At 71.1% G+C, this 115,343-nt stretch carries 97 protein-coding genes (2 of these 97 running past the window's edge); 30 read left to right on the forward strand and 67 right to left on the reverse strand.

The features are described from left to right. The 13 genes from rsfS to ACX80P_RS03555 form a co-directional block, all read right to left on the reverse strand. Nucleotides 1-139, reverse strand: the start of a protein-coding gene (gene rsfS, locus ACX80P_RS03495; protein ID WP_459276636.1) for a ribosome silencing factor. 272 nt of this gene lie to the left of the window's left edge; the window shows 139 of its 411 coding nt (coding positions 1-139); the start codon lies at nucleotides 137-139; its stop codon lies beyond the left edge, outside the window. Between the two features lie 27 nt (nucleotides 140-166). Then, nucleotides 167-1,234 (reverse strand): hypothetical protein, encoded by a 1,068-nt coding sequence (locus tag ACX80P_RS03500; RefSeq protein WP_459276637.1) that lies wholly within the window; start codon nucleotides 1,232-1,234, stop codon nucleotides 167-169. A gap of 7 nt (nucleotides 1,235-1,241) precedes the next feature. After that, nucleotides 1,242-1,946 (reverse strand): nicotinate-nucleotide adenylyltransferase, encoded by a 705-nt coding sequence (nadD, locus tag ACX80P_RS03505; protein WP_459276791.1) that lies wholly within the window; start codon nucleotides 1,944-1,946, stop codon nucleotides 1,242-1,244. A 37-nt stretch (nucleotides 1,947-1,983) separates the two neighbouring features. After that, a complete protein-coding gene (locus ACX80P_RS03510) occupies nucleotides 1,984-2,220 on the reverse strand; it encodes a hypothetical protein (protein WP_459276638.1) in 237 nt (78 codons plus the stop codon). Nucleotides 2,221-2,322: 102 nt separating this feature from the next. Further along, the gene (locus ACX80P_RS03515; protein ID WP_459276639.1) at nucleotides 2,323-3,642 is read right to left on the reverse strand and encodes a glutamate-5-semialdehyde dehydrogenase; all 1,320 of its coding nucleotides are present in this window, start codon (nucleotides 3,640-3,642) and stop codon (nucleotides 2,323-2,325) included. Nucleotides 3,643-3,689: 47 nt separating this feature from the next. Then, nucleotides 3,690-4,847 carry a glutamate 5-kinase gene (gene proB / locus ACX80P_RS03520; RefSeq protein WP_459276640.1) on the reverse strand — a complete coding sequence of 386 codons (1,158 nt, stop codon included), beginning with the start codon at nucleotides 4,845-4,847 and terminating at the stop codon, nucleotides 3,690-3,692. A gap of 6 nt (nucleotides 4,848-4,853) precedes the next feature. After that, a complete protein-coding gene (gene obgE, locus ACX80P_RS03525) occupies nucleotides 4,854-6,437 on the reverse strand; it encodes a GTPase ObgE (protein ID WP_459276641.1) in 1,584 nt (527 codons plus the stop codon). 115 nt (nucleotides 6,438-6,552) lie between these two features. Continuing rightward, on the reverse strand, nucleotides 6,553-6,813 hold the full coding sequence (gene rpmA / locus ACX80P_RS03530) for a 50S ribosomal protein L27 (RefSeq protein ID WP_028280075.1): 261 nt from the start codon (nucleotides 6,811-6,813) through the stop codon (nucleotides 6,553-6,555). A 58-nt stretch (nucleotides 6,814-6,871) separates the two neighbouring features. Further along, nucleotides 6,872-7,180, reverse strand: coding sequence for a 50S ribosomal protein L21 (gene rplU / locus ACX80P_RS03535; protein WP_043444935.1), 309 nt, complete (start codon nucleotides 7,178-7,180; stop codon nucleotides 6,872-6,874). A gap of 381 nt (nucleotides 7,181-7,561) precedes the next feature. Next, nucleotides 7,562-11,098, reverse strand: a complete 3,537-nt coding sequence (locus tag ACX80P_RS03540) for an Rne/Rng family ribonuclease (protein ID WP_459276642.1) — start codon at nucleotides 11,096-11,098, stop codon at nucleotides 7,562-7,564. Nucleotides 11,099-11,509: 411 nt separating this feature from the next. Next, nucleotides 11,510-13,483 carry a 1-deoxy-D-xylulose-5-phosphate synthase gene (dxs, locus tag ACX80P_RS03545; RefSeq protein ID WP_459276643.1) on the reverse strand — a complete coding sequence of 658 codons (1,974 nt, stop codon included), beginning with the start codon at nucleotides 13,481-13,483 and terminating at the stop codon, nucleotides 11,510-11,512. Between the two features lie 129 nt (nucleotides 13,484-13,612). Further along, nucleotides 13,613-14,974 carry a class I SAM-dependent RNA methyltransferase gene (locus ACX80P_RS03550; RefSeq protein WP_459276644.1) on the reverse strand — a complete coding sequence of 454 codons (1,362 nt, stop codon included), beginning with the start codon at nucleotides 14,972-14,974 and terminating at the stop codon, nucleotides 13,613-13,615. An 11-nt stretch (nucleotides 14,975-14,985) separates the two neighbouring features. Next, nucleotides 14,986-16,962, reverse strand: a complete 1,977-nt coding sequence (locus tag ACX80P_RS03555) for an APC family permease (protein WP_459276645.1) — start codon at nucleotides 16,960-16,962, stop codon at nucleotides 14,986-14,988. Between the two features lie 102 nt (nucleotides 16,963-17,064). On the opposite strand from ACX80P_RS03555, the gene ACX80P_RS03560 reads away from it, so the two are divergent. Further along, on the forward strand, nucleotides 17,065-17,739 hold the full coding sequence (locus ACX80P_RS03560; RefSeq protein ID WP_459276646.1) for a potassium channel family protein: 675 nt from the start codon (nucleotides 17,065-17,067) through the stop codon (nucleotides 17,737-17,739). Next, nucleotides 17,736-18,407 carry a potassium channel family protein gene (locus ACX80P_RS03565; RefSeq protein WP_459276647.1) on the forward strand — a complete coding sequence of 224 codons (672 nt, stop codon included), beginning with the start codon at nucleotides 17,736-17,738 and terminating at the stop codon, nucleotides 18,405-18,407. The genes ACX80P_RS03560 and ACX80P_RS03565 overlap by 4 nt, the downstream gene beginning before the upstream one ends. Here the strand turns inward: ACX80P_RS03565 and ACX80P_RS03570 are convergent. The 4 genes from ACX80P_RS03570 to dut form a co-directional block, all read right to left on the reverse strand. Further along, on the reverse strand, nucleotides 18,404-19,153 hold the full coding sequence (locus tag ACX80P_RS03570; protein WP_459276648.1) for a DUF3159 domain-containing protein: 750 nt from the start codon (nucleotides 19,151-19,153) through the stop codon (nucleotides 18,404-18,406). The two genes, ACX80P_RS03565 and ACX80P_RS03570, sit on opposite strands and share 4 nt — an antisense overlap. 10 nt (nucleotides 19,154-19,163) lie before the next feature. Continuing rightward, entirely contained in the window at nucleotides 19,164-19,517 is a 354-nt protein-coding gene (locus ACX80P_RS03575; RefSeq protein ID WP_459276649.1) for a hypothetical protein, read from the reverse strand. Between the two features lie 5 nt (nucleotides 19,518-19,522). After that, entirely contained in the window at nucleotides 19,523-20,335 is an 813-nt protein-coding gene (locus tag ACX80P_RS03580; RefSeq protein ID WP_459276650.1) for a DUF3710 domain-containing protein, read from the reverse strand. Between the two features lie 77 nt (nucleotides 20,336-20,412). Further along, a complete protein-coding gene (gene dut, locus ACX80P_RS03585) occupies nucleotides 20,413-20,919 on the reverse strand; it encodes a dUTP diphosphatase (RefSeq protein ID WP_459276792.1) in 507 nt (168 codons plus the stop codon). A 153-nt stretch (nucleotides 20,920-21,072) separates the two neighbouring features. Here dut and ACX80P_RS03590 point away from each other — a divergent pair, with 153 nt between their 5' ends. Continuing rightward, the gene (locus ACX80P_RS03590) at nucleotides 21,073-21,549 is read left to right on the forward strand and encodes a DUF3093 domain-containing protein (protein WP_459276651.1); all 477 of its coding nucleotides are present in this window, start codon (nucleotides 21,073-21,075) and stop codon (nucleotides 21,547-21,549) included. A 3-nt stretch (nucleotides 21,550-21,552) separates the two neighbouring features. Here the strand turns inward: ACX80P_RS03590 and ACX80P_RS03595 are convergent, their stop codons facing one another. Continuing rightward, complete coding sequence (locus ACX80P_RS03595; protein WP_459276652.1) at nucleotides 21,553-21,861, reverse strand: DUF4193 domain-containing protein; 309 nt, start codon at nucleotides 21,859-21,861, stop codon at nucleotides 21,553-21,555. 197 nt (nucleotides 21,862-22,058) lie between these two features. Here ACX80P_RS03595 and sepH point away from each other — a divergent pair, with 197 nt between their 5' ends. Continuing rightward, nucleotides 22,059-23,405: a septation protein SepH gene (sepH, locus tag ACX80P_RS03600; protein ID WP_459276653.1), complete on the forward strand. Its 1,347-nt coding sequence runs from the start codon at nucleotides 22,059-22,061 to the stop codon at nucleotides 23,403-23,405. A 36-nt stretch (nucleotides 23,406-23,441) separates the two neighbouring features. Here the strand turns inward: sepH and ACX80P_RS03605 are convergent, their stop codons facing one another. Genes ACX80P_RS03605 through ACX80P_RS03620 form a run of 4 tightly spaced genes read right to left on the reverse strand, consistent with a single transcriptional unit; the run spans nucleotide 23,442 to nucleotide 28,895 of the window. Continuing rightward, the gene (locus ACX80P_RS03605; RefSeq protein WP_459276654.1) at nucleotides 23,442-24,179 is read right to left on the reverse strand and encodes a thymidine kinase; all 738 of its coding nucleotides are present in this window, start codon (nucleotides 24,177-24,179) and stop codon (nucleotides 23,442-23,444) included. Next, nucleotides 24,172-25,380 (reverse strand): alkaline phosphatase family protein, encoded by a 1,209-nt coding sequence (locus ACX80P_RS03610; RefSeq protein ID WP_459276655.1) that lies wholly within the window; start codon nucleotides 25,378-25,380, stop codon nucleotides 24,172-24,174. The genes ACX80P_RS03605 and ACX80P_RS03610 overlap by 8 nt, the downstream gene beginning before the upstream one ends. A gap of 5 nt (nucleotides 25,381-25,385) precedes the next feature. After that, nucleotides 25,386-26,063, reverse strand: coding sequence for a DUF5998 family protein (locus ACX80P_RS03615; RefSeq protein WP_459276656.1), 678 nt, complete (start codon nucleotides 26,061-26,063; stop codon nucleotides 25,386-25,388). A gap of 60 nt (nucleotides 26,064-26,123) precedes the next feature. Next, a complete protein-coding gene (locus tag ACX80P_RS03620; RefSeq protein WP_459276657.1) occupies nucleotides 26,124-28,895 on the reverse strand; it encodes a bifunctional acetate--CoA ligase family protein/GNAT family N-acetyltransferase in 2,772 nt (923 codons plus the stop codon). A 107-nt stretch (nucleotides 28,896-29,002) separates the two neighbouring features. On the opposite strand from ACX80P_RS03620, the gene ACX80P_RS03625 reads away from it, so the two are divergent. The 5 genes from ACX80P_RS03625 (at nucleotide 29,003) to ACX80P_RS03645 (ending at nucleotide 36,025) form a co-directional block, all read left to right on the forward strand. Further along, complete coding sequence (locus tag ACX80P_RS03625; RefSeq protein ID WP_459276658.1) at nucleotides 29,003-31,600, forward strand: DNA gyrase/topoisomerase IV subunit A; 2,598 nt, start codon at nucleotides 29,003-29,005, stop codon at nucleotides 31,598-31,600. A gap of 62 nt (nucleotides 31,601-31,662) precedes the next feature. Then, complete coding sequence (locus tag ACX80P_RS03630) at nucleotides 31,663-32,616, forward strand: ABC transporter ATP-binding protein (protein WP_459276659.1); 954 nt, start codon at nucleotides 31,663-31,665, stop codon at nucleotides 32,614-32,616. Beyond that, the gene (locus ACX80P_RS03635) at nucleotides 32,613-34,229 is read left to right on the forward strand and encodes an ABC transporter permease (protein ID WP_459276660.1); all 1,617 of its coding nucleotides are present in this window, start codon (nucleotides 32,613-32,615) and stop codon (nucleotides 34,227-34,229) included. The genes ACX80P_RS03630 and ACX80P_RS03635 overlap by 4 nt, the downstream gene beginning before the upstream one ends. Before the next feature lie 93 nt (nucleotides 34,230-34,322). Beyond that, on the forward strand, nucleotides 34,323-35,585 hold the full coding sequence (locus tag ACX80P_RS03640; protein ID WP_459276661.1) for an MFS transporter: 1,263 nt from the start codon (nucleotides 34,323-34,325) through the stop codon (nucleotides 35,583-35,585). Nucleotides 35,586-35,596: 11 nt separating this feature from the next. Continuing rightward, nucleotides 35,597-36,025 carry an ArsR/SmtB family transcription factor gene (locus ACX80P_RS03645; protein ID WP_459276662.1) on the forward strand — a complete coding sequence of 143 codons (429 nt, stop codon included), beginning with the start codon at nucleotides 35,597-35,599 and terminating at the stop codon, nucleotides 36,023-36,025. Nucleotides 36,026-36,151: 126 nt separating this feature from the next. On the opposite strand, the gene ACX80P_RS03650 is transcribed toward ACX80P_RS03645, so the two are convergent. The 6 genes from ACX80P_RS03650 to ACX80P_RS03675 form a co-directional block, all read right to left on the reverse strand. Beyond that, on the reverse strand, nucleotides 36,152-36,634 hold the full coding sequence (locus ACX80P_RS03650) for a succinate dehydrogenase hydrophobic membrane anchor subunit (RefSeq protein ID WP_459276663.1): 483 nt from the start codon (nucleotides 36,632-36,634) through the stop codon (nucleotides 36,152-36,154). Beyond that, on the reverse strand, nucleotides 36,631-37,668 hold the full coding sequence (locus tag ACX80P_RS03655) for a TerC family protein (RefSeq protein WP_459276664.1): 1,038 nt from the start codon (nucleotides 37,666-37,668) through the stop codon (nucleotides 36,631-36,633). Before ACX80P_RS03655 ends, ACX80P_RS03650 begins: the two co-directional genes overlap by 4 nt. Before the next feature lie 170 nt (nucleotides 37,669-37,838). Continuing rightward, the gene (locus ACX80P_RS03660; RefSeq protein WP_459276665.1) at nucleotides 37,839-38,888 is read right to left on the reverse strand and encodes a GNAT family N-acetyltransferase; all 1,050 of its coding nucleotides are present in this window, start codon (nucleotides 38,886-38,888) and stop codon (nucleotides 37,839-37,841) included. 84 nt (nucleotides 38,889-38,972) lie between these two features. Continuing rightward, entirely contained in the window at nucleotides 38,973-42,506 is a 3,534-nt protein-coding gene (gene cydC, locus ACX80P_RS03665; RefSeq protein ID WP_459276666.1) for a thiol reductant ABC exporter subunit CydC, read from the reverse strand. Then, nucleotides 42,503-43,525 carry a cytochrome d ubiquinol oxidase subunit II gene (gene cydB, locus ACX80P_RS03670; protein WP_459276667.1) on the reverse strand — a complete coding sequence of 341 codons (1,023 nt, stop codon included), beginning with the start codon at nucleotides 43,523-43,525 and terminating at the stop codon, nucleotides 42,503-42,505. The genes cydC and cydB overlap by 4 nt, the downstream gene beginning before the upstream one ends. 78 nt (nucleotides 43,526-43,603) lie before the next feature. Then, on the reverse strand, nucleotides 43,604-45,178 hold the full coding sequence (locus ACX80P_RS03675; RefSeq protein WP_459276668.1) for a cytochrome ubiquinol oxidase subunit I: 1,575 nt from the start codon (nucleotides 45,176-45,178) through the stop codon (nucleotides 43,604-43,606). A 223-nt stretch (nucleotides 45,179-45,401) separates the two neighbouring features. Here ACX80P_RS03675 and ACX80P_RS03680 point away from each other — a divergent pair, with 223 nt between their 5' ends. Together ACX80P_RS03680 and ACX80P_RS03685 are read left to right on the forward strand one after the other, a co-directional pair. After that, nucleotides 45,402-45,770 (forward strand): BlaI/MecI/CopY family transcriptional regulator, encoded by a 369-nt coding sequence (locus tag ACX80P_RS03680; RefSeq protein WP_459276669.1) that lies wholly within the window; start codon nucleotides 45,402-45,404, stop codon nucleotides 45,768-45,770. A gap of 8 nt (nucleotides 45,771-45,778) precedes the next feature. Then, entirely contained in the window at nucleotides 45,779-46,774 is a 996-nt protein-coding gene (locus ACX80P_RS03685) for a M56 family metallopeptidase (protein ID WP_459276670.1), read from the forward strand. Nucleotides 46,775-46,778: 4 nt separating this feature from the next. On the opposite strand, the gene ACX80P_RS03690 is transcribed toward ACX80P_RS03685, so the two are convergent. Next, a complete protein-coding gene (locus ACX80P_RS03690) occupies nucleotides 46,779-48,884 on the reverse strand; it encodes a DNA gyrase/topoisomerase IV subunit B (RefSeq protein ID WP_459276671.1) in 2,106 nt (701 codons plus the stop codon). Nucleotides 48,885-49,146: 262 nt separating this feature from the next. Here ACX80P_RS03690 and ACX80P_RS03695 point away from each other — a divergent pair, with 262 nt between their 5' ends. Beyond that, entirely contained in the window at nucleotides 49,147-49,368 is a 222-nt protein-coding gene (locus ACX80P_RS03695) for a DUF7455 domain-containing protein (RefSeq protein ID WP_459276672.1), read from the forward strand. Between the two features lie 194 nt (nucleotides 49,369-49,562). Here ACX80P_RS03695 and ACX80P_RS03700 read toward each other — a convergent pair whose 3' ends face one another. From ACX80P_RS03700 to ACX80P_RS03715, 4 genes are all read right to left on the reverse strand, one after another. Then, the gene (locus ACX80P_RS03700; protein ID WP_459276673.1) at nucleotides 49,563-50,774 is read right to left on the reverse strand and encodes an RNA polymerase sigma factor; all 1,212 of its coding nucleotides are present in this window, start codon (nucleotides 50,772-50,774) and stop codon (nucleotides 49,563-49,565) included. Between the two features lie 320 nt (nucleotides 50,775-51,094). Beyond that, complete coding sequence (locus ACX80P_RS03705) at nucleotides 51,095-52,498, reverse strand: DUF4192 domain-containing protein (RefSeq protein ID WP_459276674.1); 1,404 nt, start codon at nucleotides 52,496-52,498, stop codon at nucleotides 51,095-51,097. Nucleotides 52,499-52,577: 79 nt separating this feature from the next. Further along, nucleotides 52,578-53,909, reverse strand: a complete 1,332-nt coding sequence (locus tag ACX80P_RS03710) for an MFS transporter (RefSeq protein ID WP_459276675.1) — start codon at nucleotides 53,907-53,909, stop codon at nucleotides 52,578-52,580. A gap of 61 nt (nucleotides 53,910-53,970) precedes the next feature. Continuing rightward, nucleotides 53,971-55,050 (reverse strand): proteasome assembly chaperone family protein, encoded by a 1,080-nt coding sequence (locus tag ACX80P_RS03715; protein ID WP_459276676.1) that lies wholly within the window; start codon nucleotides 55,048-55,050, stop codon nucleotides 53,971-53,973. A gap of 174 nt (nucleotides 55,051-55,224) precedes the next feature. Between ACX80P_RS03715 and ACX80P_RS03720 the strand changes: the two genes are divergently transcribed. From ACX80P_RS03720 to ACX80P_RS03740, 5 genes are all read left to right on the forward strand, one after another. After that, nucleotides 55,225-56,772 carry a leucyl aminopeptidase gene (locus ACX80P_RS03720; RefSeq protein WP_459276677.1) on the forward strand — a complete coding sequence of 516 codons (1,548 nt, stop codon included), beginning with the start codon at nucleotides 55,225-55,227 and terminating at the stop codon, nucleotides 56,770-56,772. Between the two features lie 261 nt (nucleotides 56,773-57,033). Then, the gene (gene lpdA / locus ACX80P_RS03725) at nucleotides 57,034-58,416 is read left to right on the forward strand and encodes a dihydrolipoyl dehydrogenase (RefSeq protein WP_459276678.1); all 1,383 of its coding nucleotides are present in this window, start codon (nucleotides 57,034-57,036) and stop codon (nucleotides 58,414-58,416) included. Between the two features lie 152 nt (nucleotides 58,417-58,568). After that, complete coding sequence (sucB, locus tag ACX80P_RS03730) at nucleotides 58,569-60,416, forward strand: 2-oxoglutarate dehydrogenase, E2 component, dihydrolipoamide succinyltransferase (protein ID WP_459276679.1); 1,848 nt, start codon at nucleotides 58,569-58,571, stop codon at nucleotides 60,414-60,416. Between the two features lie 137 nt (nucleotides 60,417-60,553). Next, nucleotides 60,554-60,985, forward strand: a complete 432-nt coding sequence (locus ACX80P_RS03735; protein WP_459276680.1) for an OsmC family protein — start codon at nucleotides 60,554-60,556, stop codon at nucleotides 60,983-60,985. 126 nt (nucleotides 60,986-61,111) lie between these two features. Continuing rightward, complete coding sequence (locus ACX80P_RS03740; RefSeq protein ID WP_459276681.1) at nucleotides 61,112-62,008, forward strand: TIGR01777 family oxidoreductase; 897 nt, start codon at nucleotides 61,112-61,114, stop codon at nucleotides 62,006-62,008. 18 nt (nucleotides 62,009-62,026) lie between these two features. Here ACX80P_RS03740 and ACX80P_RS03745 read toward each other — a convergent pair whose 3' ends face one another. Then, nucleotides 62,027-64,057, reverse strand: coding sequence for a serine/threonine-protein kinase (locus tag ACX80P_RS03745; protein WP_459276682.1), 2,031 nt, complete (start codon nucleotides 64,055-64,057; stop codon nucleotides 62,027-62,029). Nucleotides 64,058-64,290: 233 nt separating this feature from the next. Here ACX80P_RS03745 and ACX80P_RS03750 point away from each other — a divergent pair, with 233 nt between their 5' ends. The 4 genes from ACX80P_RS03750 (at nucleotide 64,291) to ACX80P_RS03765 (ending at nucleotide 67,276) form a co-directional block, all read left to right on the forward strand. Continuing rightward, entirely contained in the window at nucleotides 64,291-64,671 is a 381-nt protein-coding gene (locus ACX80P_RS03750; protein ID WP_459276683.1) for a hypothetical protein, read from the forward strand. Between the two features lie 48 nt (nucleotides 64,672-64,719). Then, nucleotides 64,720-65,454 carry a lipoyl(octanoyl) transferase LipB gene (gene lipB / locus ACX80P_RS03755; protein ID WP_459276684.1) on the forward strand — a complete coding sequence of 245 codons (735 nt, stop codon included), beginning with the start codon at nucleotides 64,720-64,722 and terminating at the stop codon, nucleotides 65,452-65,454. Continuing rightward, on the forward strand, nucleotides 65,451-66,452 hold the full coding sequence (lipA, locus tag ACX80P_RS03760) for a lipoyl synthase (RefSeq protein ID WP_459276685.1): 1,002 nt from the start codon (nucleotides 65,451-65,453) through the stop codon (nucleotides 66,450-66,452). Before lipB ends, lipA begins: the two co-directional genes overlap by 4 nt. 71 nt (nucleotides 66,453-66,523) lie before the next feature. After that, nucleotides 66,524-67,276: a DUF4191 domain-containing protein gene (locus ACX80P_RS03765; protein ID WP_459276686.1), complete on the forward strand. Its 753-nt coding sequence runs from the start codon at nucleotides 66,524-66,526 to the stop codon at nucleotides 67,274-67,276. Nucleotides 67,277-67,347: 71 nt separating this feature from the next. Here the strand turns inward: ACX80P_RS03765 and ACX80P_RS03770 are convergent, their stop codons facing one another. Beyond that, the gene (locus ACX80P_RS03770) at nucleotides 67,348-67,785 is read right to left on the reverse strand and encodes an RDD family protein (RefSeq protein ID WP_459276687.1); all 438 of its coding nucleotides are present in this window, start codon (nucleotides 67,783-67,785) and stop codon (nucleotides 67,348-67,350) included. A 249-nt stretch (nucleotides 67,786-68,034) separates the two neighbouring features. Here ACX80P_RS03770 and glnA (ACX80P_RS03775) point away from each other — a divergent pair, with 249 nt between their 5' ends. Beyond that, nucleotides 68,035-69,459: a type I glutamate--ammonia ligase gene (glnA, locus tag ACX80P_RS03775; protein ID WP_459276688.1), complete on the forward strand. Its 1,425-nt coding sequence runs from the start codon at nucleotides 68,035-68,037 to the stop codon at nucleotides 69,457-69,459. Here the strand turns inward: glnA (ACX80P_RS03775) and ACX80P_RS03780 are convergent. Next, entirely contained in the window at nucleotides 69,456-69,650 is a 195-nt protein-coding gene (locus ACX80P_RS03780; RefSeq protein ID WP_459276793.1) for a hypothetical protein, read from the reverse strand. The genes glnA (ACX80P_RS03775) and ACX80P_RS03780 overlap by 4 nt on opposite strands. A gap of 271 nt (nucleotides 69,651-69,921) precedes the next feature. Here ACX80P_RS03780 and ACX80P_RS03785 point away from each other — a divergent pair, with 271 nt between their 5' ends. Further along, entirely contained in the window at nucleotides 69,922-70,578 is a 657-nt protein-coding gene (locus ACX80P_RS03785; RefSeq protein ID WP_459276689.1) for an HNH endonuclease family protein, read from the forward strand. A 115-nt stretch (nucleotides 70,579-70,693) separates the two neighbouring features. Here the strand turns inward: ACX80P_RS03785 and ACX80P_RS03790 are convergent, their stop codons facing one another. Together ACX80P_RS03790 and glnA (ACX80P_RS03795) are read right to left on the reverse strand one after the other, a co-directional pair. Next, nucleotides 70,694-73,702 carry a bifunctional [glutamine synthetase] adenylyltransferase/[glutamine synthetase]-adenylyl-L-tyrosine phosphorylase gene (locus ACX80P_RS03790; RefSeq protein ID WP_459276690.1) on the reverse strand — a complete coding sequence of 1,003 codons (3,009 nt, stop codon included), beginning with the start codon at nucleotides 73,700-73,702 and terminating at the stop codon, nucleotides 70,694-70,696. A 34-nt stretch (nucleotides 73,703-73,736) separates the two neighbouring features. Beyond that, nucleotides 73,737-75,077, reverse strand: a complete 1,341-nt coding sequence (gene glnA / locus ACX80P_RS03795; RefSeq protein ID WP_459276691.1) for a type I glutamate--ammonia ligase — start codon at nucleotides 75,075-75,077, stop codon at nucleotides 73,737-73,739. Between the two features lie 173 nt (nucleotides 75,078-75,250). On the opposite strand from glnA (ACX80P_RS03795), the gene panB reads away from it, so the two are divergent. After that, nucleotides 75,251-76,132: a 3-methyl-2-oxobutanoate hydroxymethyltransferase gene (gene panB / locus ACX80P_RS03800; RefSeq protein WP_459276692.1), complete on the forward strand. Its 882-nt coding sequence runs from the start codon at nucleotides 75,251-75,253 to the stop codon at nucleotides 76,130-76,132. 15 nt (nucleotides 76,133-76,147) lie between these two features. Here panB and ACX80P_RS03805 read toward each other — a convergent pair whose 3' ends face one another. After that, entirely contained in the window at nucleotides 76,148-76,312 is a 165-nt protein-coding gene (locus ACX80P_RS03805; RefSeq protein ID WP_459276693.1) for an SPOR domain-containing protein, read from the reverse strand. 97 nt (nucleotides 76,313-76,409) lie between these two features. Here ACX80P_RS03805 and map point away from each other — a divergent pair, with 97 nt between their 5' ends. Continuing rightward, nucleotides 76,410-77,288, forward strand: coding sequence for a type I methionyl aminopeptidase (gene map, locus ACX80P_RS03810; protein WP_459276694.1), 879 nt, complete (start codon nucleotides 76,410-76,412; stop codon nucleotides 77,286-77,288). A 90-nt stretch (nucleotides 77,289-77,378) separates the two neighbouring features. Then, the gene (ppgK, locus tag ACX80P_RS03815) at nucleotides 77,379-78,191 is read left to right on the forward strand and encodes a polyphosphate--glucose phosphotransferase (protein ID WP_459276695.1); all 813 of its coding nucleotides are present in this window, start codon (nucleotides 77,379-77,381) and stop codon (nucleotides 78,189-78,191) included. Nucleotides 78,192-78,350: 159 nt separating this feature from the next. Here ppgK and nrdR read toward each other — a convergent pair whose 3' ends face one another. The 3 genes from nrdR to ACX80P_RS03830 all read right to left on the reverse strand — a co-directional run bounded on the left by nrdR (nucleotide 78,351) and on the right by ACX80P_RS03830 (nucleotide 80,933). Further along, nucleotides 78,351-78,851: a transcriptional regulator NrdR gene (nrdR, locus tag ACX80P_RS03820; RefSeq protein WP_459276696.1), complete on the reverse strand. Its 501-nt coding sequence runs from the start codon at nucleotides 78,849-78,851 to the stop codon at nucleotides 78,351-78,353. A 123-nt stretch (nucleotides 78,852-78,974) separates the two neighbouring features. Further along, nucleotides 78,975-80,339 carry a histidinol dehydrogenase gene (gene hisD / locus ACX80P_RS03825; RefSeq protein ID WP_459276697.1) on the reverse strand — a complete coding sequence of 455 codons (1,365 nt, stop codon included), beginning with the start codon at nucleotides 80,337-80,339 and terminating at the stop codon, nucleotides 78,975-78,977. Nucleotides 80,340-80,405: 66 nt separating this feature from the next. Beyond that, nucleotides 80,406-80,933 carry a hypothetical protein gene (locus ACX80P_RS03830; protein ID WP_459276698.1) on the reverse strand — a complete coding sequence of 176 codons (528 nt, stop codon included), beginning with the start codon at nucleotides 80,931-80,933 and terminating at the stop codon, nucleotides 80,406-80,408. An 85-nt stretch (nucleotides 80,934-81,018) separates the two neighbouring features. Here ACX80P_RS03830 and ACX80P_RS03835 point away from each other — a divergent pair, with 85 nt between their 5' ends. Further along, nucleotides 81,019-81,549 carry a flavin reductase family protein gene (locus ACX80P_RS03835; RefSeq protein WP_459276699.1) on the forward strand — a complete coding sequence of 177 codons (531 nt, stop codon included), beginning with the start codon at nucleotides 81,019-81,021 and terminating at the stop codon, nucleotides 81,547-81,549. A gap of 35 nt (nucleotides 81,550-81,584) precedes the next feature. Here the strand turns inward: ACX80P_RS03835 and dnaE are convergent, their stop codons facing one another. The 23 genes from dnaE to dinB form a co-directional block, all read right to left on the reverse strand. Beyond that, nucleotides 81,585-85,124, reverse strand: a complete 3,540-nt coding sequence (dnaE, locus tag ACX80P_RS03840; RefSeq protein ID WP_459276700.1) for a DNA polymerase III subunit alpha — start codon at nucleotides 85,122-85,124, stop codon at nucleotides 81,585-81,587. Between the two features lie 70 nt (nucleotides 85,125-85,194). Continuing rightward, the gene (locus ACX80P_RS03845; protein WP_459276701.1) at nucleotides 85,195-86,130 is read right to left on the reverse strand and encodes an RluA family pseudouridine synthase; all 936 of its coding nucleotides are present in this window, start codon (nucleotides 86,128-86,130) and stop codon (nucleotides 85,195-85,197) included. Then, entirely contained in the window at nucleotides 86,120-86,746 is a 627-nt protein-coding gene (gene lspA, locus ACX80P_RS03850) for a signal peptidase II (RefSeq protein WP_459276794.1), read from the reverse strand. Before lspA ends, ACX80P_RS03845 begins: the two co-directional genes overlap by 11 nt. A gap of 198 nt (nucleotides 86,747-86,944) precedes the next feature. Beyond that, nucleotides 86,945-87,595: a DivIVA domain-containing protein gene (locus ACX80P_RS03855; protein WP_459276702.1), complete on the reverse strand. Its 651-nt coding sequence runs from the start codon at nucleotides 87,593-87,595 to the stop codon at nucleotides 86,945-86,947. Between the two features lie 146 nt (nucleotides 87,596-87,741). Then, nucleotides 87,742-88,032, reverse strand: a complete 291-nt coding sequence (locus tag ACX80P_RS03860; RefSeq protein WP_459276703.1) for a YggT family protein — start codon at nucleotides 88,030-88,032, stop codon at nucleotides 87,742-87,744. Between the two features lie 57 nt (nucleotides 88,033-88,089). Beyond that, complete coding sequence (locus ACX80P_RS03865) at nucleotides 88,090-88,611, reverse strand: cell division protein SepF (RefSeq protein WP_459276704.1); 522 nt, start codon at nucleotides 88,609-88,611, stop codon at nucleotides 88,090-88,092. A gap of 93 nt (nucleotides 88,612-88,704) precedes the next feature. Then, on the reverse strand, nucleotides 88,705-89,478 hold the full coding sequence (locus tag ACX80P_RS03870; protein ID WP_459276705.1) for a YggS family pyridoxal phosphate enzyme: 774 nt from the start codon (nucleotides 89,476-89,478) through the stop codon (nucleotides 88,705-88,707). Next, nucleotides 89,466-90,215: a purine nucleoside phosphorylase YfiH/LACC1 family protein gene (locus tag ACX80P_RS03875; protein ID WP_459276706.1), complete on the reverse strand. Its 750-nt coding sequence runs from the start codon at nucleotides 90,213-90,215 to the stop codon at nucleotides 89,466-89,468. The genes ACX80P_RS03870 and ACX80P_RS03875 overlap by 13 nt, the downstream gene beginning before the upstream one ends. 3 nt (nucleotides 90,216-90,218) lie before the next feature. After that, nucleotides 90,219-91,418, reverse strand: a complete 1,200-nt coding sequence (ftsZ, locus tag ACX80P_RS03880; RefSeq protein ID WP_459276707.1) for a cell division protein FtsZ — start codon at nucleotides 91,416-91,418, stop codon at nucleotides 90,219-90,221. 219 nt (nucleotides 91,419-91,637) lie between these two features. Continuing rightward, nucleotides 91,638-92,516 carry a cell division protein FtsQ/DivIB gene (locus tag ACX80P_RS03885; protein WP_459276708.1) on the reverse strand — a complete coding sequence of 293 codons (879 nt, stop codon included), beginning with the start codon at nucleotides 92,514-92,516 and terminating at the stop codon, nucleotides 91,638-91,640. Then, nucleotides 92,513-94,009 (reverse strand): UDP-N-acetylmuramate--L-alanine ligase, encoded by a 1,497-nt coding sequence (gene murC, locus ACX80P_RS03890; protein WP_459276709.1) that lies wholly within the window; start codon nucleotides 94,007-94,009, stop codon nucleotides 92,513-92,515. Before murC ends, ACX80P_RS03885 begins: the two co-directional genes overlap by 4 nt. After that, entirely contained in the window at nucleotides 94,006-95,124 is a 1,119-nt protein-coding gene (murG, locus tag ACX80P_RS03895) for an undecaprenyldiphospho-muramoylpentapeptide beta-N-acetylglucosaminyltransferase (RefSeq protein WP_459276710.1), read from the reverse strand. The genes murC and murG overlap by 4 nt, the downstream gene beginning before the upstream one ends. Nucleotides 95,125-95,148: 24 nt before the next feature. After that, a complete protein-coding gene (gene ftsW / locus ACX80P_RS03900) occupies nucleotides 95,149-96,534 on the reverse strand; it encodes a putative lipid II flippase FtsW (RefSeq protein WP_459276711.1) in 1,386 nt (461 codons plus the stop codon). After that, entirely contained in the window at nucleotides 96,534-98,114 is a 1,581-nt protein-coding gene (gene murD, locus ACX80P_RS03905) for a UDP-N-acetylmuramoyl-L-alanine--D-glutamate ligase (protein ID WP_459276712.1), read from the reverse strand. The genes ftsW and murD overlap by 1 nt, the downstream gene beginning before the upstream one ends. Next, complete coding sequence (gene mraY, locus ACX80P_RS03910) at nucleotides 98,111-99,211, reverse strand: phospho-N-acetylmuramoyl-pentapeptide-transferase (RefSeq protein ID WP_459276713.1); 1,101 nt, start codon at nucleotides 99,209-99,211, stop codon at nucleotides 98,111-98,113. The genes murD and mraY overlap by 4 nt, the downstream gene beginning before the upstream one ends. After that, nucleotides 99,208-100,737, reverse strand: a complete 1,530-nt coding sequence (locus ACX80P_RS03915) for a UDP-N-acetylmuramoyl-tripeptide--D-alanyl-D-alanine ligase (RefSeq protein ID WP_459276714.1) — start codon at nucleotides 100,735-100,737, stop codon at nucleotides 99,208-99,210. The genes mraY and ACX80P_RS03915 overlap by 4 nt, the downstream gene beginning before the upstream one ends. Nucleotides 100,738-100,743: 6 nt before the next feature. Further along, on the reverse strand, nucleotides 100,744-102,354 hold the full coding sequence (locus ACX80P_RS03920; RefSeq protein ID WP_459276795.1) for a UDP-N-acetylmuramoyl-L-alanyl-D-glutamate--2,6-diaminopimelate ligase: 1,611 nt from the start codon (nucleotides 102,352-102,354) through the stop codon (nucleotides 100,744-100,746). Between the two features lie 57 nt (nucleotides 102,355-102,411). Then, nucleotides 102,412-104,199, reverse strand: coding sequence for a peptidoglycan D,D-transpeptidase FtsI family protein (locus ACX80P_RS03925; RefSeq protein ID WP_459276716.1), 1,788 nt, complete (start codon nucleotides 104,197-104,199; stop codon nucleotides 102,412-102,414). A 57-nt stretch (nucleotides 104,200-104,256) separates the two neighbouring features. Next, complete coding sequence (gene ftsL, locus ACX80P_RS03930) at nucleotides 104,257-104,844, reverse strand: cell division protein FtsL (protein WP_459276717.1); 588 nt, start codon at nucleotides 104,842-104,844, stop codon at nucleotides 104,257-104,259. Continuing rightward, the gene (gene rsmH, locus ACX80P_RS03935; RefSeq protein ID WP_459276719.1) at nucleotides 104,841-105,842 is read right to left on the reverse strand and encodes a 16S rRNA (cytosine(1402)-N(4))-methyltransferase RsmH; all 1,002 of its coding nucleotides are present in this window, start codon (nucleotides 105,840-105,842) and stop codon (nucleotides 104,841-104,843) included. The genes ftsL and rsmH overlap by 4 nt, the downstream gene beginning before the upstream one ends. A gap of 229 nt (nucleotides 105,843-106,071) precedes the next feature. Further along, nucleotides 106,072-106,503, reverse strand: coding sequence for a division/cell wall cluster transcriptional repressor MraZ (gene mraZ / locus ACX80P_RS03940; RefSeq protein WP_459276720.1), 432 nt, complete (start codon nucleotides 106,501-106,503; stop codon nucleotides 106,072-106,074). 255 nt (nucleotides 106,504-106,758) lie between these two features. Further along, entirely contained in the window at nucleotides 106,759-107,136 is a 378-nt protein-coding gene (locus ACX80P_RS03945) for an SCO2097 family morphological protein (RefSeq protein WP_459276721.1), read from the reverse strand. A gap of 230 nt (nucleotides 107,137-107,366) precedes the next feature. Next, complete coding sequence (dinB, locus tag ACX80P_RS03950) at nucleotides 107,367-108,614, reverse strand: DNA polymerase IV (RefSeq protein WP_459276796.1); 1,248 nt, start codon at nucleotides 108,612-108,614, stop codon at nucleotides 107,367-107,369. 213 nt (nucleotides 108,615-108,827) lie between these two features. On the opposite strand from dinB, the gene ACX80P_RS03955 reads away from it, so the two are divergent. Then, on the forward strand, nucleotides 108,828-109,961 hold the full coding sequence (locus tag ACX80P_RS03955; RefSeq protein ID WP_459276722.1) for a polyprenyl synthetase family protein: 1,134 nt from the start codon (nucleotides 108,828-108,830) through the stop codon (nucleotides 109,959-109,961). A 43-nt stretch (nucleotides 109,962-110,004) separates the two neighbouring features. On the opposite strand, the gene ACX80P_RS03960 is transcribed toward ACX80P_RS03955, so the two are convergent. Then, a complete protein-coding gene (locus ACX80P_RS03960) occupies nucleotides 110,005-110,358 on the reverse strand; it encodes an Rv2175c family DNA-binding protein (protein ID WP_459276723.1) in 354 nt (117 codons plus the stop codon). Nucleotides 110,359-110,643: 285 nt separating this feature from the next. Here ACX80P_RS03960 and ACX80P_RS03965 point away from each other — a divergent pair, with 285 nt between their 5' ends. Then, nucleotides 110,644-112,206, forward strand: a complete 1,563-nt coding sequence (locus tag ACX80P_RS03965) for a LysM peptidoglycan-binding domain-containing protein (protein WP_459276724.1) — start codon at nucleotides 110,644-110,646, stop codon at nucleotides 112,204-112,206. Between the two features lie 86 nt (nucleotides 112,207-112,292). Beyond that, entirely contained in the window at nucleotides 112,293-114,422 is a 2,130-nt protein-coding gene (gene pknB, locus ACX80P_RS03970; protein WP_459276725.1) for a Stk1 family PASTA domain-containing Ser/Thr kinase, read from the forward strand. Between the two features lie 90 nt (nucleotides 114,423-114,512). Here pknB and ACX80P_RS03975 read toward each other — a convergent pair whose 3' ends face one another. Then, a protein-coding gene (locus tag ACX80P_RS03975) for a class II 3-deoxy-7-phosphoheptulonate synthase (protein ID WP_459276726.1) crosses the window boundary here: on the reverse strand, nucleotides 114,513-115,343 show its 3' portion. 552 nt of this gene lie beyond the right edge of the window; 831 of the gene's 1,383 nt are visible here — the last part of the coding sequence; its start codon lies beyond the right edge, outside the window; the stop codon is at nucleotides 114,513-114,515.

Consider the following 115,343-nt stretch of genomic DNA (forward strand, 5'->3'; position numbering starts at 1 on the left):
GAGCGGACGCGATCACGAAGATATCCGTGATCGCGAGCCTGTCACTGACGTCGATGGCGACGATGTCCTGGGCGATCTTGTCCGCTGCGGCGTGCGCCGCGGTGCGGGCTATGCCAATGGACTGTTCGGTAGCGCTCACTGATCTCCTTGTGTGTGGCCAGCAATTTCACCCATTGAGGGAGCTGACTGTCATTATTATCCCGGTCGCGAGGGCGGTCGCGCCCACCACGAGCAACGAGTACTGCAGATACCGCACGCGGCGGAGCCTCCCGAGGCCGGCGGTCATGGCGTCGAGCGGGTCCAGGCCGAAGGCGTCCCGCGCCCCGATGGGTTCGGAGCCGGTGCCGTCGCGGGAACCCCCTGCCTCTCCGGTCCCCCTCCCCCGCACCTCGGACGGGGACATGCCCGCCGGCGGTTGGGGGCGCGGCACGACGATCGGGATGTGCGAGGTGGTGGGTGCCCGGAGGACGGACCGCGTGCTGCCGGGCACCTGCACGAACTCGGGTGGGGTGACGATCGACAGGTTGTGGGCCGCGGTCGGGTCGTTGGGCGATGGCGTGCGCTGCCGGTCCTGTGTCTCCTGCCGGTCCTGTCCCGACAGCTCCTGCGTCCGGCGCGCCCGCGAGTTCAGGAACGCCGCGCGGTCCGCCAGGGCTTTCTGTTGCGCCAGTACAGCAGGGTCGACCGCGAAGGGGTCGTGGCCGGCGTCCGGCTGCAGGCCGGCGAGGTGGTCCTCGGCGTCGCGGACGATCGACTGCCTGGCCTCGGTCGGCGACACGGCGGGGTCATCGGACTGCCGACGACGGCGGTCGCGGCGTCCGCCGGGCAGAGGCGCCCTGGTGACGTTCGGCTGCTGGTCGGTCGCCGGGTCCGGTGCCACCGCCCGTCCGTCGATCTGCTGCAACCGCAGCTGACGCCGCGTGGGCGTCTCCACCCGCACGAGTCCGTCGCCGCCCGGCCCCTGCGGGTCGACCGGCGGGCGGAGTGACCCCGGCGCTTCGCTGTCGCCGACCCGGGTCTCGCGCTCCGCACCGGCGGCCGGCACGGCGTCGACGGGTACATCGGCGGCCCGTCGGCTGTGCGCGGATGCATGTCCGTCACTTTCCGGGCGCGCGTCGCTGCTCCCGCCGACACCCGCGGAGCTGGTCCTGACCGCCGTACCCGGTTCACCTGACGTGGCACGGTCCGCTGTGTGGGACCCGGCCATCTGCGGGTCGTCGATCGCCTTGCTCATCGTCCAGTCATCCAGTTGGTAGTTGGAGGGAACTCGGGGCACCCCGGTGCTGCCGTTCCAGCGGGGGGACGTGTCCGCTCCCGTGGTGCGGTGCCGGCAGTGCTACGCGCCGGTAGAGGCGGTGCTTGGCGATGTACTGCACGACGCCGTCGGGCACCAGGTACCAGACCGGCTTCCCGTCGCCGACGCGTTGCCGGCAGTCCGTGCTCGAGATCGCCATGGCCGGCACCTCCATGAGGCTGACGTCGCGGCCACGCCCGTCGAGCTCGTGCCCGGGACGCGTCACCCCGATGAAGTGCGCGAGGGACCAGAGCTCCTCCGCGTTCTTCCAGGTGAGGATCTGCGCCATGGCGTCGGCACCGGTGATGAAGAACAGCTGCGCGTCGGGCCGCTCCGCCTTGAGGTCCCGCAGGGTGTCGATCGTGAAGGTGGGGCCGGGACGCTCGATGTCGACGCGGCTCACGGTGAAGCTCGGATTCGAGGCCGTCGCGATGACCGTCATGAGGTAGCGGTGCTCGGCGGCCGTCACGTCCTTGTCGGCCTTCTGCCAGGGCTGGCCGGTGGGGACGAAGACGACCTCGTCCAGGTCGAACACCGATGCCACTTCGCTCGCCGCGACGAGGTGCCCGTGGTGGATGGGATCGAAGGTTCCGCCCATCACCCCGAGGCGCCAGGGCGATCCGTCGTGATGCCGCTGCCTGGGCCCGCCCATGACGTCCCGCTCGGTCGTGTTCGCCGTCACAGGAGTGCTAGAGCCGGTTCGCTTCGCCGTGGTCGTGCTTGTTGGTGTGCTGCTTGTGCGGGTCGATGTGCTCCTCCACCGCTTCGTGGCGGTTCCGCACGTTGGAGAAGGACACCGTGATGATCATCAGGGTGAGCAGGATGCCCATGACGATCAGCCCGTACGTGACGGGGGACATCGGCAGTTCCGTGTGGGTTTCCGTGGCTTGGGCGGCCAGCATCATGCTGCCGAGCGAGTAGAGCATCGTCATCCCTCTGTCGGGTCAGGGTCCGCCGGCCCGCTGCGGACCGGCGCGGTCATCAGATCCCATGGTACGCGTAATGGGAGTCCGTCAGCCGCACCGGCGTCAGCGCCGGACGTGGCCCGAGCCCTGCACGATCCACTTGGTGGTGGTCAGCTCGGCAAGGCCCATCGGGCCCCGGGCGTGCATCTTCTGGGTGGAGATGCCCACCTCCGCGCCGAGGCCCAGCTCACCGCCGTCGACGAACCGCGTGGACGCGTTGACCAGGACGGCGGCGGAGTCCACGCCGGCCACGAACTCCTCGGAGGAGGCGAGGTTGTTCGTGATGATCGCCTCGCTGTGGCCGGTACTCCACCGGCGGATGTGCCGCAGGGCGTCGTCGACGCTGTCCACCGTCCGCACCGCGAGGTCGAGCTGCATGTACTCGCGCCCCCAGTCGTCGTCGGTCGCCGTCGGCGCCCCGGTTCCGGCCGGCAGGAAGGCACGGGACCGCTCGTCCACATGCAGCGTGACGCCGGCGCGGACGAGCGCCGCGAGCACCGCGGGGGCAGCCGCCGAACGGGCGTGGACGAGGAGGGTCTCGACGGTGTTGCAGACGCTGGGCCGCTGCGTCTTGGCGTTCAGGAGGATCTCCACCGCCATCTTCTCGTCGGCGGTCTCGTCGAGCAGGATGTGCACGTTGCCCTCCCCTGTCTCGATGACGGGGACCCTCGCCGTCGTCACGACGGACTGGATCAGCGCGCGTCCGCCGCGCGGGATCAGGACGTCGACCTTCCCGCGGGCCGTCATGAGGACCTGGGCGCCTTCCCTGCCGAACTCGTCGATGGTGAGGACGGCGTCGTCGGGCAGCCCGTGGTCCTCGAGGGTGTCGCGGATGATCCCCACGAGGGCGGCGTTGGTCGCGGCGGCCGCGCTGCCGCCGCGCAGGATCACGGCGTTGCCGCTCTTCAGCGCCAGGCCGGCGATGTCCACCGTCACATTGGGGCGTGCCTCGTAGATCGCGGCGACGACGCCGAGGGGCACGCGGACCTGGCTCATGCGGAGGCCGTTGGGCAGCGTCTCGGCGCGGACGGCGGTACCCACGGGGTCCGGCAGGGCGGCGAGCTGCGCCAGCGCCTCGGCGAGTCCCCCGATCCGCTCCTCGTCGAGGCCGAGGCGGTCCAGGAGGTAGGCGGAGGTCCCGGCGGCGCGGCCGCGTTCGACGTCGGTGCGGTTCGCGGCGAGTACGACCTCACGTCGCCGGACGAGCGCCTCCGCGATCGCGAGGAGGACGCGGTCCTTGCGTGCCCGGTTGGCGCGGGCCAGGACGCGCGATGCCTCACGGGAGCGGTCGGCGATCGCGTGGATCGCGGCGGTGAGCTGTTGCGGGGACAGCGCCGCGGCGTCGTCGTCCCGGTGGGTGGTCTCGGCCTGCAGGTCGGTCATTCGTCCAGTCTAGCGAGGAGCGGCCCCGGAGTCGGGGGCCCGGCGCCTCATGACGCGGCGGCGCCCGGGAGCACCACGAGGTCGTTGACGTGGACCACGGAGCGCTCGTACTCGGCGCCGAGTTCCTCGGCGAGATCGTGCGTGGACCGGCCGAGCATGCGGGGAAGTTCGGTGGAGCTGTAGTTGACGAGGCCGCGGGCCACGACCGTGCCGTCGCTGCTCACGAGCTGGACCGGGTCGCCCGCCTCGAACACGCCGTCCACGTCCACGACGCCGGCCGCGAGGAGGGACCGTCGTCGCTCCCCCACGGCGCGCACGGCGCCGTCGTCGAGCACGAGGGTACCCAGGACCCGGGCGAGGTGGGCCAGCCAGAGCAGCCGGATGGGCTGGCGTTTGCCGGTCGCGGTGAACCAGGTGCCGACGTCGTCCCCGCGCAGCGCGGCGGCCGCGTTCGCCGTGGAGGTGACCAGGGCGGGGATCCCCGAGGACGCGGCGATGGTCGCGGCCTCGACCTTGGTGACCATCCCTCCGGTGCCGACGCCGGCCCTGCCGGCCCGTCCGATCGTGACGCCGTCGAGGTCGGCGGGCGACCCGACGAGCGGGATGCGGCTGGCGCCGGCACCGGGCGGCCCGTCGTAGAGGGCGTCGACGTCGGACAGCAGCACGAGCGCCTCCGCCTTGACGAGGTGCGCCACGAGCGCCGCGAGGCGGTCGTTGTCGCCGAACCGGATCTCGTGGCTCGCGACGGTGTCGTTCTCGTTCACGATGGGAACGACGCCGAAGTTCAGCAGGCGCTCCATCGCCCGGTGGGCGTTGGCGTAGTGGGACCGCCGGATGAGGTCGTCCGCGGTCAGCAGGATCTGGCTCACGGTCACGCCGTGCGCCGCGAAGGCCTGCGAGTACTGGGCCATCAGCAGGCCCTGCCCCACGCTCGCGGCGGCCTGCTGCGTGGACAGCTGGGACGGGCGCCGCGCCAGCCCGAGGGGCGCGAGCCCCGCGGCGATCGCGCCGGAGGACACGAGGATGACCTCGGTCCCGGCCGTCCGACGCTCCGCGAGGACGTCGGCGAGCCGGACGAGCGCCTCTCCTGAGATGCCGCCGGACACCGAGGTCAGGGACGACGAGCCGACCTTGACGACGATCCGGCCTGCCGCGGCCAGTCCCTCGCGGGAGGCGAGGGGCTGCCGGGAATGGTCCGCGCCCAAGGTGGCCTAGTCCTCGGACTCGGTGTCTGCTCCCTGCTGGGCAGGGGCAGGCTGCTTGCGGTTCTGCACCGACTCGGTCCAGACGCCGGCCTTGCGGTCGGCCTCGAGCTCGGCGCGGGCCGCGGCCTTGGCGTCCTTGCGTTCCTGGTACTCCTCGCGCTTCTGCTCGCGCGTGGGCCGCACGTACTCGGCGAGGCGCAGGTCCGAGCCGCGGGGGCCGGCGAGCAGTTCGGCGCCGCCCATCATGGTCGGCTCCCAGTCGAAGACGACGCCGTCGCCCTCGCCGATCACCACGGTGTCACCGGGCTTGGCGCCGGTCTTGAACAGCTGCTCCTCCACGCCGAGCTTGGCGAGGCGGTCCGCGAGGTACCCGACGGCTTCGTCGTTGGTGAAGTCGGTCTGCTGGACCCAGCGCTCGGGCTTCTCACCGAGCACGCGGAAGAGCGGCAGGGCGTCCTTCTCCTCGTGGCGGATCCTGAACGAGGCGGCGTTGACGCCGCGAGGGCGGAGCACGGGGGGCTCGATCCGCGGCGGGGCGGTCGCTACGGCCTGGCGGGCCTTCTCGACGATCTCCGCCATCGCGAAGCCGAGCTGGCGCAGGCCCTCGTGGCTGGAGGCCGACACCTCGAAGACGCGGTAGCCGCGTGCCTCGAGCTCGGGCCGGACGAACCCGGCCATGTCCCTGCCGTCGGGCACGTCCACCTTGTTGAGCGCGACCAGGCGCGGGCGCTCGTTCAGGGGCACCACGTCGCCGTCGGGACCGGCGAAGCTCATGTCGACGGCGTACTTGTCCAGTTCGCGCTCGATGATCGCGAGGTCGTTGAGGGGATCGCGGTCCGTCTCGAGCGCGGCGCAGTCGAGCACATGGACCAGTGCGGCGCAGCGCTCCACGTGGCGGAGGAAGTGGTGTCCCAGGCCCTTGCCCTCGCTCGCGCCCTCGATGAGGCCGGGGACGTCGGCGATGGTGAAGCGCGTGGAGCCCGCCTCGACGACGCCGAGGTTCGGGACGAGCGTGGTGAAGGGGTAGTCGGCGATCTTGGGACGGGCAGCGGACATCGCCGCGATGAGGCTGGACTTCCCGGCGGAGGGGAAGCCGACGAGGGCGATGTCGGCGATGGACTTGAGCTCCAGGACGACATCGCGCTCGTCGCCCGGGATGCCGAGCAGCGCGAAGCCGGGGGCCTTCCGCTTCTGGGAGGACAGCGCGGCGTTGCCGAGCCCGCCCTGGCCGCCGGCCGCCGCGACGAACTCGGTGCCTTCGCCGACGAGGTCGGCGAGGACTTCGCCGTCCTTCGTCTTCACGACGGTGCCGTCGGGGACAGACAGGATCAGGGTCTCCCCACTCTTGCCGCCGCGCCAGTCGCCCATGCCGTTGCCGCCGTTGGTGGCGTGCCGGTGGGGTGCGTGGTGGAAGTCGAGGAGCGTGGTGGTCTGGTGGTCCACGCGGAGGATGACGTCGCCGCCGTCGCCGCCGTTGCCGCCGTCGGGCCCGCCCAGGGGCTTGAACTTCTCGCGGTGGACGGAAACGCAGCCGTGGCCGCCGGTGCCTCCGGATACGTGCAGGACTACGCGGTCAACGAAGCTCGCCACGTTGATCTCCTTCTACAAATGCTTCACTGTGCCGAGTCTAATCGGCTTAAAAGAAGGTGGGGCGAGCCGTAGAGGCTCACCCCACCCGAAATGCCTGGTGTACCGTGCGGCAGAACTACTCTGCTGCAGCGCCCACGATGTTGACGACCTTGCGTCCGCGGCGCGTGCCGAACTCCACGGCACCTGCCTCGAGTGCGAAGAGGGTGTCGTCGCCGCCGCGGCCGACGTTGGCGCCCGGGTGGAAGTGGGTGCCGCGCTGGCGGACGATGATCTCGCCGGCCTTGACGACCTGGCCACCGAAACGCTTCACGCCGAGGTACTGGGCGTTCGAGTCGCGGCCGTTGCGAGTGGAGCTTGCGCCCTTTTTATGTGCCATGGGTTATGCCTGCCTTCGCTGGAATGTTCTACATGAGGAGATCGGTCGTCCGGAGGGACTACGCGATGCCCGTGATCTTGACGCGGGTCAGTTCCGAACGGTGACCCTGGCGCTTCTTGTAGCCGGTCTTGTTCTTGAACTTCTGGATGACAATCTTCGGGCCACGAAGATTCTCGACGATCTCGGCAGTGACGGAGACCTTTGCGAGGTCCTCCGCTGCGGAGGTGATCTTGGCGCCGTCTACCAGAAGGAGGGCGGGGAGCTTGAACGTGCTTCCTGCCTGACCGGTGACGCGGTCAAGGGTAACGAGGTCTCCTACAGAAACCTTTTCTTGGCGGCCGCCTGCGCGGACAATCGCGTACACCACTTGGGAACTCACTTCTCTCGACAATCTTGACTTCTGATGAAAAAACCTGGGTGCGCCTCGGCAGCAATCCTGAGGTTGCTCTTCGCGCCTGATCCGCTCCGCGTGTCCATGACACCGAACCCTGGGGCTACCGGTGTCTTCAGGACGTTCCACACGGGTCGGAACCCCTGACGGATATCCACGGACATGCCGGTTAACAGGCGGATGCACCGAGGGTCAAGATTACGGCAGTACCGCCTCTTCCCGCAAATCAGCGGCGCGGTCCCGCGCGGCACGGCGGCCCGTGTGGAAGCCGTGGACGCGGGAGGGCCGGAGCCCTCGCGGACTCCGGCCCTCCCCGGACGGCGGTCGCCGTTCCTGCCTGCAGCCTCCTGGGGCTGCCTACAGCTCGGAGGCGGGCACCCCGACGCCGAAGATCACCGGCTCGTCGACCGACGCCTCGGCCTTCTGCACGGGCGCCGGGGCTTTCGCCACGTGCCGTGTTCCGGCCGGTTCGACGGCGGGTTCCGCACCCTGCGTCTCGATCGCCGTGTCCGCGGCTCCCTGCGCGCTGCGGGCCACTCGGCGACGCGGACGCGCGGGGCGGCCGGGGTCGCCGACCGCCGCGGGTTCCGTGACCGTCGCACGGGGGGCCGGCGCCGCGACCTGGAGGCCGGGCGTCTCCGCCGGGTGGAGGCTGGTCGTCCCCGCCGGCGCGGGCTCGGGCACGTCCGCACCGTCGTCGGGCCCCGCCGCGGCAGGCTTCCTGTTGAAGGCCTCGCTCAGGCTGTCGAGGGTCAGGCGCGTCGCCGGGGCATCCGTGTCCTCCTGGCTCTCCGGACGGCGTCCGTCCGCGCGGGGCAGGGTGACGGTCTCGCCGTTGATGGTCAGGACGGCTTCCGTGACCTGGACGTCCGCCTCGGTGACGCCCTGGGCGGTCTCCTCCTCGTGGGCGTGGTGGGTCGCCGCCGCGATGCTCGCCAGGGCTGCCCGGGCGACCTCCGCCTTCGCGGCGCGGTCGGGACTCTCGACGACGGGGACCGGCGGCAGCGCCAGGCCCTCGTCCTGCTGGCCCCCGCGGCCGCGGCTGCGCTTGCGCTCGCTCCGGGACGGCTTCTCCTGGCGCGCCTGCTGCTGGTTGTCGGGGGCGGCCGGCCGACGGTACTCCACGGGTTCCATGTGGGTGACGACGCCGCGCCCGGCACAGTGCTCGCAGTCCTCGCCGAAGACCTCGAGCAGGCCCGTGCCCATGCGCTTGCGCGTCATCTGGACGAGCCCCAGCGACGTGACCTCGGCGACCTGGTGCTTGGTCCTGTCCCGGCCGAGGCACTCCACGAGGCGCCGCAGGACGAGGTCGCGGTTCGCCTCGAGCACCATGTCGATGAAGTCGATGACGATGATGCCGCCGATGTCCCGCAGGCGGAGCTGGCGAACCACCTCTTCGGCGGCCTCCAGGTTGTTCTTGGTGACGGTCTCCTCGAGGTTGCCGCCGCTGCCCGTGAACTTGCCGGTGTTGACGTCCACCACGGTCATCGCCTCGGTGCGGTCGATCACCAGGGACCCGCCGGAGGGCAGGAAGACCTTGCGGTCCAGGGCCTTGGCGATCTGCTCGTCGATGCGGGACGCCGCGAAGATGTCCTCCTCGCCGGTCCACTTCTCGAGCCTGCCCACGAGGTCCGGCGCCACGTACATGACGTAGGCCTCGATGGTGTCCCATGCCTCCTCGCCCGAGACGACGAGCTTGGAGAAGTCCTCGTTGAAGACGTCGCGGACCACCTTGATGGTGAGGTCGGGCTCGCCGTACAGCAGCTCGGGCGCGAGGGTCTTGGTCGAGCCGGCCTTGCGCTCGATCTCCTCCCACTGCGCGCGGAGCCGGTTGATGTCGTGGGTCAGCTCCTCCTCGCTGGCGCCCTCGGCCGCGGTGCGGACGATCACGCCGGCGTTCTCCGGGAGGCGGTCCTTGAGGATCCGCTTGAGCCGGTTGCGCTCTACGTCGGGCAGCTTGCGGGAGATGCCGGTCATCGACCCGCCCGGGACGTACACGAGGTAGCGGCCGGGCAGGGAGATCTGGCTCGTGAGCCGGGCGCCCTTGTGTCCGACCGGGTCCTTGGTGACCTGGACGAGGACGGGGTCCCCCGACTTCAGGGCGAGTTCGATGCGGCGTGGCTGGCCGTCGAGGCCCGCGGCGTCCCAGTTGACCTCGCCGGCGTAGAGCACCGCGTTGCGTCCGCGTCCGATGTCGACGAAGGCGGCCTCCATGCTCGGCAGCACGTTCTGGACCTTGCCCACGTACACGTTCCCGATCAGGGAGTCCTGCTGCGTCCGGGAGACGAAGTGCTCGGCGAGGATGCCGTCCTCGAGCACGCCGATCTGGATCCTGTCGTCGGACTGGCGGACGATCATCTGGCGGTCGACGGACTCGCGGCGGGCGAGGAACTCGGCCTCGGTGATCACGGTGCGGCGGCGGCCGGTGTCGCGGGACTCGCGGCGGCGCTGCTTCTTCGCCTCGAGGCGCGTGGATCCGCGGACGCTGGTCACGCGGTCGGACACGGGCTCGCTGGACTGGCGAGGCGCCCGGACGCGGGTGACGGTGTTGGGCGGGTCGTCGTCCTCGCCGCCGGTGAGTTCGAGGTCCTGGTCACCGCGGCGGCGACGACGGCGGCGGCGGGACGTCACGCTGGCGCTCTCCTCGGGACCGTTGCCGTTCGACGGGTCGTCCGGGCTCTCGGCGTCGTCGGCGGCGGCCTCGGTCTGTCCGGCGTCGCCCCGGCTGCGGCCCCTGCTGCGGCGGCTGCGGCGCGAGCGGCGACCGGATTCCTCGGACTCGTCCTCCCCCGGCTCCTCCTCGCGGGGCGGCGCGACCTTCACGGACGGCACGGAGACGGTGGTGAGGTCCGGCGCGTGGAACAGGAGGGACAGCGGCGACTCGGGGATCGCGAACGGATCGAGGCCTACGCCGTCGGCGGCCTCATCGGGCCCGACGACGTCCGCGGCGTCCTGTGCTGCTGTGGCGCCGGCGGCGGTGTTCGTGGCGGAGGGTTCCCCTGCGGCAGGGGCCACGGCCCGATCGTCTGCCTGGTCCTCGGCCTGCACATCTTCCTGCACGGGCTCGGACGCCCGGCGGCCGCGGGTCCTGGCGGAACTGCGGCGGGCCCGGCTCGGCCTCTCCTCGGCGATGGCGTCGGGGGCGACCCCGGCGACCGGTGCCTCCGCGACGGCCGAAGCCTCGACGGGTTCGACGGCGCTTGCAACCGTGCTCTCGATGGGGCCGGCGGGGCCTGCTGCGGCGCTGGCCGCACGGCGGCGCGTGCGGGGTGCCCGCGCCGGTGCGGACTGTGCCTCGGTGGGGTCGTCGGCACCCGGATCGGGCGATCCCGCGGTCGCGGTGCCGACGGTCCCGGTCCGTTCGACGTCGGTCGGTGCGGCGGTCGCCTCCGCGGCGGGTGCCGCGGCGGGCACGACGACCGGCTCGGCGGCAGCGGGGGCCGCAGTGGCGGGACCGGCCTCGGCGGTGGCCGCCCGCCGGCGGGTACGGGGTGCGCGGACGGGTGCGGCGGGTGTCCCCGTGGAGTCGGCGGCGGAGCCGGTCGGCGCCGTGTCCGCAGTGGTGTCCGCACCGTCCACGGGAGCTCCCGTCCCCGGTTCGCCGGAGGGCGTCTCGTCGGTGATGACGACCGGCTTGCGGACGCGCGGGGCCCTCTTGCGGACCGGCGGGGCGGCCTCCGCGGGGGTGTCGTCGGCGCTCCCGGTGGGCGCGTCGGTGAGGGCCGCGACATCGGGGACGGCCTGCGGAGCCGAGGGTGGCGCCCCGGCCGGGGCACTCGCCGTGCGGCGCTTCCTCGGCGCCTTCGCCGGTGCGGTCTGCGCCTCGGGTGCCGGTGCGGTCCCGGTTGCTTCCCCTGCTGCCTGGTCGTTCCCCTGCTGTTCTGACTGATCCATGCGGTGCTCGCTCCAAGCCCCTGCGGCACCGGCCACATTCCAGCGCCCTCCAGGGCGGTATGTCGGCCGGCCGCGGGCCTATCGCCCGGCGGCAGACCGGAAGTCGTTGTCATGTCGTCCGAGGTCGCACCGTCATGGGGGTGCTGAATCACTCGACGACCAGTGGCGCTTTTCCAACTCAGCCGCCGTGGTGGACGGTGGGTCCCACCGGCGGATTCCGCCTACTTCCGCCGACGGGGCGGGTTCGGTAGGACGGGAGCATCGCTTGCGGAACGGAAGCCTGTCACTGGACCGGCAGGGGAATGTGGTTCCCTCGCCAGCCTTCGTCATTGTCTCACACCGCCCTCCGATAGGGGCGCCCACACGCGGCCCGCGCGGGCGGGATCCGCCCCGAGGCGCCCGGCCGGCGGATCAGAACTGCGGGAGCTGACCCGTGGCCGGAGCCTGGTCGCCGGCGAGCGGCCGGGCCACCGGCACCTTCGTGCCGAGGACCTGCGCGACGACGTCGTGCGTGATCTTCTGCGCCGTCAGCCCCACGCGCTCGAGCACCTGGGCGCGCGAGCCGTGGTCGAGGAACTCGACGGGGAGGCCCACCTCGTTGAGCGCGGTGTCCACACCGGCCGAGCGCATCTCCTGGCGGATCCTCGACCCCACACCGCCGGCGCGCACGCCGTCCTCGAGGACGATCACGATCCGGTGCTCGGCTGCCAGGTCGATCACCGAGCGGCGGACCGGCAGGAGCCAGCGGGGGTCGATGACGGTGGAGCTGATGCCCTGCGCGCCGAGCCGGTTCGACACGTCGAGGGCCAGTTCGCTCATGGCACCGATGCTGACGATGAGGACGTCGTTGGTACGCGAACCGGCGGGTCGGCGGGACAGGACGTCGACGCCGTCGTCGAGGCGCTCGATGGCCTCGACCTCGGCGCCCACGGAGCCCTTGGAGTACCGCACCACGCTGGGGGCGTCGGCGATGGCCACGGCCTCGCGCAGTTCCTCGCGCAGCCGGGAGGCGTCCCGGGGCGCGGCGAGGTGCAGGCCGGGGATGGCCTGCAGCAGGGCCATGTCCCACATGCCGTGGTGGCTCGCGCCGTCGGGCCCGGTGACGCCCGACCGGTCGAGGACCACCGTCACACCGGCCTTGTGCAGGGCGACGTCCATGAGGAGCTGGTCGAACGCACGGTTGAGGAAGGTGGCGTAGAGGGCGATCACGGGGTGCAGGCCCCCGTAGGCCATGCCGGCCGCACTCGTGACGGCGTGCTGTTCGGCGATGCCGACGTCGAACACGCGGTCGGGGTGCCGGGCTGCGAAGCGGTGGAGCCCCACGGGGATCAGCATGGCCCCCGTGATGCCCACGATGTCGGGGCGCTCGTCGGCGATGTCCGCGATCTCGTTCGCGAAGACGGAGGTCCAGGACTGCGAACCGGCGCCGTCCACGGGTTCGCCGGTCTCGGGGTCGATGATGCCGACGGCGTGGAACTGGTCGGCCTCGTGGGCGCGGGCGGGAGCGTAGCCGTGGCCCTTCTCGGTGATCGCGTGCACGATCACCGGTCCCTCGTAGTTCCGGGCGAGGTGCAGTGCCTGTTCGACGGCGGACCGGTCGTGGCCGTCCACGGGTCCCACGTACTTCATGCCGAGGTCCTCGAAGAGGCCCTGGGGCGCCCACCAGTCCTTGATGCCCTTCTTCATGGCGTGCAGGCTCTTGTAGCTGAACTCCCCGACCGGACCGCCGTTCTGCATGCGGTTCTTCACGCGGTCCAGGGTGCGCTCGTAGATGCGGTGGGTCCGTACGGAGTCGAGGGTGGGCCGCAGCGACGCGAGGTAGTCGGCGACGCCGCCGATCGTCGGCGCGTAGGAGCGCCCGTTGTCGTTGACCACGATCACGACGCGGCGGCGCTTGTCCGCGGCGATGTTGTTGATCGCCTCCCAGGCCATGCCCCCGGTGAGGGCGCCGTCGCCCACGAGGACCACCGTGTAGCGGTCGCCCTCCCCGCTCAGGACGCGGGCACGGGAGATGCCGTCGGCCCAGGAGAGCGAGGACGAGGCATGGGAACTCTCGACGATGTCGTGGACGGACTCAGCCCGCGAGGGGTAGCCGGACAGTCCGCCCTGCTGCCGGAGCGTGCTGAAGTCCTGGCGTCCGGTGACGAGCTTGTGCACGTAGGACTGGTGTCCGGTGTCGAAGATGATGCTGTCGCGCGGCGAGTCGAAGACGCGGTGGATGCCGAGCGTGAGTTCGACGACGCCGAGGTTGGGGCCGAGGTGGCCGCCGGTACGCGAGACGTTACTCACCAGGAAGGTGCGGATCTCCTGCGCGAGGGCCGTCAGTTGCGCTTCGCTGAGCTTGCTCAGGTCCTGTGGGCCGTGGATCGTCTCCAAGAGTCCCATCCGCGCCTCCTTGATTCGTTCGGCGGGGCGGCGTGACCGCTGCCCCGGGTGGTGCTTAACTCTAACGTTCGGGTTCCGGAGAGGGTGCCATTGACAGGTGCCCGGGCACCGGCGGGGGCCTCGCCGACCTCAGGCGGGAGGAGGAAGGAGCCGCGCGAAGGACTCCATGTGGTGCGTGTGCGGGTACAGATCGAAGACCCGGAGGGCGTCGAGCGACCACCCGGCCGCGAGGAAGTAGCCGAGGTCCCGGGCGAAGGACGCCGGATCGCAGGACACGTAGCCGACGACCCTCGGGCGGGCCTGGACGATCTGCCGGACGACCTTCTTCCCGGCGCCGGCGCGGGGCGGGTCGAGCAGGACGCCGTCGAGGGGTTCGTTCCATCGCCCGAGCACGGCGTCCACCCTACCCTGGACGATCGCCACGTGGTCGGAGCCGTGGAGGTTGCGCTTGGCGTCGCGGCTCGTGCCCGGCGACCCCTCGACGGACAGCACGCTGCCGTCCGGCCCGACGGCGCGGGCGAGCGGCACGGTGAAGAGTCCGGCGCCTGCGTAGAGGTCGGCGACGCGTTCGCCCGCGGCGGGCTGGAGTCCGTCGAGGACGGCGGAGACCAGGGCCTCGGGCGCACCCCGGTGGATCTGCCAGAATCCCGCTCCGGTGACCCGGTAGTCGATGCCGAGCACGTGCTCCTGGAGCCAGGTGCGGCCCGCCAGCCGCTGCACCTGCCCGGACTCGGGGTGGAGGACGCCCACGGAGGCACCGTCGATCGAGGACGCGACGGCTGCGACACGGCGTGGGGTGGTCCGCGCGGCCGGGACGAGCAGCACGAGCGGCTCACCCCCGCCGGAGGGTGCGGCGACGTCGACCCGCTCAATGCCCGTGAGGTCGAGCGCCCACAGGCGCAGACTGTTGACGGCAGCGACGGCCAGGGGCATCTCGCGGACGGGGACGACGTCGTGCGAGCGGTGCAGGTGCATGGCGAGCCGCCCGGCGCGGTCGACGGCGAAGGCCGCCCGGGTACGCCAGCCCAGGCCGTCCGCCGCCTCACCCGGCGCTGCTTCGACGCTCACCGGGCGGTCGGTCTTCGCGAGGCGGGACAGCTGCTCCTCGAAGACGGCACCCTTGAGGCGTCGCTGCTCGTCGAGGGCGATGTGCCCGAATTCGGCACCGCCGACGGCCGCACGCCCGCGGGCCGCTGCCTTCAGGGCGTCGGCCAGGGGCCATGGGTGGGGAACGCGGGCGGAGGAGGCCTCGAGCACCTCGACGACGTCGGCGCGCCAGAAACGGGCGTCGTCGTCCGTCCCGGTGAACCGGACCCGAACACGCTCCCCCGGCAGGGCGTGCCGGACGAAGACCACGCGCCCCTCGTGCCGGGCCACGAAATGGCCGCCGTGCGCGGCCTTCCCGACGGTCAGTTCGGCGTCAGGCACAGGTTCGGCGTCAGGCACAGGCTCGGCCTCGGAGGGATCGGGGGCTGGGGCGGCGTCGCTCATGGGGTGTCTTCCTACTTCAGGTCCTGGTAGATCTGGGCCGCGTCGGAGGACGCGAGCTGCCACGGCACGCTGGCGACCATGACCCCGGGCACGAAGTGCAGGCGTGCCTTGATGCGCAGGGCCGTCTGGTTGTGCACCAGCTGCTCCCACCACTTTCCCACCACGTACTCGGGGATGTAGACCACGATCAGGTCGCGCGGGGAGTCCCGGCGGATGCTCCTGATGTAGTCGAGGATCGGGGTGATGGTGTCGCGGTAGGGCGAGGCGAGCACGGTGATGGGCACGGGGATCTCGTACCTGTCCCAGTCGGCGAGGGTGCGGCGGGTCTGCTCGGGGTCGACGTCGACCGTGATGGCGTCGAGACGGGAGGGCCGGGAGGCACGGGCGAAGGCCAGGGCGCGCAGCACCGGCTTGCGCACGTGGGAGACGAGGATCACGGCGTGGACCCGCGAGGGGAGGACGCGCAGGCGGACGGCGTCGTCGATGGCGAGCTCCGCGGCGACGGCGTCGTAGTGCTTCTTGATGCTGCGCATGAGGGTGAACAGGACCGCCATGGCGAGCACCGCGATCCACGCGCCGTACTCGAACTTGGTGACGAGGACGACCACGAGGACCGCCGCGGTGAGGCCGAAGCCGAGCGTGTTGATGGCGCGGGACTTGCGGATGGTCCAGCGCTCCTGCTTGTCCACGGTGCTGCGGAGGGTCCGGGTCCAGTGACGGATGAGGCCGAGCTGGCCCGCCGTGAAGGAGACGAACACGCCGACGATGTACAGCTGCACCAGGGCCGTGACGTCGGCCCTGAACACGAGGATGAGGACGACGGCGCCGAGGCCGAGGGCGAGGATGCCGTTGCTGAAGGTCAGGCGGTCCCCCCGGGTCCGCAGCTGCCGCGGCAGGTAGCCGTCCGTCGCCAGGATGGAGGCGAGGACGGGGAACGCGTTGAACGCCGCGTGGCCGGCGAGCATCAGCATGAGCGCCGTCGCGGCGACGACGAGGTAGAAGCCCGGCGAGGCGGTGTCGAAGACGGTGCGCGCGAGCTGGCTGACGACGGGCGCCTGGATGTAGTCCCCGGGGATCGGCCCGCCGTCGAGCAGCAGCTGCGCCGAAGGGTTCTGCACCACATGGACGCGCGCGGCGTTGGCGAGGTAGATGACACCGGCGAGCATCGCGGACGACACGAGGCCGAGGACCAGGAGCGTCGTGGCGGCGTTGCGTGAACGCGGCGCCTGGAACCGCGGCACGTTGGAGCCCGGCCCCTCGAGCCCGGTCAGGGCCGCGGCGCCCGCGGAGAACGCCCGGAGGATGAGGAGGCCGCCCGCGAGGCCCACGAGCCCGGCGTCGAACGCGGCGTCGGGGACGACCTCGAAGCGCGCGCTGGGCGCGTCGGCGAGGGTGCCGGTGAGTGCCTGGACGGTGCCCGTGACGCACAGGGCGAGGATCCCGGCCAGGAAGGCGTAGGTGACGACGGCGCGGGCCCGGACACCGCGCGTGACCCCGCGCAGGTTCAGCAGCACCAGCACCGCGACGCCGACGACGGCGAGGCTCACGCGCACGCCGTCCAGCGTCGGGGCGAGCGAGACGACGTACTGCGCGGCCGCCGAGACGGACACGGCGACGGTGAGCAGGTAGTCGATCATCAGCGCCGAGGCCACCGTGGTGCCGGCCCGGGGGCCGAGGTTCCGCTTCGCGATCTCGTAGTCGCCGCCGCCGGAGGGATAGGCGCGGACCGCCTGGCGGTAGGAGGCGACGACGACGAGCAGGACGGCGATCACGGCGAGACCCACCCACGGCGAGATGGCGACCGCGGTGACGCCGGCGAGGGCCAGCGTGAGGAGGATCTCGTCCGGTGCGTAGGCGACCGACGACAGCGCGCTGGCCGAGAACACGGGGATGGCGAGGCGCTTCGGCAGGCTCCTGTTCCTCAGCCTGTCGCTGGCGAAGGGCTTGCCCACCAGCACCCGCTTGACGGCCTCGAGAAAAGTCAGCACAGCCCAAACACTAGCGCGTCCCGGCGGCCGGCCAGCCACTAGGCTTGGTGCTGGTATGACAGGGAACGGCAGGATCTACACCAAGAATCAGGGGTGCCCTCGGTGGCTCATTTTGTGATCATGGGGTGCGGCAGGGTGGGCGTCAGCCTCGCCCACACCCTCGACGAGTCGGGCCACTCGGTAGCCATCATCGACCAGGACGACCGCGCGTTCCGTCGCCTCCGCTCGTCCTTCGGCGGGCGGAAGGTCACGGGGGTCGGCTTCGACCGGGAGACCCTGAAGTACGCCGAGATCCAGGACGCCTACGCCTTCGCAGCCGTGTCCAGCGGCGACAATTCGAACATCCTCGCGACCCGCGTGGCGCGGGAGACGTTCCACGTCCCCCACGTGGTGGCGCGCATCTACGACCCCGGACGCGCGGAGATCTACCAGCGCCTCGGCATCCCCACGGTTGCGGCCGTCCGCTGGAGCGCCGACCAGGTGCTCCGCCGGATCCTGCCGGAACAGACCATCAACGGTGACTTCCGCGAGACCTCCGGCCGGCTGATCCTCGCCGAACTGGCGCTCAGCGACGCGTGGCTGGGCCGGTCCCTGAGGAGCATCGAGGCGGCGAGCGGCGTGCGCATCGCCTACATCACGCGCTTCGGCGAGGGCATCCTGCCCACCGGCGAGACCAGCTACCAGCAGGGCGACATCCTGCATGCCATGATGCAGACGACGGCCACGGGCGAGATCGGTCGTATCCTCGCCGCCGCACCGGAGGAGGAGAACCAATGAGGGTCGTCATCGCGGGGGCCGGGAGCGTCGGGTCGTCGATCGCACGGGAACTGCTCGGCAACAAGCACGAGATCCTGCTCATCGACGAGAAGCCCGAGGCGATCGGTCGCAGCGGCCTCAAGGGGGCCAAGTGGCTCATCGGGGACGCGTGCGAGCTCACGACGCTCAAGGACGCACGCCTCGACGAGGCCGACGTCGTGGTGTCCGCGACCGGCGACGACAAGGTGAACCTCGTGGTGTCCCTGCTCGCGAAGAGCGAGTTCGGCGTGGGGCGCACCGTGGGCCGGGTGAACAACCCGAAGAACGACTGGATGTTCGACGACTCCTGGGGGGTGGACGTGGCCGTCAACACGCCCCGGCTCATGACGGCGCTCGTGGAGGAGGCCGTGGAGATCGGCGACCTCGTGCGCCTGCTGACGCTGCAGACCGGGGTGTCCTCGATCGTGGAGTTCACCGTTCCCCAGGACTCCCCCCTCATCGGGGAGACGATCGGCTCCCTGCGCCTCCCGGAGGACTGCGCCGCCGTCGCCATCCTGCGTGACGACTCCCCCATCACCCCCAGCCCGGACGACCTCGTCGAGGGTGGCGACGAACTGTTCTTCCTCGCGGCCATCGCCGCCGAGGACGAACTCCGGGTGGCGCTGGCCGCCCGGACCGACGACGACTAGCGGTCCGCGGACAGCCCGTCGGCGGTGACCGGGCGGGGGCGGGAGATCATCCACGCGAGCCAGAGGCCGAGCGCGTACAGCGGCAGGCCCATGGCCACACGCGTGGACCCGAGCGCCGCGACGTTCCCGAGCAGGTAGAGGGGCACCTGGACGACCAGGCGCAGCGCCAGGACCGCGACGATGATCCAGGTGGCGACGGCGTAGGCGCGGACGCGGGCGCGGTCCTTCCGCCACTCGATGCCCTCGTTCCGGATGAAGCCGAAGAGCAGCCCGGCGAAGGGCCACCGGAACAGCACCGAGGCGGCCAGCACGATGATGTAGCCGCCGTTGATGAAGAAGCCGGGGAGGAAGAAGTCCTCGGCGTTGCCGGTGCGCTGGGCCACGAAGGCGCAGAACGCCACACCGACGAGCCCCGCGAGGGCCTGCGTGACCGGCGTCCTCGAGACGAGCCGGAGCACGGTGAAGACGGCGGACACCGCCAGCGCGGCGACGAGGGAGATCGTCAGGTCCCGGGTGATGGTGAACAGGATGGTGAAGACCAGCCCGGGCGCGATGCTCTCCGCGAGCCCCTGCACACCGCCGATCGACGACAGGACGTCGATCTGGCCGGACTCGGAGCGCCGCACGCCGGACTTCGCGGCGTACTGCGCGGCGAGGTCCGCGGCCGACGGCGCCGCCGGGGTGGGGCCGACGCCGTCGTCCCCGGGCCGCCGGCCGGCCTCGGGCTCATCGATGGGGTGGCTCATGTCGGGGTCCTCATCCGTTCTCGTCCGGTCGGCCGATGATCTCGTAGCGGGGGTTGTACACGGTGGGCGTGCCGTCCACGTGGCTGAGCATGCCCTCGAACCGCAGCGCCGCTCCTGCCTCGATGCCCGGCACGCGCCGCTGGCCCATCCAGATGATCCGGACGGTCTCCGGAGCGCCGTTCCAGTCGATCCTGGCGACGATGCTGAAGGACGGCGGGGCGGTGACGGGTGCGATGGTGAGGCTGGCCACGACGCCCCGCGCCTTGATCCTGCCGCGCTGCGGCAGTGCGGCAGGATCGCGTGCAGGGAGGCCCGTCCGTCCGTCGCTGCCGGCGGGGCCTCGCCCGTACGGCAGGGCGGGCACGGCGGTCAGCGCGTCTCGGTGATCTCGGGGCCGCGCTCGAGCGGGTTCAGATCGGGGCGCGTCGGGGCCGGAGCAGGCGGTGGCACTGCGGCGGCGTCCTTCGGCAGCCTGAGCTGCAGCAGCTCGCGCGGCGGGAGGGGATGATCGCCGCGGACCACGACGACACTGCGGAACAGCCGCTCCATGGGAGCCGCAGCGCTGGCCTCCAGGGCGGCGGGTCCTCCGAAGACGCCGCGGAGGAACCAGCGGCGGCCGTTGATCCCCACGAACCGGGCCACCCGGTAGCCGGCCTGGCCGTCGGGGGTCTGCGCGGGCAGCTTGGCGAGGAGTTCGGTGCCGAGCCTGCCCGGCCGCTCCTCGACCGTGCCGCCCTGCGAGCCCACGGAGACGCCGATCTGCTCCCGGATCTCGTCCCACAGCCCCTCCGTCTTCGGCGCCGCGAACGCCTGCAACTGCAGGGTGGACCCGCCGAGGTCCAGGGTCACGGCGATGACGCGCTTGGTGCGCTCCTCGACCTCGAGGCGCAGCTGCAGCCCCTCGGCCGCGTTGATCCGCAGGGCGCCGAGGTCGATGTAGCCGTTCGAGGTGTCCTGCTCGGAGAGATCGAACGGGCCGAGGGTGGCGCGGTCGTAGTCCGCGCTGGACACGAGGGCGGCTGCCTCCGGGACGCCGGCCGCGTCCGCACCCGTGGCCTCAGGCGTCGCGCCGTTCCCGTCCGGTGTGCCCGGGGCGGACGCCGGCTCCTGCTGCTGCTCCGGCTGCTCCGCCGCGTCGGCGGCGTCGTCCTGCTTCTTCTTCCTGGGGCGCCCAAAAGCCATGTCCGGGGTCCTTTCCTGATGGCGGAATCGAGGTGATGAAATCTTCCGGCGGTGCGGCGACCGCACGGAGGTGGAGGTCAGCCGCCCGCAGGCGACGTGGATGCCGTGGCCGTCCCGGGGGTCCCGAAGCCGCCGGTGGACCCGAAACCGCCGGTGCCGCGGGCGCTGTCGGGGAGCTGGTCCACGACGGCGAACGCCGCACGCTCGACCCGCTGGATGACCAGCTGGGCGATGCGGTCCCCGCGCGAGAGACGGACCGGTTCGTGGCGGTCGGTGTTGAGGAGGCAGACCCTGAGCTCGCCGCGGTAGCCGGCGTCGACGGTGCCCGGAGCGTTCACGATGGTCAGCCCGTGGCGGGCGGCGAGCCCCGACCTCGGGTGCACGAGGCCCACGTAGCCCGTCGGGAGTGCCATCGCCACCCCGGTGGGGACGAGTGCGCGTTCACCCGGCGCGAGGACGACGTCGACGGCGGTGCGCAGGTCCGCGCCCGCATCGCCCTCGGTGGCGTACGCGGGGGGCTCGAGGCCGTCGTCGAGCATCAAGATCTGGACCGGGAGGTCCTGCTGTGTACCCATGAACTGCATCTCCAACGCGAGCTATCCGGTTACCAGCCCCCCACTTTAGCCCCTTTGCCCGGGCCCCACCTGTCAGTCCCGGGTGCCTCGGGCCGCCGCGGCGGGCCCGCCGCGGCCCGCGGTCAGGATGAGACCGGGGGCAAAGAGTGGAATGCTGGTGTCATGTCCAGCGCCCCCGGGGAAGCACCCCGGAACACACCCGACCAGACCGTCCTCTACGAGGAACGCCTGTGGCCCACGCCCTGGGTCTGGCTGATCGCGGCGGGCTTCTCGGCGGCGACGATCGTCATGTTCGCGCCCATCTCGATGTCCGTCGGCTACGCGGTGGCCGTCGTCGTCGCGATCATCGTCACCGCCCTGCTCATCCTGTCCACGCCGCGGATCGCCGTCACCCCCACCACGCTGACGGTCGGCCGGGCGACGATCGAGCGGCAGTACCTCGGAGCGGTCGAGTGGTTCGGCGGGGACGACGCGACCTACCAGCGCGGTCCGGGCCTGAACGGCCTCGCGTACCTGTGCATCAGGGGGTGGATCTCGCCGGTCGTGAAGATCGAGGTCACGGACCCGGAGGACCGCACGCCCTACTGGCTCACGTCCTCCCGTACCCCTGACCGCCTCGTCGCCGCGCTGGCCCGCTGAGCCTCAGCCCTCGCAGTCCACGCAGTACAGCTTCCCGCCGCGGTCCATGGCGATCTGCGACCGGTGCCGGACCAGGAAGCAGGAGGCACAGGTGAACTCGTCGGCCTGGGCCGCGAGGATCTGCACCGAGATCTCCTCGCTGGAGAGGTCCGCGCCGGGCAGGTCGAAGGAGTCCGCGGCCTCGAGCTCGTCCTCGTCGATCAGCGCCGTCGGTACTGCGGCCCGACCGCCCACGAGACCCTTCAGCTCCTCGGTGCCGGTGTCGCCGCCGTCGTCGACCGTCGTCCGCGGTGCGTCGTAATCTGTCGCCATACCTGCCTTCTCACGCTCCCTGACCTCCGGATCACGTCCGGTCCTGCGCGGGTCGTCCGCCCACGGCTGCCATAACGTTACGGCCTCCGGATTTGTGCCCGCAGCAGGTACGTGGTCCGCCACGCCTGACCACGTAGTAGGAATGGCCGCCATTCAGTGGCACAGTTACTAGGAAATGCTGTCGGCTGGAGGAATTGATGCAGGAGTTACGCCTGGTGGGTGTCCATGAGGATGGCGGACATCTGCTGTTGAGCGGCGAGGACGGTACGTCCTACCGGCTGCCCGTCGACGACGCGCTGCGCCGTGCCAGCACCCCCGCCGGCGCACCGGCGGTGGCGCCGGACGCGCCGCCGGCGAAGCCGACTCGACCGGCGAAGCCGCCCGTCCACCTGACCCCCCGCGACATCCAGGCCCGCATCCGGTCGGGAGCCACCGCGGAGCAGGTCGCCGCGGAGTCGGACCTCGACCTCGCCCACGTGCAGCGCTACGAAGGGCCCGTCCGGGCCGAGCGCGACTACGTGGCCTACCTGGCGCAGCGCGTCGAGGTCGCCACACCGCTCCCGAGCCACGACGGCTACCGCTCCGCCTTCGGTGACAGCCCCGCCCTCCTGGGCGACATGGTCGCGTTCCGGGTGGAGAGCTACGGGATCGATCCGACGTCGCTCGAATGGGACTCGTGGCGGCGGCAGGACGGATCCTGGCACGTCGAGGCCTCGTTCGACCTGCCCGACGGCTCCACCGTGGACCTCGGCGAGCAGCCGCCCGCGCAGTGGACCTACAACCCCACCCGCAAGACGGTCGCGAACGGGAACCGGTGGGCGCAGGTGCTCAGCGAGCTCGAGCCCCTCGACGGCCCGCTCCCCGCCCGGAGGCTCAGTGCCGTGGCGGACCGCGTCTTCGACTTCGAGGCGGAAAAAGCCGACGAGGCACCCGAAGCAACCCCTGCCGACCAGGACGGTCTGCTGGACATCCTGCGCTCGCGTCGCGGCCAGCGCCTCGGAGCCGACGAGGACGGCGACGACGCCCTCGCGGAACTCCTCACGCAGGGAGCCATCCCCGCCGCCCATCCGCGGGACGAGGACACCGGGACGTCCGGCGCCGAGCGTCAGGCGGACGATGGCCGGGATCGCGCCGGCCGGGACGCAGCGGCTCCCGGGCTCGCGCTCGCGCCCTCCGGCGGGGACGACGACGCGCTCGCCGGCGCCGATGCCGGAACCGGTGAGGAACCCGCCCAGCACGACGACGGCACGCCGAGGCTGTACGACGGCGTGAGTACCGAAACCCGCGAGATCAGCATCTTCGCGCAGCCCTCGCGTCGGCTCCAGCCGCCCGCAGCGGGCGGGACGGCGCGTGACGCCGGGCGCGGCCAGGCGGCCCGCACCGCCGGCGGTGGACCCGCCAGGGAAGCGGGCCGGGAAGCGCCGAAAGACACCGGCAAGGACACCGGCAAGGAGCCGGCGGACGCCGCCGAGCGCCGGGTCAAGCCCAAGCGGTCCAGCGTGCCGAGCTGGGACGACATCGTCTTCGGTCGCAAGGGCGACTGACCGCCCCGCCGGGCCGGCAGGGGGCTCGCCGTTCCGTCAGATCCTGCCGGGCTCGCGTTCCCGTGCCTCGAACGGCAACGGGATCTCGTTGGAGTAGAGCGACGGCGAGGTCCTGGAGGTCTGACGGCGCATGTGGTGCCTCCGGCACAGCGTCTCGTACCCGACCATCGGTCCGCGGTCCGTCCCGTCCGCCGGCGGAGCATCCGCCCGGCTCCCCGTGAGGTCCGGGGCGTCGTCGGTGGGCTGATCCACGTCGCCGACCACCATCTGGTCCCCCTCGACGACCATGACGCCGTCCACCGTCCGGGCGTTGTGGGTTGCCCGCTTGCCGCACCAGCACAGCGCCTCGACCTGCAGCACCTGCACGCGGTCGGCGAGTTCGATCAGGCGCTGCGACCCGGGGAAGAGCCGCGTGCGGAAGTCCGAGGTGATCCCGAAGCCGAAGACGTCGATGTCCATCTCGTCCACGACGCGTGCCAGCTGGTCGATCTGCTCGATCGTGTAGAACTGTGCCTCGTCGCAGATCACGTAGTCGATCCGCGCTCCCATGGTCTGGCGCAGCGTGAGTTCGGCCCAGAAGTCGGTGTCCGGGAGGACCTCGACGGCCGGCACCTGGAGCCCGAGCCGACTGGAGATCATGGACTCCCCCGCCCTGTCGTGGGAGGTGAAGAGTACGCCGCGGCGACCGCGGGCCTTGTGGTTGTGGTCCATCTGCAGCGCCAGGGTCGATTTCCCGCAGTCCATGGTGCCCGAGAAGAACAGGAGCTCAGCCACGGCGCGCCCCCCTGCCGCGGCGCCCCGGCGGACGGCCGGGAGCTGCGGGTGTCGGCAGGGTGATGAGCGGGATGTCGCGCTCGGCCCGTGTCAGCGAACCGTGCTGTCCCACCATCTCGAAGGCGGCAGGCAGCACGCGCCGCCCATCGATGAGGGCGATGCCCTCGCGGGCCAGGACGAGCAGGTCCCCGATGCGCGGCAGCACCTCGTCGCGCACGGGACCGAAGTAGCCTCCCGCGACGGCCTCCTCGCGCGTGACGATCCACGCGCGGGTGCCGAAGGCCTCGTGCCAGCGCAGGGCGAGGGCGTCCCGGGCGTCGGCGGTGAGATCCGGCTCGAGGTAGAGGTGGAGCATGCGGGGCTCCCCGCCCGTGTGGGCGACGCCCTCGAGGAGCGCGGGATGCGCCGAGTAGTCGATGCGCTGCGGCGCGGCGATGTCCACCATGCCGTGATCCGCCGTGAGGAGCAGGAGCGTGTCGGGGGGGACGCGGCGGGCCAGGAGCTTCAGGGCGGCGTCGAGGTCCTCCAGCGCGCGGAGCCACTGCGGGGAGTCGACGCCGTGCCGGTGGCCGGCCTTGTCGAGGTCGTTGACGTAGAAGTACATGAGCATGCTCGGTGCCCCGGCCAGCTGCGCGGCGGCGGCGTCGATCTGAGCGTGGATGGTGCCCGCGCCGACGAACGTCCCGCCGCGCAGGGCCGCGCGCGTCATGGGCGAGTCCTCGAAGCGGGGGTGGCTGACGGTGACGACGGGCAGCTGCCCGGACACCCTTTCGAAGACGGTGGGGTGCGGCTGCCAGGCGAGGGGGTCGACGCCGGCGTCCCACCGGCCGAGCATGTTGACGACGGATCCCTGGGAAGGATCGAGGACGTCGTAGCCCACGAGGCCGTGCCGGCCGGGGGCGAGACCCGTGCCGAGGCTCGCCAGCGACGCCGCCGTCGTCGAGGGGAAGGCGGAGGAGAGGATCCGCGCGGACGCGAGGCTCTCCCGCAGGAACGGCGCGTGCGCCGCGTGCCGGCGCAGCAGCGTAATGCCGAGGCCGTCCACCATGACGACGGCGATGCGGCGGGAGGAGGGCAGGCCGAGGGCGTTGGTGAAGCCGTCCACGCCGAGCGCAGCGGCGGAACTGGTCATCACCTCGGCGACCGTGGACACGCCGTAGGAGGGAGGAGCGGGCAGGCGCTCCCCGTGGAGGAAGGGCACAACCGCTACCGCTGGTGGTGCGGCCTGTTGAACCGCCCGCCGAAGCCGGCCTGCCGGCGGGGCGGCCCGTCGGGAGGGGCCACGTAGCCGCCGGAGACGGGACTCGCCGTGTTGACCTTGCGCAGGGCCCGCGCGAACGCCTTGGCGTTCTGCACCGCCTGCGCGCCGTCCGCTTCGGCGCTGACGCGCAGGACGATGTCCTCCTGCGCCATGGTCCCCGTCAGGCCGTGGTCGGCGTCGCACTGCGGATCCCCGCAGCTCGCGGGACCGATGTCCAGGCGCTGCCCCCCGGACCAGGCGATGGCGAGAGTCATCTCCCGCACCTGGTCGCTGGGCTTGTAGTCCTGCGGCTGCGCGTAGAGGTAGCTGAGGACCACGGAGCGGATCTGGCTGACAGGGACCGACTCCGTGGAGATCTGCGCCATGACCTGCTCGCCGGCGTCGTCGAGCTGCTGGTCGTCCACGTGGGTGATCACCAGCATGTCCTCGGTGAGGACCAGGACCGTGATGTGGCGGCGCACCTCCGTGCGCTCGAAGTGCGTCTCGAGGTGCGCGACGTGCGAGAGCGGCTCGCGCCCGTCGAGGGCGTCGTGGACGACGTCGGCCACGAGCCTCGGATAGAAGCCTGCCCGCTCGAGGGATGCATCGAGGTCGCGCCACTGGACCGAAAGCGATGGGGTCATACCCCCAGTTTCCCCCACCGGCCCGCCTCCTGCCTAACCAACCCGCGTATGTGGGTACGGTCAGTCGCGCATCGCGCGCCGCGCGCTGTCGGTGCGGCGCTGCGGATTGCCGACGTCGATCGCGGCACCGAGCACGGTGAGCCCGGACGCCGCGACGAGCACCGGGTTGAACTCGAGCCGGGCGATCTCCGGGTGGTTGTCCTTCAGCAGGGCCACGCGCGCCACCAGGTCCTCGACGGCCTCGACGTCGGCGGGCGGCAGCCCCTGGTAGCCGAAGAGTTTCCGGGAGGCGCGCGGCGCCCGCACCAGGTCGGCGATGTCGCCGGTGCTGAGGGGAGGGACGGCGTGCGCCCAGTCGTCGAGCAGGTTGACGGCGTCGCCCGCGAGGCCGAAGGAGACCACCGGGCCCATGAGCGGATCCTCGATCGCACGGATGCTGCAGGCCTGGCCGGACGGCGCCATGGACTGCACCTCCATGTCGAAACTGCCGAACGGGGCCAGCACCTTCTCCATCTGGGTGATGTTCCGGCGCAGCGACGCGGCGTCGTCGATGCTCAGCCGGACACCGCCGAGGTCGAGGCGGTGGCGCAGATGCTCGTCCATGGTCTTCAGGGCGACCGGCCAGCCGAGGCGTCCCGCCGCCTCGACGGCCTCGTCGGCGGTGGCGAACCGGGCCGACGGCTGGAGGCGCAGGCCGTAGCAGCCCATCAGCGCGGCGCTTTCCTCCGCGGTGAGCCGGGTCAGTTCGACGTCGGCCACCCTGGCGCGGACGCCCGCCAGGACGCGCGTCGCGGCGTCGGCGTCGACGCCGTCGGGGTCGACGAACTCCCCGTGGTCGCGCGCGAGCCACTGCCCGTACCGGACGACGGCGCCGAGCGCGGCAAGCGCGGCTCCCGGGCTGGGGAAGCAGGGCAGTCCCCGCTGCAGGGGCAGGGACCTCCCGGCCCCGGCCGGGGGATCGGCGTCGGCCGGAACCGGCGCCGGGGCCGCCGGGGGTGCCGGGGGTGCGAGGCCCGCCGCCGGCGCGGCGACGAGCCCGTCGAGCTGGAGCCGGGCGTCGAGGATGCCGGTGAAGGACGCGATGACCGGTTTGCCGGCCGCTTCGGCGCACTGCTGCAGGCACGCGGCCGCGGCCTGCGCGGTGAGCCCGCGGGCCGGCAGCGTGGCGACGACCGCGGAGTGGACGGCGTCGTCGCGCAGCGCGTCCGCCACGGCGGCGGCGAGGGCGGGCAGCGCCACGGACTGCCCGGTGTCGAGCCGCAGCCCGGCCTCGAGCCGCACGACCGTCATGCCCTGCGACACGACGCCGTCGGCCACCACCTTGCCGAGGGCGGAGGAGTTGCTGAACACGGCCACCCCGGGGCCCTGGGGCAGGGGCTGGCTCGCCACGACCTGCGCGATGTCCATGAGCTGTTCGGTGGTCTCGACCCTCATGACCCCGGACTGCCGGAGCATCGAGTCGAGGGCGCCGGCCGGTGCCTGCGTGGTGCGCACGGCGTGGCCCGGCGGGAGCTGCAGGCCCATGACGTCGGATTTCGCCACGATGACGGGCTTGGTCCGGGCGAGGCGGCGGGCGATCCGCGAGAACTTGCGCGGGTTCCCGATGGATTCGAAGTACAGGCCGACGGCCCGCGTGGTCGGATCGTCCTCCCAGAACTGCATGGCGTCGTTGCCCGAGACATCGGCACGGTTCCCTGCCGAGATCACCGAGGAGACGCCCAGCCCGCGGCGGTGCGCGCTGGCGTAGAGGAGCACACCGAGCCCGGCGGACTGGCTGAAGAGGGACAGCGCCCCGCGCGCCGGCAGGTCGGGCGCCATCGACGCGTTGAGCCGGACCGCGGGGTCCGTGTTCACGAGGCCGAGGGACGCCGGCCCGACCACGCGCATGCCCTGCGCCCTGGCCCTGTGCACGAGGGCGCGCTGGCGGGCGAGGCCGTCGCCGTCTCCCTCCCCGTACCCGGCGGTGGCGACGAGCAGTCCCTTGACCCCGGCGCGCCCGCATTCGTCGACGACGGCGTCCACCTGGTCCTGCGGCACGGCGACGACCGCGAGGTCCACGGGTTCCGGGACCTCGGCGAGCGAGGCGTGGGAGATCATGCCGTTGAGTTCGAAGGCCTCGGGGTTGACGGCGTACACGCGCCCGGTGAACCCGCCGTCGACGAGGTGTTCGAGGAGCGAGTGGCCCACGGTCCCCCGTTCGCGGCTCGCGCCGATCACGGCCACGGACGACGGCGTCAGGAGGTCCGCCATGCTCCTCGCCTCCGCGCGGTGTTCACGCGCCTCCATCACCGCCTGGGATTTCCGGGTGGGGTCGATGTCGAAGCTGAGCATCACGACGCCGTCGTCGAAGTGCCGTTCCACCTCGTAGCCGGCCTCCGCGAAGACCGTGATCATCTTCCGGTTCTCCGGCAGGACCTCCGCGTCGAAGCGCCGGATGCCGTTCTCGCGCGCGGCGGCGGCGAGGTGCTCGAGGAGGATGGAGCCGACGCCGCGGCCCTGGTGGTGGTCGGAGACGTTGAAGGCCACCTCGGCCTCGAGCGGGTCGTCGAGGCGGTCGTAGCGCCCGATCCCGATGATGTCGCCGCCCCGGGTGATGACGAACGCCACCCGGTCGCGGTGGTCCACCTCGGTGAAGCGCTTGAGCTCCTTGGCGCTGAGTCTCGCCTTGTACGTGAAGAACCTCAGGTAGATGGAGTTCTGCGACTGGCGGACGTGGAACGCCTGCACGGCGTCGGCGTCTGAGGGTGAGATGGGCCGCAGGTGCGCCGTCCCGCCGTCGCGCAGCACGACATCGGCTTCCCAGTATTCGGGGTATTGTCCGTCCGCCACCATAGACTCAGGGTAGTCGGCATTCGACCGGCGCGGCTGGGACCGCCCCCGGGTCGCGGATGCCGCCCACCCACCCCGAACCGCACCCCGAGTTGTTGAGGAACCGCCACGTGGCCAGGCGCCAGAACTCCGCACCGCCGGAGGACTTCACCGAGAAGATCATCGACATCGACGTAGAGACCGAGATGGAGGAGTCCTTCCTGGAGTACGCGTACTCCGTGATCTACTCGCGCGCACTCCCCGACGCCCGGGACGGCCTGAAGCCGGTCCAGCGGCGCATCCTCTACATGATGACGGACATGGGCCTGCGCCCGGACCGCGGCCATGTGAAGTCCGCGCGCGTGGTCGGCGAGGTGATGGGCAAGCTCCACCCGCACGGGGACAGCGCCATCTACGACGCCATGGTGCGCATGGCCCAGGACTTCTCCCTGCGCCTGCCGCTGATCGACGGGCACGGGAACTTCGGCTCACTCGACGACGGCCCCGCGGCCGCCCGGTACACGGAGGCGCGCCTCGCCGCGCCCGCCCTGACGATGACCGACCACCTCGACGAGGACGTCGTCGACTTCGTCCCGAACTACGACAACCAGCTCACCCAGCCGGAGGTGCTCCCCGCGGCCTTCCCGAACCTCCTGGTCAACGGGGCCAGCGGCATCGCCGTCGGCATGGCGACGAACATGCCGCCTCACAACCTCGGCGAGGTCGTCGCGGCCGCACGCCACCTCATCGCGCACCCCGAGGCCCGGCTCGAGGACCTCATGCGCTTCGTGCCCGGACCGGACCTCCCGAGCGGCGGGAAGATCGTCGGGCTCGACGGCGTGCGGGACGCCTATGCGACGGGGCGTGGCTCCTTCAGGACCCGCGCCACGGTGAAGGTGGAGCAGCTCTCCGCCCGCCGCACCGGCCTCGTGGTCACCGAGCTGCCCTACACCGTGGGCCCGGAGAAGGTGATCGAGAAGATCAAGGACGCCGTCACCGCGAAGAAGCTGCAGGGCATCTCCGACATCGTCGATCTCACCGACCGCAAGCACGGCCTGCGCCTCGTGATCGAGCTGAAGAACGGCTTCAACCCGAACGCGGTCCTCGCCCAGCTGTACCGCTTCACGCCCATGGAGGATTCGTTCGGCGTCAACAACGTCGCCCTCGTGGACGGGCAGCCCCGCACGCTGGGACTGCTGGAGCTGCTGCAGGTCTACATCACCCACCGGATCCTCGTGGTCCGCCGTCGCACCTCGTACCGCCTGCAGCGCAAGCGCGACCGCCTGCACCTCGTGGAGGGTCTGCTCGTCGCGATCGTCGACATCGACGAGGTCATCCAGATCATCCGGTCCTCGGACGAGTCCGCCGCCGCGCGGGAGCGCCTGATGGCCATCTACGACCTCACCGAGATCCAGGCGAACTACATCCTCGAGCTGCGGCTGCGCCAGCTCACCAAGTACTCGCGCCTCGAGCTCGAGAAGGAGCAGGACCAGCTGCGCCTCGAGATCGCGGAGCTCGAGGCCGTCCTCGGCTCGGAGGAACGCCTCCGTACGCTCGTCTCCGACGAGCTCGGCGCACTGTCGGAGCAGTTCGCCACCCCCCGGCGCACCGTCCTGCTCGAATCCGAGGCGGCCGCCCCGCTGAAGGGTTCCATCCTGCCGGCACCCGCGGCCAGGGGCGCGAAGGCGATGCTGCCGCTCGAGATCGCCGACGACCCCTGCTGGGTCCTGCTCTCGGCATCCGGGCAGCTCGCCCGCACCTCCGACCGGCAGCCCTTCGGCGACGGCCAGCGGATCAAGCACGACGCCTTCCGCTCCGTACTCGCCTCCACGGCGCGCGGCGAGGCGGGAGCCGTGACCTCCGCGGGCCGGATGATCCGCCTCCAGGTCATGGACATGCCCGCCCTGCCCCCCACGGCAGGCGTCCCGAACCTGGCGGGCGGCGTGCCGTCGTCGGAGTTCATCACGCTCGAGCGCGGCGAGAGCCTCGTGGGGCTCGCGCCGCTGGGCGCTGTGCTCGCCCTCGGCACCGCGCAGGGCGTCGTGAAGCGCGTACAGCCCGACTACCCGCTGAACCGGGACGACTGGGAGGTCATCTCGCTCAAGCCGAAGGACAGGGTGGTCGGGATCGCCGCGGCGTCCGACGCCGACGACCTCGTCTTCATCACCCGCCTGGCGCAGCTCCTGCGGTTCCCGGCCTCGGCGGTGCGGCCGCAGGGCCGGACGGCCGGCGGCATGGCCGGCATCAAGCTCTCCCCCGGCGATGCGGTCCTGCACTTCGGCACGGTGTCCTCCGGGGACGGACAGGGCGTGGTGGTGACGGTCGCCGCGGCGGGAGACGCACTGCCCGGGACGACGGCGGGATCGGCGAAGGTGACCGAGTTCTCCGAGTATCCGGTCAAGGGCCGCGCCACCGCGGGTGTCCGCGCACACCGTTTCCTCCGTGGCGAGGAATCGCTCTCCCTCGCGTGGGCCGGCCATGGCCCCGCGCGTGCCGCGTCCGCCAACGGGGTGGCGCGCGCCCTGCCCACCGAACACGGGCGGCGCGACGGCTCGGGCGTGCCGCTCACCCAGCAGATCGACGCCGTCGGACCGAACCTGGTCGGGCTCGTCGAGGCGACACGACCGGCGGTCCCGGAGCTGGGCGGGGCAGCCGTGGAGGCGCCGTCGTCGGACGGACCGGCGCGCGCCGGCCACCCTGAGGACGACGGGCAGGGCACCCTGCTGTAGGTCCGGTTCCCGGGGCCCGAGGACCGTTCACAAGGTCCCGCCGCGGGCGTATGCTCCCGTGCATGGCCAGCGTCATCGAGGCCCGTAACCTCGCCAAGCACTACGGCCGAGTGCATGCACTCGACGGGCTGGACCTTGACGTCGGGGAGGGCCGGATCCACGGGTTCCTCGGTCCCAACGGTTCCGGGAAGTCGACCACGATCCGCGTCCTGCTCGGACTGGCCCGCCCGACATCCGGCACCGCGCAGGTCCTCGGCGGGGACCCCTGGCGGGACGCCTCCGCGCTCCATGCCCGCATCGCGTCCGTGCCCGGCGACGTCAGCGTCTGGCCCAACCTCACCGGAGGGGAGACGATCGACTTCCTCTCCCGCCTGCGCGGGGTCCGGCGCCATGACCGCGCCTACCGTCTGGAGCGGGAGCGGCTGATGGAGGCCTTCCTCTTCGACCCGCGCAAGAAGGGTCGCGCCTACTCCAAGGGCAACCGCCAGAAGGTGGCGCTGATCGCGGCCTTCGCCGTGCCCGCCGAGCTCTACGTCCTGGACGAGCCGACGAGCGGCCTCGACCCCCTGATGGAAGTGGTGTTCCAGCAGGAGATCGCCCGGGTGCGGGAGGCCGGCGCCACCGTCCTGCTCTCGAGCCATATCCTCTCCGAGGTGGAGCAGCTCTGCGACGTCGTCAGCATCGTGCGCGCGGGCAGGGTCGTGGAATCGGGCACCCTCGCCGACCTGCGCCATCTCACCCGCACCGAGGTCTCGTTCGCGGCCGCGGACGCCTCATCCCTCGCGTCCGTCCCGCACGCACACGATGCGCGGTTCGACCGGGGCCGGGCGCGGTTCACCGTCGACTCCGACCACGTCTCCGCCGTGCTGCCGGCCCTGGCCGCGCTGCACGTCGAGGGGCTCCGGATCGAGCCACCCTCCCTCGAGGAGCTGTTCCTCCGGCACTACGGCGACGACCCCGGCACCACCTCGCCGGACGGGGCGGCCCACGAGCGGCACCAGGCCGTGGTGCGATGACCACGTTCCCGGCGCTCCTCGGCCAGCGGCTACGGCGCGACGGGGTGCAACTGCTGCTGTGGACAGGCGGCACGGCGCTGCTGGCGTACCTCACCTATGTGGGGGTCGCGCAGGCGTACGGCACGGAGGCGGACCGCGCCACACTGCTCGTGGTGGTCATGGCCAACCCCGTGATCCTCCTCTTCCGCGGGCTACCGTCGGGAGCCGGCGAGGGTGCCTTCATGCTCTTCCTGATCTTCCCCTTCCTCGCCCTCCTCGCGGCCCTCATGAGCTCCTTCCTCGCCGTGCGGCACACGCGGGGCGACGAGGAGGTCGGCCGCGCAGAACTGGTGGGGTCGACCCCGGCCGGACGCCGGGTGCCCTTCCTGGCCACGCTGACCCACGGCGTCCTCGCCAACGCCGTCCTCGCTGTCCTCGTCACCCTCGCGCTGGTCGCCACCGGCCTCGGGGTGCGGGGATCGATCGTCGCCGGCCTGGGCGCGGGCGCGGTGGGGCTGTCGTTCCTCGGTGTGGGACTCGTCGCCGCCCAGCTCATGAGGACCTCGGGGAGCGCGAACTCGTTGGCCGTCTGGGTCCTGATGCTCGCGTTCCTGACCGCCGGTATCGGCAACGCGCTCGGGACGCCCAGTGATGACCTGCAGCGCATGGAGAGTTCCTGGCTCACCTGGCTCTCCCCGTTCGGGTGGGGTGAGCAGTCGCGGCCGTTCGCCGACGACGACGTGAGGCCGATCATCCTGTGCGCAGTCCTCGGGCTGGTGCTGGCCGGCGTCGCGGTCGCGCTCCAGTCGGTCCGCGACCTCGGCGGGAGCCTCATGCCGGAGCGGCACGGCAGGGCCGGTGCTCCCGCGACGCTGGCGGGTCCTGCCGGTCTCGCCGCACGCCTGTCCCGGGCCTCGATCCTGGGCTGGGGTGTCGGCGGCCTCGTCACAGGGCTCCTCGCGACCTCCCTCGCGTCGGTGATCCGCGACGTCGGTGCCGCGAATCCGACCGTCGAGCAGATGATCGAGGCGATGTCCGGGGGCGCGGACCTGGAACAGGGCACGGTCGTCGTCTTCTTCACGATGCTGGGCATCCTCGCTGCCTGCTGCGCCGTCCAGACGATCTGCCGGGCTCGGCAGGAGGAGACCCACGGCACGGCGGAGCGGGTGCTGAGCAGTCCGGTGGACCGGGTCCGTTGGCTGGCAGGCTTCGTCGTGACGGCCTTCCTCGGGATCCTCGTGGTGATCGCGGCCGCCCTCGCCGGCGCGGCTGCGGGCATCGCCTCGAGGGACGGCAACTGGTCGCTCATGGGTGACGTGGCAATCACCGGTGCGGGGCAGGTCGCGGCCGCCTCCGTGTTCCTCGTCGCCACGGCGGTGATCTTCGTCATCGCCCCGCGGCTGACGATCCCGCTCGGGTGGGCGCTCGTGCTGGTCGGCATGACGCTCGGCCTGTTCGGGCCGCTGTTCGGCTTCCCGGACTGGGTGGTCCAGCTGTCCCCCATGGGTGTCGCGCCGACGGTCACGAGTGACGGCGTCGACCTGAAGGGCCTCGCGTGGCTGCTCACCGCGGTCGCGGTGGGCAGTGCGCTGGCCCTGGGGCTCATGCGCCGTCGTGACCTCGCCGCCGGCTGACCCGAGCCGCGTCCCGCCGAGGTACGTGATCGGGTGCGTACTGGTGCACCTATAGTGGGGAGACGTATTCCTGCTCGAGACGGGCCCTCCCCCATGCTGGCTGCCCTGCACCGCCCCGCCTACCGGAACCTCTTCACCGCGCAGGTCGTCGCCCTGCTGGGAACGGGCCTCCTGACCGTGGCCCTGGGCCTGCTCGCCTTCGACCTGGCCGGCGGGCAGGCGGGCGCCGTCCTCGGCACGGCCCTGACGATCAAGATGGTGGCGTACGTCTTCGTGGCCCCCGTCATGGCGGCGCTGGTCGAACGCCTCCCCCGCAGGGCGGTCCTCGTGGGCGCGGACCTGGTGCGGGCGGCCGTCGCGCTGGGCCTGCCGTTCATCGATCAGGTGTGGCAGATCTACGTGCTGGTGTTCGTCCTGCAGTCCGCGTCGGCCACCTTCACCCCGGCGTTCCAGGCCCTCATCCCGGTGGTGCTGCCCGAGGCGAAGGACTACACGAAGGCGTTGTCCCTGTCGCGGCTCGCCTACGACCTCGAGTCGCTGGTCAGCCCGTTGCTGGCCGCGGCCCTCCTGACCGTGACGAGTTTCCACAACCTCTTCGTGGGGACGATGCTCGGCTTCCTGGTGTCCGCGGCGATGGTCCTCGCGACGCGCCTGCCGGTGATCCCGCCCGCCGAGCAGCAGGGCTCGCTCCTGCACCGCACCACCCTGGGTACCCGGATCTTCCTGCGGGAGCCGTCCCTGCGGGGGCTCCTGGCCCTGGACCTCGTCGTCGCGGCCGCCACGGCCCTCGTGCTCGTCAACACCGTCGTCTACGCGCGTGACCTGTTCGGCGGATCCAACACCGACGTCGCGATCGCGCTGGCGTTCTACGGGGCAGGTTCCATGCTCGTCGCGTTCGTCGCGCCCCGGGTCCTGGAGCGCGCACCCGATCGCACGGTCATGCTCATCGGCGGGACGGTGCTCGCCGCGGGCCTGCCGGCCGCCGCCTTTCTCGCCCTGGCCGAGCAGAGCCGCGTGCCGCTCACGGGCAGTTCGTGGGCGATCCTGCTCGGTTTGTGGACCGTCCTCGGCATCGGCACCTCGATGATCAGCACCCCCTCCTCGCGCCTGCTGCGCCGCGCCGCGACGGACAGCACCCGGAGCTACCTGTTCACCGCCCAGTTCTCCCTCTCGCACGCCTGCTTCATGCTCACCTACCCGGTCGCCGGCTGGGTCGGCGCGGGCGCGGGCCAGACGGCGGCCGCCCTCGTCCTGGCCGGACTCGCCCTCGCGGGGACCGTCACCGCCGTCGTGGTGTGGCCGTCGGCGGCGGTAGGGACCGGGACGACGGCGTCGGACGCGCAGGCAGCACGGTAGGTTGGGGCACGGTGCAGACCAGCGGAGGAGGGGACATCGCCGGCACGAACGACCAGACCGCCGATCCCTTCGAGGGCCCGGCCCCGCCCACCGGTCCGCCCGGATCCCCGAGCCTCGTCCACCCGGTCGAGCCCGACCCCGAGCGTCTCGAGGCGGGCGCGGCGACCTTCCGGATGCTCTCCGACCCGACGCGCCTGCACATCCTGTGGATCCTCACCCGCGGGCCGGCCGACGTCGGAACGCTCGTCGCCGCCACGGGCGCGAACCGGACGGCCGTGAGCCAGCACCTGGCCAAGCTCCGGCTCTCCGGCCTGGTCTCCGCGCGACGGGACGCGCGCAACGTCATCTACAGCATCGTCGACGGGCACCTGTCCCGACTCGTCCTCGAGGGCATGAACCACGCCGACCACAGGGTGACCGGCGAGCCCGTCCACGAATAGCCGCCGTCCACACCGGCGAGGCGCAGGTCGCCCACGTGTCACAACCCCGTGACCCACCGGCAGGGTGTCGGACGTCATCACCCCCGACCTCCTGGCCGCGTCGCCCGCCGCAGGCGGGGCGCCCCGTCAGGGCGAGCCGGGCATCGCGGCGGCCGTCGCGCAGACGGCGGGCAGGGACGACGGCGCGGCGCCCGCCGGGCACGGATCGAAGGTGAAGATCACGAGGGATCCGAGCACGATGATGGCTGCCGAGCAGACGAGGAGGACCCCCTTCAGCCACAGGCGTGTGCGTGCGGTGTCGGCGTAGTCGTCGATGATGACCCGGAGCCCGTTCGTGCCATGCAGCATGGCGAGCCAGAGCATGAGCAGGTCGAACCACTGCCAGAACGGATGCGCCCACTTCCCGGCGACGAAGGCGAAGTCGATCTGGTTGATCCCGTCGCCCAGCATGAGGTTCACGAACAGGTGGACGAAGATCAGCACCACCAGCAACGCTCCGGACCATCGCATGAACAGCCACGCCATCAGCTCGCGGTTGCTGCTCGCCGTCGTACGGCTCCGCGGCTGTCCGATGTGAGCGCCCCCGACGGACCTCCGACCTGACGTCATGGCCGGCGCTCCGCATCGCTCGCCCTGCGGCGTCCGCCCCAGAGCGGCTGCAGGGCGGCGATCTCGTCGGGCTCCGCCGCACGGAAGGGCGGCACCGCCGGTGCCGGCGGCTCGTGGCGTTCCTGGCCGCGCGTCCTGATGAGGCTCGCGACGACGGCGACGGTGAGGATGGTGGTGATGACCGTCAGGGAGACCGGCGTGGGGATGTAGTAGACGTCGATCTTGAGGGCCATCTTGATGCCCACCCACACCAGGACGAGGGCGAGCCCGACCTTCAGGTACACGAAGCGGTGGATGAGGTCCGCGAGGAGGAAGTACATGGCACGCAGGCCGAGGATCGCGAAGGCGTTGGCGGTGAACACGAGGAACACCTCGTCGGTGACGGCGAAGATCGCCGGGATGGAGTCGACGGCGAAGACGATGTCCGTGACCTCCACCAGGACGAGGACGGCGAGCAGCGGGGTGGCGAGCAGGACGCCGTTCTTCCGGATGAGGAACCGCTGGCCGTGGAAGGCGTCCGTCATGGGCACGTACCGCCGGAAGAGCTTCAGGGCACGGGACTTCGCGGGATCGATGTGCTCGTTGCGCTGCCGGAGCATGCGGATGCCTGTGTAGAGCAGGAAGGCCGCGAAGAGGTAGAGGACCCAGCCGGCACTGGCGATGATCGCGGATCCGGCGGCGATGAAGATCGCCCGGAAGACCAGGGCGCCGAGCACCCCGAAGAACAGGACACGGTGCTGGTACTCGCGGGGAACGGCGAAGAACGTGAAGATGATGGCCCACACGAATACGTTGTCCACCGCGAGGGACTTCTCGATGAGGTAGCCGGCGAAGTACTGCTGCCCGAACTCGGCGCCCCAGAAACGCCACACGAGGACCCCGAAGACGATGCCGCAGAAGACCCAGACAGCGGACCAGGCGGCGGCCTCGCGGACACTGATGACATGGGCCTTGCGGTGCGCGACGAGATCGACGACGAGCATGAGGAGGATGAAGCCGACAACAGCGAACCAGACCCAGAGGGGGACGTCCATGGAGTTCTGCCTTCCAGTCAGTGATCACCAACTGGAGGTCTCTCCCGGCCACCGGGGTGGCCCTGTCCGCCGGAGGGTGCTGGGACCCCCGTAATGACGACGAACCGGATCTGGGGATACTCCCCTCCGTGCTTTCGAGTGAACCACAGGTGGCCCGGGGAGGGAAGGGGTCAGGGGGACATCACGCGCAGCGGCAGGTCGAACACGATCGACCGCTGCGTGGGTACGTAGCCCATGCGCTCGTACAGGCCCAGCGCCCCCGAGGGGTTCTCGGTGTCGACGCCGAGCCCCGCGTTCTGCATGCCCGCCGCCCGGTACCGCCGCATCGCCTCGGCGAGCAGGGCCGGTGCGAGGCCGCGGCCCCGCCACGTGCGCCGCACGCCGAGCAGGTCGGTGTAGCCCTCCGTGTGGCCGAGCAGCTCACGGGAATCGGGGTCATAGCTGGCCAGCTGGTAGGCGGCCACCTCGCCCGCCACCGGGTCGAGGAGCGCGAGGCTCCAATCCGCCCGGAACTCGGGGTGGCTGACCGTGAACTGCCACGATTCCTGGTCGCGGGGCTCACTCCCCCAGTGGTCCTGGAAGGCGTCGTTGTGGGCTCGTCGGACGAGTTCGACGATGTCGCGGTCGGCGCCCTCCGCGAAGCTGACGAGTTGCAGCCCGTCCGGGAAGGGCAGCTCGGGGATCGGCTGGTCCAGCGGCCTCGTCATCTCGGTGAAGTAGCGGACGATCCTGCTGCCGCTCGCGGTGAGCAGACCGAGATGGGAGGTGTTGCGTTCCTCGACGTAGTTCCGGAAGGTCCCCTCCGTGTGGCCCGTCTCGCGGAGGCGCGTCTCCGCGCGCCAGGCCTGCCAGGCGAGGACGGCCCGGCCGATCCCCTGGCCACGCCAGGCGGGATCGACGCCGCCCGCCCCGTGGACGAGGGTCGAGCCGGGGTTCCTGGAGAGTCGCCCGAAGGCCCGGGGCGCGCCGTCGCCGTCGAACCCCGCCACGGTGTCCTTGCGGGGGTCGTTCTTCGATGCCCGGAGTGCCTGTTCGAGGTCGACCCGCTGTTCCACCCAGTCCGGCTGGTCCTCCTCCGCGATGCGCTGGATGAGCGCGTGCCAGCGCGGGATGTCGGCGTAGGTGAGAGGTCGCCACAGCAGCCCGTCGGGCAGCGGCGGGGCGTCCGGCCCCTGGGTGGCCGCAGCGGCGTCGTGTCCTGACGGGTCGGGCGTGGTCATGGCCCCAGCGTATTCCAGGCCGGGCCGGTCCGGGCCCACGCCCGCAGGACGCAGCACGCCGTGGCGCGTCGGCGTCCGGGAGGATCACCGGGCCGGTCGGGCCCCCACCAGGGCCCCGTGCCGCGCCCCGCCGGGAGCGGCGTCCAGTGCCACGACGTCGTCGCACTGCGCGGCCTCCGCGGGGTCGTGCGTCACGAGGAGGACGGCCGTGTCGGGGAGGCCGCGCCGCAGGTCCTCGAGCAGGGACCGCGCCGCATCGGCGTCGAGGTGGGCGGTGGGCTCGTCGAGGAGGACGACGCCGGAGCGGGTCAGCAGGGCGCGGGCCACGGCCAGCCGCTGCCGCTGGCCTCCCGAGAGCCGTGATCCTCCGGCGCCCGCCGGCGCGTCCAGCCCGCCGTCGAGCCCGGTGACCAGGCCCGTGAGTCCGACGGCGCGGACGACGGCGTCCAGTTCGGCGTCCGTCGCCGGGTCGCCGGGCGGCCGGGCGAGCTGCAGGTTGGAGCGCAGGCTGGAGTTGAAGAGGTGGCTCTCCTGCGGGCACCACGCGATGCGCGGTGTGCCGCCGTCGTCCTGGGGACCGCCGTCCACGAGGAGCACCCCGCGCTCGAGGGGGAGGAACCCGAGGAGGGCTCCGATGACGGTGGACTTGCCGCTCCCGGAGGGTCCGGTCAACCCGGTCCAGCGCCCCGGGGCCACCTCGAGGTCCAGGCCCGCGACGACCGGGCGGCCCGGCTCGTAGCCGACGTCGGCCTGGCGGAGGGCGACGGACCGCGCCGGCCTGCCGCGGCGCCCGTCGCGCCCGTCGCGCCCGTCCGCGGGCTGCAGGTCCGCGTCCCACCCGGTGGGGCTCAGGTGCGGGACGATCCTGCGGGTCACGGCCGCGAGCGGACCCCAGTGCTGGACGGCGGCCGTCCCGGCGACGAACGGCTCGATCAGCGCGAGCTGCATGAGCACGAGGACGGCGGTGAGGTCGGCCGGCAGGCCGTCCGCGCCGACGAGGATGCCCAGCGAGGCGGCGCAGCACCCGGCGATGATGACGGCTGTCGCCACCCCGGCCGCCGAGGCGGAGCGCCGCGCCGCCGCAGTGACGGCTTCCCCGAGCTCACGCGTCTCGGCGAGCGCCGGCTCGTGGACCCCGTTCACCCGGAGATCGGGGGCGGCGCGCAGCAGGCCCGAGACGCGTTCGAGGCCCTGCGCGCGCAGCCGGACGGCGGCAGCGCCCGCGGCCCGCTCACGGGCGACGGCGACGGCGGGTGCGACGACGAGGGCTGCCACGACGGACAGGACCTGCCACCCGAGGGAGGCGGGATGCAGCACGGCCGTGGTGACGAACGCGGCGGCACCCGTCAGCACCGAGGTGACGAGGGGCAGCAGCGCGCGTGAGGAGAGGTCCCGGAGTTCGTCGATGTCCCCGACCAGCCGTTCGATGCCCCCGGAGCCGCGGGCGATCGTGCGCCAGGACCGGGCGGTGCCGAGGAGGCCGGTCCACAGCCGCAGGCGCGTGTCGTCCGCGCGGTGGAACACGGCGCGGTGGAGCCAGAGGCGCTCCGCGTAGCGCAGGAGGGAACGGCCGATGCCGAAGAAGCGCACGCCCACGATGGCCGTGAGCAGGTAGAGGATGGGGGGCTGCTCGGCCGCGCGGACGATCAGCCAGCCGCTGAGCGCGGTCAGGGCGACGGCGAAGAGCGAGGCGCCGAGCCCGAACAGGGCGGCGGCGAGGAACCGCCGGTCCCAGGGACGGACGAGGGCCAGTACGTCGCGGGCCGCGCTGAGCCGGGATGGGGCGTGGGCCTGCGGGCTGCGGCCGGCGGCGCCGTGGGCTCCCGCCGCACCGGCGTCCTCGTCGGTCGCCCCGGCGCCCCCGGCGTCGGTTACCTCGCCGGCGCGCTCGGGCGGGACGGGGAGCGTCGCACCCACCGGGAGTGCCGCCGCGCGGACGGTCCGCGAGTCCGGCGACGCCGTCGTCTCCCGACGCGAGGGGTGCCCGTCCAGGCGCACCTCGCCCGAGGCGAGGTGCGCTGTCGCGTCGTCGTGGGCGATCAGGAGGACGGTCAGCCCGTCCCTCCGCCCCGTCACCGCGGCCCGGATGGCGCGGGACGCGGCGTCGTCGACGTGGGCGGTGGGCTCGTCGAGGAGGAGGAGCGCGACCGACGGGTCCTGCGCGCGCAGCAGGGCGCGGGCGACGGCGACACGCCGCAGTTCACCCGAGCTCAGCTCCGCACACCGGCGGTCCGCGAGTCCGGCGGCGCCGACGGCGGCCAGCTGGGCCTCGATGGCGGTCGACGCCGCGGGCCGCCCGGCGTAGAGGGCGAGCTCGGCGCGGACGGTCCCCATCAGGAGTTCGGGGTGCTGCGGGACCCACGCGACCGCACCGTGCGGGAGCCCTGTCACCCGGCCGGCGAGGCGGAGCCCGGGAGGGAGGGCCGCTCCCCCGGCCATGGCACGCATCAGGGTGGACTTCCCGGAGCCGCTGGAGCCTCGCAGCGCGGTGACGGTCCCGGGTTCGAGCACGAAGGAGACATCGGCGAGGACCGGCTCGAGGACGCCGTCGTACCGGGCGGTGAGGCCCTCGACCCGCACCGCGTCGCGTCGGGCCGGCGCGCCGTCGGCCGGCAGGACGCGCACCGGGAGGTCCTCCGGCGGGGGCGCGGGGGCGTCGACGACGGCGCGGACGCGGGCCCCGGCCTCCTCCCCGTCCTCGCTGGCATGGTGGGCCGCACCGACGTCGCGCAGGGGGCCGTAGCACTCGGGCGCGAGGATGAGGGCGATCAGCGCCGTCTCGAGGCCCAGGTCGCCGTGGATCAGGCGCACACCTGCGAAGACCGCGACGACGGCGACGGAGAGGGTGCTGATGAGCTCGAGGGCGAGGGAGGACAGGAAGACCGTGCGGAGGGTCGTCATGGTGCGCGCGGTGTAGGCGTCGGCGATCTCGCGGAGGGCGCGGGTCTGCTCGGCGGCACGGCCGAGCCCCACGAGGACGGGGAGCCCCCGTGCGAGTTCGAGCAGGTGGTCGGACAGGCGGCCCAGCGCGGTGGCGGCCTGCTGCGTGTGCTCCTGGGTGTGGAGGCCGATCAGCGCCATGAACACGGGCACGAGTGGCACCGTGAGGAGGATGATGAGGGCGCTGACCCAGTCCGCGGCGAGGATCCGCACGCCGATGAGCAGCGGGACCACGGCGCACGTGATGAGCGCGGGCAGGTACTGCGTGTAGTACTTGTCCAGCCCGTCGAGTCCCCGGGTGAGCAGGACTGCGAGGGAGCCCCGACCGCCTGCTGCGGCCCGCGTTGCCCCGCCGTCCTCGAGCAGGCGCAGGAGCGCGGCCTCGCGCATCCGTTCCCGGGTGCCGAGGGCCAGGCGCGCGGCGGTCGCGTCCTGCCCCCACGCGGCGAGGGTGCGGAGGGCCGCGCCGAGGATGCCCTGCAGCAGCACGCCGCGGACGTCGAGGGCTCCGGCGGCGAGGGATCCGAGGCCGAGGGCCAGCGCCTGGGCCAGCAGCACCAGGCCCGCCGCGCGGACGGCGGCGAGGACGCCGAGGAGGTACAGCGCCGTCGTGGAGCCCGCCGCACCCGCCGGCCCTCCTGCCCTCAGGGTGGCCAGCGGTGAGACACGCGCGCTCACAGTGCGGTGACGGCGTGTGCCGCCGGGATGCTCGACTCCGAGACGCGCTGCCGGAAGACCCAGTAGGTCCACCCCTGGTACGCGAGGACCAGGGGCACGCCGAAGCAGGCGACGACGCTCATCAGGCCGAGCGTGTAGGGCGAGGACGACGCGTTCTGCACCGTGAGGTCGAACGCCGGGTCGATGGTGGACGGGAGGACGACGGGGAACACGGCGCCGAAGACGGACCCGACCAGGGCCAGCATCCCGAGGCCCAGCGCCGCGAACGCACGGCCGTCACGGCCCCCGGCCGAGAAGCGGTAGGAGGCGGCCAGGGCGCCGACGGCGACGACGACGGCGAGCCAGGTGAGCGCGGATCCGGTATCCAGCTGGACGAGGAGCGCCCAGGCGAGGAACGGGAGCATCGCGACCGGCAGGAGGCGGCGGAACAGTCGGTCGGCGAGGGCCCGCACGCCGCCGTCGGTCTTGAGGGCGACGAACGCTGCCGCGTGGACGAGGCAGAACAGCACGACGGCGGCGGCACCGAGGAGGGCCGGCAGGGTGGCCCAGGCGAACGCGCCGCCCACGCGGTCGCCGTTCGCGTCGAGGGGCAGGCCCGTGGTCGTCAGGCCGAGCGCCGCGCCGATCCCGGCCGCCGCGGTGAACGATCCGAGCGCGATGGCCCAGTCCCACCGGTTGCGCCAGGTGTCGCTGTGCCGCTTGCCGCGCCACTCGAACGCCACGGCGCGGAAGATCAGGCCGAGCAGGACGAGCAGGAACGGCAGGTACAGCGCGGACAGGAGGGAGGCGTACCAGTAGGGGAAGGCGGCGAACATGGCGCCCACCGCCGTCACGAGCCAGACCTCGTTCCCGTCCCACACCGGGCCCACGGTGTTGAGCAGCACGCGCCGCTGGGTGTCGCTGCGGGCCATGAGCTTCATCAGCATCCCCACCCCGAGGTCGAAGCCCTCGAGGAAGAGGTAGCCGGACCACAGCACGGCGATCAGTACGAACCAGAGGGTGGGCAGGGCCTCGGTCATCGGTGAACCTTCCGGGCAGTCGAGGGGGACATCGAGGGGGACAATCGTGGGGTCACGGAGGGACCGGTGCAGGGCGGGTCAGTACGCGAACGCGAGGACATCGCCGTCGTCCTTCCCGCCGCCGTCGGACCTCTCGGAGTCGTCGGAACGGGCCAGTTCGGGCATCGCGGAGGCGGTGCCGCCGCGGACGTAGGTGAAGAGCAGCTTCACCTCGACGACGAGCAGGACGGCGTACACCAGGGTCAGCAGGACGAGCGAGGTGACCAGTTCGGGGAGCGACACACCGGGCGAGACCGCCGCCGCGGTGAACATGAACACGCCGTCGATGCCGGACGCATCCGGATTGGGTGCGACGACGAACGGTTGCCGGCCCATCTCCGTGAAGACCCAGCCGGCGATATTCGCCCCGAACGGCGCGAGGATCCCGAAGACCGCCAGCCGCATGAGCCAGCGCGACTCCGGGACGGTGCCCCTCCGCAGGACCCACAGGGCGGCCGCGGCGGCTGCGGCGGCGATCGCCCCGAAGCCGATCATGATGCGGAAGCCCCAGTAGGTGACCTCCATTACCGGCAGGTAGTCGATCTCCGAGCCCGCGAGGTCCCCGTACATCGGATCGTCCGGCAGGTGGGTGCCGTACTTCTCCTGGTACTCGGGCAGGAGGGTGTTGACGCCCTTGACCTCGGTGGTGAAGTCGCCGTTGGCGAGGAAGGACAGCACCCCGGGCACCTCGATGACCGCGACGATGTCGTCGCAGCTCTGCGCGCCGAGGTTCCCGACCGACAGGACCGAGAATCCGGTGCCGTCGTGGCACGCCGCTTCGGCCGCCGCCATCTTCATGGGCTGCTGCTCGAACATGAGCTTGCCCTGCAGGTCGCCGGTGATGCCGGTGCCGGCGAACGCGATCATGGCGACGACGGCGCCGGCGCGTGCCGAGCGGAGCCACACCGTGTGATCCGAGGCGTCGCGCGCACCGCCGGCGTCACCGATGACGACCTGCCCGTCGGAGCCGAGGGTGTCCAGTCCGTCGTGGCGCCGCTTCCACAGGTGGTACCAGCTGATGCCGAGGAGGAAGGCACCCGCGACGGCGAGGCAGCCGAAGAGGGTGTGGGGGAAGGCGACCAGGGCGGTGTTGTTGGTGAAGACGGCCCAGGCGTCGACCATGACGGGCCTGCCGTCGACCATCTCCACGCCCACAGGGTGCTGCATCCACGAGTTGGCGACGAGGATGAAGTAGGCCGAGAAGACCGACGCGAGGACCGCGGCCCAGAGCGAGAGCAGGTGGAGCAGGCGTGGCAGCCGGCCCCAGCCGAAGATCCAGAGGCCGAGGAAGGTGGACTCGACGAAGAAGGCCAGAAGCGCCTCCATCGCGAGCGGCGCTCCGAACACGTCGCCGACGAACCGGCTGTACTCGCTCCACGCCATGCCGAACTGGAACTCCTGCACCAGGCCGGTGGCGACGCCCACGATGAAGTTGATGAGGAAGAGCTTCCCCCAGAACTTCGTCATCCGGAGGTAGTGCTCCTTGCCCGTGCGGTACCACAGGGTCTGCATGGCGGCGACGAGCAGCCCGAGTCCGATCGTCAGGGGGACCATGATGAAGTGGTACACGGTCGTGATTCCGAATTGCCAGCGGGCAATCTCCAAGGCTTCCATCGGGCCCTTTCAGCAGTACCTCACGTCGGTGTCGACGGAACTTCTACAGACTGTAGAACAAGTTCTTCTACACATCGTAGAACACGCGGGAAGCCACTTCTACGCAGGGTAGAAATGTTCGCTCAGAGGTTGTACGTTAGAAGAACCACGCGTGGCGCTCCGCTTCCGGAGTGCAGGCCTGTCCCGGGGGGGGATCGGATCGCGGTCGATTGAAGGAAAGAACATGGCAACGCTCGGAGACCTGGAACGCACAGTGATGGATCTGCTGTGGACGACGCCGGAGGCGATGACCGCCAACGAGTTGCGGGACGCCATCGCCGACGCGCCATTCGGGGAGGTGGGACGCGAACTGGCCGTCACGACGGTGCTCACCGTGCTGTCCCGGCTGGAGAAGAAGGGCCTCGTGCAGCGGGAGCGCGACAGCCGCCCGCACCGGTACAGGTCCGTCACCAGCCGCGAGGACCACACGGCGGAACTCATGCATGAAGTCCTGGTGACCGCTCCGGACCGCGATGCCGTCCTGGCCCGCTTCATCGGCAGCGTGTCCGAAGCCGAAGCCCAGACCCTGCGCAAGCTGCTTGGCGGCAGCTGACCCGCCCCGTGTTCTGGGCCTCCTACCTGCTCGCGGCGCTCGCGATCTTCCTCGCGTGGCCTGCACCCATCGCACTCTCGCGGGCCGAATGGCCGGCGCGGGCGCCCTTCACCGCCATGGTGCTGTGGCAGTCGATAGCCCTGGCCGGCGGGCTGTCGATGATCGGCGCGATGCTGGTCTGGGGCCTCGAGCCGCTCGGCGACAACCTGGTGGAGGCGTCGGCCGCGTTCCTGGACATCCTGCTCGATGACGAGTCGGCCGATTCCCTCGGCGTCATCCACGTCTTCGCGATCAGCGCCGCCACCCTCCTTCTCGGGCACCTCCTCTTCACGCTGGCCCTGACGTTCGTGCGCATCCACCGTCAGCGGCGGCGCCACCGCGACATGCTCACCCTGCTCAGCTCCCCCGCGGCCGGTCAGCCCGCGACACTCGTCATCAAGCACCCGACGCCGGTCGCCTACTGCCTGCCGGGCGGGGCGCGCTCGGTCACCGTCATGTCGGACGGGCTGATGGACCTCCTCAGCCAGGCGGAGCTCGACGCCGTTCTCACGCACGAGAGCGCGCACCTGCACCAGCGGCACCACCTGCTGCTGTGGGCGTTCGCGGCCTGGCGCTCGGCGCTCCCCTGGCTGCCCACCTCACGGCTCGCGCAGCGGGCCGTGAGCGACCTGATCGAGATGCTCGCCGACGACGAGGCCCTGCGCCACGTGGATGAGCCGACGCTCATCCGCGCGATCGCCATCGTGGGCGCGGGAGCGCCGCCGTCGACCCCGGACACGCTCGACGACGCCCTGGCCGATGAGAGCGCGATCTCCCTGTCGACCGTCACGGGAACGGTGACGGGCGGGACGGCGGACGTGACGTCCACGGCGCAGCGCCTGCGCCGGCTGCTCACTCCCCTGCCGCCGCTCGGGCGGTTGCAGCAGGGGCTGGCCCTGTCCTCCGCCGGGGTGCTGCTCGTGGTGCCTCCGCTGCTCCTGGTGGCCCCCGAACTGCTCGGCTGACCCGTCAGGCGTCGATGCGGTCCCGGTCCAGGGATGCCGCACCCGCCACGATGAAGTCCTTGCGGGGCGCGACGTCGCTGCCCATCAGCAGGTTGAAGACGCGCTCGGCGGATTCGGCCTCCTGGATGCGGACGCGCCGCAGCGTCCGGTGGCGGGGGTCCATGGTCGTCTCCGCGAGCTGGTCCGCGTCCATCTCCCCGAGCCCCTTGTAGCGCTGGATCGGTGACTTGTACCGCTTGCCCTGCTTCTCCATCGTCGCGAGGAGCCGCGTGAGTTCGGCCTCGGAGTACGTGTAGATCATCTCGTTGGCCTTGGAACCGCCGTTGATCACCTCAACCCGGTGCAGCGGGGGCACAGCCGCGTACACGCGGCCTGCCTCGACCAGCGGGCGCATGTACCGGAAGAACAGGGTGAGCAGCAGCGTCCGGATGTGGGCGCCGTCGACGTCGGCGTCGGTCATCAGGATGACCTTGCCGTACCGCCGTGCGTCGAGCTGGAAGCTCCGCCCGGAACCCGCCCCGATGACCTGGATGAGGGCGGCGCACTCCGCGTTGGAGAGCATGTCCCCCACCGAGGCCTTCTGCACGTTGAGGATCTTTCCGCGGATCGGCAGCAGCGCCTGGTAGTCGGAGGAGCGCGCGTTCTTCGCTGTCCCGAGGGCGCTGTCCCCCTCGACGATGAAGAGTTCCGACCGCTCGGCGTCGTCGATCCGGCAGTCGGCGAGCTTCGCCGGCATGGAGGAGGTCTCGAGCGCGTTCTTGCGCCGCTGCGTCTCCTTGTGGACCCGCGCGGAGATGCGGGACTTCATCTCCGCGACGACCTTCTCCAGCAGGAGCGCCGACTGCGCCTTGTCGTTCCGCGCCGACGAGGACAGCCGGGCCTGCAGCTCCTTCTCGACGACTCTGGCGACGATGGCCCTGACGGCCGAGGTGCCGAGGATCTCCTTGGTCTGGCCCTCGAACTGCGGTTCGGCGAGGCGGACCGTGAGGACGGCCGTCAGCCCGGCGAACACGTCGTCCTTCTCGATCTTGTCGTTGCCGGCCTTGAGCTTGCGGGCGTTGGCCTCGATGACCTTGCGGAACGTCTTCAGCAGCGCCTGCTCGAAGCCGCTCTGGTGCGTGCCCCCCTTGGGTGTGGCGATGATGTTGACGTAGCTACGGACCGTCGTCTCGTAGCCGATGCCCCAGCGCAGCGCGATGTCCACCTCGCAGTCGCGCTCCACCTCCGCCATCTGGCTGTGCCCGCGGTCGTCGAGGACGGGCACGGACTCCTTGAAGCGGCCCGAGCCGTGGAAGCGCCACACGTCGGTGACCGGCGCGTCGAGGGCCAGGAATTCGGCGTACTCGGAGATGCCGCCGTCGTGCTGGAACACCTCCTCCACGGGCCCGGACTCCGCCGGCGTGCCCGGGAGCCGCCGCTCGTCGCGCAGTGTGATGCGAAGTCCCGGCACCAGGAAGGACGTCTGGCGGGCGCGGGTCTGCAGTTCCTCGTAGGAGAACGTGGCGTCGGGCGTGAAGATCTGGCGGTCGGCCCAGTACCTGATGCGGGTTCCCGTCACGCCGCGCTTCGCCGTCCCGACGACCTCGAGGCGCGACCCGTCCAGGAAGGGTTCGAAGTCGGCGGCGGGCGACGGCGTCCTCCCGTCCTTGAAGACGCCGGGCTCGCCGCGGCGGAAGGACATGGCGTACGTCTTGCTGCCGCGATCGACGAAGACGTCCAGGCGGGAGGACAGCGCGTTGACCACGCTGGCGCCGACGCCGTGGAGGCCGCCGGAGGCGGTGTACGAGCCGCCGCCGAACTTGCCCCCGGCATGCAGCTTGGTGAAGACCACCTCGACGCCCGTCAGGCCGGTCTTGGGTTCGATGTCCACGGGGATGCCGCGGCCGTCGTCGTGGATCTCCACGGAGCCGTCGCCGTGCAGGATGACCGTGATGTTCTGGCCGTGGCCGGCCAGCGCCTCGTCGACGGAGTTGTCGATGATCTCCCACAGGCAGTGCATGATGCCGCGGGAGTCGGTGGACCCGATGTACATCCCGGGACGCTTGCGGACCGCCTCGAGGCCCTCGAGGACCGAGAGGTGCCGGGCGGTGTAGTCCGAGGTGGGGGTCACGGTGGTTCAGTCTCCTTGGCGGGACGGCCACGATCCAGGACAGGCGTCAGGAGGGTGGTGGCCGGGACGGGTCAGCCCAGTTTATTACCTCCCGCCGACAGCGACCGGCGGGCCCCTCGGGAGCGCGCCCGGCACCGCCCCGTGTACTCCGGTCATGTGACCCATACCGCTGATACGCCGCCAGCGAAAGGAGGCCCAGCCTGCGGAGGAGCGGCGACGAATAGTGGTTATATGAATACACGATCCACATGAGGAGGCATTCATGACCACTGCAGTAGCAACTCGCGAGCTCACTGCCCTGGACCGCTGCGATCGCTGCGGCGCCCAGGCCTACGTGCGGGCAGTCCTTCAGTCCTCCGGTGGAGAGCTTCTGTTCTGCGGCCACCATGCGCGCGCCGTCGAAGCGAACCTCAAGCCACTCACCTCTGAGTGGCAGGATGAGACCGAGCGGCTTCACGCGAAGCCGGCCCTCGCCGGCGACTGACCGCCACAGGGACCACCGACCACGAACACCATCGGGCGCCCCGTGTACAGGCGCTGAGATGCAGCAAGGGCCCACTCCGGACGGAGTGGGCCCTTGCTGCATCTGCGGGCATCTCGCTGCTTCCGCCGGGCGCCCGGCCGACCACGGAGGGCCCCTCCCGCAGGAAGGGCCCTCCGTCCACGCATCCTCGACGATCAGTCGAGGTAGTCCCTCAGCACCTGGGACCGGGAGGGATGGCGGAGTTTCGACATCGTCTTCGACTCGATCTGGCGGATCCGCTCACGGGTCACGCCGTAGACCTTGCCGATCTCGTCCAGCGTCTTCGGCTGACCGTCGGTCAGCCCGAAGCGCATGGCGACGACGCCCGCTTCACGCTCGGAGAGAGTGTCGAGGACCGAGTGGAGCTGTTCCTGCAGGAGGGTGAAGCTCACGGCGTCCGCCGGCACGACGGCCTCGGAGTCCTCGATCAGGTCACCGAACTCCGAGTCGCCGTCCTCGCCGAGCGGTGTGTGGAGGGAGATGGGCTCGCGGCCGTACTTCTGGACCTCGACGACCTTCTCCGGCGTCATGTCGAGCTCGAGGGCGAGTTCCTCGGGGGTGGGTTCACGGCCGAGGTCCTGCAGCATCTGGCGCTGGACGCGGGCGAGCTTGTTGATGACCTCGACCATGTGGACCGGGATGCGGATGGTGCGGGCCTGGTCCGCCATGGCGCGGGTGATCGCCTGGCGGATCCACCAGGTCGCGTAGGTGGAGAACTTGAAGCCCTTTGTGTAGTCGAACTTCTCGACCGCACGGATCAGGCCCAGGTTGCCTTCCTGGATGAGGTCGAGGAAGAGCATGCCGCGCCCGGTGTAGCGCTTGGCCAGGGATACGACGAGGCGGAGGTTGGCCTCGAGGAGGTGGTTCTTGGCGCGTTTGCCGTCGTGGATGACGAATTCGAGTTCGCGCCTGAGCTTCGGGTCCATGTCCGGGTCCGCGGCGATCTTCTCCTCGGCGAAGAGGCCGGCCTCGATGCGCAGGGCGAGGTCCACTTCCTGCTCCGCGTTCAGCAGGGCGACCTTGCCGATCTGCTTCAGGTAGTCCTTGACGGGGTCCGCCGTGGCACCTGCCGAGACGACCTGCTGCGCGGGGGCGTCGTCGTCGTCCGCGTCGGAGTAGACGAAGCCGGTGCTCGTCCCGACCTCGGGGGTCTCGGGCTTCGCGTCCTCAGCATCGACCTCGACCTCGACGGCGGGATCCGCTGCGTCGAGGGTCTCCACGGAACCCTGGGCATCCGCCGCCGATGCCTTGGCGGCCGCAGCGGACGAAGCGGCCTTCGTGGCGGGCTTCTTGGCCGCTACGCGACGCTTGGTGGTGGTGGTACCAGCGTCTGGCGACGCCGGTGCTGCTGTCTTCTTGACCGGCACAGGAAACCTTTCGTACGGCGGTGTGTGGCGCCGTCAGAGGGACAACACCACTATGACCCTGTCAAGTCCGCGCTCGATACCAGACGACTACTGCCGGGTCAGTTCCCTGGGGAACGGTCCCGCAGCCCTCGCTATTCCCGCCGGAGGCGCCCTGCGGCGACGACCGGTGTGGAATGCTCGGAGATGTTCTGGTGCACGGACCCAACCGGGTCTCAACTTTCATTGTCTCACGGCCCGCCGTCGTGCCGGAAATCACCGGCGCGGTCGGAGACCCACCCCCGCCCGCGCCGCAGCGCCCGCCGTGCGGCCCCTCCGCCGCCTCAGGCCGCCCCCTGCAGGGCCGCCGCGGCGTCCGCGGTCCAGGCCGTCGCGCGGCTCCGGGCCCAGGTCGGTAACCCGCCGCGGCGCAGGAGTTCATGGAGCAGGCGCGCGAGGCGGTAGCCGGGCACGGCACGCTCCGCCGCGTCCAGGAAGACCGCTGCGCGTGATCCCCGGCCCCGCGCATACTCGAACCAGGCGCTCATGGTCAGCGCGGCGGCGCGGGACTCGCCGTCGGACACCGCGGCGAGCCGCGCGAGGACGACGCTCATCGCATCGACGCGGCCCCAGGCGATCGGGCCGGCATGCCTGCCGGCCAGCACGTCCGCGTAGAGCAGGGCCTCCGTCCCGCAGGGCTCCGGTTCCGCTGCCGCCCTCGCCGCCCCGGACCGCGTCCCGGCGTCGGTGCCGGCCTTGACGCCGTCGTCGACACCGGCCATCCGGAAGGCGGCGACGGCGCGCTGCAGCGGTCCGTCGGTGAGCACGGTGGGCAGGACCCAGGGGGTGACCGCCGGGCCGTGCCCTGCCCTCGTCGCTGCATCCACCCCCGCTGCCGGATCGAGCAGTCCACAGGCCACGGCACCGTCGAGAGCCGCCGCGGAGCCGAGGCACGCACCGGCGAGGAGGAAGTCGCGGACCGCCCGCGACTCGACACTCGCCAGAAGGAAGCCGGCGACATCCGGCTCGGCCTCCACCGCGAAATCCCCCGCGCCGCGCAGGACGGCATCCCACAGTGCGGCGGTCGCACGGAACTGGGCGGGCGTGGTCCACCGGCCCGCGCAGGTCGCGGCATAGTGCGCCTGGGCGCCTTCGACGGCCCGGACCGCCGACCCCGAGGCGTCCCGTGCCGCGACGGAGGGCGCGGCGCGGAGGACGGCGTCGGGCGCCGAGACGTCGAACGCGCTCCCGCCGAAGATCAGTTCGGCGTTCAGGGCGCTGTGGGCCACGGTGTCGAGGGGTTGCCCGGGCCAGGGGCAGCACTCCTCCTCCATGCAGAAGAAGTCCCGCCACCCGCCGGGCGAGACGAGCCAGCCCCCGCGGACGGAAAGGCCCGCGGATCCGAGGACCGTCTCGAGGGTCAGCACCAGCGCGCTGCGCGGCGCAGGGGTGCGTTCCACCCAGTGCTCCCGCGTGTACACGACGACGAGCGTCCCGTCGGCGTCGGGATCGCCCTGCAGGAACGAGAGCACGCCGTCGGCGAACCCGAGCGGGTCCGCCCCGGCATCGGGGAGGTCCACCCGCAGGGTGGCACCCAGCCGCTTGCCCGACGTCGTCAGGACCACCAGGCTCTCGTCGGGCATGAAGCCGAGGGCGTGGGGGACGTAGGAGAGGATGTCGGCCGGTGAGCCGACGACGAAGGACGGTGACCGTGGGGTGCCCGGCGAGGGGGTGGTGGAAGATGACATGCCGCCAGCCTCCTCGGTGTGCCCGCGGCGTCGACGGGCGCCCGCGCCTATGTGGACAACCGCCGCGGGCCGCCCTGCCCTACCGGCTCCGGGCCGCTCTCTGCTCCCGCCGGCGCCGGCGCTCGCGGGCCAGGGCGTCACGGATCGGCGGGACGACGACACCCTGCTCGGCCATCCGCCGTCGGACCCTCCTCCGCGAGATGACGACGGCGGCCGCACCGGCCGCGAGGACGACGAGCTGCACGGCCATCGCCAGGCGGAAGGACGCCAGCGCGTACAGGTCGCCCTGCGAGAAGCCGTTCCCGAGCAGGACGTCGAGGACGACGCCGATCGCGAACATGGTGAGCAGGGACGCCACGAAGCCGCCGATGTTCACGATCCCGGTCGCGGTCCCGAGGCGCGCCGCCGGGTTGAACGTGCGGGCGAAGTCGAACGCGATCATGGATCCCGGCCCTCCGACGGCGAGCGCGACCACCAGCAGGACCAGCAGCGGGAGCGGCGCGGGTCCGGGGTAGAGGAGGACCGCCAGCCACACGCCGGCCATGAGGGCGGCGATGGCGAGCACCATGGTGGAGCGCCGGAGCGGGTGCCGGCCCACGTAGCGGCCGAGGAGCGGGCCGCAGCCGATCCCGACGGCGACGAACAGGGTCATCAGCGCGGACGCCACCCCTTCGCCCACCTTCTCGGCCCGGACCAGGTAGGGGTAGCCCCACATGAGGACGAAGACGGTGCCGGGGAACTGGATGGTGAAGTGGGTCCACAGGCCCAGCCGCGTGCCGGGCTGCTTCCAGGCGGCGGCGAGGGAGACGCCCGTCTCCCGGATGCTCTGGGCACTCCTCCGGCCGGCGACGGGCGAGTCCCGGATCAGGGTGACCGACAGGACGGCGGCGAGGGCCGAGAGGGCGGCGGCCGAGAGGAACGCGGACTGCCAGCCGAACGCGGACAGCACCGCGACGAACGGGATGACCGAGACCACCTGGCCGAGCTGGCCGACGATCCCCGTCCACTGCGTCAGGACGGGGATGCGGCGCGGCTCGAACCAGGCGGGCAGCAGCCGGAGGACGCTGATGAACGTCATCGCGTCCCCCGCGCCGACGAGCAGGCGGCCGGTGATGCCGGCCCCGACGGAGTCGGCGAAGGCCAGCTGCGCCTGGCCCAGGGCCATGAGGACGCCGCCGGCGACGATGAGCGTCCGGGGACCCCACCGGTCGACGAGGACACCGACCGGCACCTGCAGACCGGCGTAGACGAGCAGCTGGACGACGGTGAAGATCGAGAGCTGCGACGCGGAGGCGCTGAAGCGTTCCGTCGCCTCGAGGCCGGCGACGCCGAAGGAGGTGCGCTGGGTGACGGCGACGAGGTAGGCCGTGACCCCTGCCGCCCAGACCAGGAATGCCCGCGAAGAACTCACCCGCCCATTATCCCGTCGTGATGCGGCGGCCGGGTCCCGGCGATCACCGGCCGAATCGGCGCTACGCGGCCGATCGCGGGCCCGCGGGCCCGCCGTCGCGCCCCTCGGGGCCGGACGGCCCGCGGGGATCCCCACCCTCGGCCGCAGGATCGGCGGGGTCGGGGTCCGCGTGGTCGTAGTCGATCGGCGTCGTCCCGAGGAACTCCGTGTCCCACAGCAGCGTGGACTCCTCCTCGGCCTGCGGGCTCGCGAGGTACGCCTCGACGGCGGCGCCCAGTTCCTCCGCGCTCGCGAGTTCGCTGTTCTCCTTCACGAGCAGCGACTTGCGGGCGGCGCCGTCCGCGTACTCGTCGTACCGCTTCTCCAGCGAGGCGACCACCGACTGCACCTCCGTGGAGTTGCCGACCTGCCGGGCGATCTGCCGTTCGACGTCGCGCCCGGTCTCCCGCAGGCGGTCCGTGGGGAGGACGAGCCCGGCGGTCGCGCCCAGGTACTCGAGGCCCGCGACGGCGGCCGGCGGGTATTCGGCCTCCGAGAGGTAGTGCGGCACGTGGATGACGTGCCCGACGACGTCGTGACCGGCCTCGATGAGGCGCAGTTCCAGCACGTGCCCGATGGACGCCTGCAGCTCGGCGGTGGGGCGCCAGGCGTTCATGCCGTCGATGAGGTCGGACCGGTTGCCGTGCAGGGTCACGCCGATCGGTCGCGTGTGCGGGACGGGCATCGGGATCGCGTGGAGCCAGGAGACGAGGTTCACGTCGAGGTCCTCGACGAGCCCGACGACGGCGCTCGCGAAACGCTCCCACTGGAGGTCCGGCTCGGCACCGGTGAGGAGCAGGAACGGCTCCCCCAGACCGTCGTACAGGCGGTGCAGTTCGAGCCGGTGCGGCCGGTAGTCCGTCAGGTGGTCCTCGGCGAAGGTGATCCTCGGGCGGCGGCCGCGGTAGTCCATGAGCTGGTCGGCGTCGAACTGGGCGACGGGCTCGTGGTCGAGCACCTCGAGGAGCTCCTCGCTGACCTGCGCGACCACCTGCCCGGCATCCATGAATCCGCTGAGGCTCACCAGCAGGGGCAGCCCCTTGCTCGCGGGGTCGTCGAAGACGTCGGTGTCGGTGGTGTACAGGGTTCGTGGATCCAGCATGGCTCTCTCCTCCGGTCAGGTCCTGTTCTCCTCAACGCCCCCCGCACCGGCTTCATTCCGGGCCGCGGCGGCGCAGAGACTACGATCGTCAGGACGGTTCCCGGACCACCAGATACCGGGACCGGCAGGGACGCCGATCCGGACGACCCATCCGGACACGAGGAGACAGATTCCGTGATCAGAACGACCGAACTACACCTGACCGCTTCCGCGAAGGACCTCAAGAAGATTCCGAGCGACGCGCTCGTGATCGCGGTCGCCAAGGGGACCGACGGGCCCGTCCTGCTCGACAGCCCGCTCCCCGCGAAGGCCGCCCGCGCGCTCGCCGACTCCCTCCAGGTCCTCGGCATCACGGGTGCCGCGGACGAGGTCCGCCGCTTCCCGGGCCTCCCCGAGACCGGTGCCGACTCGCTCGTCCTCTCCGGCGTCGGGCCGGCGTCCACTGGTGACGTCCTCGCGCCGGAGACGCTCCGCCGCGCCGCGGGCGCCGCGATCCGCCAGCTGACCGGCCTCGACACCGTCGTCGTCGCCCTGCCGGCCACGACCGTCGCGGAGGCGACGGCCGTCGCGGAGGGCGCCGCCTTCGGCGCCTACAGCTACGAGGGCCACAAGTCCGGGATCCGGCCGGACGGCACCGTCGCCCCCGCCACGGACAGGACGGCCGTCCGCAACGTCATCGTGTACACGCCGGCCGCGGACGATGCCGAGCTCGCCCCCGCGCTGCGCCGCGCCGCCGTCCTCGGCAAGAACGTCAACGCCACGCGCACGCTCGTGAACCAGCCCCCGAGCCACCTCTACCCCGAGACGTTCGCGCAGGCCGCGAAGGACCTCACGCGCGGCCTCCCCGTCAAGGTCACCGTGATGGACGAGAAGCGCCTCGAGCGCGACGGCTACGGCGGCATCCTCGGCGTCGGCAAGGGATCCTCCCGCCCGCCCCGGATGGTCAAGGTCGAGTACTCCCCCGCCAGGTCGGCCGTCCACCTCGCCCTCGTGGGCAAGGGCATCACGTTCGATTCCGGAGGACTGTCGCTGAAGCCCGCCGCGGGCATGCAGACGATGAAGCTGGACATGGCGGGCGCCGCCGTCGTCCTCACCACCCTCATCGCGGTCGCCGAACTGGGCCTTCCCGCCAAGGTGACGGCCTGGCTGTGCCTCGCCGAGAACATGCCCTCCGGGACCGCGCAGCGCCCCGAGGACGTCCTGTCGATCTACGGCGGCCGCACCGTCGAGGTCCTCAACACCGACGCCGAGGGCCGCCTGGTCCTCGCGGACGGCCTCGCGGCCGCGAGCGAGGAGGCACCCGACGCCATCATCGACATCGCGACGCTCACGGGCGCGCAGATGATCGCCCTCGGCACGCGCGTCTCCGGCGTCATGGGCGACGACGGCGTCCGGGACGCCGTGAAGGCGGCGGCGGACCGCGCGGGCGAGCAGTTCTGGCCCATGCCCCTGCCCGAGGAGCTGCGTCCCAGCCTCGACTCGCAGGTCGCGGACATCGCCAACATCGGCGAGCGGAACGGCGGCATGATGACCGCTGCGGTGTTCCTCCGCGAGTTCGTCGGCCAGGTCGACGGCGAGAAGATCCCCTGGGCGCACCTCGACATCGCCGGGCCGGCCTTCAACGAGGGCTCGGCGTACGGGTACACGCCGAAGGCGGGCACCGGCGTCGGCGTCCGCACCCTGCTGGCGTACGTCGAGGACGTCCTCGCCCGCACCGCCTAGCATCCGGGCGCCGGGCCGCGTGTCGGGCCCGGCGCCCTCCCCGTCCCCTCGGTGCCCCGGGTGAGAATGCGCACATCGGCGAACTGCGGCCCGTGACGTCCGCGCTTCAGGTGGATGCAGGCCACATCTGGGGATAGGGTGAAAAACGAGGGCACCAAGCACCTGCGTGTTGCACCGCGACCGCATCAGCAATCGATCCACCAACCGATCCATCAACCGACGCGACCTGCGCGTCGACAGACCATGCGAGGGAGCGTCCACGTGGCCGCATCGGCAAGTGCGCAAGAATTCGACATCCTGGTACTGGGTGGGGGCAGCGGCGGGTACGCTGCGGCACTCCGCGCGGTGCAGCTGGGCTTCACGGTGGGGCTCATCGAGAAGGGCAAGCTCGGCGGCACCTGCCTCCACAACGGCTGCATCCCCACCAAGGCGCTCCTGCACTCGGCCGAGATCGCCGACGGCGCGCGCGACGCCGAGAAGTACGGCGTCAAGGCCACGTTCGAGTCGATCGACATGAATGCCGTCAACGCGTACAAGGACGGCATCATCGCCGGCAAGTACCGCGGCCTGCAGGGGCTCATCAAGTCCAAGGGCATCACGGTCATCGAGGGCTCGGGCAAGCTGGCGTCGCAGAACACCATCGACGTCGACGGCACCGTCTACACCGGCAAGCACATCGTCCTGGCCACCGGCTCCTTCTCGCGCAGCCTCCCCGGCCTCGAGATCGGCGGCAAGGTCATCACCTCGGACCAGGCCCTCACCATGGACTTCGTGCCGAAGACCGCGATCATCCTCGGCGGCGGCGTCATCGGCTGCGAGTTCGCGTCCGTCTGGAAGTCCTTCGGCGTGGACGTCACCATCATCGAGGCCCTCCCCTCCCTCGTCCCGAACGAGGACGCGTCGATCGTCAAGAACTTCGAGCGGGCGTTCAAGAAGCGCGGCATCAAGTTCAACACCGGAACCCGCTTCAAGTCCGTCGAGCAGAACGCGGACGGCGTCGTCGTGTCCCTCGAGGACGGCAAGACCTTCGAAGCGGACCTCATGCTCGTCGCCGTCGGACGCGGGCCCGTCACGCAGGACCTCGGGTACGAGGAGGCCGGCCTCACCCTGGACCGCGGCTTCGTCATCACCGACGAGCGCCTCCACACCGGCGTCGGGAACATCTACGCGATCGGCGACATCGTCCCCGGCCTGCAGCTCGCGCACCGCGGTTTCCAGCAGGGTATCTTCGTGGCCGAGGAGATCGGCGGCCTGAAGCCCGTCGTCGTCGCCGACCTGAACATCCCCAAGGTCACCTACAGCGACCCGGAGATCGCGTCCGTGGGCTACACGGAGAAGGCGGCCCGCGAGAAGTTCGGCGACGACCGCGTCGAGACGCACGAGTACAACCTCGCCGGCAACGGCAAGAGTTCCATCATCGGCACCGGCGGCCTCGTGAAGCTCGTCCGCGAGAAGGACGGCCCGATCGTCGGAGTACACATGCTCGGCAGCCGGATGGGCGAGCAGATCGGCGAAGCGCAGCTCATCGTCAACTGGGAGGCCTACCCCGAGGACGTCGCCCCGCTCATCCACGCGCACCCCACGCAGAACGAGGCCCTCGGCGAGGCCCACCTCGCCCTCGCCGGCAAGCCGCTGCACGGCTGACGCACCCCTCGTCGGCGCCACACCGGCTTGGTCCACGCCCCGGGGGCGTGGACTAAGCTCGGGAGCAGGAATTTCAAGCACGTCCAGCTGTGCGGGCCACGCGCGTCGACCAGCTGCCAAGGAACGATCTACGAAGGAGAAACGGGCGCATTATGTCTGAATCCGTGAACTTGCCCGCTCTCGGTGAAAGCGTCACCGAAGGCACCGTCACCCGCTGGCTGAAGCAGGTCGGTGACCGTGTCGAGGTCGACGAGCCCCTTCTCGAGGTCTCCACCGACAAGGTCGACACCGAGATCCCCTCCCCGATCGCCGGCGTGATCGAGGAGATCTTCGTCGCCGAGGACGAGACCGCCGAAGTCGGTGCCCCGCTCGTGCGCATCGGCGACGGCTCCGGGAGCGGCGACTCGGACGGTGCCGCACCCGCCGTCGAGGAGGCACCCGCGGAGGAGGCCCCTGCCGAGCCCGCGCCGGCCCCCGAGGCTGAGGCTCCCGAGGCAGCCCGCGCCGCAGCCGGGTCCTCCGACACGTCCGATGCCTCCGCCGACGCGCCTTCCGAGGGCACCGAGGTGACCCTCCCCGCCCTCGGCGAGAGCGTCACCGAGGGCACCGTCACCCGCTGGCTCAAAGCGGTGGGAGACGACGTCGAGCTCGACGAGCCGCTCCTCGAGGTCTCCACCGACAAGGTCGACACCGAGATCCCCTCCCCCGTGGCGGGCAAGCTCCAGGAGATCCGCGTCAACGAGGACGAGACCGCCGAGGTCGGTGCGGTCCTCGCCGTGATCGGGTCGGGCGCTGCCGCACCCAGGAAGGTGGAGGCCGCGTCGGGCGAACCCCTCGCCGCCGCGCCCGCCGAGGAGCGCGCGGACGCTCCCACCGAGCAGGCCGGTTCCCACCACGAGGCCGAGCGCGCGCAGCAGACCTCCGAGTCCGACGACGACGCCGGCGCGACGCCTGCAGCGAAGCCCGCCGCAGCCGCGGAGGAACCAGCCGAACAGGCCGCCCCCGCGTCAGCGCCGTCGGAGGCGTCCGCGGGCTCGGACGCCGTCTACGTGACGCCCCTCGTCCGCCGCCTCGCCAACCAGAACGACGTCGACCTCTCGACCGTCAAGGGCACCGGCGTCGGAGGACGCATCCGCAAGCAGGACGTCCTCGAGGCAGCGGAAGCCCGCAAGGCCCAGCAGGCCCAGCAGGCGGAGCCCGCGGCAGCACCGTCCACCCCGGCGCCGGCAGCCGCTGCCCCGTCGAAGCCCGCCGCGCCCGCCGTCGAGCCTTCGAAACTGCGCGGCACCGTGGAGAAGGCCCCGCGCATCCGGCAGACGATCGCCAAGCGCATGCGCGAGTCGCTCGAGGTGTCCGCCCAGCTCACCCAGGTGATCGAGGTCGACATGACCCGCATCGCGAAGCTGCGGACCTCCTCGAAGGACACCTTCCAGGCGCAGAACGGGGCGAAGCTGACCTTCCTTCCCTTCATCTCGAAGGCCGTCACCGAGGCCCTCAAGCAGCACCCGAAGCTGAACGCCTCCTTCGACGAGGAGAAGAAGGAAGTCACCTACCACGACGCCGAGCACCTGGCGATCGCGGTGGACACCGAGAAGGGCCTGCTCGTCCCCGTCATCAGGGACGCCGGCAACCTCAACCTCGGAGGCCTGGCCAAGAAGATCGCGGACGTCGGTGCGCGCACCCGCAGCGGTCAGATCGGTCCGGACGAGCTCTCGGGCGGCACGTTCACGATCACGAACATCGGCTCCGCCGGAGCCCTGTTCGACACGCCGATCATCAACCAGCCGCAGGTCGGCATCCTCGGGACCGGCATCATCGTCAAGCGTCCGGTGGTCATCACCGGCCCCGACGGCGACGACACGATCGCGATCCGCTCGATGATGTACCTGAGCCTGACCTACGACCACCGCCTGGTGGACGGTGCGGACGCGGGTCGGTTCCTGCAGACCCTGAAGGCACGCCTGGAGGGTGGCGCGTTCGAGGCCGACCTCGGCCTGTAACACCTGCACGGCCCAGCCTGCCGCTCGAGAAGCCGCGTCCCGTCAGGGAGGCGGCTTCTCCTGTTCTCCCCCGATCCCTAGGATGGGACCGAAGCACCGGATGCGACCTCCGCGTCCACTCGACACCAAGGAGAACCATGGCTACCGTTCGCAAAGCCCACACCGTCTGGAGCGGGGACCTCCCCACGGGTTCGGGGCAGGTCACGCTCGATTCCTCCGGCCTCGGAACCTACGACGTCACCTGGAAGGCACGCGCCGAGCAGTCCGAGGGCAAGACCAGCCCCGAGGAACTCATTGCCGCAGCGCACTCGGCGTGCTTCTCCATGGCCTTCAGCCACGCCCTCGGCGAGGAGGGCAAGACCCCGGAACGCGTCGAGACGAAGGCCGAGGTGGACTTCCAGCCCGGCACCGGCATCACCGCCATCCGCCTCACGCTCGACGCCACCGTGCCCGGGCTGTCCGAGGAGGACTTCCAGCGCGTAGCCCAGGCCGCCAAGGAGGGCTGCCCCGTGTCGCAGGCGCTGGCCGCGGTCAAGGACATCTCGCTGATCGCCACGCTGCAGGGCTGAAGCCCCCGCTCCGTGGACGAAGGACCCCGGATGCCGTCCGGGGTCCTTCGTCCTGGTGGTCCCGGGACGTCCCCGGTGGCGCCTCCCGCGGTACCGTTCCCCCCTGACAAGTGGTTCGATGGGTCCATGCGTATCCTCCTCGCCGGCGCGTCCGGGACCATCGGCACTGCCCTCATCCGCCAGCTCGAGACGAACCACGAGGTCCGACGCCTGGTGCGCAGGGCCCCCACGGGTCCCCAGGAGATCCGCTGGAATCCCTCGGCCGGGGACCTCGACGTCGCCGCCGTCGACTGGGCCGACGCCGTCATCAACCTCTCGGGGGCGGGCATCGCCGGCGGGCTGTGGACGAGGAGCTACCGTGAGACGCTCTACTCCTCGCGCATCCAGCCCACCCGGACACTCGTGCAGGCCATGAGGAAAGCCGCGCACCCGCCCGCCGTCTTCATCAGCCAGTCCGCGTCCGGGTACTACGGCGATCGCGGGGACGAGGTCCTGACGGAGGGCTCGACCTCCGGCGGAACCCTGCTCGCTGACATCTGCCGCCGCTGGGAGGCCGAGGCGCTCGGTGCCCCCGCTTCCGTCCGCGTCGTGCTCGCGCGGACCGGGATCGTCATGGCGGAGAAGGGCGGCGCCTTGCCCAAGCTGTTGGTCCCGATCCGGTTCTTCGCCGGGACGTCGCTCGGATCCGGGCGGCAGTGGTGGCCGTGGATCAGCCTCAATGACGAGGTCCGAGCCCTCGAGTTCCTCCTCACGGCTTCGGTGGCCGGGCCCGTCAACCTGAGTGCTCCGACCCCTGCGACCCTGGACGCCATCACGGTGCAGCTCGGCAAGGCGTTCCACCGACCGGTGTGGTTCCGCGTGCCCGGCCTGGTCCTGACCACCGTCATCGGGCAACTCGCCTACGAGCTCCTGTTGATCAGCGCGCGCATGGAGCCGCGCGCGCTGACCCGTGCCGGTTTCACCTTCGACGAGCCCACGCCGGAAGCCCTCGCCGCATGGGTCCACCGCACCGCGACATCCTGAACCCGCCCGCGGCACGGCTCACGGGGGTGCTGCCACGACGGAATGGATCCGCCACCCGTCCGCGGACGACCACAGGATGAAGATGAGCTCCTGCCGGCCGGCTGCCGTCAGCGGGTCCGGTGCGGACCGGTGCGACGCTGACGCCCGGGTCTCGGTGTAGGACGAGAGGGCTGCCGTCGCCCGCACCAGGGACACCTCGGTGGACGGTGGCGGGTCGGTGACGGCGGCGAGGCCCGAGAGCGCCGGGAGACCGGCGAGCTGCGCCTCCGTCAGGGCGGATGGTGCCCGGATGTCGATCGACAGGTCCCGGAGGATCCTGCCCGTCTGCGCGAGCGCTTCGACTGCTTCCCGATCCGCCGTCATCGCGGGGGATCCCCCGACGTCGACCCTCGTGAGCAGGTCCGGGTCGGCCTCCGCGAAGGCCCGCGCCCGCACAGCAGCGAGGCCGACCAGGGCGGCAGCGGGATCGTCGGGTGACTCCGCCCGATCCGCATCAGGGCGATCGGCCGTGACCTCGTTCCGGGCCTGATCCTCGCCCGGCTGCGTGTTCCCACCGCCGGCGTCCGTCCCGTCCGACGGGCCCGGAGCTGCACGGGCCCGCATGGGACCGGTTGGCGATCCGGTCGGTGATGCGGACGGTGATCCGGACGGTGATCCGGACGGTGATCCGGACGGTGATCCGGACGGTGATCCGGACGACGGTCCGCCGGGGACGGCACCGGGAGCAGCGACGGGCGCTCCGCCGGCCGCCGGCTCGACGGTGCGCCCGTCGACGGTCAGTACCAGCCCACCCACGAGCAGCACGACGGCGGCGGCCCCGGCCAGGATCGCCAGGACCAGCCGGGCCCGCACCTCCCGCGACCGTGCACGCCCGTGACCCCGCGGAGTGGCGGGGGCCACCCCGTCGGAGGGGCGGCGCGGCCGGGTGCCCAGGGAAGGACGCCCTTGCCGCCCGGCTCCGGGTCCTCTGCCCCCGGTGCGCGGGCCGAGGCCGACCGCCCGCCTCCACCAGGACTGCGGACGGCCGGGAGGTGCGTCGGCCCGTCGGGTCAGCAGTTCGGGGAGGATGCTCGCATGTACGGCGGGAACGAGGTCGACGGGCACCGGCGTGGAACTGGCCAGCAGGCTGCGGGTGAACTGCTCGGCGGTGGGCCGCCGCTCACGGGCGGAGCCCAGCGCGTCCTCGATGAGCTGCATCAGATCCCTGGGTACTTCCGGGACGATCAGCGCGAGCGGGGGCCGCTGCTGCGCAGGACCGGGCACGCGGCCGGTCAGTGCGAACCACGCCACGGCGGCCAGGGCGAAGACGTCGGCGCCCGGGTCGAAGGAGCCGTCCTGGAGCGGATCGAGGAACCCCGGTGTCCCTGCTGCACCGCCCCGCCCGGCCCCCAGCAGCCGTCCGGTCCCGAGATCGCCGAGGAGGGGCTTGCCTTCCGCGGTGAAGAGGATGTTCCCCGGCGTGACGTCGCCGTGCAGGGCGCCCGAGGCGTGCAGGTAGCCGAGCGCCTGCGCCACCGGTGCCAGGGCCGTCACCACCTCGGGGATCGGCAGCGGTCCGCGGCTCGTGACGAGGCCGAGGAGCGACCCGCCCGGGGCGAGGTCCATCAGCAGGCCGGGGCCCTGGTCCGTCTCGACGATCCCGTGCACCCTGACCAGGTGGTCGTGGGTGAACCGCTGCAGCAGTGTGAGTTCCCGCACGAGGTCGGTCGTGCCCGCGCCCGGCCCCCGGCGGTGCCCGGGACCCGACGACGGCAGGGCGTCTGCCGCACTGTCCCCTTTCACTCCCGAGGCGGGAGAGGGTGTCATGCCGGCTGCCGCGCGCCGCCCGCGGCGGGTCGGCGCCGCGGGACCCTCCATGACACGTCCTTCCGCAAGGGCCGACGGGACCGGCGTCGCCACCTTCAGCGCGAAGCGCCGCCCGCCGTCGTCACCCGCGAGCCACACGGCGGAGGAACCACCGCGCCCCAGGAGGCGCCCGACCTGCAGGCCGTGGACGACCGGACGCTGCGCGTCGTCGTCGGACTCGGCGCTCCGCGGGCGGTCCGGCATGCCAGCCGGTCCCGACGCGGCACCCGTGGCGGGACCGCCTGCGGGTCCCCCTGTGACCGGCTCCGGCCTGGCCTGATCGGATCCTCCGGCATCCTCCATGCTCCAGTTCTAGGCCACCGCGACGACCCCGTCCGCGTTATCCACAGGCTGCCGCGCACCGCTGCCCGGACCGATTGAAGTACTAGAACATCTGTTCTATTTTTAAGGCACTATTCCACTCGAGGCAGGCAGCCATGAAACGCATTCCCGCTGACTCACCCGATGCGTGGCGTCCCGTGGACGAGGCCGTCGGACTCGTCTTTGCGGACGTCGACGGCATCCCGCAGCCCTGTCGGCTGCGGTGGCGGGGGTCGCTGTGGCAGGTCGTCGGTCCGCGTCGCCACTGGTCCACCTGGCGGGCGCTCCCGGGGACCTCGGCGGGCCCGGAGGAGGTGCGGCCCGTCCACCCCTGGCGCGCCGACTTCTGGAGGTTCGAGGCCCAGACCGGCCCCGTCTCCCCGATCCTGCGGTTCGAGGTGCGCCGTGCCGGGCAGGACTGGCGGCTGGTCAGGCTCGGGGCGGGCTTCGACCTGCCCGGGCGATCCGAGGACCAGCACTCAGACCGGCACCGGTGATGCGGGACGGGGCGGAAGAGTGTCCCTCCGCAGGACTAGGCTTGTGCCATGACTCTTGTGCTGTCGCGCGTCGGCCTCGCTCCGGACTACATCGAGTACACGGAGGGGTGGGAGATGCAGAAGGCCCTCCACGCCCGTGTGGTGGAGGGCAGCGCTCCCAGCACCGTCCTCCTCCTCGAGCACGCCGCCGTGTACACCGCGGGCAAACGCACCGAGGAGCACGAGCGGCCCTTCGACGGTACGCCCGTGGTGCCTGTCGACCGCGGAGGGAAACTCACCTGGCACGGGCCGGGACAACTGGTCGGCTATCCGATCCTCGCGCTGCGTGACCCGGCGCGCATCGCCGAATACGTCCACACGCTCGAGGAAGCCATCATCATCTCGCTGCGGCAGTTCGGCATCGACGGTCTTCGGATCGACGGGCGGTCCGGGGTCTGGCTCGCGGCGACGGGCACGCAGCCCGCACGCAAGATCGCGGCGATCGGCATCCGTGTGAAGAACCGCGTCACCATGCACGGCTTCGCGGTCAACTGCAGCAACGATCTCGCGCCCTTCCAGCAGATCGTCCCCTGCGGTATCGCGGACGCGGGTGTCACATCCATCTCCTCCGAGTGCGGGCGCACGGTCACACCGGCCGATCTCGTTTCGTCGATCGAGGACGAACTGCGCAAGAATGAGGCGGTGCTGGTGGGCACGGACGACACCGGAACCCCACGCCACCCTGCTGGTGCCGCCGGAGCACCCGGTTTCGCCCAGAACCCGTCAGAAGGAGCTTTCCTGTGAGTCTTGCACCCGAGGGCCGCCGCCTGCTGCGCGTCGAGGCGCGCAATGCCGAGACACCGGTGGAGCGCAAGCCCGACTGGATCAAGGCGAAGGTCACCATCGGCCCCGAATTCGTGGCCATGAAGAACCTCGTCAAGAAGGAGGGTCTGCACACCGTCTGTGAGGAAGCAGGCTGCCCCAACATCTTCGAGTGCTGGGAGGACCGGGAGGCCACGTTCCTGATCGGCGGCTCCGAGTGCACCCGCCGGTGCGACTTCTGCCAGATCGACACCGGCAAGCCGCAGCCCCTCGACCGCAGTGAGCCCTTCAAGGTCGCACAGTCGGTGCAGTCGATGAACCTGCGCTACGCCACCGTGACCGGCGTCGCCCGCGACGACCTGCCCGACGAGGGTGTCTGGCTCTACGCCGAGACCATCCGGCAGATCCACAGCGTGAACCCGGGCACCGGTGTCGAGATCCTGATCCCCGACTTCTCCGGCCGTCCTGAGCACATCGCCGCGATCTGCGACGCGGCCCCGGAGGTCTTCGCGCACAACGTGGAGACCGTCCCCCGCATCTTCAAGCGGATCCGCCCGGCGTTCCGCTACGAGCGCTCCCTCGACGTCATCGCGCAGGGGCGCGACCGCGGCATGGTGACGAAGTCGAACCTCATCCTCGGCATGGGTGAGACCCGGGAGGAGATCTCCGAGGCCCTCCGCGACCTGCACGACGCCGGCTGCGACCTCATCACGATCACGCAGTACCTGCGGCCGAGCGAGCGCCACCTCCCGGTGGACCGCTGGGTGAAGCCCGGCGAGTTCGTCGAACTGAGCGAAGAGGCCGAGGAGATCGGTTTCCTCGGCGTCATGAGCGGGCCCCTCGTCCGCTCGTCCTACCGCGCGGGCCGACTCTGGGCGCGTGCCATGCGCAAGAAGGGCCTCGAACTCCCTCCGGAACTCGCCCACCTCGACGAGTCCGGATCAGCACTGCAGGAAGCGTCCTCGCTCCTCGCCGGCTGACGCACCCCGCCGTGCACGACGGCGGGCACTCCGGCCGTCGCTCTCCCGCCATCCCGTAGAATCGAAGCACTATGTCGCACATGATCGATCCTTCCGGTTCACCCACGCCCAAACGCCGTCTCTTCGCCCGCAAGCCGCGGGCCGCAAAGGGTCCGAAGAAGACCGGTCGGATGAAGCAGGTCTCCGAAGTATTCAAGATGACGCGGCGCAACGATCCGAGCGTCGTCTGGTTCATGCTGCTGGCCTTCGTCGGCATCATCGCGCTGGGGCTGCTGATCGGCCTGCTGATCGGCAACGTCATCACGCTGATGATCATCGCGATACCCCTCGCGTTCCTCGCGGCGATCTTCATCCTGTCCCGTCGGGCCGAGCGCGCTGCGTTCTCGCAGATCGAGGGAAAGCCCGGCGCTGCCGGAGCCGCCCTGAGCGTCCTCCGCCGGGGCTGGATCCTCCAGGAGCAGCCCGTCGCGGTCAACCCCCGCACGCAGGACGCCGTCTTCCGTGTGATCGGCCGCCCGGGCGTCATCCTCGTCTCGGAAGGCCCCTCCACCCGGGTGAAGCAGCTCGTGGACGGCGAGAAGCGCAGGATGGCGCGCATCATCCCGAATGTGCCGATCCATGTCATCGAGACCGGCCGCGGTGAACGCCAGGTGCCCCTCTCCAAGCTCCCGAAGACGGTGCAGAAGCTCAAGAAGACCCTCACCAAGCAGGAGGTGTACGCCGTCGACAAGCGGCTGAGCGCCCTCGGCACCAAGCTCCCGATCCCCAAGGGCGTGGATCCGTTCAGGGCCCGTCCCGACCGCAAGGCCATGCGCGGGCGCTGACCAGCCGGCCGCACACATGCGAAGAGCCCCTCCCGGGAGCAGTAGCCGGGAGGGGCTCTTCGCATGTCCTGCTAGATCCGGAAGAGCCCGGTCCCGCGCACCCGGTCGTGGACGCCCCGCTGGTCCGCGTCGATGATGAGCGCCGGGATCACGAGGCACAGGAGCACGCTCCGGATGGTCGCCGTGAGATAGCCTGCGGGCTTCCCGTCCAGGGTCTGCACCTGCATGCGCAGAAGGCGATGCCCGATGCTGTAGCCGAAGAAGCCGACGAACAGGATCTGTTCGAGGAGGAAGAGGTACAGCGTTGCGAAGGAGTCGTAGTCGAAGAACGCCGCCGAGACCGCCGAGCAGATCACCCAGTCGATGAGGAGCGCCGCCGCCCTGGGGCTGAACCGGGCGATCGACCCGGGGCCGGATTCCGGGCGTCCGAGCCGCTGGCCGGGCCACTGCTGGTTGCCCGATGGGGAGGGGCCCTCCATCCACGAGCCGATGTCGTCTCTGCTTACCACGCCTCCAGCCTACCCGGGGGGAGCAGCCGCATTATGCCCCCACTCGGGGGAACGCGCTAGGGTAGGAGGCGCACTTCCCGCCATGTAACATCCCGGAAACAACAGCGACACCAGCGAGAAACTGCCCGCTCCTACAGTTGGAACGAGACGACGGCAGTGTCTCTGTCAGAGTTCGTGACCTCCCGCCCGGTGAGAGGCACGCGCTGGCGTCCGGTCTTTCCCCCAGCCCTGTGATAGGAGCATGAATCGATGTTTAAGAATGCGGACGAGGTCCTCAAATTCATCGCCGACGAAGACATCAAGTTCGTCGATGTCCGGTTCACCGACCTGCCCGGCGTGCAGCAGCACTTCAACGTCCCCGCCAAGACGGTCGACGCCGACTTCTTCATCCACGGCCAGCTTTTCGACGGATCCTCGATCCGCGGCTTCCAGGGCATCGCCGAGTCGGACATGCAGCTCATCCCGGACGCGACGACGGCGTTCATCGACCCGTTCCGCACCGAGAAGACCCTCGCGCTGAACTTCTCCATCGTCAATCCGCGCACCGGCGACCCCTACCACCGCGATCCGCGCAGCGTCGCCGAACGGGCGGAGGCGTACCTGTCCTCCACGGGCATCGCGGACACGGCGTTCTTCGCCCCCGAAGCCGAGTTCTTCATCTTCGACAACGTGCAGTACGAGTCCTCCCCGCAGGGCAGCTTCTACAAGGTGGACTCGATCGAGGCGCCCTGGAACAGCGGCCGTGAGGAAGTCGGCGGCAACCTCGGCAACAAGACCCCCTTCAAGGGCGGCTATTTCCCGGTGTCCCCCGTCGACAAGCAGGCCGACCTCCGCGACGCGATCTGCGTCGAACTGGACAAGGCGGGCCTCGAGGTCGAGCGCTCCCACCACGAGGTCGGCGGCGCCGGCCAGGCCGAGATCAACTACAAGTTCACGACCATGACGCACGCTGCGGACGACCTGCAGAAGTTCAAGTACATCGTCAAGAACGTCTCCAACGCCTGGGGCAAGTCCGCCACGTTCATGCCGAAGCCCGTCTTCGGCGACAACGGCTCCGGCATGCACTGCCACCAGTCGCTGTGGAGCAACGGCGTGCCGCTGTTCTACGACGAGCGCGGCTACGCCGGCCTCTCGGACATGGCCCGCTGGTACATCGGCGGCCTGCTCAAGCACGCCTCGGCGGTCCTGGCGTTCACCAACCCGACGGTGAACTCCTACCGCCGCCTGGTCAAGGGCTTCGAAGCCCCGGTCAACATGGTCTACTCGCAGGGCAACCGCTCCGCCGGCATCCGCATCCCCATCACCGGGTCCAACCCGAAGGCCAAGCGCATCGAGTTCCGCGCGCCGGACCCGTCGTCGAACCCGTACCTCGCCTTCGCCGCGCAGCTCATGGCCGGCCTCGACGGGATCAAGAACCGCATCGAGCCCGCGGACCCCATCGACAAGGACCTCTACGAGCTCCCCGCCGAGGAGGCCAAGGACATCCAGAAGGCTCCCGGCTCGCTCGAGGAGGCTCTCCTGGCCCTCGAGGCGGACAACGAGTTCCTGCAGGCGGGCGACGTCTTCACGCAGGACCTGATCGACACGTGGATCCAGTACAAGCGCGAAATGGAGATCATGCCGCTCTCGCTGCGCCCGAACCCCTACGAGTTCGAGCTGTACTACGGCGTCTAGCGCGATCCCGCGGCTGACCGGGGTCCAGTCCGCAGAGAGTCCGCACGAGCAGCCGGAACTTCGGTGACGGCAGCCCGTGCGGACTCTTCTCTGTCCGGGAACATGTGCCCGGAGGTGTCCGGCGTCGTGTTCGCCGAGGCGTGACGCAGGCATCGCTGGACCACTCTCACGTCGAGGCCGGACGCGATCAGAAGCGAAGCGAGACAGTGCCTGAGGTCGTGGCGAACCGGAACCCCTCAGGGAGTCCTTCCACGACCCCCCTGGCGGCCCTGGCGTGCGCCTCGAGCGTGGCTCTCCTGCCGCCGGGTGGAATGTCTTCGTGGTTGTGGAAGGGTCGAGGGATGGAGCACCGGGCCTTCCTCAGGTTTCCCCGGCACTTACCTCAAGAAGCGCTGATGGGAGTTGCCGGGTGACAGACTACCCCTGGCGTCCATGGGGGACGCCCATCACTCTGGGGTACACATGAAAATCACATCGGGGCTCATCGCTGTCCTGACCGCCGGGCTCCTCTTCACCGGCATTGCCGCTCCGGCTGAAGCCGGCGTCACCTATACGACCAATCTCCGCGCCGCAGCACGCGCTCTGCCTGTCGCCATCGAGAACAACGTCGGCTACGACCGTTATCGCTATTTCGGTGATTGGAAGGACTTCGACGGGGACTGCCAGAACACCCGGGCCGAGGTCCTCGTCACCGAGACGAAGGCCGCACCGACCTACACCACGACCCGCCGATGCACCGTCGCGTCGGGTCGCTGGATCACCTCCTGGGACAACAAGATCCACACCTCCGCGTCCACTGTGCAGATCGACCACACCGTTCCCGTCGCCGAGGTCTGGGGGTCAGGGGGAAGGGCTTGGACGCAGGCTCGACGTGTCGCGTTCTTCAACGACATCGGGTATGCCGGCACCCTCAACGCCCAGACCACCCTGCTGAACCAGCAGAAGCAGGCCAAGGGGCCTGAGGACTGGCTGCCACCGCTCAACCGTTGCTCCTACGTCGCTCAGTGGGTCACGGTGAAAGCACGGTGGGGAATGACGGTCGATTCACGTGAGAAGGCAGCCCTGGTGCGTCTCGCTGATTCGTGCCCGGCAGCCAGCCTGACGATCACCAGATACTGAGTGAAGTCGACAGGGCGTCCGTCCTCCTCGGGGCGGGCGTTCTGTCATCGGCGGGAACCACCGTAGCCGCCAGGGAAAGAGCGCCCCGCCCGGGCCGGCAGGCATCCCACCCTCGCTAGTACCCGTAGAAGTGCCGCTCGAAGATGCTCCGGCTGCGCCTCGTCATGCGGAGGTAGTCCTCCTCCAGGTGGGACCCGCTGTCCGGGCCGTACCCGCACCACCGCGCCACCGCCTCGAGGTCGCGGCGCGAGGACGGTAGCAGGTCGGACCCACGGCCGCTCCAGATGACGTTGGCCCCACGGATCCGGGTCGCGAGGGTCCAGCCGCCGCGCAGCGTGGCGACGTCCTCCGCCGGAAGCAGGCCCTCCGCCTCGATGACGTCCAGGGCGGTGAGCGTCGACTGCACACGCAGGGCCGGGACCGCGTGCGCGTGCCGCAGCTGGAGCAGCTGCACGAGCCACTCGACGTCGCTGAGGGCCCCGCGCCCGAGCTTCAGGTGCCGCGAGGGGTCCGCCCCGCGCGGGAGGCGCTCCGCCTCGACACGCGCCTTGATGCGCCGGATCTCGCGGACATCGTTCTCGCCGAGCTCGCGGGGATACCGCACGGGCTCGATGAGATCGATGAATTCGGCGGCGAGGTCGTCGCTGCCCGCCAGGGGCCGCGCCCTCAGGAGCGCCTGCGCCTCCCAGACGAGCGACCAGCGGCGGTAGTACTCGCGGTAGGAGCCGATGGAACGCACCAGGGGACCCTGCTTGCCCTCGGGGCGGAGCGCCGCGTCGATCTCCAGCACGCGTTCGGCGAGCACCGGGGGCCTGCACGGCTGCGTGAGCAGTGCCGCCAGGCGCGCGACGATCGCCTCCGCCTGCTTCTGCGCGGCCGCCTCGTCCGCCCCGGGCAGCGGCCGGTGCACGTAGATGACGTCGGCGTCGGACCCGTAGGTGATCTCGCGGCCGCCCTGTCGTCCCATCGCCATCACGACCACATCGGTGAGCTGCTCCTCACGCGCGAACACCTGCTTCTCGGCGACGTGCAGGGCCCCGAGGACGGCCGCCCGGTCGGCGTCCGAGAGTGCCTCCCCCACCTCCGCCTGGGACAGGAGGTTCGCGCTGTCGGCGATGGCGACGCGCAGCAGTTCACGGCGCCGGATGAGCCGGATCAGGCGGATGGCCTCCTCGGGCTCCGGGTGGCGCGACATCTTCGACCGGATCTCCGTCCACTGGGCCTCGAAGGCCTCGGGGACGAGCGCGGCATCGGCGCCGAGCCACTGGGTCGACTCGGGCGACACCTCCAGCAGGTCGGTGATGAACCGGCTGCTCGACAGCACGGCGCACAGCCGCTCCGCCGCGGCACTGGAATCGCGCAGCATGCCGAGGTACCAGTGGCTCTCCCCGAGCGATTCGCTGAGGCGGCGGAACCCGAGGAGCCCTGCGTCCGGGTCCACGCCGTCGGCGAACCAGCCCAGCAGGATGGGCAGCAGCTGCCGCTGCAGCAGCGCCCGGCGCCGGAGCCCCCCGGTGAGCGCCTCGATGTGGCGCATGGCGCCGCGCGGATCCTGGTAGCCGAGCGCGGCGAGGCGCGCCTGCGCCGCCTCCGCGGTGAGCTGGACGTCCTCGGGCTGGAGCGTCGCCGCGTTGTTGAGCAGCGGGCGGTAGAAGATCGATTCGTGGAGCCGCCTGACGAGCCGCCGCGTGGACTGCCACTTGTCGTGGAGGCTCCGGGAACTCGGGCGCACCGTCACCATGCATCCCTCGGAGGACCGCGCCAGGGCGCGCAGCGCCGTCTCGTCCTCCGGCATGAGGTGGGTGCGGCGCATCTGCATGAGCTGGATCCGGTGCTCGAGGACCCGCAGGTAGCGGTAGGCGTCGTCGAGGTCCAGCGCGTCCGAGCGTCCCACGTACCCGCCGGCGCTGAGGGCGGCGATGGCGGTGACGGTGTCGCGCACCCGCAGCGACTCGTCGAGGCGCCCGTGGACGAGCTGCAGCAGCTGGACGGTGAACTCGACGTCGCGGAGGCCGCCGGGGCCGAGTTTGAGCTGGCGTGCCTCCTCGCCGCGCGCGATGTTGTCGGTGACGCGCCGGCGCATGGCCCGCACACCCTCGACGAAGCCCTCCCGCTGGCTCGACGCCCAGATGAGCGGGGCGACGGCTTCCTCGTATCGCCGGCCGAGGTCCGGGTCCCCCGCCGCGGCCCGGGCCTTCAGGAGCGCCTGGAACTCCCAGGTCTTCGCCCACCGCTCGTAATAGGAGACGTGCGATTCCAGCGTCCGCACGAGCTGGCCGTCCTTGCCCTCGGGCCGGAGGTTCGCGTCCACCTCCCACAGGGCGGGCTCCGGACCGGGCGAGTAGACACCCCTGGACATGCCCGACGCGAGCCCCGTCCCGATCCGGGTGAGCGTCGTGTCGTCGAGGTCCTCCCCCTCCACCACGTAGACGACGTCGACGTCGGAGATGTAGTTGAGCTCGCGCGCACCGCACTTGCCCATGGCGATCACGGCGAGCCGGACCCGGGCGACGACGTCGTGCCCGTACACCTCGCCCAGTTCCGTCCGCGCGACGGCGAGGGATGCCTCCAGGGCCGCCGCGGCGAGGTCCGCGAGTTCCCGCGCGACGACGGGGAGGTAGTCGACGGGCCTGCTGTGGCCGATGTCGCGGACGGCGAGATCGGTCAGGAGCCTCCGGTAGGCGACCCGGAGCAGGGTGTATGCGTCGACGCCGACGGCGCCGGCGACGGGATTGGCCGCGGCCGGGTCGGCGTCGACGGACCGGAGCAGTTCCGCCCGCAGGTCCTCGGGGGCGACCTCCGGGGGCGTGGCCGGTCGGGTCGTCACGACGTCGAGGTGCTCCGGATGGCGCATGAGGAACTCCCCGAGCGCCTCGGAGGCGCCGAGCAGCCGGAACAGGGGCCCGCGCCGGTCCCCGTCGGAGAACGCCGCCGTGACCCCCCGGCGGTCGGCGGCCAGGAGCCGCACGAAGGACTGCAGGGCCATGTCCGGGTTGGCGGCCAGGGCGAGGCCCGCGAAGAGGTCGTCGTCGTTGAGGCCCCGCAGCTCCGGCGCGTCGAGGAAGCGCCGACTCTTCTCGAGGTCCGTGAAGCCGTAACTGATCAGCTTTCGGTTAAGGCTCATGCCCCAACCCTAGCCATGTCCCCGGGTGCCGGCCCTACAGGATGTTCAGGTTCCGGCGCAGCTCCCAGGGGGTCACCTGGATCCGGTAGTCGTGCCACTCGGCTCGCTTGTTCCGCAGGAAGTTCTCGAAGACCTGCTCCCCCAGGATGTCCGCCACGAGCTCGGATTCCTCCATGACGCGGATGGCGTCGTGCAGGCTGGCGGGCAGCGGGTCATGCCCCATGGCGCGCCGTTCCGCGGCGGTCAGGCTCCAGACGTCGTCCTCGGCGGCCGGCGGCAGGTCGTAACCCTCCTCGATGCCCTTCAGGCCCGCTCCCAGGAGCACCGAGTAGGCGAGATAGGGATTGCTGGCCGAGTCGATGCCTCGGTACTCGATGCGTGCTGACTGGCCCTTGTTGGGCTTGTAGAGGGGCACACGGACCAGGGCGGAGCGGTTGTTGTGGCCCCAGGAGAGGTAGCTCGGCGCCTCGCCGCCACCCCAGAGCCGCTTGAAGGAGTTGACGAACTGGTTGGTCACGGCGGTGAACTCGGGCGCGTGGCGGAGGATGCCGGCGATGAACTGGCGTGCGGTCTTCGACAGCTGGAACTCGGCCCCGGCCTCGTAGAAGGCGTTCGTGTCGCCCTCGAAGAGCGAGAAGTGGGTGTGCATCCCGGATCCGGGATGCTCCGAGAAGGGCTTCGGCATGAAGGTCGCGTAGCTGCCGGAGGTCAGGGCGACCTCCTTGATGATGGTGCGGAACGTCATGATGTTGTCGGCGGTCTGCAGTGCGTCGGCGTACCGCAGGTCGATCTCGTTCTGGCCGGGGCCCGCCTCGTGGTGGCTGAACTCGACGGAGATACCCACGGACTCGAGCATCGCCACCGCCGTCCGCCGGAAATCCTGGGCCACGCCGCCCGGCACGTGGTCGAAGTAGCCGGCCTGGTCCACCGGCACCGGCTGGCCGTCCGCGCCGGGTTCCGCGGACTTCAGCAGGTAGAACTCGATCTCGGGGTGCGTGTAGCAGGTGAACCCCATGTCCGCGGCCTTCGCGAGGGTCTTCTTGAGGACCCCGCGCGGGTCGGCGGTGGACGGCTGGCCGTCCGGGGTGAGGATGTCGCAGAACATCCGGGACGTCTGCTCCTTCTCGCCGCGCCAGGGCAGGATCTGGAACGTGGACGGGTCCGGCTGGGCGAGCATGTCCGACTCGTACACCCGCGCGAGCCCCTCGATGGAGGAGCCGTCGAACCCGAGGCCCTCCTCGAACGCGCCCTCCACCTCCGCCGGGGCGAGGGCCACCGACTTCAGGGAGCCGACGACGTCGGTGAACCAGAGCCGCACATACCGCACGTCCCGCTCCTCGATGGTGCGCAGTACGAACTCCTGCTGCCGGTCCATGACAACCTCATTCCTCGAATCGATGCCCGGGCCGCCCGGTCGGGGCGGCAGGCGGTCCCTGCCCGACGTCGTGCAGGTGCTCCGGCGCCAGGGTCCCATCGGGCACGCCTGCACCGCCGTCCTCACTCTACTGATCCGCGGGACGGCGCGGCGCCGTCCGATAGTCTCGTGTCATGACTTCCGCCGAATTGCCCGCCCCCTACGGAGCGGGAGCAGGCACGACGCCGACCCCGCCGACCGGCGCCCCGACCGGCCCGGGATCCGGTCGCATCCGCATCCATCACCTGCAGCAGGCGAAGGAGAACGGCACGCGCTTCGCGATGCTGACGGCGTACGACCAGTACGCGGCCCAGGTGTTCGACGAGGCGGGCATCGAGGTCCTCCTCATCGGCGATTCGGCGGCCAACAACGTCCTCGGGCACGCCACGACGCTGCCCATCACGCTCGACGAGATGATCCTGTTCAGCCGCGCGGTGAGCACGGCGGCGCGGCGGGCGCTCGTCGTCGCCGACCTGCCCTTCGGCAGCTACGAGGTCTCGCCCCAGCAGGCTGTCGAGTCCTCCGTCCGCCTCCTGAAGGAGGGCCTCGTGCACGCCGTGAAGATGGAGGGCGGCGCCGAGTACGCGGAGACGGTCCGGGCGCTCGTACGCGCCGGCATCCCCGTGATGGCGCACATCGGGTTCACGCCGCAGAGCGAACACGCCCTCGGCGGGTACCGGGTGCAGGGGCGCGGGGATGCGTCGCAGCGCGTCGTCGACGACGCCGTCGCCCTGGCCGACGCAGGCGCGTTCTGCGTGCTGATGGAGATGGTGCCCAGCGACACGGCGGAGGCCGTCGACGCCGCAGTGCGCGTCCCGACGATCGGTATCGGCGCCGGACCGGGTACCACCGGCCAGGTACTGGTCTGGCAGGACATGGCGGGGCTGCGCGGTGGCCGGCAGGCGAAGTTCGTCAAGCAGTACGCGGACGTCCGGTCGGTCCTCACGAACGCAGCGCGCGCCTACGCGGACGAGGTCCGGTCCGGCGCGTTCCCCGGCCCCGAGCACTCCTTCTAGGCGGCAGGACGGTACCTACGCGTCGTCGTCCCGGTCCCAGGCATCGTTGCGCTGCTGCACCTTCTCGAGGGCCTTCTCGGCCTCCGCCCGGGTCGCGTACGGGCCGATGAGCTGGGACCAGTCGGACTGCCGGTCCTCTTCGACCTCGTGCGTGCGCACGTTGAACCAGTACTCCGTCATGTCGACCTCCTGCATCCGGACGCGGACCGTGTCATCCGCCGATCGGCCCGGCGGCCCCTGTGGGCCACCCGCCAGCACCCACTATAGGATCTAGGGTATGCCCCAGACTTCCGCCACCGCGCCCCTTGGGACCCTGACACCCGGCACCATCTCCCCCCAGCGTCCCGTCCCGCCGGGCATCGCGCGCCCCGAGTACGTGGGCCGCACCGCGCCCGCGCCGTTCACGGGATCCGAGGTGAAGACGCCGGAGACCATCGAGAAGATCCGCGTGGCCGGGAGGATCGCCGCACAGGCCATCGTCGAGGTCGGCAACCATGCCAGACCCGGGGTGACGACCGACGAACTCGACCGCATCGGCCACGAGTTCCTGCTCGATCACGGCGCCTACCCCTCGACCCTCGGGTACCGGGGGTTCCCGAAGTCGCTGTGCTCGTCGCTCAACGAGGTCATCTGCCACGGCATCCCCGACACCACGGTCATCGAGGACGGCGACATCCTCAACATCGACATCACGGCCTACAAGGACGGGGTGCACGGGGACACCAACCACACGTTCTGCATCGGGGACGTCGACGAGGAATCACGCCTGCTCGTCGAACGCACGCAGGAATCCCTCAACCGTGCCATCCGCGCGGTCGCGCCGGGACGCGAGATCAATGTCATCGGGCGGACCATCGAGTCCTACGCGAAGCGCTTCGGTTATGGTGTTGTCCGTGACTTCACCGGGCACGGCGTCGGGGAGGCGTTCCACACGGGTCTGATCATCCCGCACTACGACGCCGCCCCCGCCTACAACCGGGTGATCGAGCCGGGGATGGTCTTCACGATCGAACCGATGCTCACGCTCGGGACCGTCGACTGGACCATGTGGGCGGACGACTGGACCGTCGTCACCAAGGACCGGAAGAGGACGGCGCAGTTCGAGCACACCCTGCTGGTCACGGACCGCGGCGCGGAGATCCTGACCCTGCCCTAGCACGACGCCGGCGCACCACCCCGTACGCTGCACCACGACCACCTGCGGCACGCGCTGCACCCTGCCCGACCCACCCGTCAAGGAAGAATCATGGCCAAGGACATCGACAAGAAGAAATCGAAGAAGCTCCCCGCCGCCGTCATCGGCGTGGACATCGGCGGCACAGGCATCAAGGGCGGCATCGTCGACCTCGAGAAGGGCGTGATCATCGGTGAACGCTACCGGATCCCGACGCCGAAGCCGTCGACGCCCGAAGCCGTCGCCGAGGTGGTCGCCCAGATCGTCGCCGAGCTCTCCTCCCGCCCCGAGGGCCCGCCGGCCGACGTGCCGGTCGGCGTCACCTTTCCCGCCATCATCCAGCACGGCATCGCCCGGTCCGCGGCGAATGTGGACAAGAGCTGGGTCGACACCGACGTCGACGGCCTGTTCACCAAGGTCCTCGGCCGTAGCGTCCACGTGATCAACGACGCCGACGCCGCCGGCCTCGCCGAGGTCCGCTACGGTGCGGGCAAGGGCCGGCTGGGCACGGTCCTCGTGATCACCCTGGGCACCGGCATCGGCTCGGCCTTCATCTTCGACGGCAAGCTCGTGCCGAACGCCGAGCTCGGCCACCTCGAGATCGACGGGCACGACGCCGAGTCGAAGGCCTCCGCCGTCGCCCGCGAGCGGGACGGCATCGACTGGGACGAGTACGCCGTCCGACTCCAGCGCTACTTCTCGCACGTGGAGTTCCTCTTCTCCCCCGAACTGTTCATCGTGGGCGGCGGGATCTCGAAGCGGAGCAGCGAGTACCTGCCGTCGCTGAAGCTCCGCACCCCGATCCTCCCGGCGCAGCTGAAGAACCATGCGGGGATCGTCGGCGGGGCCCTGCAGGCTGCGCTGCTCGCCAACGCGAAGGACTGACCACCCGAGACCGGCATGCGAAGGAAGCCCGGTACGGATCGACTCCGTACCGGGCTTCCCTGTGTCTGCGGATGTCCCTGCTCCGCGCTGCGGTCGGGACGTGGAACCGGTGGTGGCGTCGGCTTCCCCTCCGCAGCCACCACCGGGGTCTGTAGGGCGCTAGTGCGCCGTCAACGGCCTCTGCATCCCGGTGGGGACGCGCTGCTCGTTGTCCTTGCCCTGCTGCCGCAGGGTGCCGATGGCCTCCTCGAAGTCCTCGAGGGACTCGAAGCCCTGGTACACGCTGGCGAACCGCAGGTAGGCGATCTGGTCGAGCTTCCGCAGCGGTCCGAGGATGGCGAGCCCCACCTCGTGCGCGTCGATCTCCGCGACGCCGCTGGCCCGGACGTTCTCCTCGACCTCCTGCGCGAGCAGGGCGAGGTCGTCCTCGGTGACCGGCCGGCCCTGGCAGGCCTTGCGGACGCCGTTGATGATCTTGGACCGGCTGAACGGTTCCCCCGCCCCGGAGCGCTTGATCACGCTGAGGCTGGTGGTCTCCACCGTGCTGAAGCGGCGGCCGCACTGGGGGCACTGGCGGCGGCGGCGGATGGCCGATCCGTCGTCCCCGAGGCGGCTGTCGACCACGCGCGAATCCGGGTTGCGGCAGTACGGACAGTACATGGCTCCCCTCCCGCTCCGTGGGCCGTTCCATCAACGTGCCGTGCCCAGTCTAGAACTACATGTAGTGAAACAACAACACTGTAATTACCAGATGTAGTGGCTCCGGCAGGGCGGAGCGGCGGATCAGGACGCGTCGGCGCGGAAGCGCGCGGCGACGGCCTCACCGTGCGCGGGGAGGTTCTCCGCCTCCGCGAGGGAGAGGATCGGGGACGCGACCTCCCGCAGCGCCTCGCGGTCGTAGTGCACGAGCTGGACCGCGCGCAGGAACGTCGTCACGTTGAGCCCGGACGCGAAGGCCGCCGTCCCGCCGGTGGGCAGCACGTGGTTGGAGCCCGCGCAGTAGTCCCCCAGGCTGACGGGGCTGTACGCGCCGATGAAGACCGCGCCCGCATTGCGGATGCGGGCGGCCACTGCGGCAGCGTCGGCGGTCTGGATCTCGAGGTGCTCGGCCGCGTACGCATCGCACACGGCGATCCCGTGCTCGATGTCGTCGACCAGGATCACGCCGGACTGCGGCCCGGACAGCGCGGTCCGCACACGCTCGGCGTGCCGCGTCCGGGCGGCGCGGACCTCGAGCGCAGCGACGACGGCGGCAGCGAGCTCCTCGGAGTCCGTCACCAGGACGGACGCGGCTTGCGGGTCGTGTTCCGCCTGGCTCACGAGGTCGGCGGCGACGAGGTCGGGGTCGGCGGCGGCGTCGGCGAGGACGGCGATCTCCGTCGTGCCGGCCTCCGAATCGATGCCGACCCGGCCGCGGACCAGGCGCTTGGCCGTCGCCACGAACACGTTGCCGGGACCGGTGACGACGTCCACCGGGTCGATGTCCCGGCCCTGCCCCGCATCGTCCCGGATCCCGTAGGCGAGGGCGGCGACGGCCTGGGCACCGCCCATCGCGTACACCTCGGTGACGCCGAGCATGGCGGAGGCGGCGAGGATCACGGGGTGCGGCCACCCGCCGAACTCCTTCTGCGGGGGCGAGGCGAGGGCGATCGATCCGACGCCCGCGGCCTGGGCGGGCACCACGTTCATGACCACGGAGGACGGGTAGACGGCGAGCCCGCCGGGCACGTAGAGGCCCACGCGGTCCACGGGGATCCACTTGTGCGTCAGGTGCGCGCCGGGCGCCACCTGCAGCTCGACGTCGTCGGGGACCTGCGCCCGGGCGAAGAGGCGCGCGCGCCGGATGGCTTCCTCGAGCGCGGCCCGGACGCCGTCGTCGAGCCCGGCGAGGGCGGCGGCGATGACCTCCGCCGGGACCCGCGGGTGCTCCTGCTCGACGCCGTCGAAACGCAGGGCGAGGTCGCGGAGGGCCTCGGTGCCGCGGCCGCGGACATCGTCGATGATGGCCTGCACGGCCTCCTCGGAGGACCGGGCGTTCACGGCGGCGCGCGGCATCTGGCTCTTCAGATCACCCGGGGACAGCGTCCGGCCGCGCAGGTCGATGGTGCGGAAGCCGACGGTCGGGGAGGTGCTGGAGGGTGGATTCACCCTGCGAGTCTATCGGGAGCGCCGGTCCCCGCGGGTCGGTCAGCGGGACGCCGGGGAGGTTAGCGGTCAGGTCCGGCGCCGGGCGAGGCCGATGAGGGCCGTGGCGAAGACGATGACGGCGGCGACCGCGGGCCAGATCGCCAGCGCGCCGTAGGAGTGCAGCAGGAAGTCGGAGCCGGGCAGCCCGTCCCGCCCGTGCGGTCCCAGCAGGAGGGCGAGGCCCTCCCCGACGCCTACGGCCAGGAGGGAGCCGAGGGCCGACCCCCCGACGGCGGCTCCGATGCGCGCCACGGCGGCAGGCCGCGCCAGGCGCAGGGCGACGACGGCGCCGACGGCGATGCCGGCGACGAGTTCGAGGCCCGCGAGGGTGAGGTCCCGGAGGAGCCACTGGTCGGCGGAGGACGGATCGCCGAACAGCCGGCCCGTGGGAGCGAGGAGCCACCACGCGGCACCCACGAGGCCACCCAGCAGGATCGTGGACCCGAGCCACCAGAAGACCCCCGCCGGCGGAACCGATCGCCGGTCCTCGGCCACGGAGTAGACAGGAGGCGGGTAGTTGCTCGGTCCGGTGTCCGGCTCCTGGCTGGCGCGCATGACTTCTACATTAACAAACCGGACGGCCGCCGGCGCAGCCGCCTAGGGTTGGGGTGTCCACCGCCGAGAGCCCAGGAGGAACCACATGAGCAACCCCGGCAGTGCAGCACCCGTCCGGACCGCGCCCGCCGACGGGCACGCGGAGTCCTTCCGCGAGGTCTTCCGCCGCCACGCCGCAGGAGTGGCCATCCTCACCGCCACCTACGAGGGCGTCCCCTACGGCTTCACCGCCACCTCGGTGGCCTCGCTGTCCGCCGACCCGCCGCGGTTCTCGTTCAACATGGCGCGGTCCTCGTCCTCCTGGCCGGCGGTCGCGAACACGAACTTCGTGGGCGTTCACATGCTCAGCACCGAGAACGAGGGCCTGGCGAACCGTTTCGCGCGCACCAAGGACCGGTTCACGGGCGATCACTGGGAGCCCGGGCCCGAGGGCGTCCCGATCCTCCGGGACGTCGCGGGCTGGCTCGTGGGGCGCATCAGCATGCGCCTGTCCTTCGAGAACAACGCCGTGGTCGTCGCCGAGGTGGTCGCCGGGAGCATCGGGCCCGACGGCGCTCCGCTGCTGTACCACGGCGGCAGCTACGGCACGCACACGGCCACGGACTACGTCATCTGACGCGGTCCGCGGGAGGCACCGCCGGGGCCGGCCGGTCAGGCGTCGAGGCAGGCCGGCCCGAGCAGGACCTTGAGGTCCCCGAAGAGGCCGGGCGTCGGGTTGACCCGCAGGTCCACGCCGAGCTTCATGACCTCGACCTTCCGTGACCCGTTGAGCCGGATCAGCACCTCGCTGGTCCCGGGGTGGGTCCTCAGCACGTCCCCGAGCGCCGTGACCGCGGTCTCGGTCGCCTTGTGCTGCAGCATGGAGATCACCACGGGCCCCGAGTGTCCCTCGCTGAGGTCCGGGACCGTCAGCTCCTGGGCGTTGAGCATGACCGCGCCGTCGTCCCGGCGCTGGAGGCGTCCCCGCACGACGACGATGAGGTCCTCCGCGAGGACCGCCGAGATGGGGCCGTACACCTGGCCGAAGAACATGACCTCCATGGAACCCGCCAGGTCCTCGACCTCGGCCCGCGCGTAGGCGTTGCCACTGTTCTTCGCGATGCGGCGCTGGAGGGAGGTGATCATCCCGGCGATGGTGACGATCGCGCCGTCCGCCGGTCCCTCCTCGCTGATGATGGAGGGGATCGAGGAGTCGGCGTGCTGGCTGAGGATACCCTCGAGTCCCTGCAGGGGGTGGTCCGAGACGTAGAGGCCGAGCATGTCGCGCTCGAAGGACAGCTTGTCCTTCTTGTCCCACTCGGGCAGGTCCGGCACCTCGACGGACAGTCCGCCCACGGAGCCGCCGGCGTCGTCGAACGCGCTGAAGAGGTCGAACTGGTTCGCCGCCTCGTTGCGCTTGAGGACGATCACGGAATCCACGGCCTCCTCGTGGATCATCGCCAGGGCGCGGCGCGGGTGCCGGAGGGAGTCGAAGGCGCCGGCCTTGATGAGGGACTCGATCGTGCGCTTGTTGCAGACGACCGCGGGTACCTTCTGCAGGAAGTCGCTGAAGGACGTGAACGCGCCCCTCTCCTCCCGCGCCCCCACCATCGCGCCGACGACGTTCGAGCCGACGTTGCGGATGGCGCCCATGCCGAAGCGGATGTCCTTCCCGACCGGGGTGAAGTTCACGCTCGACTCGTTGACGTCCGGCGGCAGGACGGTGATGCCCATGCGGCGGCACTCGTTGAGGTAGATCGCCAGCTTGTCCTTGTCGTCGCCGACACTCGTGAGCAGGGCGGCCATGTACTCGGCCGGGTAGTGCGCCTTGAGGTACGCCGTCCAGTAGGACACGAGCCCGTACGCCGCGGTGTGCGCCTTGTTGAACGCGTAGTCGGAGAAGGATTCGAGGACGGTCCACAGCTTGTCCATCGCCGCCTGGGAGTAGCCGTTGGCCTTCATGCCCGCGAAGAAGTCGGCCTGCTGCTTGTCCAGCTCCGACTTCTTCTTCTTGCCCATCGCACGGCGGAGCATGTCCGCCTGGCCGAGCGTGAAGTTCGCCAGCTTCTGGGCGGCGCTCATCACCTGCTCCTGGTACACGATGAGGCCGTACGTACCGCCGAGGATCTCCTCGAGCGGCCCTTCGAGCTCGGGGTGGATCGGCTCGATGTCCTGCAGGCCGTTCTTGCGCAGGGCGTAGTTCGTGTGGGAGTTGACGCCCATCGGACCGGGCCGGTACAGGGCCAGGACGGCGGAGATGTCCTCGAAGTTGTCGGGGCGCATGAGCTTCAGCAGCGACCGCATGGGCCCGCCGTCGAGCTGGAACACGCCGAGGGTGTCGCCGCGGGCCAGGAGCTCGTAGGACGCCTTGTCGTCGAGCTCGAGTTCCTCGAGGACGAGGTCGGTGTCCTTGTTCGCCTTGATGTTCTCGACGGCGTCCGAGATGATCGTCAGGTTCCTCAGGCCGAGGAAGTCCATCTTGATCAGTCCGAGCCCCTCGCACGTCGGGTAGTCGAACTGCGTGATGATCTGGCCGTCCTGCTCACGGCGCATGATCGGGATGATGTCGATCAGCGGGTCGGAGGACATGATGACGCCGGCGGCGTGCACGCCCCACTGGCGCTTCAGCCCCTCGAGGCCGAGGGCCGTCTCGAAGACCTTCTCGGAGTCGGCGTCGGTCTTCAGGAGCTCCCTCAGCTCCTCGGCCTCCGAGTAGCGCTTGGCGTCCTTGTTGTGCACGTCGGCCAGGGCGAGGCCCTTGCCCATGACGTCCGGCGGCATGGCCTTGGTGAGCCGCTCCCCCGTGGAGAACGGGTACCCCATGACGCGGGACGAGTCCTTCAGCGCCTGCTTGGCCTTGATGGTGCCGTACGTGACGATCATCGCCACGCGTTCGTCGCCGTACTTCTCGGTCACGTACCGGATGACCTCGGAGCGGCGCCGGTCATCGAAGTCGACGTCGAAGTCGGGCATGGAGACGCGCTCGGGATTGAGGAAGCGCTCGAAGATGAGGCCGTGCTTGAGGGGGTCGAGGTCGGTGATGCGCATCGCGTACGCCACCATGGAGCCGGCGCCCGAGCCGCGGCCGGGCCCCACCCGGATCCCGTTGTCCTTGGCCCAGTTGATGAAGTCGGCGACGACGAGGAAGTAGCCGGGGAAGCCCATCTGGGTGATGACGCCGACCTCGAACTCGGCCTGCTTCCGGACGTCGTCGGGCACGCCCGCCGGGTAGCGGTACTGGAGGCCGGTCTCGACCTCCTTGACGAACCAGGACTGCTCGTTCTCGCCCTCCGGCACGGGGAACCGGGGCATGTAGTTGGCCTTGGTGTTGAATTCGACCTCGCACCGCTCGGCGATGAGCAGCGTGTTGTCGCAGGCCTCGGGGTAGTCGCGGAAGATCGCGCGCATCTCGGCCGGCGACTTCAGGTAGAACTCGTCGGCGTCGAACTTGAAGCGCTTCGGGTCGGCGAGCGTGGACCCGGACTGGACGCACAGCAGGGCGGCGTGGGCCTTGGAGTCCTCGGCGTGGGTGTAGTGGAGGTCGTTGGTGGCCACGAGGGGCAGCCCGAGCTCCTTCGCGAGCCGGATCAGGTCCGCCTTGACGTTGCGCTCGATGTCGAGCCCGTGGTCCATCAGCTCGCAGAAGTAGTTCTCGGCCCCGAAGATGTCGCGGAAGTCCGACGCCGCCTGCCGTGCCTCGTCGTACAGGCCGAGGCGGAGCTTCGTCTGGACCTCGCCGGACGGGCAGCCCGTCGTCGCGATGAGGCCCTTCCCGTAGGTCTGGAGGAGGTCGCGGTCCATGCGGGGCTTGTAGAGGTAGCCCTCGAGGGAGGCGAGCGAGGACATCCGGAACAGGTTGTGCATGCCCTCGGTGGTCTCGGACCACAGGGTCATGTGGGTGTACGCGCCGGCACCGGAGACGTCGTCGCGCCCGCCGCCGCCCCACTGCACGCGGGTGCGGTCGTTCCGGGCGGTCCCCGGGGTGAGGTAGGCCTCCACGCCGATGATCGGCTTGATGCCCGCGCTGGTGGCCTTGCTCCAGAAGTCGAAGGCCCCGAACACGAACCCGTGGTCCGTGGTGGCGAGAGCCTTCATCCCGAGTTCCTCGGTGTGGCTGAAGAGGTCCGTCAGCCGGGCCGCGCCGTCGAGCATCGAGTACTCGGTGTGGTTGTGGAGATGGACGAACGAATCGGTCGATGCAGGAGTAGCCACCCCCCGAGTCTAGTGCTGCCCCACCCCCGGACGGACCCCGACGGCATGTCGCCGGGGCACGCCCGGCGTGTCACACGAGGCCGTCGGACAGGGCCGTGAGCGCGTACGCGAGGTCCACCGGGTAGGGGCTCGTCGCGGTGACGGGCTCGAGCGTGCGCGGATGGGCGAAGCCGAGCCGGTGGGCGTGGAGCCACTGCCGGGTGAGGCCGAGTTCCGCGGCCAGGCGCGGGTCGGCGCCGTACGTGAGGTCCCCTGCGCAGGGGTGGCGGAGCGCGGAGAAGTGGACGCGGATCTGGTGCGTCCTGCCGGTCTCGAGGTGCACCTCCACGAGGCTCGCCCGCCCGAAGGCCTCGAGCACCTCGTAGTGCGTCACGGAGTCGCGGCCGCCCTCCATCACGGCGAACCGCCATTCGTGGTGCGGGTGGCGTCCGATGGGCGCGTCGATGGTGCCCTTCAGCGGTTCCGGGAGCCCCTGGACGACGGCGTGGTAGACCTTGTCGACCGTGCGCTCCTTGAAGGCGCGCTTCAGGGCCGTGTAGGCGGGTTCGGTCTTCGCGACGACCATGGCCCCCGAGGTGCCGACGTCGAGCCGGTGGACGATCCCGACGCGCTCCGGCGCTCCCGATGTCGAGATGCGGTAGCCGGCCGCCGCCAGGGCGCCCACGACGGTCGGTCCTACCCAGCCCGGCGACGGGTGCGCGGCGACGCCGACGGGCTTGTCGACGACGACGAAGTCATCGTCGTCGAGGAGGATGCCCATGCCGTCGACGGCCTCCGGGATGACGCGGTGCCTGTCCTCGGGATCCGGCAGGTCGATGTCCACGCGGTCTCCGGCGTGCACGCGGTCCGACTTGGCCAGGGGCGAGCCGGCCCGCAGCACGCGCCCGTCGGCGCACCACTGGGCGACGGACGAGCGGGAGGCGTCCAGCAGGCGGGCGAGGGCGGCGTCCGCGCGGTTCCCGGCTTCCGTCTCGGGGATGATCAGCTCCCGGCGCTCACCTGCCATGGTCGTCCCCGTCCGTCGTCGTGCCGGTCGTCCGGTCGCGCGGGCCCACGGGCTCGTCGTCGCCGCGGCTGCCGTCCATGCCGATGCCGCGCAGGGTCAGGATGCAGATGAGCGCGACCCCGCTGACGACCGCCGAGTCGGCGATGTTGAAGATGGCGAAGTTGGGGAGGGCGATGAAGTCCACCACGTGGCCCTGGCCGAACGAGGGCTCCCGGAAGAGCCGGTCGGTCAGGTTGCCGAGGGCACCACCGAGGACGAGTCCGAGCGCCACGGACCACCCGCGGGAGGCGACCTTCGTGACCTGCAGCAGGATGGCGGTGGACACGATGACCATGATGATCGTGAAGACCCAGGTGTAGTCCGTGCCGATGGAGAACGCGGCCCCCGGGTTGCGGAAGAAGCGCCAGTTGAGCAGGGGCGGGAGGACCGGCGTGATCTGCCCCTCGGTCATGGTGGACACCACCCACCACTTGGTGAGCTGGTCGGCCACGTAGGCGACCAGGGCGCAGCCGAGCATCAGGAGCGCGTAGCGCGCAGGGATGCGACGCACGCGACCCGATCCTCGCGGTGCGGGCGTGCCGGCTGCAGCCGACGGGTCCCCGTCGGGTTCGGGCATGGTGGGCTGGTGCTCGTTCACGGTCCATCCAGGATCTCGGGGCTGCGGGGTCTGTCGTCACGCGTCCTGCGGGCCGTGACGGCGGGGCGGGGGCGCTCCCGGTGGCTCTGACGCCGGAAGGGCCGGTTCCCGGGGTTCCGCCCCCGGCAACCGGCCCTTCCACTGCTGCCCCGACGCGGGTCGGGCCAGGACGTCCTGCTAGGAGGCCGACTCGGTCGCGAGGGAGTCGCGGGCGTCGAGGTCGCGGAGCTGGCCCTCGATGTAGGCCTTGAGGCGTGCGCGGTAGTCGCGCTCGAAGCCGCGGAGCTGCTCGACCTTGCGCTCGAGGACCGACTTCTGCTGCTCGAGGTCCCCGAGGGTCTTCCGGCTCTTCTCCTGGGCGTCGTCGACGAGGCCGGTCGCCTCGAGCTGCGCTTCGGCGATGATCTTGTCACGCTGTTCGACGCCCGCGTTGACGTACTCGTCGTGGAGGCGCTGCGCCATCGCGATGACGCTGGCGGCGGACTCGGCGGAGGTGACGGAGGCTGCGGGGGTGGCAGCCGAGGCAGCGGGAACCGCGGCGGGGCTGGTCTCGTCGTCGGCCTGGGCGGCTGCGGGAGCACCCTTCGCGTCCGGCGCGGACTCGGTGCGCGTGCTCGCGGAGACGGGCGCGGGGATCGCCGTGGTCTGGGAGGCGTCGGGGGCACCGTCGCCGAGCCTGCGGCGCAGCTCCTCGTTCTCGGAGTTCAGGCGGCGGAGTTCGACGACGATCTCGTCGAGGAAGTCGTCGACCTCGTCCTGGTCGTAGCCTTCGCGGAACTTCGTCGGCTGGAACCTCTTGTTGACAACGTCTTCTGGCGTCAGGGCCATGTAGTCACCTCGTACTGATAGAAGCCCGGCCGCCGACTGGCGGTCATGGCTGCGATACCGGATTGTGGACACGAGCCGCTGGGCTCACGTCGAACTGTGAGTCAGCGTATATCTTCCCTGGCTTCAGGGGGAAACGGAGCCGGGGGTCAGCCTGCGAGGCCCGCCGCCACGGACATCAGGATCAGCACCACGATGAACAGCACGAGGAAGGCGAGATCGAGCTGCACCCCGCCCAGCCGGAGGGGCGGGATGAGCCGGCGCAGGGTCTTGATGGGGGGGTCCGTCACGGAGTACACGCCCGAAGCGAGCACCAGTGCCGACTTCTGGGGACGCCAGTCCCGCGCGAATCCCTGGACGGCGTCGTACACGATGCGCAGGATCAGGGTGAGCTGGAACAGCATCAGTACCAGGTAGATCAGGGCGAATACCAGACTCACAGAGCAGTTTCAGTCCTTCGGGCCTTGGAGTGTCTTGCGCGACCGGAGGGCCGCAGCTCAGCTCTGGTTGAAGAAGCTGGTTTGTCCTTCGCTGGTCTTCAGGTCCTCGCCGAGTACTTCAATATACGACGGCGAGAGCAGGAACACCTTATTGGTGACCCGCTCGATACTGCCGTGCAGGCCGAAGACGAGACCGGCCGAGAAGTCGACGAGGCGCTTGGCATCGGACTCACCCATGTCGGTGACGTTCATGATCACGGGGATACCGTCGCGGAAGCTCTCACCGATGAGCTTCGCGTCGTTGTAGGAGCGGGGGTGGATCGTGGTGATCTGGCGCAGGGCGCCGGAGTCCTCACGGGAGGACGGTGCGCGCTTGATCGGCGTGACCGGGGCGCGGTATTCCTCGGCGGGGGCGACCCGGACCGCGGTCGGGGCCGGCTCGAGGTGACGCTCGTCGCGATCGTAATCCACTGTGTAGTCCTCGTTCCTGCCGGGCGCGCTTTTCGCCTCGGGCTCGTAGTGCTCGTCACCATCGGCGAGCCCAAGGTAGATCATCGTCTTGCGCAGTGCGCCAGCCATGGTGACTCCTGTCGTGTGGTGGATCGGTGGGTCCGGGGACGTGCCGCAGGCCACCAACCCGGTGCCCGTCGTACCGCCGTTCTGACGTCGACGCTACCCCACCGCCGGACGCGGACCGAGGACATCAGACCCGATCCGGAGGTGTGTCGCCCCGGCGGCCACGGCCTCCTCGAGATCCCCGCTCATCCCGGCTGAGACACCGGTGGCGGCGGGGTCGACGGCGCGGACCTCCGCCGAGATGCGCAGGAGTCTGCCGAAGGCCTCCGCCGGGTCGGCTCCGAGGGGTGCGACCGCCATCACTCCGGCGAGCCGGAGTCCCTCCGTGGCCGCGCAGGCCCGCGCCAGGTCGGCGGCGTCGGAGGGAAGGGCCCCTCCCCTGCCCGCCGGTGTGCCGGCGGGATCGGCGGCGGGGTCGAGGGTGAACTGGAGGAAGCAGCGCAGCGCGTCCCGGGCTCCGAGCCCCGCCGCGGCCCGGCGCTCCTGCTCGCCCCCGACGGCCTTCCCCAGGGCGGTGATGAGCGGGAGGCGGTCCACGGAATGCACGCTGTGCGCGTAGCGGACCACCGATCTGGCCTTGTTGGTCTGCAGCTGCCCGACGAAATGCCAGGCCAGCGGAAGGTCCTGGAGGTCGGCGGCCTTCGCCGCGGCCTCCTGGTCGCGGTTCTCGCCCACATCGGTGACCCCGAGCCCCGAGAGGATCCGCACGTCGGAGGCCGGGAAGTACTTGGTGACGACGATCAGCTCCGGTTCGGCCCGTCCGGCGGACGCCGCGGCGGACGCGATGCGCGCCCGCACGGCCTGCAGGCGTTCCCCGAGCTCGCGGGACCTCGCCTGGTCGGGCGCCGCGTCGGCCCTCACGTCCGCCACACGAGGCCTGCGATGCGCCCGGCACCCGGTTCCCGGCGGTGCGAGTACAGCTCGGAGTTCTCGAGGGTGCAGGACTCCCCCGCCCCGGCCAGGTGCCCGACCCCGACCCCGGCGCGTGCCAGCTGCACGCGGACGGCGGCCGGCAGGTCGAGGGCAGGGGTCCCCTGCCGCGTCCGGGAGGCGGCCTCCGGCAGGACCTGCGCCATCACGCGCATCATGGCGTCGGGGACCTCGTAGCAGGAGCCGCAGACGGCCGGGCCGATCCAGGCCACGAGGTCCTGGGCGCCGTATCCGCGGAGCGTCGCCACCGCGTGCCCGACGATCCCGTTGCCTACGCCGGCCCGGCCGGCGTGCACCACGGCCGTGGCTCCCGTGCCGCCCTCGGCGACCGACGCGTCCGCGAGGACGATCGGTACGCAGTCGGCAACGAGGACGGCGAGGGGATCGGTCCCGTCCGGTGAGACCATGCCGTCGGCGTCGGGGGCGTCCTGCGCGGCCCGTCCGAGGACGGCCACGCGGTCCGAGTGGGTCTGGTGCATGAAGCGCAGGGAGCCGTGGGGCACGCCCATCGCGGACTCGAGCCGACGGCGGTTGCCGCGGACGTCCTCGGGGTCACCGCCGACGTGGAGGGCGAGGTTTCCCGCACCGGCTGAGCTGAAGGCGACCCTGAGCCCCGGGCGGACCTCCTCGTTCCAGTGGAACGGAGAGGTCTGCCCGGGCGCGCCGGCCGTGTCCACCGACTACTTGAGGAAGTCGGGGACGTCGAGGTCGTCGGAGCGGCCGGACGACAGGTCGGGCTCCACGATCGCCGGGAGGTCGACGTCGAAGCCCGAGTCGGCCGGGACGGCCTGCACGTTCTGGGCGCGCTGCTGCGACCAGGCGCCGAGGCCCGCGGTCGCTGCGCCGGCCATGCGGCGCTGGTCGCCGCCCACGCTCGGTGCGACGGCGGGCCGTGCCGCGGGGGCCGCTGCGGCGACGGGCTGGGACGTGGCGTCGACCTGGTCGAAGCCGGCCGCGATCACCGTGACGCGTGCCTCGTCGCCGAGGGCGTCGTCGATGACGGCACCGAAGATGATGTTCGCCTCGGGGTGCGCGACCTCCTGGACGAGGCGTGCGGCCTCGTTGATCTCGAACAGGCCGAGATCCGAGCCACCCTGGATGGACAGCAGGACGCCGTGGGCGCCGTCGATGGATGCTTCGAGCAGGGGCGACGCGATGGCGAGCTCGGCAGCCTTGACGGCGCGGTCCTCACCGCGGGCGGAGCCGATGCCCATGAGCGCCGAACCGGCGCCCTGCATGACGGACTTCACGTCGGCGAAGTCGAGGTTGATCAGGCCCGGGGTGGTGATGAGGTCGGTGATGCCCTGGACACCGGAGAGCAGGACCTGGTCCGCGGAGCGGAACGCGTCGAGCATGGAGACGTTGCGGTCGCTGATGGACAGCAGGCGGTCGTTCGGGATCACGATGAGCGTGTCGACCTCCTCACGGAGCGTGTCGATGCCGCTCTCCGCCTGGTTCGACCGGCGGCGTCCCTCGAACGTGAACGGACGCGTGACCACGCCGATGGTGAGCGCGCCCAGGGACCGCGCTATGCGGGCGACGACGGGCGCTCCGCCGGTACCGGTTCCGCCACCCTCACCCGCGGTGACGAAGACCATGTCGGCCCCGCGCAGGACCTCCTCGATCTCCTCGGAGTGGTCCTCTGCGGCACGCCGGCCGACCTCGGGGTCCGCTCCGGCGCCGAGGCCGCGCGTGAGTTCACGGCCGACGTCGAGCTTGACGTCGGCGTCGCTCATGAGCAGGGCCTGGGCATCGGTGTTGATGGCAATGAACTCCACGCCACGGAGCCCCACCTCGATCATCCGGTTGACGGCGTTGACGCCACCGCCGCCGATGCCGACGACCTTGATGACGGCCAAGTAATTCTGAGGTGCTGCCACGTCCTGTGTCCCTTGTTCGAATCTGTGTGCTGTACGGGGGTCCGCCGGTGCTCCGGCGTCGACCTTCACCCGAGATAACGTTAACGTTCAGGTTGAGGGTTAACGTTATGTCAAGTAACTTCTATGTTCGACGCTAGGTGCATACGCGGCGCGTTGCAAAGACCGGGCGCCGCGTGTCGGCGTGTCGCGCCCGATCCGCCGTGTCGGCGGCCTCGCGGGTCATCGCGTGACCGGACGGTCCGGCGTGCTGACGTCGAACTCCTTCACCGGCGGGTCCGTCGGCGGGAGCGACAGCATCGCCTCGAGGACCTTCGCCTTCTCGGCGCTGCGCTCGGCGCTGCCCCAGAAGATCCTCTGCTTCCCCGACAGGGAGAGCTGGATGGAATCGACGCTCGACGCGGACGCGCTGTTCAGCCGCGACAGGATGCCGACCGGGAGTTCGGTGAGGACGGCGGTGATCGAGGAGAAGACCTCCGAGTTGACCGCGTTGGCTCCGCCGTCGATCAGCGGCAGCTTGGCGTCGCCGCGCTGCCCGACCCGCTTGAGCTGCCGGCCCTGCGAGTCGATGAGCACGAACTCGCGGTCCGTCTGGAGGACGGCGACCGGCACGCGCTCCTTGACGGTGACGACGAGGGTCGACGGCGGTTCGGCCGCGATCCCGACGTCCTCGATGGGCGCCTGGTCCGCGAGCAGGTCCGCGACCTGCTCGCGGGAGATCCGGGTCAGCGGCGTCCCGGTCAGGGGTTCGAGGGCTGCCTCGATTTCCGCCGTCGTGACCAGCGTGTTGCCCTGCACGGAGACCGTGCGCAGGGCGAGGGCCGGCGAGAAGATGACGTACGCCACGAGGCCACCGAGGACGAGCGTCACGGCGACGAGGGCGATGACGGTGTTCCTCAGCCGGCGCGAGCGCGGGGGCGTCGGGAAGTCGAGGACCGTCGCGGAACCGGCCGCGCGCTCGGGGCGCCCGGTAAGCGTCGCCGTGGTGGAGCCCGCGGTGCGGCTGCCGCCGGAGCCCGCACTGCTGCCGGAGCCGGCTCCGCGGCCGGCAGGGGCCTTCGCTCCTGCGGCCCGGGTGACGGGGGGCTTCCTCGGTGTCATCCGGCCGCTCCTGCGTCCGCACCGGCGGCTCGCTCCGTCAGCAGCCCGACGAGCCGGGCGCCGTACTGGGTGACGTCGCCCGCGCCGATCGTGAGGACGACGTCCCCGGCGGCGGCACTGCCGGTGACGGCCCGCAGGGCCTCCTCGGGGTCCTCGACGTAGGCCGCACCGGGGCCGGGCATGAGGGCGGTGATCGTCCAGCCGCCGACGTCGTCGACCGGGTCCTCGCGCGCAGCGTAGACCGGCAGGACGACGGCGGTGTCGGCGAGGGAGAGCGCGTCGGCGAACCCGGCGGCGAACTCGCGCGTGCGGGAGAAGAGGTGCGGCTGGAACAGGGCGTGCACGCGGTGGTCCCCCGCCACGGTCCGCGCGGCGGTGAGCGCTGCATGCACCTCGGTCGGGTGGTGCGCGTAGTCGTCGAAGACCCGCACGCCGTCGGCCTCGCCCCGCGCCTCGAACCGGCGCGCGGCACCGGAGAACAGGGCGAGGCCCGCCGCGGCGACGGCGGGGTCCACCCCGAGTTCGAGGGCCACCGTGAACGCCGCCGCGGCGTTCAGGATGTTGTGGCGCCCGGGCACGCCGAGCCGCAGTTCCTGCTCGGCCTCGAGGCCGTCGACGGCGAAGGCCAGGATGCTGGTCGTGGTGCTCCCGACCGCCCGCGTGTCGCTGATGCGGAGGTCCGCCGTGGCCGCGTAGCCGTACGTCCGGACGCGGCGCGTCGCGGGGATGGCTGCGGCCAGCGCGGCAGCCCCGGGATCGTCGGCACAGGCGACCAGCAGTCCGTCCTCGGGCAGCCGGTCGGCGAACCGCCGGAACGCGGCGTGCACCGCGTCCGCGGTGCCGTAGTGGTCCAGGTGGTCGGCTTCGGCGTTCGTCACGACACTGATGCGGGGCGCGTAGTTCAGGAAGGAACCGTCGGACTCGTCGGCCTCGGCGACGAAGATGTCCCCGCCGGTCCACTCGGCGTTGACGCCGAGTGCGGCGACGTCACCCCCGATCGCGAAGGACGGGTCGAGCCCGGCATGCCGCAGCAGGACGGTGATCATCGCCGTCGTGGTCGTCTTGCCGTGGGTACCGGCGACGGCGACGCCGGTAAGCCCGTCCATCGCCGCGGCGAGTGCTTCCGACCGGTGGAGGACGGGCAGGCCGCGGCGTCGTGCCTCGGCGAGCTCGGGGTTGGTCTCGCGGATCGCCGAGGAGACGACGACGGTCCCGTCCTCGGGGACCGCCGCCGCGGCGTGACCCACGTGCACGTCCGCTCCGAGGTGGGCGAGGGCCCGCAGGCCCCTGGACTCCGCCGCGTCGGAGCCGGAGACGCGCAGGCCGCGGCCGAGGAGCACGCGGGCGACCGCGGACATGCCGGCTCCCCCGAGGCCGATGAAGTGGACGGGTTCCCGCAGGACCGCCCGGTGCGTTCCCGTGCTGCTCGTGGTGATGCCGGTGCCTTCCGTCGTGCCGTCCGCGGCTGTCGTGGTCCTGTCGCCTGCGCTCATCGGCCGGCCTCCGCCACGGCGAGGACGAGTTCCGCCATGCGCCGGTCGGCGTCGCGCACGCCCTGCGCGTAGGACGCCGCCGACATCACGGCGAGCCGCGGGCCGTCGGTGACCAGCGGGAGGACGTTCGCCTCGATCCAGCCGGCGGTGAAGGCGTCGTCGACGACGAGGACGGCCCCGCCGGAGTCCACGAGGCCGGCGGCGTTCAGCCGCTGCTCGCCGTTGCCGTGGGGCAGAGGGACGAGGACGGCGGGCAGTCCGACCGCGCTGACCTCGCTCACGGTGGCGGCGCCGGCGCGCGCGACCAGGAGGTCCGCCGCCGCGTACACGCGCTCCATCCCGTCGACGAACTCGACCTGGTGGTACCCGGGCACGGCCAGCGGTGTGCCGTCGTCCCCGAGAACCTGCTTGCCGCGCCCGGTGATGTGGAGGACCTGCACGCCGGCCGCGGTGAGTGAGGGCACGGCGCCGGCAACGGCGCGGTTCAGGCTGGCCGCGCCCGAGGAGCCGCCGGTGACGATGAGTGTGGGCCGGTCCGGCTCGAGTCCGAGGGAGGTGCGGGCGTCGGCGCACCCGGTGGCACGGTCGAGGTCGGCGATGCTGCGGCGCATGGGCATGCCCACGAGGACCGCGTCGGTGAGTCCGGTGCCGTCGAAGGCGACGGCGACGCGCGCCGCGATCCGCGCGCCGACCCGGTTGGCGATCCCGGGGCGTGCGTTCGCCTCGTGGATCACGACGGGGACACGCAGGGTCCAGGCGGCGAGGTACACGGGGGTGGAGACGTACCCGCCCACACCGACGACGACGTCGGCGCGGGTGTCCGCGACGATCGCCCGCGCCTGGCGGACGGCCCGGACGAGCCGCACGGGGAGCTTGAGGAAGTCCGACGAGGGTCGGCGCGGCAGGGGCACCCGGTCGATGGTCCGGAGGTCGAACCCGGCCGCGGGGACGAGGCGCGTCTCCATGCCGGTCTCGGTGCCGACCGCCGTGATGCGCGTGCCCGGCCGTTCGTCGATGATCGCACCCGCGATGGCGAGCAGCGGGCTGATGTGACCGGCGGTGCCGCCGCCGGCGAGGACGACGGACACCGCCCGGTCGTCAGTGGGGGAAGTCATGGAGGTACGGGTCTCTTCCGGAGGTCAGGGGGCGGAGCGGTCCGGCGCCACGGCGGCGGAGTGCGGGGTCTTCCGGGCGAAGGAGAGCAGGACGCCCACGGCGCCGAGCGTGAAGGTCAGCGCGGACCCGCCGTAGGAGATGAACGGCAGCGGCACGCCGATGACGGGCAGCAGGCCCGTCACCATGCCGATGTTGACGAAGGCCTGGCCGATGAGCCAGACGAGGATGGACCCCATGAGGATCCGCACGAAGGGGTCCGTGTAGCGCATGGCCACCCGGATGGTCGCCACGGCGAGGATGCCGAACAGGAGCACGACGACGGAGGTGCCGATGAGTCCGAACTCCTCGCCGATGATGGCGAAGATGAAGTCGTTGTGGGCTTCGGGGATCCAGTTCCACTTCTGCCGGCTCTGGCCGATCCCGACCCCGAACCAGCGGCCGGAGGCCATGGCGAACAGCCCGTTGTCGGACTGCATGCACAGGTCCGTGCCGTCGTCGCAGTTCAGCCGGAGCCACGCGGCGATGCGCCCGCCACGGTTGGAGCTGGTCACCACCATGAGGAGGGAGCCGACGACGGCCACGAGGCCCACGAGCGTGAACATCTTCATCGGCGCACCGGCGAAGAAGAGCGCGGCGGCCGCGATCATCATGAGCACGAGTCCCGTCCCGAGATCCCCGCCGATCAGGACGAGGCCGATGGGCAGGCCGCCCAGGGGCAGCGCGGGGATCAGGGCGTGCTTCCAGTCCCGGATCAGCGCCTTCTTGCGTTCGAGTACGACGGCGAACCAGAGGGCCAGCGCGAGCTTGGCCGGTTCGGACGGCTGGAGCGTCTGCGAGCCGATGCGGATCCAGTTCCGGTTGCCGTTGATCTCGACGCCGATGACCAGCACGAGGACGAGCAGCACGATCGCGATCCCGAGGCTCGGCCAGGCCAGGGCCTTGTACGCCCGGGGTCCCAGCCGGGACAGCACCAGCATCAGGGCGATGCCGGCGCCGGCCCAGACGGCCTGCTTGAGGAAGAGGTCGAAGGTGTCCTTGCCCTCGGAGATCGCCTCGACGGAGGACGCCGAGAGCACCATCATGAGTCCGATCGCGGTGAGGGCCATCGCGGCACCCAGGATCAGGTAGTAGCTGGACCCGGACGGCGACCGGTCGGTGCCTTCCAGGAATTCCCAGCCGCGCCGCACCCCGGCCCGCAGGCCCTTCGCCGGTGCGCGGGCGGTCTCGACGGCGGGAGCGCTCGGGCGCGCCGTCGTGGCACCGCCCCGGACCGTCCGCCCCGTCCCCGGAGGGCGGGTCGTCGGAGGCGAGGAGGGCGCTCCCCCGGGAAGGGTCGCTCGCCCCGTCTCCGTGGTCCTGGCGGACCGGACGGAGGGCTTGCGTCCTCCCGGACGGGTAGGCGTGGTCATTACGACTCCTTCGGGGTTGTCCCCTGTCCGCCGCGGGCGTGGACGGCGGCCATGAAGGCCGCCCCCCGGTGCGCGTAGGAGGAGAACTGGTCCATCGACGCAGCGGCCGGTGCCATCAGCACCGTGTCGCCGTCCTGGGCGAGGCGCGCTGCCTCCGCGACGGCCCACTGCATCAGGGTGTCCCCGGTGACCGGGTCGGATGACCCGCCGGCGTCGTGCCCCTGTCCAGTGTGAAGGCTCGGGTGGAGGGAGACCGGAACATCGGGTGCGTGTCGGGAGAGCGCCCCCTGGAGGGGCGCGGGGTCCGCGCCGAGCAGGACGACGCCGCGCAGCCGCCCGGCGTGCTCCCGTACGAGGTCCTCGTAGGAGACCCCCTTGGACAGGCCGCCCGCGATCCATACGACGGACTGGAAGGAGGACAGCGACGCCGACGCGGCGTGCGGATTGGTGGCCTTGGAGTCGTTGATCCAGAGCACGCCGTCCTCGTGGGCGATCACCTGGATGCGGTGGTCGCCCGGCTGGAAGGCGCGGATGCCGTCGCGCACCGCGGCGGCCGGGACGCCGGCGGCGCGGACGAGCGCGGCGGCGGCCAGCGCGTTGGCGACGAGGTGGCGCGGCACCACCTCGCCGAGCTCGCTGATGGACGCCAGCTCGGCAGCCGAGTCCTTGCGTTGCTCGATGAAGGCGCGGTCGACCAGGAGGTCCTCGACGACGCCCATCATGCTGATCGACGGCGTGCCTGTCGTGAAGCCCACGGCGCGGCAGCCCTCCAGGACCTCCGCCTCCTCCACCATGGCCTCGGTCTCGCGCTGCTCCACGTTGTAGATGCAGGCGATCCTCGTGCGCTCGTACACCGACGCCTTCGCCGCGCGGTAGGCGGCGTAGCTGCCGTGCCAGTCGACGTGGTCCTCCGCGATGTTGAGGCACACGCTCGCCAGCGGTTCGAGGGAGTGGACCCAGTGCAGCTGGAAGCTGGAGAGTTCGACGGCGAGGACGTCGTAGCCCTGCGGGTCGCGGATCACGTCGAGGATCGGGGTGCCCACGTTGCCTGCGGCCACGGCGCGTTTGCCGGCCGCGATGAGCATGGACTCGGTCAGGCCGACCGTCGTCGTCTTCCCGTTGGTCCCCGTGATGGTGAGCCATTCGGCGGTTGGGCGGCCCTCGCGGATCCTCACGCGCCAGGCGAGTTCGACGTCGCCCCAGATGGGGATCCCGGCGGCGGCGGCCTCGGCGAGCAGCGGCTGGGTGGGGCGCCAGCCGGGCGAGGTGACGACGAGGTCGGGCTGCTCGCCGTCGACGAGCGGCACGGCGTCGGCGGAGCCTGCCCCGAGCAGGACGTCGCGGGCGCCCACGATCCGCAGGGTGTCGGCCTTCGCCTCGTTCCCGGGGGTCGCGCCGGCATCGACGACGACGACGACGGCGCCGAGCTCGATGAGCGTGTCCGCCGCGGAGAAGCCGGAGGCCCCGAGTCCGGCGACGACGACCCGAAGGCCGGCCCAGTCGGCGTCCCACGAGGTGAGGCCCCGGAGCCGGGGGGTCTCCCAGGTGTTGGGGGGCGCCGCCCCCTCCGATCCGCTCATCCCACGACCCATTCCGCGTAGAAGATGCCGAGGGCGGCGGCCACGAAGAGCCCCGCGAGGATCCAGAACCTGACCACCACGGTGACCTCCTGCCATCCCTTCAGTTCGAAGTGGTGCTGGAGCGGCGCCATCTTGAAGACGCGCTTGCCGCCCGAGAGCTTGAAGTAGCCGACCTGGATGATGACGGACAGCGTGATCATGACGAACAGGCCGGCGAGGATCACCAGGAGCAGCTCGGTGCGGGACAGGATCGCGAAGCCGGCGATCGCCCCGCCGATCGCCAGGGATCCGGTGTCACCCATGAAGATCCGGGCGGGCGAGGTGTTCCACCACAGGAACCCGACGAGCGCGCCGCACATCGCCCCCGCGATGAGGGCGAGGTCCAGGGGGTCACGCACCTCGTAGCAGACACTGCCCGCGCCGGGCGCACCGCAGCTCTGGTTGCTCTGCCAGATCCCGATGAGCATGTAGGCGCCGAAGACGAGGACCGCGGCTCCGGCGGCGAGCCCGTCCAGCCCGTCGGCGAGGTTCACGCCGTTGCTGGCTCCGGTGATGATGAGGTTGGACCAGATGACGAAGAGGATCGCCCCGAGCACCGTCCCGGCGAAGGCCAGGTCGAGGGGGGTGTCGCGGATGAAGGAGATCGCGGTGGAGGCGGGGGTGCGTCCCTCCTCGTTGGGGAACATCAGGGCCATCACGCCGAAGGCGATGCCGACGCCGGTCTGGCCGGCGATCTTCGCCGGGGCGGACAGGCCCAGGCTTCGCTGCTTGGAGATCTTGATGTAGTCGTCCGCGAAGCCGACGAGGCCCATGCCGGCGGCGAGGAACAGCAGCAGCAGCCCCGACGCGCTGGGGCCGGAGGAGGGGGCCCCGGCGGCCATCATCGCCAGGTGGGTGAGGAAGTAGGCCAGCAGCACGGATCCGACGATGACCGCTCCGCCCATGGTCGGCGTCCCGCGCTTCGTGTGGTGCGCGGTCGGTCCGTCGTCGCGGATGAACTGCCCGTAGCTCCTCTTCACGAGGAGCCTGATGAACAGGGGCGTCCCGACGAAGGCGAAGATCAGGGCGGAGGCCGAGCCTATGAGGATGGCGATCACGGCTGGGGGGCCTTTCCGGAAGCGTCAGGGCCGCTGGCCGCTTCGAAGTCTGGTGCGGAGTGGTTCGCGTCGACGATCGGGCGGGCGTTCTGGCCGGTCCGCCGGGCGATCCGGTCCCCGAGGAACCGGAGGCCGGCTCCGTTGGAGGACTTGAACAGGACGATGTCCCCGGGCTCGAGTTCCGCGGCGAGCAGCCGCTCCGCGGCCTCCACGTCGTCGACGTGCGCGGCTTCGCTGCCCCAGGAGCCCTCGAGCACGGCGCCGTTGAACAGCGCGCGGGTGTTCGGCCCCACGCACACCAGTTTCGAGATGTTGAGCCGGACGACCACGCGCCCGAGGAGGTCGTGCTCCTCGATCGTGCTGTCGCCCAGTTCGAGCATCTCCCCCAGCACGGCCCAGGTGCGCCGGTGTCCCCGGCCGAGTTCGGCGAGGGTCCGCAGGGCCGCGCGCATCGATTCGGGGTTCGCGTTGTAGGCGTCGTTGATGACGGTGACCCCGTCGGCGCGCTCGGTGCGTTCCATGCGCCAGCGGCTCGCGGCGGCCTGGCTGCGGAGGCGATCCGCGATGCTCTCCGGTGGGACGCCGACCTCGTGGGCGACGCTCGCCGCAGCCAGCAGGTTGGTGGTGTGGTGCAGCCCGAGCAGCGGGGAGACGACCTCGTGCTCGCTGCCGTCGGGGAGGACGAGCGTGAACGAGGGGTGGCCCTCGGGCGTCGTCGTGCTGTTCCTCGCCCGCACCACGCGGCCCTCCGCCGCGAAGTCCGAGGAGGACGTGAAGAACACGGTCCGTGCCGTGGTCCGGGACTGCATGGCGAGGACGCGCTCGTCGTCGGCGTTGATGACGGCCGTGCCCGTCGCGGCGAGGGCCTCGAAGAGCTCACCCTTCGCGCGGGCGATGTTCTCGACGCCGCCGAACTCGCCGGCGTGGGCGGACCCCACGCCGAGGACGACGCCCACGTCCGGCCGGACCAGGGAGGCCAGGTAGGCGATGTGCCCCGGCTTGGTGGCGCCCATCTCGATCACGAGGTAGCGCGTGTCCCAGGAGGCCTGGAAGACGGTCAGCGGCACGCCGACCTCGCCGTTGTAGGAGCCCCGGGGCGCGACCGTGGGGCCCGCCGCCGCGAGGATGCCCGCGAGGAGGTCCTTCGTGGTGGTCTTCCCGGCGGAGCCGGTGATGCCGATGACGGTGACGTCCCCGGCGGCGCGCAGCCTGCGGACGATCTCCGCGGCGAGCTCACCCATCGCGAGGACGGCGTCGGGGACCACGACTGCGGGGTAGGGGGCGCCGTCCGGTCCGGCGACCTCCCGTTCGGCCAGGGCCAGGACGGCGCCGCCGGCGAAGGCCGACCCGATGTGGAGGTGTCCGTCGGACTCCTCGCCGGGCTTGGCGACGAACAGGGACCCGGCCCCGCACTCGCGGGAGTCGGTGGCTGCGGAGGTGACGGTGATGGCGGGCCCGGCGGGATCGGTCCCGACCAGCCGTCCACCCGTGAGTGCCGCGATCTCGGCTGCGCTGAATTCAATCATGACGGTTCAGGACTCTATCCCGGGGCGGGAAAACCCAGAGAATCCGTGCCTTGTCAACGCGGAGCGGAGTTCCTCCCGATCGTCGAGGGACAGGTTGACGCCCTTGACCTCCTGCCACACCTCGTGGCCGCGGCCGGCGACGATGACGGTGTCGGCGGGACGGGCGAGGGCCACGGCGCGCTCGATGGCGTCCGCGCGCGGGAAGACCTCGAGCACCTGGCACGCGAGCCCCTCAGCGCGGACCGCGGCGTCGGCGCCCGCGCGGACGGCGCGGCGGATGACTGCCTCGTCCTCGTCGTGGGGGTCGTCGTCGGTGACGATGAGGATGTCGGACAGGCGTGCCCCCACGGCGCCCATGACGGGGCGCTTGGATTCGTCACGCTGCCCGGTCGCACCGAACACGGAGATCACCCGGCCGCCGGGCCGCCGGACCGAGGCCAGAGTCCGTTCGAGGGCGTCGGGGTTGTGCGCGAAGTCGACGATCGCCGCGGGTTCCTCGCCGACGAGCTGCATGCGTCCCGGCACCTCGGTGGTGAACGGATCGTGGTCGTCGAGGGCGCGCTGCACGTCGTCGACGGCGACCCCCGAGGCGAGGACCATGACCGCGGCCAGCGCCGCGTTGGAGACGTTGAACGTGCCGGGCAGGCCCGTGCGGACCCGCAGCCGCTCCCCCGCGCGACCCTCGAGGTCGAAGGAGTGTCCCAGGCCGCTGGGCCGGACGGCGGTGACGGTCCAGTCCGCTGCCGGGCCGGCACCGGCGCCCTGCGCGGTCCGCAGCGACACGACGGGTACGCCCGCCGTCGCCGCGAGGCGGCGCCCCCAGTCGTCGTCGACCAGCACCACGGCGCGGCGGCAGCGTTCGGGGGTGAACAGGGTCGCCTTGACCGCGAAGTAGTCCTCCATGGTCCCGTGGAGGTCGAGGTGGTCCTGCGTGAGGTTGGTGAACCCGGCGACGTCGAACCGGACGCCGTCGACCCGCCCGAACTCGAGGGCGTGGGAGGACACCTCCATGGACGCCGCGTCGAGTCCCCGCTCCCGCATGAGGGCGAGCAGCGAATGGACCTGCGGCGACTCGGGCGTGGTGAGCGCGCTCGGGATGGCCTCCCCGCCGGCGCGGATCTCGATGGTGCCGATGAGGCCCGTGGTCCGGCCGAGCGCGCCGAGGAGCGCGTTGAGGAAGTAGGTCGACGTCGTCTTGCCGTTGGTCCCCGTGATCCCGAAGAGGGTGGGCGCCGCACCGGGGACGTCCGGCCGGCTGTCGAAGATCACGCCGGCGAGCGGACCGGCGGCCCGCCGCGGATCCGGGACGACGACGACGGGAGGCGTGTCGACACCGGCCGCCGCCGCGGCGCGGGCCACGATTCCGGCGCCTGCCTCGTCCGTCAGGACGGCAACGGCTCCCGCCCGCACGGCCTGGCCGGCGAAATCGGCGCCGTGGCGTGCGGCCCCGGGAACGGCGGCGTAGACGTCGCCCGGGAGCACCGATCGCGAGTCGAGGGTGAGGCCGGTGACCACGGGCAGGTCGGCGGACCCGGTGGACCAGGCCGATCCGGCCAGCGGCCCGATGGCGGCCAGGGCCGTGGACAGGGCGACGGGGCGGGGGGCGCGGGGACGCATCAGGGCGGCGCTGCCTCCCTGCGGGGTGTTCGGTTGCACGGTGCTCCGGCCTCCGGGTCAGTACTTGACCGGGTAGATGTCCGGCTTCGTCGTCGAGGCCGGGACGTTGTTGGAATTGAGGACCTGCTTCATGACCTTCTGGAAGGACAGCCCGGGGATCAGGTAGTACAGGTCGCCCTGCGGTCGCTGGAGCGTCACGACGACGACGTACTTGGGGTCCTCGATGGGCGCGATCCCGGCATAGGAGAGAGTGTATCCGTCGTAGCCACCCGTGGGACTGGGGGCCTCGGCCGTGCCGGTCTTCGACCCCACGCGGTACTGATCGAGCGCCCCGGACTTGCCGGACCCCTCCTCGGTCACCGTCTCGAGCATCTTCCGCACCTCGCCGGCGGTCTCCGGGGACACCACCGTCGTGCCCTCGGCCTGGGGGACGTCGTGCTCCGTGCCGTCGGGGTCGATGTACGCGTCGATCAGCCGCGGCGGCAGGCGCACGCCGTCGTTGGCGATCGTCTGGTACACCATGGCGGTGTGCAGGGCGGTCTGCGTCAGGCCCTGGCCGAACAGGACGGTGTACTGCTGGCGGTCGTCCCACTTGTCGGGCGTCGTCAGCAAGCCCTGGTTCTCCTCGTTGAGCCCGGTCCCGAGGGGTTCTCCGATGCCGAACTTCTTCAGCCAGTCGTACCGCTCCTGCCGGGTCAGCTTCTGGCCCACCTGCACGGTCCCGGTGTTCATCGACTTGGCCAGGATGCCTGCGGCGGTGCGCTTCTCCTCGCCGTGCTCCCACGCGTCCTTGAACGTCTGGTCGTCCACGGTGTAGCGGTTGTCGAGGGTGAAGCGGGAGGTCGGCTCGATGAGACCCTGCTCGATCGCCCCGGCCATCGTGATGACCTTGGTGGTGGACCCGGGTTCGAAGGAGGCGCTCACCGAGTTGGGGCGGCGCTGCTCGGCGGGCGTCGCGGTCGGGTCGTTGGGGTCGGGTGTCGTGGACTCCGCCATCGCGCGGATGGCGCCGGTCTCCGTCTCGACGACGACGATGTTGCCCCACTCCGCGTCGTACTCCTTCACCTGCGAGGCGATGGTCTGCTGCGCGAACCACTGCAGGTCCTGGTCGATCGTGAGCCGCACGTCCTGGCCGTCGACCGCCGGTACGTCCTCGTTCGTGGCGTAGGGGATGCGGATGCCGTCCCCGCCGATCTCGAACGTCCTGCTGCCCGCGGTCCCCTCGAGCGCGTCGTTGAGCGAGTACTCGAGGCCTTCCTGCGGCGCTCCGTCGTCGGACACGAAGCCGATCATCGAGCCGCCGACGGCGCCGGCCGGGTAGGTCCTCACGCTGGTCTCGTCGGCGTAGACGCCCGGGATCTTGACGGCGAGGGCCTTGTTCTTGGTGTCGGGGGTGACCGATTTGAGGATGTAGTTGAAGCTCTTGTCGCCGAGGACCGCGCCCCTCAGCGTCTCGACGTCGACGCCGATGACGGCGGAGAGCTCGGAGAGCGCCTGGTCCATGGGGATGACCTCCCATTCCTCCGAGTCCTCGTCGAAGCGCCGGAAGTCCTCGACGTCGCTCAGCCGCTGGTCGACCACGAGGTCGTACCGCTCGACGCTCCGCGCGAAGTACTTGCCGTTTATGTCCACGATGGAGCCCCGGACGGGCTGCACGGCGGTGGTCGTCAGCCGCTTGGACAGGCCCGCCTGGGCCATGCCGTTGAGGTCGAGGGCCTGCAGCTGGAAGAGGCGCACCCCGAGGACCATCAGCAGGACGAGGACGAACGCGAGCCCCACACGGAGCCGGGCGGAGCCCAGAGCCAGGCGGAGGCTGTCGGGGCTGCCGGGGCGCGCAGGGGTCACGGAGAATCCTTGTCGATCAGTATGTCGGGTGCGAAGCAGGTGCTGGAGCCGCGCCCGCTACTGGCCGAGCTGCTCGGGACCGGGGATCGTCCCCGACTCCGCACCGTCCGTCACGAGCTCGTCCGCGGCTGCGGGCGTGCCGAGGTCCGGCGCGGCGATGAGGACCTCGGGCTTGGGGCCCTTCGTCGCCGGTTCCGGCGTGCCCGTCACCTTCTTCGAATCTAGCTCAATGGTCCCGAAGGTCGGGGAGGACACCATCCCGAGTTTCGTGGCGGCCGCGGCCAGGTTCTGGGGCGCCTCCCTGGCTTCGATGTCGAGCACGAGCGCCTCGTTCTGCTGGCTCAGGGCCGTCTGCTGGTTCCGGAGCTGCACGAGTTCGTACTGGGTGCCGGAGACGGAGATGTTGAGCATGAGCACCGCGGCCAGCGCGGCGGCGAGCACGAGGAGAGTGAAGACGGCGAAGGGCACCTTGCGGCGCGCGGGGCGCGCGGGCACGACGGACAGCGGCGTCCGCGGCCTCGGGGCCGTGCGCTCGACGGACGGCCGCATCGGCCGCATCGGCCGCCCCGGGGCCAGCGCGAGAGCGCCGCTCCCGGAGAAGGCCGCAGCGCCGTGTCGCTTCTCCACTGTCAGTGCCTGGCTCATTTGGTTTTCCTGTCGACGGGTCCGGCTTTGATTCGTTCAACGGCCCGCAGCTTGGCGGATGCCGCGCGCGGGTTCTCCTCGATCTCCCCCGGGGTCGGCGCCTCGGTGCCGCGGGTCAGCGATCGGAGGTAGGGCTTGTGCTCCTCGAGTTCCACGGGGAATCCGACGGGGGCGGAGGACTTCGTTCCCGCGGTGAAGGCGCTCTTCACGATGCGGTCCTCCAGGGAGTGGTAGGACATCGCGACGACGCGCCCGCCGACCAGGAGGGAGTCGATGGCGGCCGGGACGGCCCGCTCGAGGACGGTGAGTTCCTCGTTGACCTCGATCCGCAGCGCCTGGAACGTCCGCTTGGCGGGGTGGCCTCCGGTGCGGGCCGCCGCGGCGGGTACGACGCCGCGGATGACCTCCACGAGCTGTGACGTGGTCCGGAAGGGATCGCTGTCCCTGGCGCGCACGATCGCCGACGCGATCCTGCCCGCGAACTTCTCCTCGCCCCAGGCGCGGATGATGCGGAGGAGTTCGTCGGCCGTGTAGGTGTTGACCACCTCTGCTGCCGTGATGCCGCGGCTCGTGTCCATGCGCATGTCGAGCGGCGCGTCGTAGGAGTAGGCGAACCCGCGCTCGCGCTCGTCGAGCTGCAGGGAGGAGACGCCGAGGTCGAAGAGGACACCGTCCACGCCGTCGATCCCGAGATCGTCGAGGACCTCGGGCAGTTCGTCGTACACGGCGTGGACGAGGTCGGTGCGGTCGGCATAGGGCGCGAGCCGCGCGCCGGCGAGGCCGAGGGCCTCGGTGTCGCGATCGATCCCGACGAGGTGCGCACCGGGGAAGCGCTGGAGCATGGTCTCGGAGTGGCCCCCCATGCCGAGCGTGGCGTCGACGACGACGGGCCGGCGTCCTGCGGCTTCGGCGGCGGCGACGGACGGTGCGATGAGGGAGACGCAGCGGTCTCGGAGGACGGGGACGTGACGCTCCCCCGTCGGCCGGTCACCCGTCATGCGTTGTCCCCCTGCTGCAGTTCGTGCTCGTCTCGGGTGTCACTGCAGGCACGGAGGGAGTCCGGCCTTCTTGGATCAGATCCCCATCCGGCCGGAGGGTCGTCGCCTGGCTCCGGGGAAGTGGAGCCAGGTGGCGTACCGAATCCGGCGGCTGGAGATCTCATCCAAGGGACGTTCCCACCTGCGCCGTCGTGCTGTGCTGGCCGTGCTGTCGTTCGGTTGATGCTGTTCAGATGATGCCCGGGAAGGCGTCCTCGTCCGTCTCGGAGAACGCCGTCTCCTTCTCCATCAGGTAGGAGTCCCAGGCATCCATCGCCCAGATCTCCGCGCGGCTGCCCGCCCCGATGACCGCGAGGTCCCGGTCGAGCCCCGCGTACGTCCTCAGTGCGGGCGGGATGGTGATCCTGCCCTGCTTGTCGGGAACCTCGTCCGAGGCGCCCGACAGGAAGATGCGGTTGTAGTCCCTCGCCTGGCGTGACGAGATGGGGGCCGCACGCATCTGCTCGTGAACCCTTTCGAACTCACGCATGCTGAAGACGTAGATGCACCGCTCCTGGCCCCTGGTGAGGACCAGTCCCTCGCTCAGTTCCTCCCGGAACTTCGCAGGGAGGATGAGCCTGCCTTTCTCGTCCAGGCGCGGGGTATGAGTTCCGAGGAACATCCCTGACCGCCTGTTCTGAGTCCGCCAAGCCCACCGTGGTGCCGACTTGCTCTTATATTCCCCACTTTACTCCACAACTCTCCCCGGTCAACGTAGGCGGGGCGAGCCGCGACCCTTTTTCCTCCCGCGTGTCGCGGCCGGCGCCACACGCGGCGGCACCCCATCGCGTGCACCGCCGTGGGGTGGAAGGGAGGGCGCGTTAAAAGGAGAAGGACCCGCCGTGGCGGGTCCTTCTCGCGGGAGCGTTCCTGGTCGTCAGCTCTGGTCGCGCTTCCGTTCGTCCCATTTGTCCTCGAGGCTCGACATGAAGCCGCTCTTCCCTCCGGTGGGTGTCTTGGACGGCTTTCCGACGGGCTGGTCGGTGTCGACCTGCCGGGACTTCGTCGTGGCGAAGTACACGCCGCCTCCCATGATCAGGAAGCCCGCGACGCCCACGAAGATGTTCTGGTACACGATGCCCGCCAGAAGGACGAGGATGCCGGCGATCGTGATGAGCGAGCCGATGACCAGCCGCCGGGTCGACATCGACTTGCGGGTGTCCGAGGCCATGGAATGGGCGAACTTGGGATCGTCGGCGTGCAACTGCTGTTCGAGCTGATCAAGCAACCTCTGCTCGTGTTCCGAGAGTGCCATGACCGCCTCCTTGATATGGGTACCAACGTTCCTCCATCCACCCAACGCTCCTGACGCTGCCCCGGTTCCCGATGAAGGGGTTCGGGAGCGCAGGTTCCGAGTGGTGGATATGCGTCACGACCGGTAGTTGGACTACCGAGTTAAAGACTAGTGTGCTACCGGTGGCCCGGAAAGTCACAATGCGGTGTTGGTAGCCACCTCTTCCGGATGATAGGTGGGCGCCGCGGGGCTCAGGGGCGCGGACCGCGGTCGTCACGGTCCGGTCCCGGCTGCGGGGCTGCCGGAGGCCCTGGCCGCTCGGGCCGGCGTCCGGTGCCCGGCCCGCCGGGGGATGCCGGAGGCCGTGCCCGGCCGAGGAGACCCGCAGGCACGACACCCGCCTCCCCGAACTTCCGGTTCACGTCGTCGAGGGCCCGTTCCGCGAGCCGCCAGTTGTCGTCCTGCCGGTCGATCGTCAGCTGGGTCGAACCGTCTCCGCCGGTTTCGAGGGACTCGGCCCGGAGCCCGATCAGCCGGACCGGCATCGGCCTGTCGCCGAGGCCGGCGAGCAGTGCGGTGGCCGCCCGGTAGAGCGCGTTCGCGCTGTCCACGGGTTCGTCGAGTTTCTTGGAGCGCGTGAGGGTCGAGAAGTCCGCGTACCGGACCTTGAGCGCCACGCCCCCGGCACGATGGCCGGAGGCCCGCAGCCTCGTCGCCGTGCGGTGCGCGAGCCTCAGCAGCTCCCGCCGCAGGACGTCTGAGTCCTCGACGTCGCGTGAGAAGGTCTCCTCCGCGCCGATGCTCTTCTCGGGCCGGGATACGACGACGCGCCGGGGGTCGCGACCCCAGGCCAGATGGTGCACCTGCTCCCCGGAGGCACCGAGCAGCCTGCGCAGGGTGGTGACGGGGGTGTGGGCGACGTCCTCCACCGTGCGGATGCCGATCCGCGCGAGGACGTCCTGCGTCTTCGCGCCCACGCCCCACAGTGCCGAGACGGGAAGGGTGTGGAGGTAGGGGACCGTCTGGTCCCCGGGGATGAGCAGGAGGCCGTCCGGCTTCGCCCTGGTGGAGGCGATCTTCGCCACGAACTTCGTGGTCGCGGCTCCCACGCTTGCCGTGATGCCCAGCGTCGAGTGGATCTCCGCGCGGACCTGCTCCCCGATCCCCCGCGGGCTCCCGAGCCGCCGGAGGGAACCGGCGACGTCGAGGAAGGCCTCGTCGACGCTCAGCTGCTCGACCTCCGGTGTGACCGAGCGGAAGATCCCCATGACCTGCCGGGAGACCTCGGCATAGCGCTGGTGGTGCGGGGGGAGGATGACCGCGGCAGGACACCGGCGCATGGCGACCGACATCGGCATCGCCGACCGCACGCCGAACCGGCGGGCCTCGTAGGAGGCGGACAGCACCACCGACCGACCGGAGGGCGAGCCGACGACCACCGGCACGCCACGCAGGTGCGGGTGGTCGAGCAGTTCCACCGAGACATAGAAGGCATCCATGTCGATGTGGAGGATGTGGCACTCCGCATACTCGACAGGGTCCTGCCCCGCGTCCTTTGGCACGTCCTCATCGTACGCACCGGCACCGACACGCACCGGCCACGCATGCCGGGGCGCACCTGCCGCCGTCGATCGCCCGGACTCCCGGGAGGACAGGCCGGACCGCCCGTTAGAGTGGGGACACCACCGCACGACGAGCCTTACGGGAGAAACATGCTGTCCGCACCTGCCATCCCCGACCAGGGCGGCCCCGCTCCCGACGCCATCACCGCGGAGCAGGAACGGTTCAGATCATCCCTCACCCGGACCATCGAGGACTTCCTCGCCGAGCAGCGCACCGTGCTCGCGTCCATCGCCGACGAGGCCCTCCCCCTGATCTCCAGCATCGCGACCCTGACGAGCGGGGGGAAGAGGATGCGGGCGCTGCTGTGCTACTGGGGATGGCGGGCTGCCGGCGGATCGCCGCTGGCATGGGCTCCGGTGACGGCCGGCACGGCCCTGGAGTTCTTCCAGGCAGCGGCGCTGATCCACGACGACATCATCGACCGGTCCGACACGCGGCGCGGGCGTCCCAGCGTCCATCGGCAGTTCACCGCCCGGCATGCGGATGCGGGCTGGCACCTCGACGCGGAGAGGTTCGGCGTCTCCGCGGCCATCCTGGCGGGCGACCTCTGCCTCGCCTTCAGCGAGGAGCTGTTCACCACCGCCTGCTCCGACGCCGCCGGCGGCACCGGACCGGCTGCACGCACGATCTTCAACCGCATGAGGACCGAGGTGATGGCCGGCCAGTACCTGGACCTGCTGGAGGAGGCCGTCGGCCCGGATCAGACCCCCGCGGTGGCCGAGGAGCGGGCCCTGAACATCCTGCGCTTCAAGTCCGCGAAGTACTCGATGGAGCGCCCGCTCATGCTGGGCGGGGCCCTCGCCGGTGCGGACGAGGATCTTCTCGCCGCCTACTCGGCGTTCTCGCTCCCCCTGGGCGAGGCGTTCCAGCTGCGCGACGACGTCCTCGGCGTCTTCGGCGACCCGTCGGTGACGGGCAAGCCCGCCGGGGACGACCTCCGCGAGGGGAAGCGCACGTTCCTGATCGCGCGTGCCCTCGGATCCAGCACGGGGGCCGACGGTGCGCGGATCAACGCGATGCTGGGCGACACCTCACTCGATGCCGACGCGGTGGATGCCCTGCGGGCGCTGATCGTGGGCAGCGGCGCACTCGCGCACACCGAGGAGCTCATCCGGCAGAGATCCGAGGAGGCGTTCGCCGCGCTCGACGACCTCGCGGTGGACCCCGTCTCGCTGCGGGCGCTGCGCCTGCTCGCGGAGGCCGCTGTCACACGGACCGCCTGACGGCCCGGCCCGGGTGCCGGAGCCCTGGACCGACCGGGCGGGTCTACCAGGCAGCGGCCTGCGCGCGGCGGCGGATCTCGGTCTTCCGGCCCTCCCGCAGGGCGTCGATGGGCCTGCCCGGCAGTGACTCGTCCTCCGTGTACAGCCAGCGGATGATGTCCTCGTCGCCGTAGCCGCTGTCGGACAGGACCACGACGGTGCCCTTCAGGCTGTCGAGGACGCTCCCGTCGACGAGGAAGTCGGCCGGCACACTGCGGACGTTGCGCTCTCCGATCCGCACGCTGACGAGCGACCGCTCGCTGACGAGCGAGTGCACGCGGGTGATGGGCAGGTCGAGCGCCTCGGCCACCTCGGGGAGATTGAGCCAGGCCGGAACGAGCTGTTCGAGTTCAGTCACCGTCCAAGCGTGCCATGACCGGACAGCCAACTCCACCCGGCCGCCCTTCGGCAAGGACTCCTCAAGAAGCGGTCGACGGGACACGCCGATCTTGACGATTCCCTGCATTTCCACGCTCTTGTGCTAGCGATCTCATCGTGTAGATTCACTTGAGTCACACAAGTCACATTATCAACACTTGACGCATACGCATCGCCAGCACGTGCATGCGCCCCGGACAGGAAGAGTCACCCCGGGGCGCATGCGTCCGCGCGGACTCAGCCGCCAACAGACGAGGAACGAAACATGACTGCCCAGCGATCGAACGCACCGCTGACCGGACCCCGCAGGAAGGCCGACGGCGCCGGCCGACGCGGCCTGAACGTCGCCGTGACCACCGCCGCCCTGCCCGCGGTGATTCTCTCCTCCGTCGCACTCGCCCAGCCGGCGACGGCGGCCCCCGCCACGCAGGCTCCGGTCACCCGGCACCTGGCAGCGACAGCGCCGGCCCTTCCCTCGCGGGCCGTCGTACCCGCCGCCCTCGTCGCCGCGCAGATCCCCGCGCAGAAGATCGCCGTCCCCGTGCAGAGGGTGCCCACCGACTACACCGTCAAGCCCGGCGACACCATCGGTGCGATCGCCTCCCGCCATGGACTCTCCACCGACGCCGTCCTGACGCGCAACGGCATGACCGCGCGCACCACCATCTACCCCGGGCAGCGGATCAAGCTGGCCGGAGGCGCCACGCCCGCCGTGAAACCCGCTCCCGCGCAGCCCGCCCCGGCCGCCGGCTCCACGTACGTCGTCAAGCCCGGCGACACCCTCGGCGCCATCGCCGCCCGCCAGGGCGTGAGCCTGCAGAGCGTCCTCACGGCCAACCGGCTCTCGGTGACCTCCGTCATCTACCCGGGCCAGAAGCTCGTCGTCGGCAGCAAGACTGCCGCGCCCGCCCCGGCCCCCGCTCCCGTGAAGGTCACGCCCGCACCCGCACCGGCTGGCGGCAGCTACGTGGTGAAGTCGGGCGACACCCTCGGCGCCATCGCCTCCCGCAACGGCATCGGCCTGGACGCGCTGCTCACGGCCAACGGCCTCTCGAGGTCCTCCATCATCTTCCCCGGCCAGAAGCTGAAGCTCACCGGCACCGTCACCCCGCAGGCCACGCCCCCGAAGGCCCCGGCTCCGGCGCCCGCCCCCTCCGGCTCCTACACCGTGAAGCCCGGTGACACGCTCGGCGCCATCGCCTCCCGCCACGGAGTGGGCCTCTCCAGCCTGCTCGCAGCCAACCGGATGAGCCTCACCACGGTGATCTACCCGGGACAGAAGCTCACCATCCCGACAGGGGGTGCCACGCCGGCCCCCGCCCCGGCTCCCGCACCGACCGACCTCGTACCGTCGACCTTCCTCGGCTACCAGTACCCGGACCGGGTGGTCGCCGACGCGAACGCGAACAAGGCGCTGCTCAACTCGATGCCCGCGCCATCGCCGGCCGAGATGCGGCAGATCGTCGCCGACACCGCCCGCTCCATGGGCGTCGATCCGAGCCTCGCGCTCGCGTTCGCCTTCCAGGAATCGAGCTTCAACCAGCGCGCGGTCTCGCCGGCGAACGCCATCGGCACCATGCAGGTCATCCCTTCGTCCGGACGGTGGGCGAGCGACCTCGTGGGTCGCAAGCTCAACCTCCTGGATCCGTACGACAACGCCACGGCCGGCGTCGCGATCATCCGCTCGCTCGTCCGCACCAGCCCGTCGCTCGACATCGCCATCGCCTCCTACTACCAGGGCCAGTACTCGGTCCAGACCCGCGGCATGTTCGCCGACACGAAGCAGTACGTCGCTTCCATCAAGGCGCACCAGAAGAACTTCCGGTAGCGCGGGGACCGGCTCCCGTGCCGGTGAGGGGGTGGGGCCGCGTGTGGTCCCATCCCCTTTCCCCTGCGCCCGTTTACTATCGAAGGGTGCACCAGCAACGGAAGGACCCCCTCGAAGGAGCGACCGTCGACGGGCGCTACGTCGTCCATTCGCGGTTGGCCCGCGGCGGCATGTCCACCGTCTACCTCGCCACCGACCGACGGCTGGACCGCGGTGTGGCCCTGAAGGTCCTGTACCCCCATCTGGCCGAGGAGCCCGGCTTCATCGATCGCTTCGAGCAGGAGGCGAAATCCGCGGCCCGGCTGTCCCACCCGCACGTCGTCGGTGTCCTCGACCAGGGCGTGGACGACGTGAACGGCCAGCCCGTCGCCTACCTCGTCATGGAGTTCATCCGGGGCAGGACCCTGCGCGACGTCCTGCGCGAGCACGGCCGGCTCACACCCCGTGCTGCGCTCGACCTGCTGGACGGGGTCGTGGAGGGGCTGGCAGCCGCCCATGATGCGGGCCTGATCCACCGCGACGTGAAGCCGGAGAACGTCCTCCTCTCCGACACCGGCCAGGTGAAGATCGCCGACTTCGGGCTCGCCCGTGCCGTCTCGGCGTCCTCGGGGACCGCGAGCCTCGTGGGTACCGTCGCCTACCTCTCCCCGGAGCTCGTCCTCGGGCGGCCCGCCGAAGCGCAGAGCGACATCTACTCGACGGGCGTCATGCTCTTCGAACTCCTCACGGGCCGGCAGCCCTTCACGGGTGCGACACCCATCCAGGTCGCCCTCCAGCACGCGCAGGCGGACGTGCCCGCTCCGTCCGGACTCCTTCCCGGCCTGGCCCCGGACATCGACGAGCTGGTGCTGTGGTGCACGTCCAGGGATCCCGAGGACCGCCCGGTGGACGGGACCGCCCTGCTCGGCGAGCTCCGGCACATCCGCGAGACGCTCACCGGCGAGGAACTGGATTTCGCGCCCGACGACGCACCCGGTGTCCTCGCGGGGCAGGACCGTCTCACGGCCGCCGTCGTCCCGCGACTCGACGGCGCCCGCACCGAGGCGCTGCCCCGACAGCGCCCGACCGCCGCCGGTGGTCCGGGCGGGACGTCCGGCCGGACGGAGGTCCTCCCGGCCTCGACGCGCCGGGACGACAGCACCGGCGTCATCAGCAGCGAGCGCAACGCGACCCGCGTGATCGGGGCGATGCCCGGCATCCCGCCGGCGGGGGCCCCGGACCCCACCCCGGATCAGCCGCGATCGGGCAGCACGGTCCGCCCGCTGTCGAAGCGGCAGCAGGCGCGGGAGGCGCAGCGCCCGCAGAGGACGCTGCACGGGGCCTCCGGGCGTCGCTCCGTGCGGCTGCTCGTCGTCCTGCTGGTCGTCCTCGCCGGTGTGGTCGCGGGGCTGGGCTGGGTGTTCGGGGCGGGGCCTGCGGGCATGGTCTCCCTCCCCGACGTCGCGAACCTCCCCCTCGCCGAGGCGCGTGCCGTGCTGGAGGAGCAGGGACTCGGCGCGGTGTCCACGGAGGAGGCCTTCGACGAGGAGGTCCTCGCCGGCCTGGTGATCGGCACGGATCCCGCCGCGAACACCGAGGTCCGGCGCTTCGAACGCGTCGACCTCCTCGTCTCCCGGGGGCCGGAGCTGCTCGCGGTCCCGGACCTGGGCGGCCGGACGCAGGCCGAGGCCGCCGCGGAGCTGGGAGCCGCAGGACTCGTCATGGGGGCGGTGGGCGAAGAATACAGCGAGAGCATCCCCGCCGGGGAGGTCCTGCGGCAGGACCCCGGGCAGGGCACCGAGCGTCGCCGCGGTTCCGGCGTGGATCTCGTGGTGTCCCTCGGCCCGGCACCGGTGGCCGTGCCCGATGTCGTCGGGCTCCCCGAGCGGGACGCCGTGGACACGCTCGAGGGGGCGGGCCTCGTGCCGGTCGTGGGCGGTACCCGCGAGTACAGCCGTACCGTGCCTGCCGGCGCCGTGGTGGGGCAGAACCCGTCGGGCACCGATGTCCAGCGCGGAAGCGAGGTTGCGCTCACGCTGTCCCGCGGGCCGCGCCTCGTGCAGGTCCCGAGCGTCTTCTCGCTCCCGGAACAGCGTGCCGTGGAGGTCCTGGAGGCGGCCGGCTTCGAGGTGCAGGTCGACTACACCTTCGGCAGCGCCGTCCTCGGACTCGTCGCCGGGCAGAGCCCCGCCGGGGAGCAGCCGGAGGGGACCCTCATCCGCATCACGGTCACCTGACGCCTACCGGCCGGGCCCGCGGACGCCGGAGGCGGCCACCGCGGTGACCGCCTCCGGGACCCCTGCGGGGCGGCGTCCGCCGCCGGCCGGTCAGCTCCTGGACAGCGCTCCGGCGACGAGGAACGCCATCTCGAGCGACTGCATGTGGTTCAGGCGGGGGTCGCACACGGACTCGTACCGCTCCAGGAAGGCCTCCTGGTCGATCGGGTCGGCGCCGCCCAGGCATTCGGCGACGTCGTCACCGGTCATCTCGACGTGCAGGCCGCCCGGGAACGTCCCCTGCGCGTTGTGCACCTCGAAGAACCCGCGCACCTCGTCGATGACGTCGTCGAAGTTGCGGGTCTTGTAGCCGTTGGGCGAGGTCACCGTGTTGCCGTGCATCGGATCGGTCACCCAGAGGACCTGCGCGCCCGACGCCGTGACGCGTTCCACGAGCTTCGGGAGCTTCTCGCGGATGTTCCGCGCGCCCATGCGCGTGATGAAGGTGAGTCTGCCCGGTTCGCGGTCGGGATCGAGCTTGTCGATGAGCGCGAGGGCGTCGTCCGCCGACGTCGACGGGCCGAGCTTCACGCCGATCGGGTTCCGCACGCGGGACAGGAAGTCCACGTGTGCGCCGTCGATGTCGCGGGTCCGCTCCCCGATCCAGAGGAAGTGGGCGGAGGTGTCGTACGGGAGGGACGTGCGGGAGTCGATCCGGGTCAGCGCGCGCTCGTAGTCGAGGAGCAGGGCCTCGTGGCTGGCGAAGAACTCGACGCGCTTCAGGGCCTCGAAGTCCGCGCCGCAGGCGTCCATGAACCGCACGGCGCGGTCGATCTCCCGGGCGAGCGATTCGTAGCGGGAGTGCGCCGGGTTCTCCATGAACCCCTTGTTCCAGTGATGGACCAGCCGGAGATCGGCGAACCCGCCCTGCGTGAAGGCGCG

The sequence above is a fragment of the Arthrobacter arabinosi genome (assembly GCF_054511115.1).

Coding starts and splice junctions, on each gene's coding strand:
- ACX80P_RS03500 (WP_459276637.1), bottom strand. CDS start 1,234: ATGAGCAAGGCGATCGACGACCCGCAGATGGCCGGGTCCCACACAGCG.
- nadD (WP_459276791.1), bottom strand. CDS start 1,946: ATGGGCGGGCCCAGGCAGCGGCATCACGACGGATCGCCCTGGCGCCTC.
- ACX80P_RS03510 (WP_459276638.1), bottom strand. CDS start 2,220: ATGCTCTACTCGCTCGGCAGCATGATGCTGGCCGCCCAAGCCACGGAA.
- ACX80P_RS03515 (WP_459276639.1), bottom strand. CDS start 3,642: ATGACCGACCTGCAGGCCGAGACCACCCACCGGGACGACGACGCCGCG.
- rpmA (WP_028280075.1), bottom strand. CDS start 6,813: ATGGCACATAAAAAGGGCGCAAGCTCCACTCGCAACGGCCGCGACTCG.
- ACX80P_RS03540 (WP_459276642.1), bottom strand. CDS start 11,098: ATGGATCAGTCAGAACAGCAGGGGAACGACCAGGCAGCAGGGGAAGCA.
- dxs (WP_459276643.1), bottom strand. CDS start 13,483: ATGGGACTCTTGGAGACGATCCACGGCCCACAGGACCTGAGCAAGCTC.
- ACX80P_RS03550 (WP_459276644.1), bottom strand. CDS start 14,974: ATGAGCGACGCCGCCCCAGCCCCCGATCCCTCCGAGGCCGAGCCTGTG.
- ACX80P_RS03565 (WP_459276647.1), top strand. CDS start 17,736: ATGAGGGTCGTCATCGCGGGGGCCGGGAGCGTCGGGTCGTCGATCGCA.
- ACX80P_RS03570 (WP_459276648.1), bottom strand. CDS start 19,153: ATGAGCCACCCCATCGATGAGCCCGAGGCCGGCCGGCGGCCCGGGGAC.
- ACX80P_RS03580 (WP_459276650.1), bottom strand. CDS start 20,335: ATGGCTTTTGGGCGCCCCAGGAAGAAGAAGCAGGACGACGCCGCCGAC.
- dut (WP_459276792.1), bottom strand. CDS start 20,919: ATGCAGTTCATGGGTACACAGCAGGACCTCCCGGTCCAGATCTTGATG.
- ACX80P_RS03590 (WP_459276651.1), top strand. CDS start 21,073: ATGTCCAGCGCCCCCGGGGAAGCACCCCGGAACACACCCGACCAGACC.
- ACX80P_RS03595 (WP_459276652.1), bottom strand. CDS start 21,861: ATGGCGACAGATTACGACGCACCGCGGACGACGGTCGACGACGGCGGC.
- sepH (WP_459276653.1), top strand. CDS start 22,059: ATGCAGGAGTTACGCCTGGTGGGTGTCCATGAGGATGGCGGACATCTG.
- ACX80P_RS03615 (WP_459276656.1), bottom strand. CDS start 26,063: ATGACCCCATCGCTTTCGGTCCAGTGGCGCGACCTCGATGCATCCCTC.
- ACX80P_RS03620 (WP_459276657.1), bottom strand. CDS start 28,895: ATGGTGGCGGACGGACAATACCCCGAATACTGGGAAGCCGATGTCGTG.
- ACX80P_RS03630 (WP_459276659.1), top strand. CDS start 31,663: ATGGCCAGCGTCATCGAGGCCCGTAACCTCGCCAAGCACTACGGCCGA.
- ACX80P_RS03635 (WP_459276660.1), top strand. CDS start 32,613: ATGACCACGTTCCCGGCGCTCCTCGGCCAGCGGCTACGGCGCGACGGG.
- ACX80P_RS03640 (WP_459276661.1), top strand. CDS start 34,323: ATGCTGGCTGCCCTGCACCGCCCCGCCTACCGGAACCTCTTCACCGCG.
- ACX80P_RS03650 (WP_459276663.1), bottom strand. CDS start 36,634: ATGACGTCAGGTCGGAGGTCCGTCGGGGGCGCTCACATCGGACAGCCG.
- ACX80P_RS03655 (WP_459276664.1), bottom strand. CDS start 37,668: ATGGACGTCCCCCTCTGGGTCTGGTTCGCTGTTGTCGGCTTCATCCTC.
- ACX80P_RS03660 (WP_459276665.1), bottom strand. CDS start 38,888: ATGACCACGCCCGACCCGTCAGGACACGACGCCGCTGCGGCCACCCAG.
- cydB (WP_459276667.1), bottom strand. CDS start 43,525: ATGACCGAGGCCCTGCCCACCCTCTGGTTCGTACTGATCGCCGTGCTG.
- ACX80P_RS03675 (WP_459276668.1), bottom strand. CDS start 45,178: ATGGAAGCCTTGGAGATTGCCCGCTGGCAATTCGGAATCACGACCGTG.
- ACX80P_RS03680 (WP_459276669.1), top strand. CDS start 45,402: ATGGCAACGCTCGGAGACCTGGAACGCACAGTGATGGATCTGCTGTGG.
- ACX80P_RS03695 (WP_459276672.1), top strand. CDS start 49,147: ATGACCACTGCAGTAGCAACTCGCGAGCTCACTGCCCTGGACCGCTGC.
- ACX80P_RS03705 (WP_459276674.1), bottom strand. CDS start 52,498: ATGTCATCTTCCACCACCCCCTCGCCGGGCACCCCACGGTCACCGTCC.
- ACX80P_RS03715 (WP_459276676.1), bottom strand. CDS start 55,050: ATGCTGGATCCACGAACCCTGTACACCACCGACACCGACGTCTTCGAC.
- sucB (WP_459276679.1), top strand. CDS start 58,569: ATGTCTGAATCCGTGAACTTGCCCGCTCTCGGTGAAAGCGTCACCGAA.
- ACX80P_RS03735 (WP_459276680.1), top strand. CDS start 60,554: ATGGCTACCGTTCGCAAAGCCCACACCGTCTGGAGCGGGGACCTCCCC.
- ACX80P_RS03740 (WP_459276681.1), top strand. CDS start 61,112: ATGCGTATCCTCCTCGCCGGCGCGTCCGGGACCATCGGCACTGCCCTC.
- ACX80P_RS03745 (WP_459276682.1), bottom strand. CDS start 64,057: ATGCCGGACCGCCCGCGGAGCGCCGAGTCCGACGACGACGCGCAGCGT.
- ACX80P_RS03750 (WP_459276683.1), top strand. CDS start 64,291: ATGAAACGCATTCCCGCTGACTCACCCGATGCGTGGCGTCCCGTGGAC.
- lipB (WP_459276684.1), top strand. CDS start 64,720: ATGACTCTTGTGCTGTCGCGCGTCGGCCTCGCTCCGGACTACATCGAG.
- ACX80P_RS03765 (WP_459276686.1), top strand. CDS start 66,524: ATGTCGCACATGATCGATCCTTCCGGTTCACCCACGCCCAAACGCCGT.
- glnA (WP_459276688.1), top strand. CDS start 68,035: ATGTTTAAGAATGCGGACGAGGTCCTCAAATTCATCGCCGACGAAGAC.
- ACX80P_RS03785 (WP_459276689.1), top strand. CDS start 69,922: ATGAAAATCACATCGGGGCTCATCGCTGTCCTGACCGCCGGGCTCCTC.
- ACX80P_RS03790 (WP_459276690.1), bottom strand. CDS start 73,702: ATGAGCCTTAACCGAAAGCTGATCAGTTACGGCTTCACGGACCTCGAG.
- glnA (WP_459276691.1), bottom strand. CDS start 75,077: ATGGACCGGCAGCAGGAGTTCGTACTGCGCACCATCGAGGAGCGGGAC.
- panB (WP_459276692.1), top strand. CDS start 75,251: ATGACTTCCGCCGAATTGCCCGCCCCCTACGGAGCGGGAGCAGGCACG.
- ACX80P_RS03805 (WP_459276693.1), bottom strand. CDS start 76,312: ATGACGGAGTACTGGTTCAACGTGCGCACGCACGAGGTCGAAGAGGAC.
- map (WP_459276694.1), top strand. CDS start 76,410: ATGCCCCAGACTTCCGCCACCGCGCCCCTTGGGACCCTGACACCCGGC.
- ppgK (WP_459276695.1), top strand. CDS start 77,379: ATGGCCAAGGACATCGACAAGAAGAAATCGAAGAAGCTCCCCGCCGCC.
- nrdR (WP_459276696.1), bottom strand. CDS start 78,851: ATGTACTGTCCGTACTGCCGCAACCCGGATTCGCGCGTGGTCGACAGC.
- ACX80P_RS03830 (WP_459276698.1), bottom strand. CDS start 80,933: ATGCGCGCCAGCCAGGAGCCGGACACCGGACCGAGCAACTACCCGCCT.
- ACX80P_RS03835 (WP_459276699.1), top strand. CDS start 81,019: ATGAGCAACCCCGGCAGTGCAGCACCCGTCCGGACCGCGCCCGCCGAC.
- ACX80P_RS03845 (WP_459276701.1), bottom strand. CDS start 86,130: ATGGCAGGTGAGCGCCGGGAGCTGATCATCCCCGAGACGGAAGCCGGG.
- lspA (WP_459276794.1), bottom strand. CDS start 86,746: ATGCCCGAACCCGACGGGGACCCGTCGGCTGCAGCCGGCACGCCCGCA.
- ACX80P_RS03855 (WP_459276702.1), bottom strand. CDS start 87,595: ATGGCCCTGACGCCAGAAGACGTTGTCAACAAGAGGTTCCAGCCGACG.
- ACX80P_RS03865 (WP_459276704.1), bottom strand. CDS start 88,611: ATGGCTGGCGCACTGCGCAAGACGATGATCTACCTTGGGCTCGCCGAT.
- ACX80P_RS03885 (WP_459276708.1), bottom strand. CDS start 92,516: ATGACACCGAGGAAGCCCCCCGTCACCCGGGCCGCAGGAGCGAAGGCC.
- murC (WP_459276709.1), bottom strand. CDS start 94,009: ATGAGCGCAGGCGACAGGACCACGACAGCCGCGGACGGCACGACGGAA.
- murG (WP_459276710.1), bottom strand. CDS start 95,124: ATGACTTCCCCCACTGACGACCGGGCGGTGTCCGTCGTCCTCGCCGGC.
- ftsW (WP_459276711.1), bottom strand. CDS start 96,534: ATGACCACGCCTACCCGTCCGGGAGGACGCAAGCCCTCCGTCCGGTCC.
- murD (WP_459276712.1), bottom strand. CDS start 98,114: ATGAGCGGATCGGAGGGGGCGGCGCCCCCCAACACCTGGGAGACCCCC.
- ACX80P_RS03915 (WP_459276714.1), bottom strand. CDS start 100,737: ATGATTGAATTCAGCGCAGCCGAGATCGCGGCACTCACGGGTGGACGG.
- ACX80P_RS03920 (WP_459276795.1), bottom strand. CDS start 102,354: ATGCGTCCCCGCGCCCCCCGCCCCGTCGCCCTGTCCACGGCCCTGGCC.
- ftsL (WP_459276717.1), bottom strand. CDS start 104,844: ATGAGCCAGGCACTGACAGTGGAGAAGCGACACGGCGCTGCGGCCTTC.
- rsmH (WP_459276719.1), bottom strand. CDS start 105,842: ATGACGGGTGACCGGCCGACGGGGGAGCGTCACGTCCCCGTCCTCCGA.
- mraZ (WP_459276720.1), bottom strand. CDS start 106,503: ATGTTCCTCGGAACTCATACCCCGCGCCTGGACGAGAAAGGCAGGCTC.
- ACX80P_RS03945 (WP_459276721.1), bottom strand. CDS start 107,136: ATGGCACTCTCGGAACACGAGCAGAGGTTGCTTGATCAGCTCGAACAG.
- dinB (WP_459276796.1), bottom strand. CDS start 108,614: ATGGATGCCTTCTATGTCTCGGTGGAACTGCTCGACCACCCGCACCTG.
- ACX80P_RS03955 (WP_459276722.1), top strand. CDS start 108,828: ATGCTGTCCGCACCTGCCATCCCCGACCAGGGCGGCCCCGCTCCCGAC.
- ACX80P_RS03965 (WP_459276724.1), top strand. CDS start 110,644: ATGACTGCCCAGCGATCGAACGCACCGCTGACCGGACCCCGCAGGAAG.